79 protein-coding genes, 1 tRNA gene and 6 pseudogenes (1 of these 86 cut by a window edge) are annotated in these 106,494 nt (G+C 48.0%); 43 read left to right on the top strand and 43 right to left on the bottom strand.

Annotation, left to right across the window (positions count from 1 at the left end; all coding sequences use genetic code 11):
* The 7 genes from BQ2633_RS11615 to BQ2633_RS09540 all read left to right on the top strand — a co-directional run.
* A partial coding sequence (locus BQ2633_RS11615) for a hypothetical protein (RefSeq protein WP_346048557.1) occupies positions 1–342 on the top strand: 342 nt, incomplete at its 5' end.
* Positions 336–821, top strand: a complete 486-nt coding sequence (locus BQ2633_RS09570) for a hypothetical protein (protein ID WP_075566724.1) — start codon at positions 336–338, stop codon at positions 819–821. The genes BQ2633_RS11615 and BQ2633_RS09570, both read left to right, overlap by 7 nt.
* 292 nt (positions 822–1,113) lie before the next feature.
* Entirely contained in the window at positions 1,114–1,599 is a 486-nt protein-coding gene (locus BQ2633_RS09565; protein ID WP_075566723.1) for a hypothetical protein, read from the top strand.
* A gap of 361 nt (positions 1,600–1,960) precedes the next feature.
* Complete coding sequence (locus BQ2633_RS09555) at positions 1,961–2,536, top strand: DUF6707 family protein (RefSeq protein WP_075566722.1); 576 nt, start codon at positions 1,961–1,963, stop codon at positions 2,534–2,536.
* Positions 2,537–2,986: 450 nt separating this feature from the next.
* Positions 2,987–3,451, top strand: coding sequence for a hypothetical protein (locus tag BQ2633_RS09550; RefSeq protein WP_075566721.1), 465 nt, complete (start codon positions 2,987–2,989; stop codon positions 3,449–3,451).
* Between the two features lie 19 nt (positions 3,452–3,470).
* Positions 3,471–4,856: a DUF5458 family protein gene (locus BQ2633_RS09545; protein WP_075567362.1), complete on the top strand. Its 1,386-nt coding sequence runs from the start codon at positions 3,471–3,473 to the stop codon at positions 4,854–4,856.
* A 115-nt stretch (positions 4,857–4,971) separates the two neighbouring features.
* On the top strand, positions 4,972–5,946 hold the full coding sequence (locus BQ2633_RS09540) for a DUF3644 domain-containing protein (RefSeq protein ID WP_075566720.1): 975 nt from the start codon (positions 4,972–4,974) through the stop codon (positions 5,944–5,946).
* Positions 5,947–5,950: 4 nt separating this feature from the next.
* On the opposite strand, the gene mobC is transcribed toward BQ2633_RS09540, so the two are convergent.
* Genes mobC through BQ2633_RS09525 form a run of 3 tightly spaced genes read right to left on the bottom strand, consistent with a single transcriptional unit; the run spans position 5,951 to position 9,774 of the window.
* On the bottom strand, positions 5,951–7,954 hold the full coding sequence (gene mobC, locus BQ2633_RS09535) for a conjugal transfer protein MobC (protein WP_075566718.1): 2,004 nt from the start codon (positions 7,952–7,954) through the stop codon (positions 5,951–5,953).
* A 54-nt stretch (positions 7,955–8,008) separates the two neighbouring features.
* Positions 8,009–9,364: a conjugal transfer protein MobB gene (mobB, locus tag BQ2633_RS09530; protein ID WP_075566716.1), complete on the bottom strand. Its 1,356-nt coding sequence runs from the start codon at positions 9,362–9,364 to the stop codon at positions 8,009–8,011.
* Positions 9,361–9,774, bottom strand: a complete 414-nt coding sequence (locus BQ2633_RS09525) for a plasmid mobilization protein (RefSeq protein ID WP_075566714.1) — start codon at positions 9,772–9,774, stop codon at positions 9,361–9,363. Before BQ2633_RS09525 ends, mobB begins: the two co-directional genes overlap by 4 nt.
* A gap of 523 nt (positions 9,775–10,297) precedes the next feature.
* Between BQ2633_RS09525 and BQ2633_RS09520 the strand changes: the two genes are divergently transcribed.
* From BQ2633_RS09520 to BQ2633_RS09435, 18 genes and pseudogenes are all read left to right on the top strand, one after another.
* Positions 10,298–11,095, top strand: coding sequence for a ParA family protein (locus BQ2633_RS09520; RefSeq protein WP_075566712.1), 798 nt, complete (start codon positions 10,298–10,300; stop codon positions 11,093–11,095).
* Positions 11,088–11,513, top strand: a complete 426-nt coding sequence (locus BQ2633_RS09515; protein WP_075566710.1) for a DUF3408 domain-containing protein — start codon at positions 11,088–11,090, stop codon at positions 11,511–11,513. The genes BQ2633_RS09520 and BQ2633_RS09515 overlap by 8 nt, the downstream gene beginning before the upstream one ends.
* Positions 11,510–12,253, top strand: coding sequence for a hypothetical protein (locus BQ2633_RS09510; protein ID WP_075566708.1), 744 nt, complete (start codon positions 11,510–11,512; stop codon positions 12,251–12,253). The genes BQ2633_RS09515 and BQ2633_RS09510 overlap by 4 nt, the downstream gene beginning before the upstream one ends.
* A 142-nt stretch (positions 12,254–12,395) precedes the next feature.
* Positions 12,396–12,701 carry a DUF4134 domain-containing protein gene (locus BQ2633_RS09505; RefSeq protein WP_075566706.1) on the top strand — a complete coding sequence of 102 codons (306 nt, stop codon included), beginning with the start codon at positions 12,396–12,398 and terminating at the stop codon, positions 12,699–12,701.
* On the top strand, positions 12,701–13,030 hold the full coding sequence (locus tag BQ2633_RS09500) for a DUF4133 domain-containing protein (RefSeq protein ID WP_075566704.1): 330 nt from the start codon (positions 12,701–12,703) through the stop codon (positions 13,028–13,030). The genes BQ2633_RS09505 and BQ2633_RS09500 overlap by 1 nt, the downstream gene beginning before the upstream one ends.
* A gap of 126 nt (positions 13,031–13,156) precedes the next feature.
* The gene (locus BQ2633_RS09495; protein WP_075566702.1) at positions 13,157–15,664 is read left to right on the top strand and encodes a TraG family conjugative transposon ATPase; all 2,508 of its coding nucleotides are present in this window, start codon (positions 13,157–13,159) and stop codon (positions 15,662–15,664) included.
* 183 nt (positions 15,665–15,847) lie between these two features.
* Positions 15,848–16,477, top strand: coding sequence for a DUF4141 domain-containing protein (locus tag BQ2633_RS09490; protein ID WP_009436172.1), 630 nt, complete (start codon positions 15,848–15,850; stop codon positions 16,475–16,477).
* 11 nt (positions 16,478–16,488) lie between these two features.
* The gene (gene traJ / locus BQ2633_RS09485) at positions 16,489–17,526 is read left to right on the top strand and encodes a conjugative transposon protein TraJ (RefSeq protein WP_075567361.1); all 1,038 of its coding nucleotides are present in this window, start codon (positions 16,489–16,491) and stop codon (positions 17,524–17,526) included.
* A 17-nt stretch (positions 17,527–17,543) separates the two neighbouring features.
* Positions 17,544–18,156 (top strand): annotated as a pseudogene (traK, locus tag BQ2633_RS09480) (conjugative transposon protein TraK).
* A complete protein-coding gene (locus tag BQ2633_RS09475) occupies positions 18,153–18,461 on the top strand; it encodes a hypothetical protein (RefSeq protein ID WP_083234023.1) in 309 nt (102 codons plus the stop codon). The pseudogene traK and the gene BQ2633_RS09475 overlap by 4 nt, the downstream one beginning before the upstream one ends.
* Positions 18,434–19,690 carry a conjugative transposon protein TraM gene (gene traM / locus BQ2633_RS11505; RefSeq protein ID WP_075566700.1) on the top strand — a complete coding sequence of 419 codons (1,257 nt, stop codon included), beginning with the start codon at positions 18,434–18,436 and terminating at the stop codon, positions 19,688–19,690. The genes BQ2633_RS09475 and traM overlap by 28 nt, the downstream gene beginning before the upstream one ends.
* A gap of 24 nt (positions 19,691–19,714) precedes the next feature.
* Complete coding sequence (gene traN, locus BQ2633_RS11500; RefSeq protein WP_075566698.1) at positions 19,715–20,668, top strand: conjugative transposon protein TraN; 954 nt, start codon at positions 19,715–19,717, stop codon at positions 20,666–20,668.
* Entirely contained in the window at positions 20,662–21,258 is a 597-nt protein-coding gene (locus tag BQ2633_RS09460) for a conjugal transfer protein TraO (RefSeq protein WP_075566696.1), read from the top strand. The genes traN and BQ2633_RS09460 overlap by 7 nt, the downstream gene beginning before the upstream one ends.
* 10 nt (positions 21,259–21,268) lie before the next feature.
* On the top strand, positions 21,269–21,757 hold the full coding sequence (locus BQ2633_RS09455) for a DUF3872 domain-containing protein (protein WP_075566695.1): 489 nt from the start codon (positions 21,269–21,271) through the stop codon (positions 21,755–21,757).
* Positions 21,750–22,250, top strand: a complete 501-nt coding sequence (locus BQ2633_RS09450) for a glycoside hydrolase family protein (RefSeq protein WP_075566694.1) — start codon at positions 21,750–21,752, stop codon at positions 22,248–22,250. Before BQ2633_RS09455 ends, BQ2633_RS09450 begins: the two co-directional genes overlap by 8 nt.
* Before the next feature lie 129 nt (positions 22,251–22,379).
* The gene (locus tag BQ2633_RS09445; RefSeq protein WP_075566693.1) at positions 22,380–23,795 is read left to right on the top strand and encodes a hypothetical protein; all 1,416 of its coding nucleotides are present in this window, start codon (positions 22,380–22,382) and stop codon (positions 23,793–23,795) included.
* Positions 23,796–23,872: 77 nt separating this feature from the next.
* Positions 23,873–25,441: an ATP-dependent nuclease gene (locus BQ2633_RS09440; RefSeq protein WP_075566691.1), complete on the top strand. Its 1,569-nt coding sequence runs from the start codon at positions 23,873–23,875 to the stop codon at positions 25,439–25,441.
* Positions 25,426–26,454, top strand: coding sequence for an AAA family ATPase (locus tag BQ2633_RS09435; protein WP_075566689.1), 1,029 nt, complete (start codon positions 25,426–25,428; stop codon positions 26,452–26,454). The genes BQ2633_RS09440 and BQ2633_RS09435 overlap by 16 nt, the downstream gene beginning before the upstream one ends.
* 202 nt (positions 26,455–26,656) lie before the next feature.
* Here the strand turns inward: BQ2633_RS09435 and BQ2633_RS09430 are convergent, their stop codons facing one another.
* The 18 genes and pseudogenes from BQ2633_RS09430 to BQ2633_RS09340 form a co-directional block, all read right to left on the bottom strand.
* Positions 26,657–26,887, bottom strand: a complete 231-nt coding sequence (locus BQ2633_RS09430; RefSeq protein ID WP_075566688.1) for a hypothetical protein — start codon at positions 26,885–26,887, stop codon at positions 26,657–26,659.
* Between the two features lie 25 nt (positions 26,888–26,912).
* Positions 26,913–27,132 (bottom strand): annotated as a pseudogene (locus BQ2633_RS09425) (hypothetical protein).
* A gap of 32 nt (positions 27,133–27,164) precedes the next feature.
* A complete protein-coding gene (locus BQ2633_RS09420) occupies positions 27,165–28,439 on the bottom strand; it encodes a PcfJ domain-containing protein (protein ID WP_075566687.1) in 1,275 nt (424 codons plus the stop codon).
* A 4-nt stretch (positions 28,440–28,443) separates the two neighbouring features.
* Positions 28,444–28,863: a PcfK-like family protein gene (locus tag BQ2633_RS09415; protein WP_075566686.1), complete on the bottom strand. Its 420-nt coding sequence runs from the start codon at positions 28,861–28,863 to the stop codon at positions 28,444–28,446.
* Between the two features lie 480 nt (positions 28,864–29,343).
* Complete coding sequence (locus tag BQ2633_RS09410; RefSeq protein ID WP_075567358.1) at positions 29,344–29,694, bottom strand: hypothetical protein; 351 nt, start codon at positions 29,692–29,694, stop codon at positions 29,344–29,346.
* Positions 29,695–29,838: 144 nt separating this feature from the next.
* Positions 29,839–30,312: a DUF1896 domain-containing protein gene (locus tag BQ2633_RS09405; protein ID WP_075566685.1), complete on the bottom strand. Its 474-nt coding sequence runs from the start codon at positions 30,310–30,312 to the stop codon at positions 29,839–29,841.
* 36 nt (positions 30,313–30,348) lie between these two features.
* On the bottom strand, positions 30,349–31,581 hold the full coding sequence (locus tag BQ2633_RS09400) for a site-specific integrase (protein ID WP_075566683.1): 1,233 nt from the start codon (positions 31,579–31,581) through the stop codon (positions 30,349–30,351).
* 312 nt (positions 31,582–31,893) lie between these two features.
* Positions 31,894–31,978: transfer RNA gene (locus BQ2633_RS09395), tRNA-Ser, on the bottom strand.
* Between the two features lie 409 nt (positions 31,979–32,387).
* Positions 32,388–33,092 carry a Crp/Fnr family transcriptional regulator gene (locus BQ2633_RS09385; RefSeq protein ID WP_075566679.1) on the bottom strand — a complete coding sequence of 235 codons (705 nt, stop codon included), beginning with the start codon at positions 33,090–33,092 and terminating at the stop codon, positions 32,388–32,390.
* A gap of 677 nt (positions 33,093–33,769) precedes the next feature.
* The gene (locus BQ2633_RS09380) at positions 33,770–35,506 is read right to left on the bottom strand and encodes a SulP family inorganic anion transporter (protein ID WP_075566678.1); all 1,737 of its coding nucleotides are present in this window, start codon (positions 35,504–35,506) and stop codon (positions 33,770–33,772) included.
* A gap of 419 nt (positions 35,507–35,925) precedes the next feature.
* Complete coding sequence (locus BQ2633_RS09375; protein WP_075566677.1) at positions 35,926–37,116, bottom strand: pyridoxal phosphate-dependent aminotransferase; 1,191 nt, start codon at positions 37,114–37,116, stop codon at positions 35,926–35,928.
* A 162-nt stretch (positions 37,117–37,278) separates the two neighbouring features.
* Positions 37,279–37,995 carry a Bax inhibitor-1/YccA family protein gene (locus tag BQ2633_RS09370; protein WP_075566676.1) on the bottom strand — a complete coding sequence of 239 codons (717 nt, stop codon included), beginning with the start codon at positions 37,993–37,995 and terminating at the stop codon, positions 37,279–37,281.
* A 352-nt stretch (positions 37,996–38,347) separates the two neighbouring features.
* Entirely contained in the window at positions 38,348–39,562 is a 1,215-nt protein-coding gene (locus BQ2633_RS09365; protein WP_075566675.1) for a bifunctional 3,4-dihydroxy-2-butanone-4-phosphate synthase/GTP cyclohydrolase II, read from the bottom strand.
* A gap of 147 nt (positions 39,563–39,709) precedes the next feature.
* Complete coding sequence (locus BQ2633_RS09360; RefSeq protein ID WP_075566674.1) at positions 39,710–40,336, bottom strand: hypothetical protein; 627 nt, start codon at positions 40,334–40,336, stop codon at positions 39,710–39,712.
* A gap of 2 nt (positions 40,337–40,338) precedes the next feature.
* Positions 40,339–41,217, bottom strand: a pseudogene (ribB, locus tag BQ2633_RS09355) (3,4-dihydroxy-2-butanone-4-phosphate synthase); the annotation flags it as partial.
* A 147-nt stretch (positions 41,218–41,364) separates the two neighbouring features.
* A complete protein-coding gene (locus tag BQ2633_RS09350; RefSeq protein WP_075566672.1) occupies positions 41,365–43,287 on the bottom strand; it encodes an LptF/LptG family permease in 1,923 nt (640 codons plus the stop codon).
* A 517-nt stretch (positions 43,288–43,804) separates the two neighbouring features.
* On the bottom strand, positions 43,805–45,202 hold the full coding sequence (locus BQ2633_RS09345; RefSeq protein WP_075566671.1) for a choice-of-anchor J domain-containing protein: 1,398 nt from the start codon (positions 45,200–45,202) through the stop codon (positions 43,805–43,807).
* Positions 45,203–45,251: 49 nt separating this feature from the next.
* Complete coding sequence (locus BQ2633_RS09340) at positions 45,252–47,981, bottom strand: TonB-dependent receptor (RefSeq protein ID WP_075566669.1); 2,730 nt, start codon at positions 47,979–47,981, stop codon at positions 45,252–45,254.
* 480 nt (positions 47,982–48,461) lie between these two features.
* Here BQ2633_RS09340 and BQ2633_RS09335 point away from each other — a divergent pair, with 480 nt between their 5' ends.
* Both BQ2633_RS09335 and BQ2633_RS09330 read left to right on the top strand, forming a co-directional pair.
* Entirely contained in the window at positions 48,462–49,358 is an 897-nt protein-coding gene (locus tag BQ2633_RS09335) for an AraC family transcriptional regulator (RefSeq protein WP_075566668.1), read from the top strand.
* A gap of 108 nt (positions 49,359–49,466) precedes the next feature.
* The gene (locus BQ2633_RS09330) at positions 49,467–50,447 is read left to right on the top strand and encodes an aldose epimerase family protein (protein WP_075566667.1); all 981 of its coding nucleotides are present in this window, start codon (positions 49,467–49,469) and stop codon (positions 50,445–50,447) included.
* Between the two features lie 45 nt (positions 50,448–50,492).
* Here the strand turns inward: BQ2633_RS09330 and BQ2633_RS09325 are convergent, their stop codons facing one another.
* From BQ2633_RS09325 to BQ2633_RS09305, 5 genes and pseudogenes are all read right to left on the bottom strand, one after another.
* A complete protein-coding gene (locus BQ2633_RS09325; protein ID WP_075566666.1) occupies positions 50,493–51,794 on the bottom strand; it encodes a radical SAM protein in 1,302 nt (433 codons plus the stop codon).
* A 5-nt stretch (positions 51,795–51,799) separates the two neighbouring features.
* A complete protein-coding gene (locus BQ2633_RS09320; RefSeq protein WP_075566665.1) occupies positions 51,800–52,684 on the bottom strand; it encodes a radical SAM family protein in 885 nt (294 codons plus the stop codon).
* 997 nt (positions 52,685–53,681) lie between these two features.
* Positions 53,682–54,065: pseudogene (locus BQ2633_RS09315) on the bottom strand (A1S_2505 family phage non-structural protein); the annotation flags it as partial.
* 588 nt (positions 54,066–54,653) lie between these two features.
* Positions 54,654–55,052 (bottom strand): annotated as a pseudogene (locus BQ2633_RS09310) (DUF1810 domain-containing protein); the annotation flags it as partial.
* Between the two features lie 168 nt (positions 55,053–55,220).
* Positions 55,221–55,445, bottom strand: a pseudogene (locus tag BQ2633_RS09305) (PDDEXK nuclease domain-containing protein); the annotation flags it as partial.
* Between the two features lie 868 nt (positions 55,446–56,313).
* Here BQ2633_RS09305 and BQ2633_RS09300 point away from each other — a divergent pair.
* From BQ2633_RS09300 to BQ2633_RS09285, 4 genes are all read left to right on the top strand, one after another.
* A complete protein-coding gene (locus tag BQ2633_RS09300) occupies positions 56,314–58,272 on the top strand; it encodes a glycogen debranching enzyme N-terminal domain-containing protein (protein ID WP_176720116.1) in 1,959 nt (652 codons plus the stop codon).
* A 30-nt stretch (positions 58,273–58,302) separates the two neighbouring features.
* Positions 58,303–59,583: a glycosyltransferase gene (locus BQ2633_RS09295; RefSeq protein WP_075566664.1), complete on the top strand. Its 1,281-nt coding sequence runs from the start codon at positions 58,303–58,305 to the stop codon at positions 59,581–59,583.
* A 63-nt stretch (positions 59,584–59,646) separates the two neighbouring features.
* Complete coding sequence (locus BQ2633_RS09290; protein ID WP_075566663.1) at positions 59,647–61,146, top strand: glycoside hydrolase family 57 protein; 1,500 nt, start codon at positions 59,647–59,649, stop codon at positions 61,144–61,146.
* Positions 61,147–61,511: 365 nt separating this feature from the next.
* Entirely contained in the window at positions 61,512–63,053 is a 1,542-nt protein-coding gene (locus tag BQ2633_RS09285) for a CotH kinase family protein (RefSeq protein WP_075566661.1), read from the top strand.
* A gap of 193 nt (positions 63,054–63,246) precedes the next feature.
* On the opposite strand, the gene BQ2633_RS09280 is transcribed toward BQ2633_RS09285, so the two are convergent.
* Complete coding sequence (locus BQ2633_RS09280; protein WP_075566659.1) at positions 63,247–64,452, bottom strand: ATP-binding protein; 1,206 nt, start codon at positions 64,450–64,452, stop codon at positions 63,247–63,249.
* A gap of 1,104 nt (positions 64,453–65,556) precedes the next feature.
* On the opposite strand from BQ2633_RS09280, the gene BQ2633_RS09275 reads away from it, so the two are divergent.
* Positions 65,557–66,939 (top strand): AAA family ATPase, encoded by a 1,383-nt coding sequence (locus BQ2633_RS09275; RefSeq protein ID WP_075566657.1) that lies wholly within the window; start codon positions 65,557–65,559, stop codon positions 66,937–66,939.
* Complete coding sequence (locus BQ2633_RS09270; protein ID WP_075566655.1) at positions 66,930–67,781, top strand: DUF4435 domain-containing protein; 852 nt, start codon at positions 66,930–66,932, stop codon at positions 67,779–67,781. Before BQ2633_RS09275 ends, BQ2633_RS09270 begins: the two co-directional genes overlap by 10 nt.
* Positions 67,782–68,211: 430 nt before the next feature.
* Here the strand turns inward: BQ2633_RS09270 and BQ2633_RS11355 are convergent, their stop codons facing one another.
* From BQ2633_RS11355 to BQ2633_RS09245, 4 genes are all read right to left on the bottom strand, one after another.
* A complete protein-coding gene (locus tag BQ2633_RS11355; protein WP_141700191.1) occupies positions 68,212–71,601 on the bottom strand; it encodes a type I restriction endonuclease subunit R in 3,390 nt (1,129 codons plus the stop codon).
* Between the two features lie 148 nt (positions 71,602–71,749).
* On the bottom strand, positions 71,750–72,316 hold the full coding sequence (locus BQ2633_RS09255) for a restriction endonuclease subunit S (protein ID WP_075566653.1): 567 nt from the start codon (positions 72,314–72,316) through the stop codon (positions 71,750–71,752).
* A gap of 20 nt (positions 72,317–72,336) precedes the next feature.
* Positions 72,337–72,999: a restriction endonuclease subunit S gene (locus tag BQ2633_RS09250; RefSeq protein ID WP_075566651.1), complete on the bottom strand. Its 663-nt coding sequence runs from the start codon at positions 72,997–72,999 to the stop codon at positions 72,337–72,339.
* A 92-nt stretch (positions 73,000–73,091) separates the two neighbouring features.
* A complete protein-coding gene (locus BQ2633_RS09245; RefSeq protein WP_346048537.1) occupies positions 73,092–74,663 on the bottom strand; it encodes a type I restriction-modification system subunit M in 1,572 nt (523 codons plus the stop codon).
* 49 nt (positions 74,664–74,712) lie between these two features.
* On the opposite strand from BQ2633_RS09245, the gene BQ2633_RS09240 reads away from it, so the two are divergent.
* Positions 74,713–75,000: a hypothetical protein gene (locus BQ2633_RS09240; RefSeq protein ID WP_141700190.1), complete on the top strand. Its 288-nt coding sequence runs from the start codon at positions 74,713–74,715 to the stop codon at positions 74,998–75,000.
* Between the two features lie 29 nt (positions 75,001–75,029).
* Complete coding sequence (gene efp, locus BQ2633_RS09235; RefSeq protein ID WP_075566647.1) at positions 75,030–75,596, top strand: elongation factor P; 567 nt, start codon at positions 75,030–75,032, stop codon at positions 75,594–75,596.
* 2,504 nt (positions 75,597–78,100) lie between these two features.
* Here efp and BQ2633_RS09225 read toward each other — a convergent pair.
* From BQ2633_RS09225 to BQ2633_RS09195, 7 genes are all read right to left on the bottom strand, one after another.
* Entirely contained in the window at positions 78,101–78,754 is a 654-nt protein-coding gene (locus BQ2633_RS09225; protein WP_075566644.1) for a lipocalin-like domain-containing protein, read from the bottom strand.
* A 363-nt stretch (positions 78,755–79,117) separates the two neighbouring features.
* Entirely contained in the window at positions 79,118–79,402 is a 285-nt protein-coding gene (locus tag BQ2633_RS09220; protein ID WP_075566642.1) for a virulence factor, read from the bottom strand.
* A 305-nt stretch (positions 79,403–79,707) separates the two neighbouring features.
* Positions 79,708–82,581 carry a translation initiation factor IF-2 gene (gene infB / locus BQ2633_RS09215; protein WP_075567353.1) on the bottom strand — a complete coding sequence of 958 codons (2,874 nt, stop codon included), beginning with the start codon at positions 82,579–82,581 and terminating at the stop codon, positions 79,708–79,710.
* A 253-nt stretch (positions 82,582–82,834) separates the two neighbouring features.
* The gene (gene nusA, locus BQ2633_RS09210; RefSeq protein ID WP_075566641.1) at positions 82,835–84,103 is read right to left on the bottom strand and encodes a transcription termination factor NusA; all 1,269 of its coding nucleotides are present in this window, start codon (positions 84,101–84,103) and stop codon (positions 82,835–82,837) included.
* An 81-nt stretch (positions 84,104–84,184) separates the two neighbouring features.
* Positions 84,185–84,649, bottom strand: coding sequence for a ribosome assembly cofactor RimP (rimP, locus tag BQ2633_RS09205; protein WP_075566640.1), 465 nt, complete (start codon positions 84,647–84,649; stop codon positions 84,185–84,187).
* 442 nt (positions 84,650–85,091) lie between these two features.
* A complete protein-coding gene (locus BQ2633_RS09200) occupies positions 85,092–86,531 on the bottom strand; it encodes a BspA family leucine-rich repeat surface protein (RefSeq protein WP_075566639.1) in 1,440 nt (479 codons plus the stop codon).
* Positions 86,532–86,826: 295 nt separating this feature from the next.
* Entirely contained in the window at positions 86,827–87,714 is an 888-nt protein-coding gene (locus tag BQ2633_RS09195) for a BspA family leucine-rich repeat surface protein (RefSeq protein WP_075566638.1), read from the bottom strand.
* Positions 87,715–88,018: 304 nt separating this feature from the next.
* On the opposite strand from BQ2633_RS09195, the gene BQ2633_RS09190 reads away from it, so the two are divergent.
* The 6 genes from BQ2633_RS09190 to BQ2633_RS09165 all read left to right on the top strand — a co-directional run bounded on the left by BQ2633_RS09190 (position 88,019) and on the right by BQ2633_RS09165 (position 97,474).
* Complete coding sequence (locus BQ2633_RS09190; protein ID WP_176720114.1) at positions 88,019–88,321, top strand: hypothetical protein; 303 nt, start codon at positions 88,019–88,021, stop codon at positions 88,319–88,321.
* A 393-nt stretch (positions 88,322–88,714) separates the two neighbouring features.
* Positions 88,715–90,193 (top strand): GEVED domain-containing protein, encoded by a 1,479-nt coding sequence (locus BQ2633_RS09185; protein WP_141700189.1) that lies wholly within the window; start codon positions 88,715–88,717, stop codon positions 90,191–90,193.
* A gap of 99 nt (positions 90,194–90,292) precedes the next feature.
* On the top strand, positions 90,293–91,822 hold the full coding sequence (locus tag BQ2633_RS09180) for an arylsulfatase (protein ID WP_075566635.1): 1,530 nt from the start codon (positions 90,293–90,295) through the stop codon (positions 91,820–91,822).
* 162 nt (positions 91,823–91,984) lie between these two features.
* Positions 91,985–92,995: a phosphate acetyltransferase gene (pta, locus tag BQ2633_RS09175; RefSeq protein ID WP_075566634.1), complete on the top strand. Its 1,011-nt coding sequence runs from the start codon at positions 91,985–91,987 to the stop codon at positions 92,993–92,995.
* A gap of 169 nt (positions 92,996–93,164) precedes the next feature.
* Complete coding sequence (locus BQ2633_RS09170) at positions 93,165–94,361, top strand: acetate/propionate family kinase (RefSeq protein ID WP_075566633.1); 1,197 nt, start codon at positions 93,165–93,167, stop codon at positions 94,359–94,361.
* A 110-nt stretch (positions 94,362–94,471) separates the two neighbouring features.
* On the top strand, positions 94,472–97,474 hold the full coding sequence (locus BQ2633_RS09165) for a sialidase family protein (RefSeq protein ID WP_075566632.1): 3,003 nt from the start codon (positions 94,472–94,474) through the stop codon (positions 97,472–97,474).
* Positions 97,475–97,866: 392 nt separating this feature from the next.
* Here BQ2633_RS09165 and BQ2633_RS09160 read toward each other — a convergent pair whose 3' ends face one another.
* Positions 97,867–98,646 (bottom strand): DUF481 domain-containing protein, encoded by a 780-nt coding sequence (locus BQ2633_RS09160; RefSeq protein ID WP_075566631.1) that lies wholly within the window; start codon positions 98,644–98,646, stop codon positions 97,867–97,869.
* Positions 98,647–98,887: 241 nt separating this feature from the next.
* Here BQ2633_RS09160 and BQ2633_RS09155 point away from each other — a divergent pair, with 241 nt between their 5' ends.
* Both BQ2633_RS09155 and BQ2633_RS09150 read left to right on the top strand, forming a co-directional pair.
* Positions 98,888–99,598: a DUF421 domain-containing protein gene (locus BQ2633_RS09155; RefSeq protein ID WP_075566630.1), complete on the top strand. Its 711-nt coding sequence runs from the start codon at positions 98,888–98,890 to the stop codon at positions 99,596–99,598.
* A gap of 339 nt (positions 99,599–99,937) precedes the next feature.
* A complete protein-coding gene (locus tag BQ2633_RS09150; RefSeq protein WP_176720113.1) occupies positions 99,938–101,530 on the top strand; it encodes a Na+/H+ antiporter in 1,593 nt (530 codons plus the stop codon).
* 498 nt (positions 101,531–102,028) lie between these two features.
* Here the strand turns inward: BQ2633_RS09150 and BQ2633_RS09145 are convergent, their stop codons facing one another.
* From BQ2633_RS09145 to BQ2633_RS09125, 4 genes are all read right to left on the bottom strand, one after another.
* Positions 102,029–103,156 carry a DNA polymerase III subunit gene (locus tag BQ2633_RS09145; protein WP_075566629.1) on the bottom strand — a complete coding sequence of 376 codons (1,128 nt, stop codon included), beginning with the start codon at positions 103,154–103,156 and terminating at the stop codon, positions 102,029–102,031.
* A gap of 613 nt (positions 103,157–103,769) precedes the next feature.
* A complete protein-coding gene (locus BQ2633_RS09135) occupies positions 103,770–104,909 on the bottom strand; it encodes a hypothetical protein (RefSeq protein WP_141700188.1) in 1,140 nt (379 codons plus the stop codon).
* Entirely contained in the window at positions 104,906–106,165 is a 1,260-nt protein-coding gene (locus tag BQ2633_RS09130) for a hypothetical protein (protein WP_075566626.1), read from the bottom strand. Before BQ2633_RS09130 ends, BQ2633_RS09135 begins: the two co-directional genes overlap by 4 nt.
* A gap of 165 nt (positions 106,166–106,330) precedes the next feature.
* Positions 106,331–106,494, bottom strand: the end of a protein-coding gene (locus BQ2633_RS09125; protein WP_141700187.1) for a hypothetical protein. The gene runs 1,789 nt beyond the window's last position; the window shows 164 of its 1,953 coding nt (coding positions 1,790–1,953); its start codon lies off the right edge, out of view; it ends in the stop codon at positions 106,331–106,333.

Genomic DNA, 106,494 nt, shown 5'->3' with positions numbered 1-106,494 from the left:
CCATTCGGACTGGATTGTTGGAGCACAGCCCGAAAGAAGTTTTGGAAACGCGAGGCTTTGATTAATCCTCATAAATACTCTGCTCGAAACATTGCACGAATGAAGAAGGGAAAGGCTCCGATGATGAGGGTTGTGATTAGTAAATTTAATGTTGGACTCGAGGCGAAAGATATATCAATGGAATTACATCATTGGGCTTTACCACAGCGACTAAAAACCCCTAAGGCGAATGAGCTATGGAATTTAATACCTGCTACTCCATGGGGGCATGCCTCTATGGATTCGTATAAATATATAAACTATAAACTCTATAAAATTATAAAAAGCGTAAAAACATGGTAGATATTGCAGCTGTAAAGGAATTCATTCAGCATCCAGTGTATGTGTGCTTTATTGAAAGGCTACAAAAAGAGGGGGAATTGTCTATGAGTGAGAATCTCCCATCGTTTACTATATTGAACTATAGTGCAGATATTATAAACAAGTCGAAGGTTAGTATAAAAGAATTACTTAACCTCCTGAGTGCAGAGGACGAATCTTTGTATAGATATGTTCTTGCATTCGTAGATAGAGTCTCAAAAGATGATGATTTTGAGGATGAGTTTCCAGAAGGAGAAGAGCAAGACCCATTTGAAGATTCCGATGATGGCGTACTTCTCCCATACGAAAGAGATTTTGCCATATTTCCGGTGGTGTTATTCTATATAATCAAGAACCAGCCCAATGAGGTTTTACCTTTTCTAATGGCTTTGCGCTGGCCACATGTAAAGGCTAATGCAAAGAAAGAGCTCCTATTCTACAAGGAGGTTCTTGGGGTGTGAAATCGCTAAAGCAGTAGGGGACATCATTACATGCACATATCATAAGAGCCTTGCAGAACGTATTTGTACGCTATCTTCTACCGTTGACATTTAGTATCTTCATGAATAAAACATTCGTATAGCTATACCTCCCAAACAAACCGATACAGGACACCATATGAACTTTTCTATCTAAATTTGCAAAACCAGTGGTGCACTTCCTAGGGGAAAATACTCCATGGGGGCATGCCTCTATGGACTCGTATAGACATATAAACAATGAACTCTATAGAATTATAAGAAGCGTAAAAACATGGTAGATATTGCAGCTGTAAAGGAATTCATTCAGCATCCAGTGTATGTGTGCTTTATTGAAAGACTACAAAAAGAGAGGGGATTATATATGAGTGAGCATCTCCCATCGTTGGCTATGTTGAACTCTAGTGCAGAGGTTATAAACAAGTCGAAGGTTAGTATAAAAGAATTACTTAACCTCCTGAGTGCAGAGAAAGAATCTTTGTCTAGATATGTTCTCGCATACGTAGATAAAGTCTCAAAAAATGATGATCTTGAGGAAGAGTATCCAGAAGGAGAAGAGCAAGACCCATCTGAAAATCCCGATGATGGCGTACTTTTCCCATACGATAGAGATTTTGCCATATTTCCGGTGGTGTTATTCTATATAATCAAGAACCAGCCCAATGAGGTTTTACCTTTTCTAATGGCTTTGCGCCGGCCACATGCAAAGGCTAATGCAAAGAAAGAGCTCCTATTCTACAAGGAGGTTCTTGGGGTGTGAAATCGCTAAAGCAGTAGGAGACATCATTACATGCACATATCATAAGAGCCTTGCAGAACGTATTTGTACGCTATCTTCTACCGTTGACATTTAGTATCTTCATGCATAAAACAGTCGTATAGCTATACCTCTCAAACAAACCGATACAGGACACCATATGAACTTTTCTATCTAAATTTGCAAAACCAGTGGTGCACTTCCTAGTGGAAAATACAATGGCGATGTTTAAGGAAGGTGGGAAAGGTGTAAGTGTTCGGTACATATCTCCCTCTGACAATAGAGGGGCTGGTGCTGCTATTATTCATGCGTTAAAAGGAAAATTAAAAGACACAAGAGTTTTATTTAGAATAATAGATTAAATATGAATGCAGTAGCTTTGTATAAGCATAGAGAGTTTGTATGGTTTCAAGAGCAGGCGAGTGAATTCATTCGGAAAGTGGAAAATTTCCCCTCCTTGGACGATACGGAAGGAATAGAGCTTTTTGCTCATTTCTCATTCTGTTCCTACTTGCTTGATAGTCCAGTCTTATGGAAGTTCTTAGAAAAACCTATTGAATCACTTCCCTTTATAGACTTCAATTCTTGGGAGTTTATAGAGCCTTTATTGTTGCTCAAGGTAAGGTGTGATAAGTGTACAAGAACCAAGGGGAAAGAAAGAGTTGAAGAAGCACTACATTCAGGAGACGAACTTTCTCAAAAGGTAAATCGGTCTGTTTTTCTTCGTACTCTAAAAGGAGAGCATTTAGATTTGGACACCTTGAATCCGATATTCAATGCTAAAACTAAATGGTCTAATGTTTTTCATTTGGTGATACTTGCAATGGACATAGTCCGAATTGCTGAACTGGGAGGAAGCGAAGCTTTCCCTGTTGCTCGAGCTCACGAACTATTAGAGGAATGCAAGATTAAGTTTCAAGCGTCCTTTGGGATAGTGTAGCTTAACAGTGGCACGATCAGCACTTGTATGGTAGAGCATCTATGGTAACTTGATGAGGATTCTTGTGTGAGGATATCGGTTCTTAATAGCTACATCTAGGAGCAAACAATGACGCAATTTGGCTTATCGAACTTAAAGCCCCTTACGGATGTCGATGGCACAAAGGTGCAAAACCTCTGTTGGAACATTGACGGAATCCCTTGTTTATAGGCTCATTAACGGATTTTATCGGCAGGAATGGAAGAAGGTCTCTAGTCCTACTTAGGTCGCTCCCCTGTAAAAAAGTTTGATGAAAATTCGGGAAAGATTTGGTAATGTCGAGAGAAGTGCTTACTTTCGCATTGATGATGGTTCGTTATAGGAATCCTCTTGCTTTCAGTAGCTTGTGAAAACTTTAGTGATACCAGAATAAAAGCAATCAATAGAAAACTCACCTAATAACTAAAGCCTATGGCATTATATGAATACGGTGTCGGAGGAAACGAAGTCAAGATTGACGCCAACGAAGCAATAGCGGAGATTCCCTCCAATCGCACGCTACTCGTTCAGAAACTCACGGAAGAAGCTCCACTTCAGCCTGAGACGATTTATGGTCTTGAAACGCTCGAAGACGTCTTCGAACGCTTCCAACCCTCGGTGGAGCTGGAATTTCAAGACCAAGAGGGCAATGCGATTCCAGAGAAGCTAGACTTCAAAGGGCTCAGTGACTTCAGTGCTAAGAAGCTTAAGGAGAATAGCCCTTTCCTTTCACAACTCAATATTGAGCGAGAACAGTACCTCAAAATATCTCGTCTTCTGAGTAGTAACAAAGCTCTTCTGAAGAGCTTGAGTGATGAGGAAGCACGAGCTGAGATGATACAGGTTCTAGAGGCATCACTCGTAGAACTAGAGGATGCAAGTAGAATCAAAGAATAACCCAACAGACTACACGGCTATGGCAGATAAGAATACTCCCAAACCTCAGTTAGAGCAGAGCCCTAGTGCGAGCAATAGCACGACAAAGCAAGTCAGCTCTGCTAATCGCTCAGTCATTAATAAGCTCAAGGCTTATGGTGGCTTTGCGTTCTTGGAGCAAATTATCGATGAATTCTCTAATATGAACCCCGAGCGTAAAGCAAGACGTAACATCTTCTTGACCGATGAGGGACGAGGAGATGCTCGTCGTCAGCTGACAGGGCGTATCAAAATTTGGCTTGATCTCTTGAAATCAGGAGAGTCTGCTGATAAGATGCGAGACTTTGCTAAGGAACGTGCCATCGAAGTAGAGGAAACGCTTAATGCCAATCTTTTGACCACGCTCAAACGTACTCGTGAGTTGGAAGCCTCCTACCGCTCTGTGGCTCACTTCTTCAAAAATACAGAGGAGAGCAAGGTCAAGAACCTGACAATAGTCAATGCAGAACTTTCACAGCTGACGGATCTTGACAATACACTCTTCATCGATCACATCGCAGATGAACTGAAACAGAACTTTGACCGCCTCGACCTACGTCGTAACTACTCCTTACTCGTTGTGCCAGGCTATCTTGGATCTAATGCTGTGCTGGATAAATGGGCAAAGATTGCACACGATAACAAGGCACTCCTTGTCACGGACTTCCAAAACTTGGAGAGCCCAGAGGATGTCGTGGATATGTTCTTCAGCGCAGACCATACAGGTGGAGAAGTCTACAAGTCCAACACAATAATGACTTGTAACTGGTTGTTGGGACGAGCTAAAGTAGACGTTGCAGGTGAAGAGGAGCATCTTTACGTTGCTCCATCAGCAGCTCTTGCTGGACGTATCTACTCAACGAAGATGTCTCAAGTAGTGGCAGGTAAGAAGTTTGGTGGCATCAACGAAGTGGAGAGCGTACACTTTGACTTGAAGAAGAGCGAAATCTCAGAACTTGAGCGTATGGGACTCGTTCCAATGGTCAATGAGTATAGTCGAGTGATGGCATTCTCAGCCAAGACTCTCTTCAATGGAGATAACATTGGTCTACAGACTTACTCTGTCGTGCGTGTCTTCGACTACATCACCAAGGTGTTGTTTGACTTTCTCAACCGCAGAGCTTTTGAGAACTGGACAACACGCACTGAAGCAGACCTTCGTGCGCAAATCGTCAAGTTCTTGGATGGAGTACAAGGACCAAGCGGACTCATTGAGAAGTTCAAGGTGCTGAAAATAGAGCAAGATCCGAATCAGAAGGATAGAGTTCTACTTGATATTCATATCACGCCTTACTTCCCAGCCAAGAGCTTCATTATCCAGCTTGCAGGTCACAAGGGCGATAAGCCCGAGGACACGACTTGGGAGAGCGAGTACCGACAGGAGTAAGCAAAAGACTAGATAACAGATATAGTAATGGGGGAGGATGGAAATCTTCCCCATTATTATTATGCTCTAATAGAGCTGTAGTAGTAACTATATCAGATACAAACCAATATGGCAAATGAGTAAAAGGAATCATTTATATGTCTCTCTGATTGATAAGTCTTTAAGCAGTATACTGTCTGCTATTGAGCTTTATAATAAACCCGATTTTTCTTATAGGGAGGAAGCCTTTGCGATACTTGCGGTTAATGCTTGGGAACTTTTGCTGAAGGCGTTTATTCTTAGATCCAGTAAATATAATACTCGCTCTATCTATGAACTTATTCCAAAGAAGAAGAAAGATGGCACGAGTTCAACAAGAATGCTTGTATCTAAGAATAGAACGGGGAATCCTAAGAGTATCTCAATACTTTCAGCTATTGAGGTTCTAACACATCAAGGGAAGTTGCCTAGGAATGTAAAACTAAATATTGAAGCATTGATTGAATTGAGAGATAATGCAATCCATTTTGTGAACACATCCAAAACTTTTGGAAAGCAAATACAAGAGATAGGTTTCGCTTGCATTAAGAACTATCTCACCATAACCAAGGAATGGAGTATCGGTATCCAATTTGATAGATACAACTTCTATCTAATGCCACTTGCATATATAGAAAAAGGAACAATAGTTGATGGGGTGCTGACGAGTGAAGAGAAGAATTATGCATCGTTACTACAAAAGAAGCTTAAAGACTCAGAGGAATCTTCTTTTGACATTGCAATAGCTATTGATGTTCAGCTGAAAAAAGGGAATTCTATAGATAGCCTCGGAATGCATTATGCCTCCGATGGAGTACCAATCACACTCACCGAAGAGGATATCAAACAGCGTTATCCTTGGAGATATAAGGTCCTAATTGAAAAATGTAAGTCTAGATATTCTAACTTTAAGAAAAATAATCTCTTTAATCGTTATATGCGAGAAGTCAAATCAGACTCCAAGTTGTGTCACGTCAGAAGCTTAGATCCAGACAATCCAAAATCTCCGAAGCAGCAGTTTTATTCTACAAATGTGTGGAATGTATTAGATAAGTATTATCAAAAGCGCTGACACATCATTCTCTTATAAGCTGACATAATGCGGGGTCATTCTTGATTCGCTCAATCTCACTGGCGACAAGGGATAGGATGTCCTGCTTCACACACTTATAGTTGGCTTCGATTGTCTCACGGAGATTGTCGGAGCCATCTTCGTTTGTGAACTCCGCGATGATGGGAATGGGCTGATAGGCTTTCATTTCGGCAGAGACTTTAGCTGAATCTACAACTATCTCAGCGTGGAAGATTTTCTGCTCGATGCGCTCGTCGAAATTATCGGAGACAGCTCCGACAAACATGCCTTGTGTGAGGTTGGAGATTTTGGAAGCAGGGATAAGACTATCGAGTTGCGTGGAGATGGAGGTAGACTTGTCGTTGCGGTTAATGGTCATCGACTGACGTTGCTGGAGAACTTTTCCGAAGCGTTCGGAGAGGGTCTTGGCAGTTTCACCTACGACTTGACCTGAGAAGACGTTTCCCACGGTATTTTGGATAACCTTACTTTCCTTGTCTCCATAGTCACGCGTGAGCTGCGAGAAGTCTTGAAAGCCCAAACAAACTGCCACTTTGTTAGAGCGAGCTGTGGCAATGAGGTTGTCCAATCCACGGAAGTAGATGGTCGGTAGCTCGTCTATAATGACCGAAGATTTGAGTTGCTTCTTCTTGTTGATGAGTTTCACAATGCGCGAATTGTAGAGTCCAAGTGCTGCCGAGTAGATGTTCTGTCGGTCGGGATTGTTTCCTACGACCAATATCTTTGGCTCACGTGGGTTGTTGATGTCAAGGGAAAAGTCATCTCCTGTCATCACCCAATAGAGAGCTGGGCTTATCATGCGCGAGAGCGGTATCTTTGCCGAAGCAATCTGCCCTTGTAGCTGGTCTTGCGCCCCACCCTCCCAAGCATCCATAAAGGGTGAAAGATAGTTTGCCAATTCGTCATAGGCGGTGAGGATGGGAAATATCTGCGCATAAGGGCAATTGAGGAACTCAATGGCGTGGGGAAAGGTGCAATACTTGCCGTCTTCGTAGATTTTGAGGAACCAAATGATGGCAGCGAGTAAGATGATAGGTGACTCCACAAAGAAGTCTCCTTGTTTTTGAATCCACGAGCGGTTGAGGTTGAGCATAATCGTGTAAGCACTTTCGTAAGCATCAGAGATGTCCGTCATAAAACTAGGATTGATGGGATTGCAGCGGTGACTCTTGCGAGGGTCATCAAAGTTGATGACGAAGAATTGGGGTTTTACTTCATAAGCATCCAAATGATGGAGCAAATGATTGTAGGCAATCTCTGAGAGGTCAGGAAATTTGTAGTCGTAGATGTACATCGCAAAACCTTTTTCTATTTGTTGCTTGATGTAGTTGTTCACAATGGCATAAGACTTCCCCGAACCAGGTGTGCCGAGAACCATCGAAGCACGGAAAGGATTGACGATGTTGATCCACCCTTTGTTCCATTTCTTTTTGTAGTAAAAGCGTGTCGGCAAGTTCACCGAATACTCGTTTTGCATCAGCCGTGTTTCTTGCATAAAACTCTCGTTTTCCATGTTGAAAACGTCATCCATCAGGTTGTTCTTGAGCAAACGACTCATCCACACTCCAGCCATCAATAGGCAGATATAACCTAGAGACAAAGAGAAGATGTAGAATGATGCTGCACCTACTGCAGAGATGGGCAAAACGAGCAACCACCAATTGAGAAAGAAAAGCACAAAGCCCACGGCAAGGGCTGAGTAAATCATTCCCCACGTTATCTTTTCTTCTTTGACGCCCTTTGTGCCTAGGCAAGAAAGCCCAAGGAAGACTACACAAAAGAGCTTTGTCCAGAGAATGGAGGAGAACAGACCTGTCGTGCGTTGAAAATTGAGTAGGATTTTGTCGATTATAGCCAGCGTGAAGTGCCACGTTTCAAATGCGCTATAACAAAACCAATAGCAGTTGATGAGGAGAAAGAGTACGGATATGCCTCGCATAAAGTCCATAATCTTTCCCAATGCTCGTAAATCGTCTTCTTGTGCCATAGAGGTATGTGTGTGTGTGATTTATATTTGAATACTATGATAATGCCTTTAGAACTAGTGCTTTCTTCTTCCCAATCGCACCCTACTCTGTCTGCGCAGTTTGCGTTGCCAAGCCGCTTCTTTCCAATCATCATTCCCTGCCGGTGCTGCCAAAGTTTCTAAGGTGTCGTCCAAGAGTTCGTCAATGAGATTGTCGCTTTCTGAGTTGTTGTGAGAAACGTGGGACTTTTCTGAAAAAACGTCGGACTTTTTTGGAAAAACGTGGGAGTTTTTTTGAGAAATGTCCCACGTTTTTTCTCTTCCTTCAGCACTTTCCCCAAGGCTGTTGGGATAACGTGTTTCATCCAAGAAAGGATTCTGTCTGGTGTCTTGCAGATATTGGGCAAAGACGTTGGCAGAATATCCCTTGCCCAAACGTGAACCATTGAGGGCTATCCCTTCTTTGTCGTCTATAAAGGTGATACCATAGACGCGCCCTGCCTTATTTCTGCGAAGCACCACTCTCAATCCTTGTTGGCTAAGGCTTTTCTTCAAATCGACTTCTGACGAGGGGGAAGTGCTCATCGCCATAAGTACGCGTTGCCTTACCTTGGGTATATCTGTTTTTAGCGTAGACTTTGAGCGTTTGATGTGGTTGGTGATAGCGGTATGTCCTAATCCTCGACCTAGTTCAGAGGCTGCTATGGGCAGACTTTCTTTTTTGCCCTCATCATCTGTGAGGAGGTAGACCAGTCCATCATAGCGTTTGCCCCGAACTTCTGTTTTTACCTCTTCAGCTGTGAGATGATAGTGTGCGAGTATGGCATTGAGTTCTCCCAAGGAAGCGAATTTGTAGTGTGCAAGTACGGCACGAAGCACTTTTTCTACCTTTGTTTTTCTATTCTCTACGGACTCATTAAGCGTTTCTTTTGTACTTGCTTTTTGAAGCACTTGCTCTTGGGTCGGTGTACTGGGTATCAGTCCGTATTTTTGTTCTAGAGCATCTGTGATACGCTTGCTTCTTCGCTTTTCAAACCTATCATTGATTTTTTCTCCATGTTCGTTTACACGCAAAGAAACAATGTGTATATGTTCTCGCTCGATGTCGTGGTGCTTAAACACGATGTAGGGTTGTGAGCCGTAGCCGAGTGCCTGCATATATTCCTCGGCTAAGGTGGCTAGCCTCTCATCCGACAAGCGTTCATCGGGGTGAGGATTGAGGGAACAATGGAAGACGGTTTTCTTCGTTCGGCAATGTTGCGGAAGGAGTGCTTGCATATCCCGAAGTACTTCTTCCATCTTAAATTCCCCTTCTGCTGATTGATAGAGACCTTTGGATAGAATGACTTCGGCTTCTCCTTTTTCCACTTTCTTAAAGTTGTAGCCTAGCGTACCACCGAGGTTTTCCGTGGCAGAAATTTTGGCTATCATCGTTTTCGGTAGTCAATGGTGAGGGCAATAACTTGTGATTGCAACGCAAGGATTTGCGTGGAATAGTGTGCCAATTTCTCTAGCATCACCTGTGCTGTCTTAACGGAATGATAGGTATTGAGCGCGCGTACGGCTTGGTTATAGAGGATGCCAATCTTATGTAACTGTGCTGTGAATTCCGATAGCTTGCGGTTGTATTCCACGGCTGATTTATCTACGGAGATGCCCTTAAATTCTTCACCCAACAAGCGAGCGCGCACAAAGTCTGACTTTGTTTTTGCTCCCGAACGTTGGAACAAATCAATGATTTTCTGTTGGTCTTTGGGATTAGGAAGGCGTATGTGCCAATTGTCCCACCGAGGTTTATCGGAGTTTAAGCCCTCAGTGGAGGGATTGCTTTGCTGTTTCATGTGTTTCTTCTTTACTGACGACTTTGGAGTTCAGCGTTTCCTCGCACCGAGGCAAGGAGTTTTTGTGAGACAAACCGCGGTTTGTGTTACAAAGACACACCTTGCCAGTAAAAAGAGTTGATGCTGAGGAAGCATCCAGCCCTTAGTGGGCTGTTTCCTTCGGTCGTGTTAGGGGTTGTATTTGTTCGTCTGCAAAGTTACAGCCTAAACTTAAATCATTCAATACGAAAGGATTATCCAATTCATCCCTATTTTTCCCTCTTTTCTCCTTTTCTTGTGAGTGGACTAAAAACTAAGTTCTTTTGCAGAGTCAAAAGGTCTGTATAGACTGAGCTAAAGACATCCAAATGGACTGACTCATTGACTAACTGACTAACTGACTAACTGACTAACTGACCAATCGACCAATTGACTAATTGACTAACTGACCAATTGACTAACTGACTAATTGACCAATTGACTTAAGTCTATGAGTCTATACAGAGAAAAGTCTAAGCATTACGACCTCTAAACACGATGCATTATGCAACAGAAAGTATCACGACCTCTATTTTTAGGCTTCGCTTCTCAAAAAGGTGGAGTGGGAAAAAGCAGTTTAGCCGAAGTCTTGGCTGCGGTACTGTATTATGAGCGTGGGATTCCTCTTGTTGTCATGGATTGTGACGCAACACAAGAGTCGTTCTATAAGTTACGAGAGCGCGAACGGGACCTTATCGAGTCGGATGCCAAGATACAAGCTGAGATGAAAGCCTATTTCACGCGCTTAGGGAAACCTTCCTATACGATATTACGCGCCAAACCCGAAGATGCTCTCACGCTGGTGCAACAATATCTCGACACACAAGGAAGAGGAGAACGACTTGTAATCTTTGATTTCCCAGGACACGCCAGCACAGAGAGTTTGTTGCGCTTTTCTGTGGAGATGGATTTCATCATCTCTCCCATCGAAGCCGACCCTCAGTCCTTAGCGTCTTCTTTTGCCTATGCTCGCACCATCCGTGATTTGGGCTTAGGCTTTGAAGATGCGCGCATTGAAGACTTCTTCTTTCTCTGGAATAAGGTAAATCGCAGTGCAAATCCCACGATTCAACAGGTTTTCACGGACTATGCCCAGCAAGAGGGTTTGAGTATGTTTGATACTTGCATCTATCATTCGGTAAAGATTGCACGAGAATTACAAGCTGCAGGAGGTATCAAAACTTGTTTCCGCAGTTCTTATCTTGCGCCTGCTCCGATGTATCGCGCTGCCCTTGGCATTGATGCGTGGGTGGATGAGGTGATAGAGAAGTTACACCTTATAAATCTAATGTCTGATGAGTAGTCTGAAGGAACAACGCAATAAAATTTTCCAAGAGAAGCTCCAAGAATTGGGAGATATGGGTACGAAGGAACGAACGCTAGAAGATGCACCTTTCTATGACAAGCCCGTAACTTCCCTTGCACTTCCTCCAAAAGAGAAAAAGGAGGAGGAGATCACGAGTGAGTCCACATCAACGATTTCATTTTCTCAATATGCAGACCTCTATTTGACCGCCAATAGTACCAAAGGTGCGAAATCGGGATTCACCATTCGCACAGAGGTGTTGCAAACACTGCGGCACGTGCTGAGTGATTTGCGGTCTGACACGACACTCTCGAGTTACATTGAACGCATTATTGTGGAACATCTTCGCACGCACCAACAATTGCTCAATAAGGAAATTGTCAAACGCAAGAAGGAACAAACCATACAACTATGATTACTGCTTTTCTACTCAATATTTTGCTCCTTTTCTCCATCCTGTGGGTGGCGATGGGGCTGATTTATACCTTTCATCGTTGGAGAAGTGGATGTTCAACTCAACAGAAAGTTGTACCTCAAGCTGATACGCAGCAAGATACAGCCAAAACTTCTGAAGAGTATATCCTTGTGGGCAAAAGCAAAGGATTGACGACACAAATTATTGCTGCGACATCCGATGTGGAAGCCACTGAAACAGCTAGTAAGGAGTCGGTTAATGTGGCTGGTCAAAGTACAGTAACAGAAACTGTAGCTGATTCTTTACAACAAGAAATTGCAGAAGACTCCCACGAACAGACCGAAGAGAGTGAAATCGCGGTGGACTATACATTAGAAGAAGTGGATGAGGAGGAGGTGCTTCGCGAAGAAATCCTTTGGCAAGACAATGCTACTACCGATATTTCGCCCACTAGCATTCTCACTCGCGACTTAGTGCGATTGAATCATTGGCACAAACAAGATGATAGTCTTGATGAGGAGGACGAAACGGAGATTGTCCATACGCTCCAAAGTCTGAAAGGTACGGACTTATTGGCGCAATATAAAGCTCAACTCTCCCAAGAAGAAAGGGTGCATCAGAAACTCTTGCAAGCCATTGACAAGGCTGAAACAGAAGAACAAGAAGGGGCGGAAGAAGAAAAAGAATCTTCTAACTCCATTTCAGAAATTGCAACTCATTCTCTCGATTACTATCTGTAAAACTATCCATTCGGAACAGGAGAACTCTGTGGAGGTGTGAGGTTACACACCAATCCTACCTTTACTAGAACCTACAATACCTCCCTCTGTTCTCACTTCCATCCTCTCACCCTAGCAATAATCACATTTAATTTCTATCAATATGAAGACAACAAAGAAACTTTCTCTCGTGCTTCTCGCCCTCTTTCTCGTATCGGCAGGAGCTTATGCCCAAGGTAACGGTATGGCAGGTATCAATGCAGCCACTAAAATGGTGACTTCCTACTTTGATCCTGGCACAAAACTCATCTACGCCATCGGTGCTGTCGTTGGTCTGATTGGTGGCATCAAGGTCTACAACAAGTTTTCCAGCGGTGATCCCGACACCAGCAAGACGGCTGCCTCTTGGTTTGGAGCTTGTATCTTCCTCATTGTGGCAGCAACCATCCTTCGTAGCTTCTTCCTCTAATGGCATCGTGGGACATCAATAAGGGAATAGGTCGTACAGTGGAGTTTAAGGGCTTGAAAGCGCAATACCTCTTCCTCTTTGCTGGAGGACTCTTGGCGGTTTTTGTGCTTGTGGTCGTATGCTATCTCTGCGGTATGAGTCAGTGGCTGTGCTTAGGTATCGGCTTAGTGGGTGCCACGCTTGTTGTGTGGCAAACGTTTGCCATGAACCGCAAGTATGGTCAGTATGGACTGATGAAGCAAGGGGCAATACGTATTCATCCGCGCTACCTTATAAACCGCCGTACGGTCTATCACCTCATTAGGGATGCTCACATAGCACGGCACTAGCGTCGTTACTTCGACATTCGGGCTAGTCACGTACTTCAAGTACGCTCCTTCGCCCTCTGTCTCAGTGCCTAGCTATTACCGCACTCTGCGAACATTCCTCGTAACCTCTAACAAAAACACGAACATATGCGCAACACCAGCAAAATAAGTACGCTCGAAGCCAAGTTTCCTCTTTTGGCTGTGGAACATGGTTGCCTTGTGAGCAAGGATGCTGACCTGACTATTGCCTTTAAGTTGGAGCTTCCCGAACTCTTCACCGTGACAGAGAGCGAATATGAAGCGATGCACTCGGCTTGGCATAAGGCGATTAAGGTGCTTCCTAATTACAGCATCGTGCATAAGCAGGATTGGTTTATCCAAGAAAACTATGCTCCCGAACTCAATAAGGGAGAACTCAGTTTTCTGGCTCGTGCTTCGGAGCGACATTTCAATGAGCGACCTTACCTCCATCACGCGGTTTATCTCTTTCTCACCAAGACGACCAAGAAGCGCATGGCACAGCAGAGTAATTTCTCTGCCTTGTGCCGTGGGCATCTCATCCCCAAAGACATTGAAGATAAGGAAGCGGTGGCGAAATTCTTGGAAGCCGTAGACCAATTTGAGCGGATTATCAACGATAGTGACCATCTTCGTTTGACGAGAATGACTGAGGATGAACTCATCGGTACGAAAGAAAAGGCTGGACTCCTCGATAGATACTTTTCGCTTTCGGAGCGTCAGCACGCTTCTTTGGAGGATATTCGTTTGGGGGCAGACCTTGTACGTGTGGGCGACCAAATGCTTTGCTTGCACACACTGAGCGATACGGACGACCTCCCCACAAGTGTGCATACCGATGCACGCTATGAACGACTTTCTACCGACCGCAGTGATTGCCGACTGAGTTTTGCAGCTCCCGTGGGCTTGCTTCTTTCGTGCAACCACATCTACAATCAATATCTCTTCATTGAAGATAGCGATGCCAACCTTGAACGCTTTGAAAAGCAGGCGAGGAATATGCACTCTTTGGCGCGTTATAGCCGAAGCAATCAAATCAACGAGGAGTGGATACAGGAGTATCTCAACTTGGCGCACTCTCAGGGGCTGACTTCTATTCGGGCACACTTCAATGTTTTGGCATGGAGCAATGACAAAGAAGAACTACGTCAGGTGAAAAATGACGTAGGTTCTGCACTGGCGCTGATGGAGTGCAAACCTCGGCATAACACGATTGACACGGCTACGCTTTATTGGGCGGGTATCCCAGGAAATGCTGGGGACTTTCCTGCCGAAGAGAGTTTCTACACCTTCATCGAACCTGCTCTTTGTTTCTTTACGGCAGAAACGAACTACAAAGATTCTCTTTCTCCCTTCGGCATCCGCATGGCAGATCGTCTGTCGGGTAAGCCCATTCATTTGGACATTTCTGACCTCCCGATGAAGAAAGGTATTACCACCAACCGCAATAAGTTCATCTTAGGGCCATCGGGCAGTGGAAAATCCTTCTTCACCAACCACATGGTGCGTCAATACTACGAACAAGGGGCGCATGTTTTGCTCGTGGATACGGGCAATAGTTACCAAGGACTCTGCGAACTCATTCACAGAAAGACCAAGGGAGCGGATGGGGTCTACTTCACTTACACCGATGAAAGTCCCATTTCCTTCAATCCCTTCTACACCGATGATTATGTCTTTGATGTGGAAAAGCGAGAAAGTATCTGCACGCTGCTGCTTACGCTGTGGAAGAGTGCCGATGAACCGCTGACCAAGACGGAAGCGGGTGAGTTGGGTTCGGCTGTGAATGCTTACATTGAGCGCATCCGTGCCGACCATAGCATCACGCCTTGCTTCAACACCTTCTATGAATATCTCAGAGATGTCTATCGCAAGGAGATGGAGGAAAGAGAAATCAAGGTGACGCTCCAAGATTTCAACATCAACAACCTGCTCACTACGCTTAAACAATACTACCGTGGGGGACGTTATGACTTTCTACTCAATTCTACGGAGAACATCGACTTACTTTCTAAACGCTTCATTGTCTTTGAGATTGACCAAGTGAAGGACAATAAGGACCTCTTTCCTGTGGTGACAATCATCATTATGGAAGCCTTTATCAACAAGATGCGTAGATTGAAAGGTATTCGCAAAATGATTCTCATCGAAGAAGCGTGGAAAGCCATTGCTTCGGCTAATATGGCGGACTACATCAAGTATCTCTACAAGACGGTGCGCAAGTATTTTGGCGAAGCCATTGTGGTGACGCAAGAAGTGGATGACATCATTCAATCTCCCATTGTGAAGGAGAGTATCATCAACAATAGCGACTGCAAAATCCTCCTCGACCAGCGTAAGTATATGACCAAGTTTGATGGCATCCAAGCGATGCTGGGCTTGTCGGAAAAGGAGAAGAGCCAAATTCTTTCCATCAATCAGAACAATGACCCTCATCGCCTTTACAAAGAGGTGTGGATTGGACTGGGCGGTATGCAGAGTGCGGTCTATGCCACTGAGGTGAGTTTGGAGGAATACTTGACTTACACCACAGAAGAGACGGAGAAGGTGGAGGTGCTGCGCCTTGCCGAGCAACTCGGTGGCGACATTGAAGCTGCCATTCGACAACTGGCTCGGGAGAAACGACACGAGGAATAAACAGCAGCTCCCAAGAAGCGCACAGAAATCTCCGAGAGAACTAAAAAAATCTCCGATATTTTTCCAAAAACGTGGGAGATTTTCCCAAAAAAGTCGGACGTTTTTTCGCAAAAGTCCCTTGTTTTCTTTACAGTAATCTCACATAGCTAACTCGAATACTCATCATTTCAAATCAACCAACAAATGAAAAAGTACATATTTTCAGTCTTATTGCTTTCCATGCTTTTTTGTGGCAAGGCTCATGCCCAATGGGTGGTGACTGACCCTACCAATTTTGCGGGCAACATTGCCAACACGGTCAAAGAAATTGCCACTGCTGGTAAGACGGTCAAGAATACCTTGAATGGATTTAAGGAGGTGGAGAAGCTCTACAACGACACCAAGAAATACTATGACGCACTCCGCAAGGTGAACAATCTCATTGGCGATGCCTACAAAGTCAAGGAGTGTATCTTGATGGTGGGCGATATTTCTGACATCTACGTCACTTCCTACAAACAGATGCTGCGCGACCCTCATTTTCGTCCTTCGGAACTTGCTGCCATCGCTTCGGGATATACCAAACTCTTGGAACAAAGTGGCGAGAGTCTGAAAGAACTCAAGTCTGTTGCCAAGAGTGGTGTTTTTTCGATGAACGATCACGAGCGTATGCAAGCCATCGACCGCATCTACACCACACTGCGTGAGTATCGCTCGTTGGTGTCTTATTACACAAGAAAGAACATTTCGGTGAGCTACGTGCGTGCCCGAGAAAAGGGTGACCTCTCGGCGGTGCAAGCCCTATATGGTAACACGGCAAACCGATATTGGTAGGAGTGGGTGCTATGGATTTCGCTAGTTTACACGACCTACTGCGCTCTACATACGATGAGATGATGCCGCTCTGTGCGCAGATGTCGGGCATTGCCAAGGGAATTGCCGGTCTGGGTGCGCTCTTTTACATTGCCCTGCGCGTTTGGGCATCCATTGCACGGGCTGAACCTATCGATGTGTTTCCCTTGCTCCGTCCCTTTGTCTTGGGATTTTGCATCATGTTCTTCCCAACGGTGGTGTTGGGGACGATGAATGCGGTGCTTTCTCCTGTGGTGCAAGGCACAGAAGCGATGGTGCATCAACAAGAAAACACGCTGGCGCAGTTGGTGAAAAGGAGGGATAAACTCCAAGAGGCGGCTTATCTGAAAAAGCCCGAAACGGCTTATTTGGTATCTAATGAGAAGTTTGACGAGAAGATTGAGGAGATGGGTATCATCGGTCCGGAAGATGCGGTGACCATTGCTGGGATGTATGCTGAAAGGGCTGCCTATCAGACGAAGCAATGGTTTATGAAACTCTTCCGAGATTTCATGGAATTGCTCTACAACGCGGCTGGTTTGATTATTGATACTCTCCGCACCTTTATCCTTATTGTGCTTTCCATTCTAGGACCTGTCGTCTTTGGTATCTCGGTGTGGGATGGACTTTCGGGTTCGCTCAGTGCGTGGTTCTCGCGCTACATATCGGTCTATCTGTGGTTGCCCGTGAGTTCCATTCTTTCGGCTTTGCTTGCCAAGATTCAAGTTTTGATGGTACAAAAAGACATTGCAGCGCTTTCGAGTGCGAACTATGTTCCCGACTCGGGAACGTGGTACTACATTGTCTTCTTCCTCATTGGCATTGTGGGATATTTCTGTGTGCCCACTGTGGCTGGCTGGATCATCGAAGCTGGTGGCGGTATTGGGGCTTATGGTCGCAATGTCAATAGCGTGGCAAAGGGTGGCGCACAAGGAGCCTACACAGGTGGTAAGGCTACTGCTGCTGGTACGGGAGCTGCCGTGGGAAATATCGGTGGACGTATCAAGGGGATGCTTATTAAAGGCAAATAATTTCAATATACACTCCTATGGAATTCAAATCTCTAAAAAACATTCAGACGGCATTTAGTCAGATTAGGCTATACATCATCGTCTTTGCCTTGCTCTGTGTGGGCATTACGGCTTATGCGCTCTACGCTTCCTACAACTTTGCTCGAGAGCAACGAGAAAAAATCTATGTCCTTGACCAAGGGAAATCTTTGATGTTGGCACTGAGTCAAGATGCTTCTCGCAATCGTCCTGTGGAAGCACGCGAACACGTCAGACGTTTCCACGAGCTCTTCTTTAGCATTGCTCCCGACAAGGATGCTATTGAGCAAAATATGGCACGTGCCTTTGCGCTTTGTGATAAATCGGCTTTTGATTATTACAAGGATTTGGCAGAAAAGGGGTATTTCAATAGTGCCATCTCGGGCAATGTGAATCAGCGTGTGGAAATTGACTCTATACAATGTGACTTTAAGGTGTATCCTTATGCCGTGACGACTTATGCACGCATGTTTATTGTTCGACCTAGTAACGTGACGGAACGTAGTCTGATCACGACTTGCACCCTGCAAAATGCGGTGCGCTCGGACGGGATTTCTGATGGAACACTTTGTTGTGCGTGAGAATCAAGACCTTCAAACTTACAAACGATGACACGAACGTATTCTCCACAACGAATGCTCCGCAGCTGGATCATTCGCGGAAAGGTGTGGCTAAAACAACAATGTGAACGACTAAGTACGAAGCAGAGAAAAACACTGGTCTATGGCATTAGTTTGGTGTATCTACTTTGCTCTCTCTTTATGATTGCGCAATTCTTTGTGACTCCTCACACTACTGCCTTACCAATTCCGAAGAATGAGCATCTGGACAGACCTGCGCTCCAACAACAAGACACGGAATATCAGCAATTAAAACCAATACCTCAATTATGGATAAGAAACAACAAGATCAACTGAAAAAAGGGCTCGTCTTTGGCGGACTAGGATTGCTCTTTGCGCTCTCTATGTGGTTTATCTTTGCCCCTTCGGGCAAGGAGAAAACGGCAGCGCAGCAGGGACTCAATGACAGTATTCCGCAAGCGAGTGTGGAAGAATTGCCCAGCAACAAACTGAAGGCTTATGAACAGGGCAACAAATCGGCTGAAGAACAGCAAGCGAAGACGGAGATGGCGGAAGTTTCCGATGAGTTTGCAGCGCAGAATGCGGCTGAAGAAGCGGAAAGAGTGGAAGCTTCTCGCTCTCGAAGTAAGATTGAGCGGTCGATGCAACGCTATGCGGAGAACAACCGCTTGCTCAATGATTTCTATGCCACTGACCCTAGTGAGAAGGAGCGCGAAGAACTTCGCTCGCAAGTGGCTGAATTGAAAAATGAATTGGCAAAGAAAGATGATAAGGAACAGAATGAGGAGGAACGTCAATTGGCGCTGATGGAAAAGAGTTATCAGATGGCTGCGAAGTATCTTCCTAAGTCTTCGCCTAATAATCCTACCGCGCTAAACAATGCTTTTGCTCAAGCGCAGGAACGCACTATTGTTGCGCCTTCTTCTGACAAGCAATCGGAAGGAACAAAGACGGTGGAGGTGCTTCCCGAACGAAAACAAGTGGTGTCTTCTCTCTCGGGTGCGATGAGTGATGCGGACTTTGTCAAAATGTATGGGACGAAGGGGCGCAATCTTGCCTTTCACTCTATCAACAATGAGAAAAAGGGAGTGGAACGCAATACGATTCGGGTGCAGATTGACCATACCCTTGTTCTCAAAGAGGGGGAAGATGTGGTGCTGCGCTTGCTGGAAAATGCGCGCATTGGGAATTTGCACCTTCCTCGTCAGAGTCGCATCATTGCAAGTGCCAAAATAGAAGGACATCGGATGCTACTGTTGGTCAAAAGCATTGAACACGCTGGGCGCATTCTTCCTATCAAACTCTCGGCTTATGATATGGACGGACAGGAAGGTGTCTACATCCCTGAATTGGAGAACCTCTCTGCCCTCAAAGAAATGGGAGCTAACATCGGGGGAACGATGGGAACGAGTTTTACCTTCGCTTCTTCTGCCAAAGACCAAATCATCTCGGAAACGGCACGTGGGGTGATGCAAGGGGCGAGTCAGCTCTTGCAAAAGAAACTACGTACCATTAAAGTGACCATTAAGGGTGGTTACAAACTCTTCTTGATGCCTACCAAATAATCATTCAATCAATCGCTATAAACAATGAAACATTTCTTTTTCTCTGCGCTACTCCTCGTGGCGAGTAGCACAGCTGTCTTTGCCCAAAGCAAGGATAAACCCACGAATCTTTCTTCTTCGCTCTTGTCGTCGGGGACGCTCTACCAAGGATTGAGCCGAAGTGTTCCCAACGCTCGAGTTGTCTTGCCTTATGGCTTGGAGGTGACTTTCGACAAGACTACGCATCTCATCTTTCCTGCGCCTATTCGCTATGTGGACTTGGGTTCGCAAAACATCATTGCTGGCAAAGCGGAGGATGCGGAAAACGTCTTGCGCATCAAAGCTGCCGTGCAAGATTTTGAAACGGAGACTAATCTATCGGTGATTTGCGAAGATGGCTCGTTCTATGCCTTTAATGTGAAGTATGCTACCGAACCTGAGAAGCTCAACATTGAGATGCAGGATTTCCTTGCGCCTACGGCTGGAAGATTGCCTTCCAACCGCTCGGACATCTATTTCAAGGAACTGGGCAGTGAGTCACCTATCTTGGTGAAACTCATTATGCAGAGTATCTACCAAAGCGATAAGCGCAGGATTAAGCACATCGGCGCGCAACAATTTGGGATGAAGTTCTTGCTCCGCGGTCTTTATGCGCACAATGGATTATTTTACTTTTACACGCGCATCGACAATGACACGAATATGCCTTTTGCTGTGGACTTTGTGACGTTCAAAGTGGTGGACAAAAAGGTGGCGAAGCGCACTGCGATGCAGGAACAAGTGCTGCAACCGCTTCGTGCTTATCATCAATTATTGGAAGTGAAGGCAAACGATAACGAACGTGGGGTCTTTGTTTTGGAGCAGTTTTCGCTTTCTCAAGACAAGGAACTGCAAGTGACGCTCTACGAACGTGGAGGGGGACGCACGCTTTCTTTTTCGCTTGACCAAGAGGAACTCTTGTTGGCGCAAAAGATTGATAAACTCAAACTGAAATGGTAAGAACTATGAAACTGAAGCTCTTGTTTTCTTCGCTTTGTGCTGCACTAGTGGTGGGATTGCCCACTGCGGTGCAGGCACAGCGTTTGGTGCCTAGTCAAAAGGGATTGGAAGTATCGGCAAGTGTGCCCATAGTGAAAGGCAAATCGCTCTTTAAGCAAGACGATTTTGGGCTGACATTGTCGCTTTCTCACTATCTCAAACGGGGTAAATATACTTTCGTGTCGGCTGGTTATGAACAGCAAGCTTTGAGTTATCGCAGTTACCAAGTGCCCCTGCGTGACTATCTCGTGCAGATGGGATATGCACATCCCTTGCTTTCGGACAAAGGGAAGAATGTGTTTTTCTATCTTGGTACTTCTGCGCTGGTGGGCTATGAGCAACTCAATCGAGATAAGATGATTTTGCCCGATGGGGCGAAGTTATTGGACGACTCACGCTGGGTGTATGGCGCAGGATTGCACACGAGTGTGGAACTCTTTCTCACGGATAGGATTATTGTCGGTGGAAAAGCGCAACTGCGCTATCTTTTTAACTCGGATGTTCACAGACTTAGACCGACGCTGAGTTTGGGACTTCGCTATCAACTTTAATTTTTATTCTATGAAACGTAACATTTTAGGCGTAATATGGGTGATGGGGGTGCTCTCCTTCGCTGGGTTTTGTCTATCTAGTTGTACTCCTGAGTTGGATGTGCAGCAAACTTATGACTTTTCTCTGCAAACGTTGCCCGTTCAAAAGGACATCATAAAGGGGGCGGTGGCTGAAATTCGCTGTTCGCTCAAAGCGGAAGGCGATTTTAAGGACACGCACTATACGATTCGATATTTCCAACCCGATGGGAAGGGGGAATTGCGTTTGGAGGATGGCACATTACTTGTGCCCAACGACCGCTATTTGTTGATGCAAAAGGAATTCCGTTTGTATTACACTTCGCACTCTACTGATCGACAGACGATTGATGTGTATGTGGAAGATAATTTCGGGCAAAAGAAGGAGTTGCACTTTAGTTTTAATGGCAAAAGTGCTGAACAGCACGTGGATCATCCTAAACCTACTCCTCCTACCTCAAAAACTGAACGAGATGCGTAAGTTATTGTTCTGTTTGTTTTTCCTCTGCTTCCCGTGGCTATGGCTGCGGGCTCAGCAGAGGATTGCTTTTGCTCGGCTTCCTCCTTTTGAGCGTGCTGTGGTGTGTGTGAAATTCTTTGAGGGATTTCACGGAAAGGGCTGTTATCCGTATGTGGGTTATGGGCATCAACTTCAAAAGGGGGAGCATTTTTCTTCGAATATGCCCGAGTGGCAAGCGGACTCTTTGCTCCGCGCTGACCTTATGGCGCAATTTGACCGCTTCAAATGCTATGGAAAAGATGCTCTACTCCTTTCTCTTTTGGCTTATAATGTCGGCGCTGGGCGCATTCTTGGCTATGGCAAGCAGCCAAAGAGCCAACTTCTGCGCAAAATAGAGTCGGGAGATAGGAACTATATTCAGGAATACCTCTCTTTTTGCCACTACAATGGCAAAATTCTGAGGGGACTAGTCAAAAGAAGGAAGGCGGAGTTTGCCCTATTTTATATTCTCTGATTTAACCAAGTACACCCCTTGCAAGTTTTATTGGCTTGCAAGGGGATTTTTCTTACCGTTTTATTCGTCTTTCTCGCTATGAATGAGTAACTTTGTCGTCAGAAAAATCATCGAATATTAGTTAGATATATGAAACCATTGAACCCTAATAAGGCAAATCTTTTACTCCTTTTTACGAGAGACCCTTTTATTAAACTTGTAAACAAGGAGTTGGAATATTATTCTTCTAAAGATGACTCGCTGATAGGTTTTGTTTCTTTAGATCAGGAGGATAAAACATTTCATACCATTCTTTTCGACCGAGATTCAAGAAACAAGTATTGTCTCGTTTCTATGAATTTGGATCTTAATTCAATAGAGGAAGGAAGAAAAGCTCTAAAAGACATGATGGGTACATATGTACGAAATGAAGACGCTCTGAAGAAAGAGCTTCCAGCAAATGACTTTTTCACTCCGATTGTAAAATCTGAGCAGCAACATCCATACTTTACCATATTATTGGATAAGGATGGATTCTTTACTGCGGCAAAATCTGTCATTGAAGAGTTGTCTTTTCACTACGAGGATAGAGATGGCAATTTTGTAGATCAATTTCAATCAATAAATGGCTTTGATGCACGAATTTGGGAATTATATTTATGGTGCTATTTTAGGGAGGAGAACTTTCATTTCAACTATAATCATACAGCTCCTGACTTTTTGATAGAGAAAATGGGATATGAGATTGCAATAGAAGCTGTTCATATCCATCGTAAACAGGACTTAGACGAACCTACAAATATTCCGACATTTGAAGAAATTTGCAAAAAAATGGAGAATGAAATTCCTCTAATGTATGGCTCTTCTCTATATTCAAAGTTAAACCACACATATAAAGACCAACCATATTGGGAACTTCCACATGTAAAGGGCAAGCCATTGGTATATGCCATTGCCGACTTTCATGCGGATATGTCTATGACTTGGTCTTTTCCTGGAATTGTAAGTATCTTATATGGTATTGAACAGAAAGCAATCCATCATGATGACGGTACAATATCATTGGAAAACGAATCCGGTATCACATTTCAGAAGAGGGAAAGTAGCATTAAACCACTTTTTCTTGATGACAAATTCAAACATGTGAGTGCTATATTGTTTTCTCCTTGTGGTACTTTGCCAAAATTCAACAGAATGGGAATACAAGCTGGTTATGGCAATCATAAAAACAAGGTATATCAAATAAAGACCTGCTATAATTCAAATCCGAATGCAATTTTACCAAACGTGATTGGTAAGGTAGTGAATGAGGAGTGCAGGGAGACATGGGCAGATGGCATTCAGATATTTCATAACCCATTTGCTGAGATACCATTAAGTCCAAACCTTTTTCCTCGAGTTGGACATCATTTCTACAAAGATGGACTTCTTGAAAGTTCAGTTCCCAACGACCATACCATTTCAACGATGACATACAATATCAAAAATCGTCCAATTGATCCACCTTCATTTAATATGCATTCATCAGAAGAATATGATAAAGTCATAAAAAAATGGAGGCTGTAACTAATAAGTGCACATTTGATGAAATCATATGATACAGTTTTCCAGTAAATCCAAACCCTATTGCAAGCAATAAAGAAATGATTACTATAGAAAAAATCAAGCTACACAATTTCAAGAGATTCAAAGATCTAGTTTTTGATGTTAATCCCGATATTAATATTTTTATTGGTGATAATGAATCCGGAAAGAGTACAATTCTACAAGCGATAGATATTGTTGCTCGAGGAAGTAGAACACGCATTGAGAATATTGGTCTCGACAAACTTTTCAACATTGAGACTATCCGTGAATATATGAACGGGGTTCGAGATTTGAACAAGATGCCAGAGATGTATGTGGAACTGTACTTTCCTAATCAACCAGATCCCTCATTAGAAGGGATGAACAATAGTACAAGAAACCTATGTTCAGGTATAAGATTGTGTTGTGTCCCCAATGATGAATATAGTGAGCAGATTGCACAATTGCTGCAAAACCCGAATGCTTCTTTTCCTTTGGAATTTTATAAAATTGTATTTGAAACTTTTGCTGGTGAATCGTTCAATGCTTATACTAAGAAGCTAAGTTGTATTTTTGTTGACAACTCTACAATAGGTAGTCCTCGTGCTATGCGTGACTATGTGAATGATATTTATCATGCACAGCTAACTGATGAGCAACGTATAAATGCAAGATATGCATACAAGAATAATAAAGTTCAATTTCAGGAGCAAATATTGGCTCAATATAATGATTTGATACCACCTTATAGTTTTGCAATAAGGGAATCCGCTGACGATAATATTGAAACTGATATTACACTTTTAGAGAATGATATTCCTTTAGAAAATAAGGGAACTGGGACTCAGTGCTTTATAAAAACAGAACTTTCTATAAACAGGGCAGTTAATAGCATTGATGCAGTATTGATTGAAGAACCAGAAAATCATTTGAGTTATACAAAGATGTTGGAACTCATTGAACTTATAAGAGGATCTCAAAATCGACAGCTCTTTATCTCTACTCATTGCGACCTTATCGCTACAAGGTTAAACCTGAAAAAATGTCTGCTTTTTAATAGTTCATCTACCAATGTTGTTAGTTTGGGGGCTTTACCTGATGATACCGCTGATTTTTTCATAAAGGCTCCAGATAATAATATGCTACAATTTGTATTATCTCCGAAATCCATCTTGGTAGAAGGAGACGCGGAGTTTATTTTAATGGAGGCTTTGTATAAAAGAACGCTTTCTAAAGAACTTTCTTCAAGTGGGATAGGAGTTATTGCTGTTGATGGAAAATGCTTCAAAAGATATCTGGATATAGCAAAATTATTGAATAATAAAGTAGCAGTAATAACTGACAATGATCATGATTATGCTGTTAATGTAACAAATAATTACTCGGATTTCACCCAAAATCAATTTCCCAATATCAATATTTATTCAGATACAAATAACACAAGGAACACTTTCGAAGTATGTATTTATCAAGAGAATCAAGCCATATGCGATAGCGAATTTCAAACTCCTGGACGTAGATTAGCCACCGTGGATTATATGCTTAAGAATAAGGCAGAAGCAGCATACTTGTTGCTAAAGAATAAAGCTAATACAATTGTTGTTCCTCAATATATACAAGATGCAATAAGATGGATAGACGCTTAATGCTTGCAGTCGCAGGATCTGGAAAAACGACTTACTTAATAAATAAATTAAACTTGGGACGGCGTTTCTTGATAGTTACCTACACGGATAATAATTTAGCAAATATCCGCCAACGCATAATCAACACTTTTGGTTATGTACCTCAAAATATAACACTTATGTCATATTTCCAATTCTTAATACGTGTATGTTATCGCCCTTTTCTCAAGGATAAGGTTCGAGCAAAAGGTATCACATGGGATATGCCAAACCCGGAAACATTAAAATTAAAGCGAAACAATCCTTTATTTTACCTAACCAAAGGGCGGTATTTATATCATAACAGGATTGCCAAGCTGTGTTTGGAATATTGCGCAAATCTAATCAAAGAACGTATAGAAAAGTTTTATGACTACTTTATGGTTGATGAAATTCAAGACCTTGGCGGGCATGACTTCAATTTGATACAAGCCATCACTCCTACTACCATTGATTGTCTATTTGTAGGAGATTTTTACCAACATACTTTCGACACCAGTAACGACGGGAATATTAATAAAGGACTATATAATGACTACAATAAATACAAGAAAAAATGGTCTGCGATTGGAGTTACTATTGACGAGACTACGCTTTCCAACAGTTATAGATGTTCGCCTACAACTTGCCAACTTGTTACACAACAATTACACATCCAAATTTCTTCTCATTGTCAAGATAATACAACAATCATTTTAATAGATAATCAAGATGATGCAGATACCTTGTTTGTTGACAATGAAAAAATCAAATTGTTTTACAGAGAGGCTAATAAATATTCGTGCTATGCAGAGAATTGGGGAAAATCTAAAGGTCTTGATAAGTTCCAAGATGTTTGTATTGTATTGAACCAAACTACCTTGAAAAGATACAATGACAATACATTGCATCAATTAAATCCGTCAACTCGGAATAAACTTTATGTTGCTCACACAAGAGCAAAAAGGGATATATACTATATTCCACATGTGTTTTTAGATAAATACAAACAATGACTTTGCATTCTTTCTTAAATAGATGTATTGCATCTATTTAAGAGAGTTATGGTATCTCTTGTCGGCTTTTTGTTACTTTTAAGCCGGCTCAACTTACCGTCAAAAGTAACGAGGTACTTTTTTATTGGGGTTTCTTTACTCCTTTCTTTGTCCGCCCAAAGCAAACGAAAGAAAGGAGCGGTCGGCAAACCTGTCGACCGCTCTACTCCGTCTGTTCTTCTTGAACGGTTATCCGTCCCATCCTTACTTCGGGGTGAGTGGAGAAAGCCCTATTGATTTCCTCATCGGGCAGAGTGCTGTGAATGTTTCCGCCCATCACCATTCCGCAATCCTGAATGACCTTGCGTCGTGCTTCCTCCTCGCTTTCGGCAACAACTTCAACCACTCCCTCAAAAACATACAGCGTCTGTACTCTGTAAACTCTCTTTTTCATATTCTCAAAATTCAACCTTTAATAATCAGTTTTTCGCTGGTTCTCCATTGGACAGGCTACGGTGGTAAGCCCAAAATGATATGAACCGTAACCATAGGCAAAGAACTTGTCAAGTTTCGTTTCTTTAGCTATTTTGTTGGTAGCCGACCTTAAGTCTTCTTCGTTGTCGGATAGGGTTATCGCATTGATAACCTTATGAGAATGTGCAGTATCTCGTCTGCCCAATTGCATACAATGCTTTCTATTTCCTGCTTTCATATCTGTAATATTTGGGTGATTATGCTATCGCTCTCATTCTCTGCTTTATCAGTTTGCAGTTGGCATTGACGAGGTTCACTATCTGCTCGTGATACTCGGTATTTTTGTTCTGCAAGCCACGACTTTGCACCACTTTGAGCGTGTCCAAATTGACCTCAATCGTTTCTATTCGCTTGCCATCTATTCTTGCCGATAGGATTAGGCTTTGCTTTTTGAGGTAGTATTCATTAGTGAATACGCAATGGTGCAAGGCTTTACCCTCCTCTAAATATTCCTGCACGCTCTCTAAGACTTTCACTTGGATAACTCCGTCTGTAAAGGTGATGCCAAAGAATGGGGATTTGAGTTCTTGAAAACGCTCCTCGTTTTCTATCGCTTTCTGTCGTCTTTGAGCTTCGGCTTCCTTATCTCGCTGAGCTTGCAGTTTCCGCTGTGCCGTGTCGTGAGCTTCTTGTAAGTTTTCGGGACAAACATACTTCGGACTGTGGATGTCTTTACCCAATCTACGGAGCATATCCACATAATCGCACCAAAGGGCGATGTCTATAATGTCGTAGTGATTGCGAAGGGTGATTTTGTAGGCTGCCCAATACTGGTCAATGCCGTGGGGATTGATCAAGAAGTGGCGCAAGTCTGCTGTTCTTCCTCCTTTGAAAAGGGTTTCTGCACGGCTATCTGTGAGGAGGGATGGGATTAACTTTGTAGGGGCGATGTCGTGACAATCTCCTGTAAAGCCATTTCTTTGGAGAATGTCTAGGGATTTGACCTTGGGATAGAGTGGACTTTGTGCGATGTACTGATAGACTTCATTATCTCTGCGGATGGCTTTGGGAGAATGAAAGGCAAAGGTGTCTAGGTAACTGCCCATTGTGCGCTGTATCGCTACAATGGTTTGTTTGCCTTGGCTATTCCACCAATACTGACCTATCTCTATGACAGAAGACTCGGCTGGATAGCCTTTCTCCATCCCCACAATGAGTAGGTACATTCTAAGGACTTGATAATTTCCCGATGTGGTGAGAATGGTGAAATAGTGCTGTTCCTTGTGTTTCCTCGCTCTTGTGGTCTGCACTTGCAACTTGGCTCTACAATGAGGACAAGTGCAAGTTTCTCTATCTTTGTTCATTACCCAACTATGTCCACAATCCATACACGTTGTGCGACCTTTGGGTAGTCGGTAGGCGAAGTGAGTGATACATTCTCGAAATGCCCACTTGATTTGTTGCTTCGTTATGGGGCGAAGATGCTTGCTTTGCTCCATTACGGCTGCTTCAAACTTATTTCTTGCTTTCATTGTCTTAGTCAAATAGGGTGAGTTGAGGTACTTCTTCTGTACTGGCTTCGTTCTTTGGCTTACTTCGCTTGCGGTCTTGCAATTTGCGGAGTTCTTCGGCTTGATATTGTGCAAAGGCTTGTTGTCGAGCTTCGGCTTTTTCCTCGTCTGTCAAGACTATGGTATGATTGACAACTACATTACAGGGGATTGCGTTGCCCACTTCTAAATCGTCTTCATCATAGTAGTGTACCGCCATTGAATAGATTTCATCATCTTCAAATCCATTGCAACCGCTTTTCTGCACTTCACTCAGAATATAGGTGATGCACTCCTCTATATTCTTGTTTGGTTTCATCAAGTTGGGCGCAAACAAGGGGTCGGTCATTGCTCGCTGATTGAGATACTCGGCAATGATGCGTGTGAATTGGTCTGTTCCGTTCATATTGATAGAGATTAAAGGGTGTTATCGGTGGGTCGGCTAACAGCATTTATGCGGTAATGAGAGGAGGAGCTACTTCCTTTTCTACTCATCGAAGATGTTGTATTTACTTTCTGCTTATCCATAGCGACATTTTTTTTATGCGTCCAAAGATCGGAGTATGCTGATTCCTTTTTCGTAGCAAAAAGAAGGGAGGGGAGCTGCTCTGCGACAAGGTTTAGACGAGAAATACGAGCCTAGCGAAAGCGGAGCTGGAGATTTCTCGACTAATCGCTAGACTTGACCTTGACGCAGTGCTAAAGCGACCTACTACCTTTGCGAAAGAAAATAGGAAACAGCATCCGTCTTGGAGGGGCATCAAGTGGAGCTATGATGAAGAAGCGAAAGTGCAAAGCCATAATCTCTCGACTAGCCAGAAAAGAGAAAAAGTGGCTATCTCGAGAAGAGATAACCACTTTTTGATTTGAGAGAAGGCTGTGCTTATCAAAGCACGCAGAGCAGGATAGCACAGAGAACAGCGAACCAAAACAAGTAACGCAGGAGCGTGAAAGTGATTTCCAAAATTACTTTGACGACAAAGCGCAATAAGAGGAAACTTCCGAGAATGGAAATCGCGGTGACGACTTGTGGCGTAATGAGCTTGGAAAGAAGAGATACAAAGCCGATAAGCAACGCTAGAAGTGTGACTAAGCCAATGAAGCGTGTCCAAGAGAAACGATGGACTTGCTTGGGCGCAGGCACGCTGGAGGGAGCGTTGTCTTGCTGAGAAGCTGTTTTGTCTACTCGGTTGAAGGATGGAGAGTGAAGGTCTGTGGGCATAATTTGATGATTCATATCGGAGAGTGTTTGGTGATTCAAGAGCAACAACAAGATAGTTCGCGACACCTAAGACAAGGATTTGAAAAATACTTGACGAGTGGAGCGAAATACCTATCTTGGCTCTTGATACCACCGCACTCTCGATGTGACAAATGATGACTAATCCACAGCGTTTACTCCTTCAACGGTAGGCAAATTGTTTTGCTCGATGATCAAGACTATCGTTCCTGTGAGTTCGGTGTAGAGGTCTTCGTACTGTGGACATGCTGCAAAGTCGTCCGTGAGATGGTAGTTGGCAAAGACGCGTTGCACCGCCTTATTGCGGAGGAGAATGGGAGCGAGTTTCTCTGGTAGTGGACTAGGAAGCTCTGCCTCAAATTCATTTTCCAAAACAGACACTAGGGTGTCGTACTTTGAGAAATGCAAACCTTCAAAGAGTACATTGCTGGCAATGCTTTCGGCTTCGGGATGTGAGAAGCCCTGCGCCACTGCATCGCAATAGGCGGTGAGGGCTGCATCGGAACGAGAGGAAACGAGGGTGGCATCGTCCACAAGCTCGGGTTGATGGTCGCGGAGATAGGCTGTGAGTTTCAAACGGAAGTAAGAAAGCTCGGGAGTTGCTTTTGTGTTCATAATAAATATAGAGATTAAAAGTGATACATTCGTGTTTTAGAGTCTCATAGCATCATTGAATTTGTCGAGTTTATCGGCAAGTTCTTCCATATCGTGCTCAATCTTTTTGTTGGTGATGCGTGCATAGATTTGTGTGGTGCGGATATTGGTATGTCCTAGCATCTTAGAAACGCTCTCCATCGGCACTCCCTTACTAAGTGACATCGTTGCAAACGTGTGACGTGCCAAATGGAAGGTGAGGTTTTTCTTTATACCGCAAATATCGGCAATTTCTTTGAGATAAGCATTCATCTTTTGATTAGAAAGGATTGGAAAAAGCTTGCCTTCACGTGAATGATAATTGGGATTGTCGCAGTATTTGGCAATAATGGTCTTGGGGATATCGAGCAACAACACATTACTCTCTATATTTGTCTTTTGCCTGCGTGTCATAATCCAGGCTTTGCCGTCCATCATCACGAGATGCTCTCTGCGAAGATTGGCGACATCTATGTAGGCTAATCCAGTGAAGCAGGAAAAGATGAAGAGATCACGTACAAGCTCCAAACGGGGAGTCTCTATTTTTTTATTGGCAATGCAAAGTATTTCTTCGTCTGTCAAGAAACCTCTGTCCACAGGATTGAGGTGAAAATGATGGTCAAGGAATGGGTCTTGGAGAAGATAACCACGCTTGAGGGCATAAAGCGTAATTGTTTTCAAGGTCTTCATCTTTTTCACAGCAGTATTGTAGGCACAAGCAGCAATGGTGGTAAGGTATAGCTCAAAATCTTGCACAATGGCTGGCGTGAATTCAGTGAGCCCTAAATCTTTACGCTTATACTTATAGAGAAGGAAGTTTGCAAAGTGTTTGCGCAAGACGCTGTACTTCTGCAAACTATCCTTGCTAATAGTGTGCCCCACACGTTGACGAATGTCGTCTATGAATTTATCAAAGACTGGAAGAAAACTTGTGTACTCTTTGGCTTGCCCAAGGTAGGCAGCACGAAGTTTGTCAAGCGAGATACTTTCATCATCTTCGTACTTGCGATAGATGTTGTGGAGATTAGTGGAGATGGCATCAAGACTGGCATTGACAGCAAGAGCTTCGGAAGAACGCCCCTTTTGTCGGCTAGTATTGTTGTTCCACTGCGACTTGTCTACAAAAATCTTGGTAGACCCTAAGTTACTCATTGCTCCTCCAAGGAAGATACGGAGCATGACAGGCGATTTGCCTTCTTTGTTCTCATAGTTAGAGCGTAGGTAGAAGGATACCTTGAACGATTGTCTCATAATGCATCATTCTTTAGTGTAGCACTTGGCTACAAAGTTAATTACTAATACATTGAAAGAGATTGCGTTACTGCCTTCATTTTGCCCTTCTTTTTGCCTTCACTGCTACACTTTTTCTGTAGCATTATTTTGTGTAGCAGTTTATGTAGCAGAATTTGACCGAATGATGACTATCAAAACCTAGGGTTTAGCCGTCACTGCGTAGGCTTATATACAAAGAAAAATCGTTGTAAGTATAAGTCTTACAACGATTTACGCTAATTTTGAAGGCTGTTTTGACGACCATTTTGAAGTCATCTTGAAGCCACATTGCGGAGAGAGAGGGATTCGAACCCCCGGTACCTCTCGGTACGGCAGTTTTCAAGACTGCTGTAATCGACCACTCTACCATCTCTCCTGTTGCAAGGTGCGAAATAATGACCATTGAGGTCAAGCATTTTGCACTGAATTTGCAAGGATTTGAATCCTGCACCGAAGTGCGTGGCTCAAATGTGATGCAAAAGTACTACTTTATTTCTTTACTTCCAAATTTCTGGGCAACTTTTTCTGATTTCCCTTCAAAATTTGTGGTTTTCGGGAGTTTTACTTTCCCTTTTTCTGGTAAAGCCCCCCTACCGCACGACTCTTGCAGAAATTGATACTCTCTCCAAAAGTAGAGATTATGCTTCACTTCTGGATGTTTCCACACCAACCGATCTAGAGGTAGCACAGCTCTTGCAGACATACGTGCTATACTTGCGGAGCCCCCCCCCGATTCCCCAAAGTAGAGATGGCTCGGCAAGGTGGGCATACGCACAGCTGAGTTGCTATCCTTGCAGGGCAACAAACTGCAGGCGGTGGACATCGAGCAGACGGATGTGGCGACCTTCTACGACAATGAGTCCTTCTTCGACAAACTGAGTGAGAGTGCGAATGGCATTGGCAGTGCTCATGTTGCTGAGTGCTGCCAATTCGCGACGCGTGAGATGCGCTAGCACATCTAGGTGCCCCTCCTCTCGGCTGTTGATGCGATGTAAGAAAAGCAGAGTTTCCGCCATGCGCCCACGCAAATGACCTTGCGTCAAACTCACTAGTCGACAATCGGCTGTTGCCAACTCTTGTGTCAAACGACGCAACACATAGTGTGCCACTTCAGGAGAGTGCAACAACGTGTGGCGCACGCAACTCAGGGGAATCGCCCAGATTTCACAATCTTCAAATGCCTCCGACGACACCACATACGGTTCGTCTGCCAGCGCAGCACCATAACCGAAGATTTCACCCTGCGAGACGAAGCGGAGAATCTGATACTTCCCTGCCCCGCCCGTGCGCGAGACCTTCACCGTGCCCGCCTGCACATAAAAGAGCTGTTGCGGTATTTCGCCTTGACGGAAGACTACTTCCCCTTTCTCCAGATACAACACCTCCTTCGCACTATCCAGGATAGCGCGCTGTTCATTGCTGAGGATTTGCCAAAAATCCGCGGTGTTTTCGACCGAATCCCAAAGATTATAGGCGGTATGCGAGTTCATAGTGGTGAAATTTGTGACCTTTCCACGCACCTTCTGGCGCGCAAATGCTATGACGTGTTTTGTCGTAAGAAAGCTGAACCAACTCTTGCGATTCCCCCATCGGAGAAGCGCACAGTCTCGTCTGCGTGTTTTTGTGATTAAGCCAGGCTTTCCGAAGAAATCGCGACTTTACACGCAAAGCCTCTTATATCTTTCTTCCTCAAAAACCTATAGTCGGCAAGCGTTCTTCGGCTCTTGAGATAAAAAAGATTGCGAGTCCGCTAACTACTACACTACAAAATTACGAGCTTCTCTGTGCTCTTCCAAATTTTGAACCTTGTTTCAAGCTTTTACATTTAATAAATCATTGTTCACCACCCTTTTTCCTCTCACACTCCTCAAAATGCCGATGCCCTAAGGCGCGATGCCCCCTCTCTCCTCCTCCACTCCCCTGCTGTGCGGAACGAGAAAAAGAGTGGTTGACCGGATTGTCCAGTCAACCACTCTTTTCTTTTTCAGCTATTCTACGGAATTGTTTAAACGATTCGAGGAGCTCTTGTAGTGCTACGAACCATTAAGTCACGCTATTCGCGCCACTACATGAAGCGTTTCGGAGCAACGAGTTGGCACACTTCGCACACTAAGCGATGAGCCCCCTGCTTCGCTGCCGAATGTACCCTACGAGGAGTACAAAGGTTTTAGGCTTTCGCGCGCAAGGCTGCTGCACGCTCGAGCGCGATAGTGATATGCGAACAGATGTTGTCCTCTCCGATGAGGGCAGGGAATCCAGCACGTTCCAGCACAGCGCGCACCTTGGGTTGCACCCCCGAAAGGATGATTTGCGTGCCATCGCGCTGCGACATCAAGCAGAGATTTTCGAGATTGTGCACCCCCGTGGAGTCGATGAAGGGCACACGACGCATGCGAATGATGCGAATGGCAGGATGGTCTTGCATCTCTGCCGTCATTTCCTCAAAGCGATTCGCCACCCCAAAGAAGAAGGGTCCATTGATTTCATACACCTCCACCCCATCGGGGATGACGAGCGCCTCTTCGTGGAGGGGTATGTCTGCCACTGGATCGGCATTAGGGTCAATCTCTTTGGTGAAAATCGACAACTGCGTCACCTCTGCCATGCGGCGCATGAAGAGCAAGCAGGCAAGCACCAGACCGAGTTCGATGGCAATGGTGAGATCAAACACTACAGTGAGCACGAAGGTGACGAGGAGCACCACCACATCACTCTTGGGGCGGTGGGTGAGTTGGGCAAAGGTGCGCCACTGGCTCATGTTGTAACTCACCACCACCAACACACCGGCAAGTGTGGGCATGGGGATGTAGGCTGCCAGCGGCATAGCCACAATGAAGATGACGAGCAAGACCAGTGCGTGCACCACCCCAGCAATACACGTGCGAGCACCATTGTTGATATTGGCCATGGTGCGCGCGATAGCTCCCGTAGCAGGGATGCCGCCAAAGAAAGGCGCCACGATGTTGGCAATGCCTTGTCCGATGAGTTCTTGGTTGGAATCGTGGTGATCGCCCGTCACTCCGTCGGCAACGGTGGCGGAGAGCAAACTCTCGATAGCTCCTAGGATGGCTATGACAAAAGCCGAGGGGAACAAAGCACTCAGTGTGTTGAAAGTGAAGTGTCCTTGTGCGTCTGTGAAGAGCGATTTCCAATCCAGGTGAAAGGCATTGATGTGAGGCAAGGAAGCTGTGATGTTGCCAAATCGGTCGCCAATGGTGGCAACGTGGGTGAGTCCGCTTTGATTGGTGAAATACACCGTTGCTGTAGTGACAATGATGGCGATGAGCGAACCAGGGAGTCGTTTCATCCATCGCGTACAAGCCACGATGATGGCGATGCTCACCGCACTCACCGCAACGGCATCCCACTGCAAGGTGGTGATATTGCGAAAATAGCACATCCATTTGTCGATAAACGCTGCTGGTGCTCCTCCCTCGAGGGTGAGTCCTAGAAGGTCTTTGACCTGCGTGGTGAAGATGGTGAGGGCGATACCAGAGGTGAAGCCTACTACGATGGGATAGGGGATGAATTTGATGACACTTCCCAGTCGAAAAACTCCCATCAAGACGAGCATAACGCCTGCCAAGATGGTGGCAACCAACAAGCCGGACAATCCAAATTTGGCAACAATGCCATAGATGATGATGATGAAGGCGCCTGTGGGTCCTCCTATTTGCACACGACTGCCCCCAAAAAGGGAGATGATCAAACCGGCTACAATGGCGGTGATGATGCCAATGCCGGGACCGATGGTGTGTTCGGCATCTCCGCCCGGTGAGGCGGCAATGGCAAAGGCGATGGCAAGGGGCAACGCTACAATGCCCACCACAAGTCCTGCCATGAGATCGGCAGAAAACAGAGCTTTACTGTAATGACGAAGGTCAATGAGAATACGTGGTTTCAAAGATAATAGACGTTAGAAATTAGACGTTAGACGTTAGAGATTAGACGTTAGAGGGTCGCGGACCCTTTCTGCTCGCCACGACAAGCGTGGCTCGGGCAAACTAGAGAATAGACGTTAGACGTTAGAGATTAGACGTTAGAGGCTAGACACTAGACGTTAGAGGGTAGACACTAGACATTAGACGTTAGACACTAGACATTAGACGTTAGACATAGGAGCTTGGTGAGAAGAAGCTAGACGTTAGAAATTAAAAAGCTAGCGCAGCCCATGTCCGCATGGCACTAACGTCTAACGTCTAATCTCTAACGTCTAAACTATTTCTACACGACGTTTCTTTGCCCGAGCTACTTTGGGGCGAGCAGAAAGGGTCTGCGACCCTCTAACGTCTAAACTCTAACGTCTAACGTCTAATCTCTAAATCACTTCAATTTGGCGCAAGCCTCCTTGATGCGGCGCATCGCCTCAACGATGTTTTCATCGCTGGTGGCATAGCTCATGCGGAAGCACTGAGGACTGCCGAAACTGTCGCCACCCACGCAAGCCACGTGAGCTTCTTGCAAGAGATAGAGGGCGAAGTCGTCGGAAGTGTGGATGGTAGTCGTGCCATCCGTCTTGCCAAAATAAGAAGAGCATTTGGGGAAGAGATAGAACGCTCCTTCGGGATCGTTCACCTCAAATCCAGGGATTTCTTTTGCCAAACGGACAATGAGATTCTTGCGACGGAGGAAGGCTTGACGCATCTCCTCAACGGGAGTTTGATCGCCGTTGAAAGCAGCCACAGAAGCCTTTTGAGAGATAGAACCCGCACCAGAAGTGTATTGACCTTGGAGCTTGTTCACCGCCTTAGCCAGGGCGAGAGGAGCAGCCACAAAACCGATGCGCCAACCCGTCATGGCATAAGCCTTAGATACACCATTGATGATGGCGGTGCGCTCTTGCATGTCGGGCAAAGTAGCGATAGAGGCGTGCTTGCCCACATAGTTGATATGTTCGTAGATTTCATCGGCAATGATGACAATCTCGGGATGTTGGCGGAGCACGTCGGCAAGACCTGCCAATTCTTCGAGGCTATACACCGAACCTGTGGGGTTGGAAGGACTGCAAAGGATGATGGCTTTGGTGCGAGGCGTGATGGCAGCTGCCAACTGTTGGGGAGTGATTTTGAAATTCTGTTCGATGGTGGCTTCTACAAACACGGGTTCACCGTCTGCCAAACGCACCATGTCGGGATAGCTCACCCAGTAAGGCGCAGGAATGATGACTTCATCACCAGGATTCACCACAGAGAGAAGCACGTTGCACACCGCTTGTTTGGCACCATTGCCCACCACGATTTGTGTGGGTTCGTAGTGCAGTCCATTTTCACGCTCCAATTTAGCGCAGATAGCTTGACGAAGATCGAGATAACCAGGCACAGGACTATAGCGCGACCAGTTGTCGGCAATGGCTTGTTGCCCAGCAGCCTTGATGTGATCGGGCGTGTTGAAATCGGGTTCACCCACAGAGAGGTTGATGATGTCGATGCCCTGAGCTTTGAGTTCAGCACTCTTTTGCGACATAGCCAAAGTGGCAGAGGGGGCAAGGCGATTGAGACGATCGGAAAGTTGCATAAGGTGAGGGAAAAATTGAGAAAGTGAAATGGAAAAGGTGAAAGGCTAAAGCAACAGTTGCGCTTCCACAGCAAATACTGCAAAAAATAGTGTCGGCTCGAAAGTCTCCGGAGAATCGAGGAGACCTCCGAGCCGTGATAGGTTTGCACCGAAGCAGAACGATTATTTGCGTCGGCCCAACAAGCGGAGGATGTAGAGGAAGAGGTTGATGAAGTCGAGATAGAGGATAAGGCTACCCATCAGTGCGACTTTCATGGTAGACTCTTCGTCTGCTTGGCTAAACTCATGCACGAGGCGCTTGATTTTCTGGGTGTCATAAGCCGTGAGTCCTGTGAAGATGAGCACACCAGCGATGCTGATGATGAGGTCGAAAGTAGAACTTCCGAGGAACATATTCACCACAAGGGCGATGATGAGTCCGATGACTGCCATCGAGAGGATGCGACCAATCATGGAGAGGTCTTTCTTGATGAAAAGCCCTACAACGGACATCGCGCCAAAGGTGCCTGCCGTGATGAAGAAGGCGTTGACAATATCGGCCTGTGCGTAGACTAAGAAGATGCACGAAAGGGTGACTCCGTTGAGAATGGCGTAGAGAGCAAAAAGCACTCCGGCAGTCATAAAGGAGAGTTTGTGGATGCTCGCAGAGAGAAACCACACCATCGCCACTTCAGCGATGAGGAGACCGTAGAACACGAAGGAAGAACCGAACACCATGTTCATCAGGGCGGGCTGAGTGATCATAGCCAGGCTCGTAAGTCCGGTCATGGCGAGTGCCAAAGTCATCCAGAGATAGACCTTCTGCATCACAGCAGGGAAGGACAATGCGCGACCTTGCGGAGCATAGGTGCGGTTGTAGTTGGTTTGAGGTTGATACATGAGAGAATTTATTATTTAGAAGTAAATGATTGCTGAGTGTCGAGAAATCCACGCTCCTTCATGGACTAGGATATTGCTAAACGCGCAGAAACGATTTCCAAGAGTGCAAGACTTGCAAGGAGGGTTCCGAGAAGTTCGAGGACACGAGGCAAGAATCTCGAGGAGAGCTTCCTGTTTTTCAAGAGAGAGCGAGAGACGATTTCCGAGGGATTGAAAAATCTCCAACGTTTTTTGGAAAATCTCCAACGTTTTTTGGAACAGGTCGGAGTTTTTCAGTTTGACTGCCCCACTCTCTTTGCCGTGCCAACTGCGAGCAACCACGTCAGCGGCTTATTTCACAATGTCCAGCAGCTTATTTCTTCACGTGGAGTGCGTGGTGCATGCGCTCTTGTTTGGTGAGGAGATAGCGGCGGTTGTGGTCGTTGGCTTGGATTTCCATAGGCACATTTTCCACAATCTCAAGGCCATAGGCTTCTAAGCCCACGCGCTTCACGGGATTGTTGGTGATGAGGCGCATCTTGGTCACACCGAGGTCGCGGAGTATCTGAGCTCCCACACCATAGTCGCGTTCGTCGGGATCATAGCCCAAATGCACATTTGCGTCTACCGTGTCGAGACCTTCTTCTTGTAGCTTGTAGGCAGCGATTTTTGCCATCAGTCCGATGCCACGGCCCTCTTGGTTGAGATAGAGCACAAGACCTTTGCCTTCTTTTTCGATGAGTTCCATCGACTTGTGGAGCTGTGCTCCGCAGTCGCAACGGCAACTGCCGAAGATGTCGCCCGTGACGCAACTAGAATGCACGCGCACCAAGAGGGGTTCACCGGGTTTCCAGTCACCTTTGAAGAGTGCCACGTGCTCCAAACCGTTACTTTTCTGGCGGAAAGGAATGAGGCGGAAATCGCCATATTCGGTAGGCATGCTCACTTCTTCGCCGCGCTCGATGAGTGATTCTTCCTTCAAACGATAGGCGATGAGGTCTTTGATGGTGATAATTTTGAGTCCTTCTTGCACGGCAAACTCTTTGAGCTGTGGCATACGTGCCATGGTGCCGTCTTCATTGAGGATTTCAATCAGGCAAGCCACGGGCTGAAGTCCTGCCAAGCGCGCCAAGTCAACAGCGGCTTCGGTGTGCCCAGCGCGTGCGAGTACACCACGATCTTGCGCATAGAGGGGATTGATGTGTCCAGGACGGCCGAACCATTCGGGGCGTGCTTCGGGATTAGCCAAAGCGCGGACAGTAGCTGCGCGGTCGTGTGTGGAAACGCCAGTGGTGCAACCTTCGAGGAGGTCTACGGTCACCGTGAAGGGGGTGCCGAGCACGGAAGTATTGCTTTGCACTTGGTGTTCGAGGTGAAGTTGTCGGCAACGCTCCTTAGTGACGGGTGCACACAGCACGCCACGTCCCTTTTGGAGCATGTAGTTGATTTTTTCGGGCGTGATGAGTTCCGCTGCGGTGATGAGGTCACCTTCATTTTCGCGGTCTTCATCATCGACAACGATGAGAAATTTCCCGGCTTTGAAGTCTTCCAAAGCCTCTTCTATAGTGGAAAGTTGAATGTCTGCCATGTGATGGTGTCTTTATGTTGTTGTGTGAGAGGGTAGAAGTTAGAAGTTAGAGGTTAGAAGTTAGAGCTTTTAGAGGTTCTAGTCTTCTAGAGGTTCTAGTTCTTCTAGCCCTCTAACGTCTAATCTCTAACGTCTAATCTCTAACGTCTAATCTCTAATATCTAACTGCTCTTCGAGTGTGGTCATACACTTGATGGTCTGCCGCAAATCTCGTGCCAAACGCAGGCGGAAGCGCCAAGCTCTCACCCAAATAATCAAGCCCAAGGGGAAGAGCACCCCAAAGACATAGTTGATCCATTGGCGCGAGAAAGGCGTGGTGTGCGCATGCGCGTAAATGAAGGGCACACGGTTGAGCGTGTCGAGCACGTGCATATCTCTGGTGTTTGCCAGATCTTCCACCAACTCTTCGATGCGGTCGCTGAGTTGTTCCATGCGCTGATCGGGACGAGTGCGGAAGAAGAGGCGGAAATAGTTGGGCGCGAGCCACAAACGCTTTGTTTGACGGTAGTCTTCGGCTTCTTGACGAATGGACTGTGCTAGTTGCAAATCGGCTGTCACGTCGGGCGGAGTGATAATCACCTCCTTGCGGAAAAGATGTCGTTTGGTGCGGAAGCCAAGCAACCTGCGGAGGAAGGCAATATAAGCATCGAGGTTGAACACCACAGAGTCGCGGTTTGCCATAAAGGTGAGATACGCTCCGGCAGGTGTGAGGATGAAAGTGGACATCCACATTCCCACCACCATGTTGATGCTACCATCGCGCGCCATCTTCATNAGAGCACAAGACCTTTGCCTTCTTTTTCGATGAGTTCCATCGACTTGTGGAGCTGTGCTCCGCAGTCGCAACGGCAACTGCCGAAGATGTCGCCCGTGACGCAACTAGAATGCACGCGCACCAAGAGGGGTTCACCGGGTTTCCAGTCACCTTTGAAGAGTGCCACGTGCTCCAAACCGTTACTTTTCTGGCGGAAAGGAATGAGGCGGAAATCGCCATATTCGGTAGGCATGCTCACTTCTTCGCCGCGCTCGATGAGTGATTCTTCCTTCAAACGATAGGCGATGAGGTCTTTGATGGTGATAATTTTGAGTCCTTCTTGCACGGCAAACTCTTTGAGCTGTGGCATACGTGCCATGGTGCCGTCTTCATTGAGGATTTCAATCAGGCAAGCCACGGGCTGAAGTCCTGCCAAGCGCGCCAAGTCAACAGCGGCTTCGGTGTGCCCAGCGCGTGCGAGTACACCACGATCTTGCGCATAGAGGGGATTGATGTGTCCAGGACGGCCGAACCATTCGGGGCGTGCTTCGGGATTAGCCAAAGCGCGGACAGTAGCTGCGCGGTCGTGTGTGGAAACGCCAGTGGTGCAACCTTCGAGGAGGTCTACGGTCACCGTGAAGGGGGTGCCGAGCACGGAAGTATTGCTTTGCACTTGGTGTTCGAGGTGAAGTTGTCGGCAACGCTCCTTAGTGACGGGTGCACACAGCACGCCACGTCCCTTTTGGAGCATGTAGTTGATTTTTTCGGGCGTGATGAGTTCCGCTGCGGTGATGAGGTCACCTTCATTTTCGCGGTCTTCATCATCGACAACGATGAGAAATTTCCCGGCTTTGAAGTCTTCCAAAGCCTCTTCTATAGTGGAAAGTTGAATGTCTGCCATGTGATGGTGTCTTTATGTTGTTGTGTGAGAGGGTAGAAGTTAGAAGTTAGAGGTTAGAAGTTAGAGCTTTTAGAGGTTCTAGTCTTCTAGAGGTTCTAGTTCTTCTAGCCCTCTAACGTCTAATCTCTAACGTCTAATCTCTAACGTCTAATCTCTAATATCTAACTGCTCTTCGAGTGTGGTCATACACTTGATGGTCTGCCGCAAATCTCGTGCCAAACGCAGGCGGAAGCGCCAAGCTCTCACCCAAATAATCAAGCCCAAGGGGAAGAGCACCCCAAAGACATAGTTGATCCATTGGCGCGAGAAAGGCGTGGTGTGCGCATGCGCGTAAATGAAGGGCACACGGTTGAGCGTGTCGAGCACGTGCATATCTCTGGTGTTTGCCAGATCTTCCACCAACTCTTCGATGCGGTCGCTGAGTTGTTCCATGCGCTGATCGGGACGAGTGCGGAAGAAGAGGCGGAAATAGTTGGGCGCGAGCCACAAACGCTTTGTTTGACGGTAGTCTTCGGCTTCTTGACGAATGGACTGTGCTAGTTGCAAATCGGCTGTCACGTCGGGCGGAGTGATAATCACCTCCTTGCGGAAAAGATGTCGTTTGGTGCGGAAGCCAAGCAACCTGCGGAGGAAGGCAATATAAGCATCGAGGTTGAACACCACAGAGTCGCGGTTTGCCATAAAGGTGAGATACGCTCCGGCAGGTGTGAGGATGAAAGTGGACATCCACATTCCCACCACCATGTTGATGCTACCATCGCGCGCCATCTTCATACCCGAGGTGTTGATGATGTAGTAGAGGATGAAAATACCCACCGAGATAATCGTGGGCATGCCCAATCCGCCCTTGCGAATGATGGCACCCAGTGGCGCACCGACAAAGAAGAAGAGCAGGCAAGCCAAAGCTAGGGTGATGCGTTGGTGCCACTCCACCTCATGCTTACGGACGAAGTATTCCTGATCTTCCACAGCCTCGTTGCGCCACGTCATTTCGGTGGAAAAACTTTGGAGCGTGGAGGCGGTGCGGTTGCGTGCGCGCTCCATTTTCTCTTTGGGAATTTTGGCTACCAGGCTGTCAAAGTTCAACTTCACGTGCGAGAGGGCACGGAGTGTGGCAAGCGAATCCTTGCGCGTAAAAGCTTTGGTGGTGGGCAAGGCGCGTCCGGCATAGTCGCTCGAAGATGCCAGTGCGGCAGAGTCGATTTGCAGATTCATCGAGTCGATAAAATTCGCCAGCGCAGTCCAGTTTTTCGCCTGCGGTAGGAAAGCCAGTTCGTTAGCTTCGATTTGGTTAAAGTTGGCATCGAAGTCGATGAGCAACTGCTTGTACATAAACGTCTCGCGGTCGTAGGGCACACTCTCACTCTTGAAGACATTGACATCTTCCGTCTTGAGATTTTGGAATTGTTCGCCCGACCATAGGGTGAGTTTCATGTGCATCTTGTCGGCAGTCATTTCTATTTTTGCCGAATCTGCCAATACGATTTGTGCGCGGTCAAATCCTTGGTCCATCTTGTAGATGATGGTATTGTAGAGCATACCGGTTTGCGCGTTTTTCTTCACCACATAGAGGTTAAAATCGCGCATGTTGTAGAACACCCCTTCGGGGATTTCCACGGCAGGTTGTGCGATTTTGATGGAAACAAGGAGTGCGCGGAGCTGCTTTTGGGCGTTCGTGGAGATTTCGTTTTGAAAATAGAAGACGAACGCCGAGAGCGGGATAATGAGCAGGAGGATGGGGCGCATCACTCGCACTAGGGGCACACCAGCTGCCTTCATCGAGAGGAGCTCAAGGTTCTCTCCCATGTTACCAAAGGTGATGAGGGAAGCCAGCAAGACGGCAAGTGGGAGCGAGGTGGGAACAAGATACACCGAAACGTGCCAGAAGAACTGTCCGAGCACGTCTAGGGTCAAGCCCTTGCCCACAAGGTCATCGACGTAGCGCCACAAGAATTGCATGACAAACACGAAGAGGCAGATGAAGAATGCGCCTACAAAGAGTTGTAGGAACTTGCCGAGGATGAACGTGTCGAGCCGTTTTATTCTGAAAAATGCAAAGAATTGGCGCATAGTTTGAGTTGTCGCGCCGTGCCCCTAAGGGATGCCTCTAGGCACCAGCGCAGATTATGAAGCAAAGTTACCACTTTTTTTTCGTTCTTGTGGACGTTTCTCCCCGAAATTGTGGAAGAATGCCACCTTTGCTCGCGACACAGGCGATGTCTGCTCGCGCATTGTTCCCTATCCCATGCCTTGTTGTCTCATTTCTCATGCCCTATTTCATCCTATTTCATGTATTATCCTCAACTATCCCATGTCTTGTTGTCTCATTTCTCATGTCCTATTTCATCCTATTTCATGTATTGTCCTCACCTATCCCATGCCTTGTTGTCTCTTCTTCTTTTGCAGTGGCGCAACCCATTCTGTCCCAAATCTCGAGTAGACCAAGGAGAGTCGCAGCAGACCTGAGGGAAGATCAAAACCAAGTTCAAGTAGGCACACAAAAACCCCTCCCTTCGACCCGAAGTCGAGGGGAGGGGTTGCACATACTGGTGGATAGACTCCACCAAAATATCAAGTTCTGGAGGGATTACTTCACTTCTTTCAAGCTATTGGGCACAGCTTCAAACTTGCCCTTGCCCGTAACCTTGTACTTGATTTCATGAATCTTCTTTGCACCATTGTCATATACAGTGAACTTCACGGTGTAAATCACTTCTACACCTTCCACAGGCACTGCGTCGGGATAGTTCAAAGTGAGACCAGCAGCAATAGTTTCGTAGATATTCTTTTGGAGCAATGCAGGGATATCTGCATCTGCCACGTCCTTAAATGCTGCAGGGGTGTTCTTGCGAACGGTAGCTGCGCTGAAGTCTACGTTGCTGTAGTGAGAAGAAATACCAGAGTAGCTTTCAGCATTTCCGCGAGCTTCGATGTAGTCAGCACCCTTATTCGCCTTCACCCATTCCACGATAGATTGGTAGAATGCCTTTGCTTCTGCATCACCTTGCGCACCGAGAGTTACGGTAGTAGAGGGATCGTACACCCACTTGTGGTTGTTGAGCACAAATTGGTCCTTACCAGGCTCCATGTTCACCTTTTGATTGCCCACAACGAGGCTGTCGAGCTGCACAGTGGTGGTAGCACCGGTCTTGCCATTACCGTCGTAGCGGAGGGCAAGTTGCACTTGCTGACCAGCATACTTGGAGAGATCGGCATTGATGGCTTGCTTGAAAGTGCCGAAAGACTGACCAGCTGCAGGCACTTCAATCTTCACTTGCTTGGTGAGGTCGGCAAGAGGTTGGCGAGAAGCCACCGTTTCTTGTGTGAGGCTAGTACCATCGTAGAGGAACACGCTGAGACGTCCACCCTTTTCCACGTAGTGGCCATAGAGCGCATCGAAGCTAAGCTTAGAACCCTTGCTCACTGTGAAGATGGGAGACACAAGGTAAGTTTGCACAGAATCCTTCTGCTTGTAAGCCGAAGCCTGAAGGTAGTGTGCGTTGTTGCGGAATTGGGTGGACCAAGCAGCCTTGTCACCACCGAGGGTGGTGAGGGTTTGCCAATCCTTCACAGCAGCAGGCTGCACCGCTTTGTTTTCTGTGCCTTCAAAGTCTTGATAGAGATCGAGAGGACCAGTTACTTCGTGGCGATTGTAGTTAACAATCACTGCACTACCATTGTCGGCAGTGAACCACTTCTTGGCGATGAAAGCAGGCATGTATTCAGCTGCGGTGATTTTCTCAGTGAACTGTTGCTTCTTAGCCAAAGCAGCCAATTCCTTTTCTTCGCCGTTCTTTTTCGCGAGCGCCTTGTTGGTGGCATCTTCTGCGATGGTCTTGTAGTCGTCAGCGGTGAGGGTGTAGTTAATCTTCTTAACGTCAACAGCGTGATGTCCCTCTTTCAGACCTTCAAATTGGTCGTTGTAGTCGCTGCAAGCCGTGGTGAGGGCTGCTGAAGCGAGAAGAGCGATATATAAATGTTTCATTATTGTCGATGAAATATAGTTGAGAATATGAACTCTGAGGCTCAGGCGATTAGAAGTTCACCTTGAGCTTGAGCGACATTTGGCGACCGAAGCCGTAGAACACGCGATAAGCGGTTTGCCAATCGTGACCTGCGCCGTCGAATGCCTGACTGATGTATTCTTGGTCGAAGAGGTTCTCCACATTACCAGAGAGTGTGGTCTTGTAGCCACCCATGTTGAAGGTGTAGCCAGCGGAGAGGTCTACCAAGTTATATGCAGGCACCTTCCAAGGTGTCTCAAAGTTCTTCACGCCATTGATGGAGAGATCGCGACCGCTGAGGGAGTAGTCAGCATAGTAGTTGGAGAAGTGCTTCCAATCCAAACCGATGCGGAGACCTTCCATGGGATAAACGGTGAGGCCGAGGCTAGCGGTGAACTGTGCGGAACCACCTTCCTTCACGCCCTTTTGGTTGAGCGTCATCTTGGCGTGGTCATCAGCGTAGATGCCAGAAGCAATCTTACCCTTAGCATCTGCGAGGGGCTGACCTTGAGAGTTGTAGAAGTAACCCACAGCGTTGTTGGTCCAGTGCCAATCGCCCAAAGAGAGCATACCGCGCACGGAGAACCACTTCACGGGCTTGTAGTCGAGTTCAGCTTCAACACCTTGGTGGAGGGAGTTTACACCCTGCATGTTGATCAAACCGCGGTCAGCATTGCCAGCAGCATCAGTGATGTCGAGCGAGCGAGCCATTGCCTTGTCCTTCCAGATGGTGTGGTAGGCGTTAAGGTTGAAGTTGAACGAAGCAGTGTGGTAAGTCCAACCAGCTTCTACAGAGTAAATCTTCTCGTTGACAGCGTTGGGGTTGATTTCGTTGGAAACGTCGCCAGAGAGGAAGAGGCTGCTCAAGAGGTAAGGTGAGCGAGAAATCACACCACCATTGACAAACACGTTGTGTTGTCCGCCCCATCCGTCGATGTGTGGGAACTTGTAGTTCACACCACCCTTAACGGTGAAGCCGAGTGAACCGTGGCTGTCACTTTCTGCCTTAGACTTTTCGTAGTAGAAACGGTCGTAGCGCCATTGGTTGGTGTAGCTGAGCGAACCAGAAAGGAAGGCAGTGAGGTTGTTGTAGTCATATTCAGCTTGACCAAACACACCACCTTGGTTCACGTGTCCGTCGTAGTCGCGGCGCACGATGTCGCCCACAGAGAGCTTTTGGTATTTGAAGAGAGGATCAGCCGCAGCACTGTTGTTGGCAGCCTTCACATTCGCGCGAAAAGCATCGATGTAGTATGCACCATTGAAGAGGTCGGTGATGCGGTTATTGTGCGTTCCCACATAAGAACGGAGGTCAAGACCAGCATACACATTGAGGCGTTGGCTCAACTCCTTGGTGAAAGTAGACACGAGGCCATACCAACGGTGTTGGTTGTTGCTCATGGTCATCACCATTTGTGAGCCGCTCTCGCTCTTTTCGTTGAGGTCTTGCACCTTGCCATAGTCGAAAGTACCATCGGCACGGCGGAAGCTCATGTTCAACACGCCATTGTTGGTGCCATACCATGAAGAGTTGTAGGCAGCAGTTCCCAGACCTGATTCACCACCACCGTATCCGAGAGAGAGATAAGCCACGGTGTTGAGCGAAGAGGTGTTAGAGATTTGCCAGAGGTGTTGAAGCTGGATTTGAGGCTTGTGGTAAACGTTTTGAGCAGAGTGGCGCACGCGGCCTTGGTTGTCATAACCGAAGGTAGCGTTGTAGCGATAGTTCTGCTGATAAGGCATATATTGTTGCACGTCTTGCCAACCTTGCACGGTGAGTCCATCGTAGGAGCTACGGCGGTTGTGCCATTGAGGTGCACCAAATGCAGTGAGCGAAATCATGTGATGCTCACCGAGATCTTTAGAGAGAGAGAGGAAATAGTTCCAACCTTGGAAGTCTGAACCTTGGATGTAGCCATCGCCCCAAACGCGCGCGCCCAACATGTTGAGTGCCCAGCCATCTTTAGTGCGACCAGTAGAGAGATTGAAGGTGAGCTTGTTGTAACCATCGTTACCCATGCCATAAGAGAAGTAACCGCCCTTCTTAGCATCGGTTGATTTGGTCACGATGTTCACCGATCCACCCACAGAGGGAGTAGACACCTTCGCAGCACCAAGACCGCGCTGGGTTTGGATGCTAGAGGCTACGTCGGAAAGACCAGCCCAGTTGGACCAATAGACACCACCCCACTCCATGTCGTTCATAGAAACGCCATTGACGAGGACAGCGACATTCTCACTCTTGAAACCACGCATCGTGATTTTGGAGTCACCATAACCACCACCTTCACGCGTCACATAGACACCAGGGGTAGACTCGAGCACCTTGGGGAAGTCAGCAGTACCCACTTTCTCTTCGATCACTACCGATCCGAGAGTGGTGAGTGCCACAGGAGTTTTGCGTGCCACCGCGCGAGTGGTCACCACAGCGTCCTTGAGCGCCACAGAGGCTTGGTTCATAGGCACAAAACCGAGGTCACGGTCGCCTGTGACGTGCGTGCCATTGAGATATTGTGTCTCATAGCCTACGCAAGAAAATTGGAGATTTTGCTTTGCGCCCTTGGGAGCTTTGAGGAAAAACTTACCATCGGCATCAGTGATTGTTACCGTTTTAGTTCCTTGCACCACAACGGTCACGCCTGCAATAGGCTCGTTGTTCTGACTGTCGACCACTGTGCCCTTGATCACTGCCGATTGCGCCATTGCACTCACGGGAGTAGCTACGGCTACAATGGAGGCGAGTAAGAATTGCTTGTTCATTTTGGGGTGTTGTAAATGAGTATTTGGATTGTTTACGATGCAAATTTACGAAGTTCTCTTTACTTCAGCGGTGTGTCCTGCGGTAATTTTGGGCTAAACGTGTGTTTTTTAAGAAACTAAGCACTAAATCGACAGCCCCACTTGGCAATTTCACCCCTTATAGACGCACATGCGGTGATAACTTCTGTATTTTCGTCAACATTCTTTTGAGCTGTCACCCCCACTATGTCCCAAAAACTCCCTCATTTTCATCTATTTTCTGCGCTTCAACTTGTCACTTACGGCACTTCAACTCCCTAGTTTCAATAAAAGAAACGGGGACTTCCGCGCATATTTATGCGGCATTAGTAGAAAATTGCTGATATTTTGCCCGATTCGTGGAAATTTGCGGAAAAAAGTTTGGCACTTTCGAACTTATCGCATAAATTTGCCAGCAACACATCCTTGAAGTTTTCCACCGAATAAAGCGATTGGTAACCTATGAAAGAACTGGCGAACACCCTTCAAAACCTCAGATTTGACGATCTCCGGCCTTACGCCCAAGAAATCACCTTGCACGGAGACGACTTGCTCATCGTAGAAAGGCTCGGAGACGTGGATCTATCGCAGGTGGCCATCCGTACATCCTTCTTCACCATTGCCGCCTGCACACAAGGTTTTGCACAGTTTGTGCTCAATGGCAAAGAATGCCACGTCACCGAAGGCGACCTCTTCATCACCTTCGGCAGACAAACCATCGATCACTTCCACAAAAGCGAAGATTTTCAAGGCATCGCCCTCTTCCAGAGCCAGGAGTTCGTGCAAGAGTCGCTCATGACCATGCGCTATCTATGGCCCTATCTCATCTTTCTCATGCGACATCCCATCATGTCGCTCACCCAAGAGGAGAGGGAAATCATCAAAGGCGGATATGCGCTCCTCAAACATCGATTGGCATCCGACGGGGAGGTCTTCAGACAAGAACTCATACAAGCCATCTTGCAGGTGTTTTATCTCGACGTCTGCCGCATGATGGAAAAGCGCGCACCACGAGAGGAGCACTACAACTCACGCACCTACAATCTCTTCTACCACTTCATGCAGCTCCTCGCCTCTAACTATATGGACGAACGAGAGGTGGCATGGTATGCCGAAAATCTTTCGCTCACCCCTAAATATCTCTCGGAAGTGGTGAAAACCGTGAGCGGACGCACCGTGGGACAATGGATCTCAATCATGGTGGTGATGGAAATCAAATCACTCCTGCGCAATACCGACATGAGCGTCAAACAAATTGCGCAACAACTCAACTTCACCACACAGAGTTTCATGGGACGCTACTTCAAAAACCTCACAGGACTCTCTCCACTCGACTACCGAAAACGATTTTCCAACTAGCCCCCTTCTAGCACGGTTCTCGTTGGAGCTCTCCTTTTTATTTCACTTCAGGTTGGGGCTCTCCATCGTTTTGGCGGTGGATGTGCCACACCATAAGACTTTATGCTTATGCTGACCATTCACAACACCCACCTCAGAGCCACCATCTCGACACTAGGTGCTGAGATGCACTCACTCCACCTCATCGACAGTGGAAGAGCCATCATCTGGCATGGCGACGAAACTTTCTGGAGCGGACACTCTCCCATCCTCTTCCCCATCGTGGGCAGTGCGTGGAATGGCACCCTCCGACACGAAGGACGCGAATATCACATCCCCAAACACGGGCTCGTGCGCAAACGCCAATGGACTGTGGTGGAGCAGCATCAAGACAGTGTGACCCTTGCCGTGCAAAACACGCCCGAAGACCTGGAACATTTTCCCTGGCCCTTCCGATTGGAAGTCACCTACTCGCTCCATCATCGCACCCTCCACGTGGACTTCATCGTCAAAAATCTCTCGTCGGCTTCGACCATGTGGTTCCAACTGGGCGGACACCCCTCCATCGTCCTCCCAGCTCCCTTGCGACACGAAGGCCAACAGGTGACACAAGAGGTCAATCCTTTCTCCCTTGTGCCTGCGCCTGCCTCCACCAACCACAAGCCCGTGGGCTATCTGCGCCTTGAGGGCACGCCACACAGCCTGTTGCGCGCCTCAACACAAGGTTGCACCGAACCGCAACGCGTGCACATCCCCTGGAACAAAGATGCCGCTACCTCACGCGCCTTAGCGAGCAATCACCACTTCAATGCGCTCGTGCCCCTCACCATCGAAACCTTTGCCCATGAGGCTTTGATTTTCGACCAGCACCAAGTGACAGCGGTTCACGTGCTCGACGACAAGGAACAACGCTTTGCCCGCGTGGTGTCCTCCGCTCCGGCTTGGCTGGTGTGGGCGCCAACCAACCAACCTGCGCCCTTCATCTGCTGCGAACCGTGGTATGGTTTGCCCGATCCACAAGGTTTCTCTGGCGAATGGCAAGACCGTCCGCACGTGCAGCACGCCAGTCCAGGCGGCTCTTGGCACGGATGGTACAACATTGAGGTGTAAATCTCTATTGAGGGGTAAGGTCTTTCTCCACACACAAAGCCTCGCTTATCCTCTTTCGAGAGCGATGAGCGAGGCTTTTTGTCCGAATTGAGTCGGATAAAACAATGAAAACAATGCTCCATAATGCACGAATCCTTTTCTGGAAACAAACACTCGGTCAGAGTCTCCCTTGTATAAGAGTCCTTTACCCATACAGAAATCAAGTATCTCATTCAGACTGTTGTCACTAACCCCCAAGTCTTTCAATCTGTTTATCGAAAAAGAACCATTATAGGCGGATATCGCCATGTATTTGGATGCCAGTTCATTAGAAGGCAACAAGTAGGTAAACAGTTCTGGATAACCTTCAAGTCTTAGTTCTTTTTGCGGCACACTCTCAAGTTTTCCCACATTATATGCAATGCCTGAGGAACTCATGCTTTGGGCAGCCATTCCAAAGCCCTTATAGGCAGCTCCGTTGAGCATTCTTTCCCGAAGATAAGACGACACTCCTTCGTCGGCAGCGTCTACAGAGAACGTGTTTTGTCCAAATCGAGACTTATACCCCATGGCAAGCAGTCCATCGAAATAGTGAACGTATTGGGCATACAACTCTTCCTTGGTAAACGTCTCCTCAGCCGAAATCATATTGGTCCTTAATTCATATAATGTAACCTGTTGTGGTTGTAGCCGACCAATGAGTTCCAAGTCTTGCTGAATCGTTGATTCGTTTTGCCCCTTAAGTCCATACATGAAGTCAAGGTTCACCTTCTTGACTCCTTTATTCCATGCTTTTTTCAACCACGAAGACATCATGGCTTCACTGGAATTTCCTCTTTGATGTTGAGACAAAACGGCATTGCAAGAAGATTGCACACCCAATGATAGTCTATGAATACCCATTTTTGCCATATCATCCAACTTCTGTTCTGAGAGTGTATTGAACGTGCCTTCTAGGCTGGGTTCATAGTTGTCAGCCATCTTCAGTCCAGAAATGGCTGTCTGGTATATTTGCATCAGCAAGGCGAAGTTTTTCTCAGACAGCGCTGTCGGCGTTCCTCCTCCGATGTCAAATCCGAGCAAGGTAATATCGGGATATTTCTCTCGGAAATGCTTTATGTCATGAGCTATTGCAAACAGATATTCCCTTTGTACGCTTTCATCGGGGCAAATCATCCGAGTGTATTCGCAGAATGAACACAGTTGCTTGCAAAAAGGTATATGAATGTAAAATGACAGACGGCTATCATGCTCGAAAGGCAGCGAACCTGGCACACGATAATCCTCCCAATCAGATGGATCGAGTGGGTAAGACGTGTTCCAACGAGGATCGTTCTTTCTTAGCTGAAACAACTCGGCTATTGTCATTTTGCTTAATATATTATATTGTCCTGATGAAATCCTTGGCGTAGATATTCGCCGTCATATACAAGGGAAGATTCGCAATAATGCGGATTCGAATAATTGCGCATGTATATCTCTAGGATTTTCAGGTCACGGTTATACAGATAATTGCTACACTTACAATCACTTCCCCTGCACAAGGACTTCGTGAAATAGACGTGTGGAATGCTTTCCAAATGAATATCCTCAAAGCCTACAAAATGATTCGCACAATAATCATTCACCTTCATCAATGCTACAAAACCGATACGAGGAATGCCTAAATCGAGGTTGAAGTCAAGCATCTTATGAGCTTCTTCAGCATTGTCTATGTAGCCTCTGATGAGATTACAACTGGAGTTTAATTTTTGTAGGTTGATTCCCTCAAAACCAAATGCACTTTCAGCTATTCTGCATCCATATAACTCAGATAGTTTTTTCGTGTCATAATGATGCAAAGACATTGATATGCTATCCCATCGTGGATGCCTCATCAATTCTTGTGACTGAGGAAGCAGCCCATTAGTGTTGAGATGCATGTGAACGTCAGACGTTTCCGGGGCACTCATCCCTGAAAGGATATCTTCCACCAATGGAGAAACAACCGACGGCTCACCACCTGTAATATTGACTCTGCCCACCCTAACACCAGACTCCTTTAACCCCTTGACGATATCTATCAATTTGGGGATACTGAATGGAGACTGAACTTCCAAAGCTCCAGCATTGCTACAAAACAAACACTTGGCATTGCACCCCTTTGTTACCTTCACAAAAAGGTTCACAAAGGGAGCGATGCGCGCTTTCGGTTGATTTCCAAGTTGGCAATCAAACTCTTTGACAGAAATACATTTTCCCCTAAAGTCAATCAGCATTTCTTCCTGTTTTATAGGCTTCGATAAATTCTATTTTCTCTTCCTGACTCTCAAAGCGCACCTTTCCATATTGTAGTGAATACACTGGTAGGGTGTAATCAGATATAGGAAGATACAATCTACCTAGACGTTCTGTCTTGACACCCATGTAATTCTTGTCTCTTTCCAGAAGTCCACGCGCAAATTTCATTTCAAAACTAGTATCCGACCATGGCCAACACCTGAAATCAGAGCAACCCTTCTCTATATGATTCCCTTCGATTAGATAAGATGGTCCCCAAGCAGTGCCTTCTTCGCGTGCTTTGGGGAACTGAACACCTGGGTAACATGGCATTTCACGATAAGCAAGGCGAATCGTTTCTTTTAATCCATGCGCTTTGACCATGTTATCGAATCTTCCCAACGCCACTTCTTCAAGAAGATCATTGTCTAACTGTCCATTCTTCGTTACGCTATTCCATTCATAGCGTAGAATATGCCAGAGGCTATCGATTGTATATTCATTGAAACTATAATAATATTGTGGATCATTACTACTACAGTGACTTGCTGGTATTGATCGCAAATCCTTCCGAATCAATTTATAGTCTTTGTATCTCCTGAACTCATTCAAGAACTGAATGTATTTGACCATTTTGCGCACAGAATAATTGTACAATATCTGGTCTATATCATGCGTTTTAAGATATTCGTTGCGGTCATGGAAGAATAGCATATCCTTCTCCAGCTGTTCAATATCCACTTTCGAACCTTTATCTTCGTATTTGCTCATAATACACCAGATTGTTCTCAAAGCCATGAATGCATAGTCATCACCATAGCGAACATTACCTTCTATAATCTTCGCTAGACGTTCTCTTGCATCATCACGACTTTTGATTGGCTCCTGCTTATTCAGTGCTTTTAAAAGGTCTATCAACGTTCTCACCTGTCCGTACATCATGGTCAAAAGTTCTTGCGGAACTTCAGGACTAGCGGTGTTTTTGTTTTCTTCGACGAAGCTTCCTGGCAGACAAACATTGCTCATGCTCATAGCCTCCTTGAACAAAGGGGCAATATCTCTGTCTTTGAAACCAGCAATGCCACAGCCAATACGTGTGACATAGAAAAACAATTCGGTATGCTCCTGGGCAAAGGCTATAAATTGGTCTACATAGGGCTTAATGGTTTCTACACCACCCTGCATGGAGGGTATCGCATAGCTCTGACCTTGCAGACCTACACCTTGCCCCCAGATAGCCCCAAACTTATTCATGGCTGCTCTAGCAGCTCCACCTCCATGGCGTCCATCAAGGTTGCTTCCAAAGACAAACACTTCATCTGCTTTCAGTGAGGAGATAGCATCTGGAGTATACTCCGGACGAACAGCACCATTATATATGCGCACCCCGGATTCTTCTATGGGCTTGCACAAAGAATCTTTCTTTAGCGTATCAATCACCGCTTTTACACAGTCATCTTCACAATGTTCTTTCAAAAACACGTCGAGGGCATCCACCATTTCAAACAACTGACTATCTTCTGCCCTTTCATAGCGGCTGTATATTGCATGCAGTTCATTACACAAGTCACCGTTCTTAGCATTATCCGGAACTCTTTGGAAGATACTTCTCATGTAGCTCAAAATCTGAAGCCTTATCTTTGAAACACCATCTACAGAGAACTTAGCATTTTCCGGAATTCTTTGAAAGATGCTGCTCATATAGCTCAATATCTGGTGCTTGATATTTGAAACGCTACGCACAGAGAAAGCACTCTTATGCCACAAATAACCAGAAACAAGCATTCGCAATGTTTCACCTCGCCCGAACAAGTCCAATAATGTTCCGACATAGTGGTTGTCTGTCAAGGACTCTGAGCCCTCAACGCCTTCCCAAAAGGCGCTTGGTGCTGCTGTGATGCCATTTCTTTTGAAGGCATCTTCATGCTCGTAATAAGCTAACTCCGACGATACCGTCACCAGCGTTTTCTGACAACGCTCCTTGTTGAAATAGTTGTCCAAAAAGTCAGCGAAAACGTCATCGGGAGCAACGAGGTCAAATAAAGTCAGACAGGAACGCAACTTCATAGCATCTATCTTTCCGAAAATGTCTTCCGCATCACCATGGAGAGGCAAAGCCTTCGTCATTTCACGCAAACGTTTGCCTAATGTGTCATGCGCAAGATAGGCTTTTGCTTCAAGAAGAGAGTGGATACCATATTTCTGCGCCATGCTACTATGGCCTAATCCCTGGATTTGCGGAAACACAAACCACATCCAGTGCGACCGTTTCAAACCATCCTTTACCTCTTGTAAAGCGGTATGATACACATCATGGGCGTCTTGTGCCGTTACGAATCTTTCTAAATCAAATAAATCTACATTCATATAATGTTCTCTTCTTTTTACTCATCAGTCATTTGATTCTAACTGATTTCGTTAGATTCTTGAGCAGTTTGTTGGTTGTTTTTAGCATAGCGGACTACGTCGAGAAAGAACGACAAACAAGCTGCCAACAAAACACGAGAGATAACAAAAACTATCTGCTCAATTACAAACACCGATGCGCAGTTCGTAGCCAGAGAAGGCATATTGCGCCACCACCTTATCTCCTCCATTGCAAAGGAGCAATCCGATAGTCTTGTTGTCGTGTTCGCCACGTAGCGTGTCATCTACTACAAAGATGTAGAAGTTTAGTTGTCCCATGTAGTGGGGTTTGATGGGTGTCATCTTCAGTTCGACCACTACGTAAGTAGGCAACCGAATGTTATAGAAGACAAGGAAACAACTTACGCGCACAAATTTACACATATATTTTGAATTTCCAAAGTTTTCGTTGCGACACCTACATATTTCATAGGAGAGGACGCTCCATCTTTCTCAAGCAAATCACATCAGTCCTAGTTCCGTCCTTGTTTTTTCTCCGACACTTCTTAAAAAAGCTCCCACATTTTCCAAATTATCTCCCACGTTTTTGGAAAAAAGTCCCACGTTTTTTGAGAAAGCTCCGACGTTTTTCGAGGAATTTCCCAGCTTTTCTCGACAACCTGCGACATTCGAGGGGAATCTGAAGATGATCCGCAGGGAATCAGATGAGCTTTCGGGGGATTTTTATACCATTGGCACGAAACCTAAAGACCAGGCGCAAGGGAAATGCCACAAACTTCTCCCACAACCTGAAGTCGGCTCACTTCCGCGTTGGGCATTTTCACGCCAACATAGCGGGGATTGCTCGCCACATTTCAATCCTTGCACAACGGTCTATTCTAGTCCTTACACAACATTCTAAGAAAACGCAGGGCGCATTGTCCGCAAACTAGAAGCACGCAGAGCTCAAAATTTTAGGAAACGAAAGCACCATTTCCCGCTACTTTTGCAAATTCCACCTTTCAAACCTTGTCTATAAAACATAAAATAACACCTAAATATAACCGAAAAGTTGTTCTATAAGTCCTTTCCTTTCCTTTTCCTTCATTTTTTTGCAACAAAACTAGAAAAAACCGAGAGAATTATTTCTCAAAACATAGGATTTTCCTTAACTTTGGGGTGAGAATAGACGGACACCCACGCAGAGGCACTAACGCTTTTTGAGCTTGTTCCGTCAAGGCGACGCCTTCGCCATCCTACACAATACCATAATATACAGCCTATGTCATTCCTGAAGTTCGACAAAACGCAGATGACCAACCTGCAAGACTCCCTCATGAAGGAGTTTCTGCTCACCAACAAATCTGGTGCCTACTGCTCTTCCACCCTCGTGGGCTGCAACATCCGCAAATATCACGGACTTTTTGTCGTGCCCGTACAAGAAATCGACGATGAAAACCACGTGCTCCTTTCTTCTCTCGATGAAACCGTCATCCAGCATGGAGCAGAATTCAACCTCGGTATTCACAAATTTGTCGGAGAAAACTACAGTCCGAAGGGTCATAAATACATCCTTAGTTTTGAGTGGGACAAAGTGCCTACTTGGATCTATCGCATCGGCGGTGTGCTCCTCAAGAAGGAAATCATCTTCCGCACCGAGCGCGACCGCCTCTTCATCCGCTACACCCTGCTCGAAGCCCACTCGCCCACCACGCTCCGCTTGCACCCCTTCTTAGCCTTCCGCTCCGTGCGTCAATGGACCCACGAGAACGGACGCGCCAACACGCACGCAGAGCCCGTGGAACAAGGCATCAGCATGCGCCTCTACGACGGCTATCCCGAACTCTTCATGCAGCTCGACAGCCCCAAAGCACACTATGTGCACCGTCCCGACTGGTATCGCGGATTTGACTATCCCAAAGAGCGCGAGCGTGGCTACGGCGAAACGGAAGACCTCCTCGTGCCAGGCTATTTTGAAATGCCCATCGAGAAGGGAGAAAGCATCGTTTTCACCGCTTCTCTCGCAGCACGCGACCCCAAATCGTTGCAACCCCTCATCGAAAGTGAGATTGTCAATCACGACTCCCGCGACTCTTTCTACCACTGCTTGGTGAATGCCGCCCACCAATTCCGCCAACAACTTGGTGGCGAAGAATATCTCGTGGCTGGCTATCCATGGTTCAAAGCCCGTGCTCGCGACACCTTCATCTCCATGCCCGGACTTACGCTCGCCATCGGTGAAACGGAGCAGTTTGAGAAATACATGGACACCGCTGCCAAAGCCCTCAACGACTTCATGGACGGCAAGGAAATCTCCGTGCAACTCTACGAGGTGGAACAGCCCGACACCCTACTTTGGGCAATGTGGTGCTTACAACAATATGCCAAGTTCGTGGGACGTCAGCAATGTTTCTCTCGCTATGGCGACCTCATCCACCGCATGATGTCGTTCATCTTCGAGGGCAAACACCCCAATCTCTTCGCTCACAACAATGGACTCCTCTACAGCAATGGGCGCGACAAGGCGGTGACGTGGATGAACTCTCAGGCGTATGGTCGTCCCATCATCCCTCGTTCGGGCTACATCGTGGAGTTCAATGCCTTATATTATAATGCCAAGAAGTTCTACCAACAAATGCTGGTGGACAGCGACCAACCCGTGCACCACGTGGTGGCAGAGCGCATTGAGGAGGAGTGCAAACTCTTCGAAACGAACTTCCGCAGCACCTTCCTCAACGAGCATGGCTATCTCTTCGACTATGTCGATGGACAAGCCTGCGACTGGTCGGTGCGCCCCAACCAGCTCCTTGCCATTGCCCTCGATTTCTCACCCCTCACCCTCAAGGAGCGCAAAGGCGTGCTCGACATCTGCACCCGCGAACTCAAAACGCCCAAGGGCATCCGTTCGCTCTCGCCCAAGAGTGAAGGCTACACGCCCTACTATGTGGGACATCAGCAGCAACGCGACTACGCCTACCACCAAGGCACCGCGTGGCCATGGCTCACCGGCTTCTATCTCGAGGCTTATTTGCGCGTCTACAAGATGAGTGGCGTGAACTACATCGAGCGACAACTCATCGGCTTTGAAGAAGAACTCTTCTACCACTGTGTGGGCACCATCCCCGAACTCTTCGACGGCAATCCACCCTTCTCGGGTCGTGGCGCCATCTCCTTCGCCATGAACGTGAGCGGCATCCTGCGTGCCATCCGTCTCCTCGAGAAGCATCGCGCTGAAGCATAACCTTTTATCTACATATTAACGAGCATCGATATGAAAGTACTCATGTTTGGTTGGGAATTTCCTCCCCACATCCTAGGCGGACTCGGCACTGCGTCCTACGGCATCACAGCTGGCATGGCGCAACAGCCCGACATGGACATCACCTTCTGCATTCCTAAGCCTTGGGGCGACGAAGATAAAAGTTTTATGAACATCATCGGGCTGAGCGAAACGCCCATCGTGTGGCGCGATGTGGACTACGACTACGTCAAAGAACGCCTCGGCACGCGCATGACGCCCGAACAATACTACGCCCTCCGCGACAACATCTACGCTGATTTCTCCTATCGCCAAACCAACGACTTGGGTTGCATCGAGTTTTCGGGCAAATATCCCGACAACTTGCAGGAGGAAATCAACAACTACTCCATCGTGGCTGGTGTCATCGCCCGACAACAGCAATATGACATCATTCACGCCCACGACTGGCTCACCTATCCTGCTGGCATCCACGCCAAGCAGGTGAGCGGACGTCCCTTGGTGGTCCACGTGCACGCCACAGACTTCGACCGCTCTCGCGGACAAGTGAACCCCACCGTCTATGCCATCGAGAAAGACGGTATGGACCATGCCGACTGCATCATGTGCGTGTCGGAACTCACGCGCCAGACGGTGATCAACCACTACCATCAAGATCCCGCCAAATGCGTGGCCATGCACAATGCCGTCTATCCTCTGCCCCAAGACATCCAAGCGATTGTGGACCATCGCAAGCCGCACCACGAGCGCAAAGAGAAGGTGGTCACCTTCCTCGGCCGCATCACCATGCAAAAGGGTCCAGAGTATTTCGTGGAAGCCGCTGCCCTCGTGCTCAAACGCACGCAAAACATCCGTTTCTGCTTCGCCGGTTCGGGCGATATGCTGGAGGCGATGATCAATCTTGCCGCACAGCGTGGCATTGCCGACCGCTTCCACTTCCCCGGATTCATGAAGGGCAAGGAGGTCTATGAGATCTTCCGCGACTCCGATGTCTATGTCATGCCCTCCGTGTCGGAGCCCTTCGGCATTTCGCCCCTCGAAGCCATGCAATGTGGCGTGCCCAGCATCATCTCCTATCAGAGCGGCTGTGCCGAAATCCTCGACAAGTGCATCAAAACCGACTATTGGGACATCGAAGCCATGGCAGATGCCATGTATTCCATCTGCACCAACGATGGTCTCTTCGAATACCTCCAAACGGAAGGTAAGAAGGAAGTGGACCAAATCACTTGGGAAAAGGTGGGACTTCGCATCCGTCGCTGCTATGATGAGGTGCTCGCGCGCTACAAATAGCCCTTTCACCTGCCCCATATCCACAACCCTTCTCCCCATTCACGCACATTAAACCTCTCTCTCATGAAGACTGTTTGCCTATACTTCGAGATTCACCAGAATATCCACCTCAAACGCTATCGCTTCTTCGACATCGGCACAGACCACTACTACTACGATGACTACGAAAACGAGCGTTCCATCACCGAGACAGCAGAGCATTCCTACATCCCTGCCCTCAAGGCGCTCATCGAAATGGCGCACCAATATGGCGACTATTTCAAGTGCGCTTTCTCCCTCTCCGGCACTGCCATCGAACTCCTCGAACAATATAGCCCCGAGGTGCTCGAACTCCTCGACGAACTCAACCAAACCGGTTGTGTGGAATTCCTTGCCGAACCCTACAGCCACGGTTTCTCCTCCATCAAATGCCCTGAGTGCTTCCGCCAAGAAGTGGAGCGCGTGAGCAAGAAAATCAAGAGTCTCTTTGGCAAAACGCCCAAGGTGCTCCGCAACTCCTGCCTCATGTATTCCGACGACATTGGCGAACTCGTGGCTGACATGGGCTTCAAAGGCATGCTTGCCGAAGGCGCCAAGCAAACCCTCGGATGGAAGAGCCCACACTTCGTCTATCACTGCTGCCGCAATCCTAAACTCAAGCTCCTCCTCCGCGATCCATCGCTCTCCGAAGACATCAGCTATCGCTTCAACGACCACTCTTGGAGCGAATATCCCCTCTTTGCCGAGACTTATGCCGACTGGATTGCCCAGCAACCTGCCGACGAACCCGTGGTGAATCTCTTCATGGAGCTTTGCGCCTTGGGCATGTTCCAACCGCTCTCCAGCAACATCCTCGAGTTTTTCAAGGCGCTCCCCGAACAGCTCCGTCAGCGCGGCATCACCTTCTCCACGCCTTCCGAAATCTGCGACAACGTCAAGAGCGTTGGTCCTTTGATGGTGGAATATCCCACCACGTGGGTGGACGAAGAGCGCGACCTCTCTCCATGGCTTGGCAATGTGATGCAACAAGAAGCCCTCGACAAACTCTACTCTGTGGCAGATCGCGTGCGCATCGCTGGCGACAAGCGTTTGCTCCAAGACTGGGACTATCTCCAAGCCTCCAACAACCTCCGCTTTATCTCCACCAAAGCCAGCAGCTACGGCGGCTATCGCGGCATTTACTCCTCGCCCTACGATGCCTTCACCAACTACATGAACATCCTGGGCGACTTCATCACCCGCGTCAACAATCTTTATCCTCTCGAAATCGAAAACGATGAGTTGAATTCGCTCTTGACCACCATCAAGAATCAGGGCGACGAACTCGCCATCCGCGACAAGGAGATTGCGAAGTTGAAAAACCTCATCGGTCGTCTCGAAAAGCAAACGGGTGCCTCTGGCAAGTCCACCACGACAACTTCGAAGAAGTCCACAACAGCTACTAAAAAGGTGACCACAACTGCCAAGAAAGCGGCTACCACTGCCAAGAAGACTACGGTAAAAGCTAAGGCAGCTCCTAAAAAGGCGGAAGTAGAAGTTCCTAAAGCGGACGCTACTACTCCCAAGGCGGATGCGGCAAAATAAATAGCATTCATTTTTTCTTTCATAATAGTTGTTTAAGGTTTAGTTCGCTCCACCTTTCTTTCGCGCTATCCCCATAGCTCCCGAAAGAAGGTGGAGTTTTTTTGTGTGCCTTCTGTCGACATCCATGCTCCATGCCACTGTTGGGTTGAGATTTGCCTTCCTTTCTCTATGCGCTCCGACACACCTCTATCCTTCAACACGTCCCTTTTACAAAATCTCTATTTCCCCTTCCAAAAACTCCCGCGGAGATTTGCGTATTTCACGACAATGCGCTACATTTGCAACCGATATTTCCCCTTTTAAATTGCCCCGACAAACCTGGCAACCAAGGAACATTAAACCTATTACCTCTCCACCACTCTCCCATGAAAATTCGCCATCTCTTGCCACTCCTCTGCGGTTGGTTCGCATTCGTAGGAATTAGTCTTAAAACACAAGCGCAACCTTCCGTTTCTGCTATGAAAGAGGTTCAAACTCGCGCCGAAAGCAACATCGCTGCCGTGGCACAACTCCACGTGGACCTTGCCACACCGCTCACCCTCCAAGACGTGCACGCCGCCAAAAAGACCTGGCGACGCTCCAAAATCACCCTCACCTCCACTGCCCTTCCTGCACTCAACCACTCCGACTCTGCCAAGTTTAGAGGACGCGGAAACACCAGTTGGAGCATGGGCGAGAAGAAACCCTATCGTTTCAAGCTCGACAAGAGCCATGCCCTCCTTGGTGGTGCAAAAGGCAAAGCATGGGTGCTCCTCTCACAGCCCATCAAAGGCTCGCTCCTCACCAATCCCATCGGATTTCGTGCGGCACAACTCGTGGGCACTGTCGCAGCCAATCACGTGCTCCCTGTAGAACTCTACGTGAATCAGGAATATCGTGGCTTATACATCCTCACCGAACAAGTGGATGCTGCCTCCAACAGCGTGAAAATCAAAGACGAAAGCAAAGGGGCGCTCCTCGAACTCGATGACTACGACGGAACTTACAAAGACGACAACTTCCGTTTGCCCGTGAGTGTCAAATCGCCCGAAGCCCAAGACTACAGTAAAGCCTATGGTAAGGAGGCGGAAAAGACTTTTTCTGCCCAGTTGCGTTCCGAAGTAAACCGTTTCACCGCAGCGGTCAAAGCTGGTAAGGCGGAAGAAGTGGTGGATGTCGAAGCCTTTGCGCGCTATTTCTTTGTCAATGCTTTATGCGACAACCGCGAACTTCGCCATCCCAAGAGCACCTTCGTGCACAGAACCGACATTTTCTCGCCCTCTTCCCTCTGGACCTTCGGACCCGTGTGGGATGTTGACTGGGCATTTGGCTACGAAGGCACTTTCCAATATCTCGGCACGCCAGCCGATTCGACTTATCTGCTCGGAGCTGGTCCCAACAAGAGCGGCAAGGAGTTTTTCCGCGCCATGTTCCTCTCGCAGTCCGTCCGCGATGCCTACCAGCGCGTGTGCCACGAGTTTGTGGAGAAAGGCAAGATTGACCAACTCGCGGCTTACGTGGAAGAGTTTGAAACCTCCGTGCGCACTGCCGCGCAACGCGACTGGAAACAGTGGTATGGCCACGATCGTTGGGGCTATGAGCGCCCTTATCCCTATGCTTCTGCCGTGTCCTACTGGCAATCGTGGCTCCGCGCTCGCGCTGCCTACCTCGTGCAAGAGGCGGATCACTGGCAAAAAACGAAGGGCGTGACTTATCTCAACGACAACACCATCACTGCCATTCGCACCCTCCCATGGGGCACTGCCGATGCTTCCACCAACGCCGCAGCCGCTCCCTCACTTTCCTCCCCCGCCGTCCCTCGCATCTACGACCTCTCGGGTCGTCGTCTCTCTCCCTCCGATGCCGCTCAGCCATCGTCCGCTGCCCCTCGCCTCCTCATCGTCAATGGCAAGAAGGTCATCCGATAATCGAGCAATGCTCCGTGATTATCGATATTCCCTTGCTGTGATGTGACTTCCTCTCCACTAGCGAGCACTCATACACTCACTTTTTCGCACAACAATGGGCTTAAGGTATGGCTCCTCCTCCCAACAGAGTGAAGTAGCTTACCTTAAGCCCATCATTTTTGTATGCTATCGCAGTGTGTTGTGGTGAAACCCCTCACTCAAACAGCACCTTAATGTCGGCACTCAAAAAGTCTTCCAATAAAATTCCGCCAGAACCCACCACAAAAGACTTCTTCGGGTGAAACATTTCGACGAAAGCAGGCAAACCAGAATTCATAGTGCGGCGACCACTCTTCACCTCTATGGCTATCACCTCACCATTGTTCACCCAAATGAAGTCCACCTCGTGCGTTTTCTTGCTGCTGTCCGCCTCTCTCCAATAATACACCTCAAAGCTTGCCTCATCTGCCATGGCGAGCAAGTGTGCTCTCACCGCACTCTCCACCCATCGTCCCCAAAGCCTAGCATCGGTGCGATCCATCTCAAACGACCTCCCTTTATATGCCGTGAGTAAAGCATTGTTGTACACTTGATATTTGGGGATGGAACTCCGCTTTCGCGCCTCATCGTTGGCATACTTCTGCAATCCCGTGAGCAAAGCACACTGGTCGAGAATCTCAAGATACGAAGCCAAGGTGGTCACATTGCCAGCATCTTGCAGCTGTCCCATCAGTTTCGTCAGCGACAGCATCTCAGCAGAATAGCCACATCCCAACTCAAACAGTTGTTTCATCAGGGCTGGTTTGTAGATGTTGGAGGTCATCAGCACGTCTTTTTCAATGGCAGGAGCCACTAACGCATCCTTGATGTACTTGCGCCAACGTTTTTCGTCCTTGATCAAAGTGGCAGCTCCAGGATAACCGCCAAAATAAATATACTCATCGAGCGACAATCCAAAAGCATCCTGCATCTCTTGATAACTCCAATGCCCCAGACGAATCAGTTCAAAACGCCCTGCCAACGATTCGGTAAGCCCTTTCTTGATCAACAAACGACTGCTCCCCAGCAACACCACCTTGAGATTGACCTCATGGTGCGTGTCTTCGTCCCATTCACGCTTCACCACCTCACTCCAGTTGTCTATCTTCTGCACCTCGTCTATCACCAGCAAGCGTTCGCTCTCACCACGCAGTCGCATGGTCGTGCGCGCACTTTCCCACACTCTGCGTATCCAATCACTGTCTTTGGGGTCAACAGCATCAGCCACTTCCACCGTATGAGGCAGACTGATGGCTTGCACCACCTGATGCACCAGCGTTGTTTTGCCCACTTGTCGCGGTCCTACCAACACTTGCATAAAACGCCTTGGCTCTTCTATGCGTGCTTTCAGCGTGTGATATTGTTTGCGGATATAATTCATGTTCTCTTTCGGATTTTACTCAATTCTCGTGCAGGTTTTACTCAAATCTCATGCGGACTTTACTCAAATCTTGTACGGATTTTACTCAAATCTGCGTACAAATTTACTCAATTCTCTATTTCCGCCCAAATAAAAGTCCGTAAAAGTCAATAGATTATCCTCTGCAAGAGGAAATAAAAGCCTTGCATCCAATCCGACTCATCCTTTACTCCTTTTTCTTCTAAATGATTCCCGACTTTGAAGGGAAGGGAAAGCACCAAAACAAAGGCCCCGACATCGTGACACCGCTAAGCTTAGCTTCACTGATGTAGGGGATAAACATGAGTCACCTCTCATCCCTCACCTCGATAAGAGAGTTATCTCTGGGGCAAACGTGAGCCGCAATAAGAGCCGCCTACGCTACGCACAGCAGAGGGGATGTCCTATACTCACTCCAGGATCTCTCCGATTGTCACGTGAAAAAGGAGGAAAGCCAAAGAGGAAGCAGAAGTACAAGACTTTAAAGAAGCCACCGCTACTGACTATCTACAGACTCCCTCTAGCAATTGGTGCAGTCAGAAATGGAGGCTACTTATCAGTCGCAATTTCTCGCAAATTGCTGTATTTTCTTTCTTTCATCGTTGCGTACCTGTAAAGACAAATCTTTTTAAGAAAAAAAACACGCAAAAACACTCAAGCTATCTCCTTAATTAGTATATTTGCACTATAAAATCCCCCTATTATGGCATACAATTGTATCACTCTCTGTCGAAATCAATTTAATAAGAGAGGTGCGCTTTGACACAGTCTATAACATTATATGCGGATTTCCATATTAATAGTGAAGAAAAAAAATGCAAAAAATAGAATCAGCTCCCATATTGCAGGATTAACTAAACAATGTATCTAGAGAGAAGTTGTAATCACTCTCTCTTACTCTTTGCATAAGAACTGCTCTATTAATTGCAACCAGAAGTAGCTGTCGATGCATCGGAAAAAGTAATCGCAGTGTGTGTTGTGGATAGATAAGAGAAACTCTTCTACGACAGCAGACTAATATTAGAGATTCGTGAAAATGATGTACAAACAGCCTTAAACACCAATAATTCAAATGAAAGAATAGGTATGAAACTAATTAATTTCAAAGGAGAGAAGATACGTGGTTATCAAAATCATAGTATTAATTTTCGTGATGGACTAACATTTCTGATAGGAATAAACGGTTCTGGCAAAACAACTGTTTTGAAACTTCTTCAAGGGCTCTTAACTCCATCTTATTTAGATCTTGCACAAATCGAATTTTCAACTATTTCTGTTGAATTTACCGTCAAGGAGGACCATTTTGTAGAGTCTATTTGTTGTTATAAAGATAGTCACACTTTAACGATAGAATATTTAGACTCTAAACGAAATAAAATTTCTAATAAGATACCATTAGTTCTTTGCAACGTAAACAAGTATCGTAATGAGCGCCACCTTGTCGATTTCGAAAAACTGAACAGAGTTATTAGTGATTTTGATGATTTAGAAGCTGTAAGAAAGATCAAAGATTTAAGAACTCCCCTCTTTTTAGGTTTAAATAGGAGAATAGTAGAAAATAACAACCTCCATCCTATAGAAAGTGAGTTTATATATCGAAGGAAGATACAGCAAATCGAATTACTATCGGATTCTGTTGATAATGCGCTATATGAAATACAAGAAATGTTCCATAATAATATAAGAAGAACGGCGCAAAGTCAATTCAAATTATCGGATCTTTTTAAAAGACAAGTATTTGAGGAAGCTTTTAAAGTGGAAAAGAACATTTCAATTACAGATATAGACTATAAAGCTGAACTTTCCAACCTGGATATTCGTCAAAAAAGTCTAAATGACGTTGTTCAAAATCTTGATGTGAAAGATTTGATGACTCGTTTTTCAAGCTATTTCAACGGCATGAAAGATGTTTTGAAAATTCTAACCCAAACTTCAGGTTTAAAAGAAGATAGAACGCCCAATCCTGCGTATTATAATGCTTTGCTTGAATGGATGATTAATCGTTCTCAGCTAGACAAAATAGACAAAATAATAAAATACGCAGAAGCATACGCTAATAACATCCAAAATTTAAAAGCTCCTATAAACAGATTTACAAATAGCGTAAATTTATTCTTTGAGGAAAGTGGCAAAGAAATCGAAGTGGATGAGAGAGGAGAAATAAAAATAAGATTCAAAAACAACCAGAAAAATAACTCTATCTTCGATTTGTCCTCTGGAGAAAAACAACTAATTCTTCTATTTGCACATATAGTTTTTTTCAAGCCGAGTAGAGACACTTACATAGCAATTATTGACGAGCCTGAATTGTCCTTGCATATAAGCTGGCAAGAAATTTTTATAGATGCACTGCTACAAGCTAGTCCTGAAACACAATTTATTATAGCAACTCATGCACCTGCCATTCTTGCTAAACCTGAAAGAAAAGAAATGTGTGAGGACCTAACAAAGTTTCAAAAATGGGAATAGAATTTTCTACTGAAGTACGACAGGCCTCTACTATATTTACCGAATACCGCAACACTATAAATATCTATACAGAAGATTGCGATAAGGACAAAAAGTTTTATGTAACACTACTTAAACGGCTTCTAGATGACACTAATATTACAATAAACGACATTTACCCTTTGGGCAGTTGCGAAGAGGTTGTTAAAGCCTGCAGAAATGATAAAAGCACTTTCCCTAAGCTGTATATAATAGATGGAGATATATACAACATGACAAAACCTAAGGAAAGGGAAGAGAATCTGTTTGTACTTGACTGCTACTGTATAGAAAATTATGTAATTGATGAAGAAGCCTATTATAAAGTTTACGATGAATTAGATTATAAACACGGCGAAGAAGAAATTAAACAAATTGTCAACTATAATAAAATAATGGAAGCGGCAATAGTTCCTTTCATGAAATTATTCCGATATTTCTCAATATCCCAAGAACTATTAGATAGATTCCAAGTAAAACATGCCACCCATTTCTTATCCAAAGTTGGCGAGATAGACAACTTAAGTATTGACAAGGAAATAGCAGAAATCAGCAGTCAATTGAAAAATAAAGGAATAACAGATCAAGAGTTAGATGAGATTATAAAAGATAAGGGACACCTGTTTCCTGATTGTTACGATAGTCTTTTGAGGTATGTTTCAGGCAAAGATTATCTGATTCCATATATTAGCAAGTTCTCAAATAAAAAACTATCGTTGTCTTTGGGTTTAACCAAGGAAAATTGGAAGTATCAATATTCCAAATATTGCAAATTAGATAGACTGTCAAACTTGAAGACTGCAATAAAAGATGCCGTAAAGTGATTACACCTAAGATTTTTCACTACTATTTCTTTTTCCACAATGCCCTTCAATAAGCATTGCAGAATTCTTTTTAGGAAAGTAAACCCGAAGTCGCATTCCCTTCTCAAGGACTTCGGATAGTTTTTTGTGCCGTTTTGAAGTTCAGCAGATAGCAATAGCACCAAAACAATGTCCCCTACATCGTGACACCGCTAAGTTTAGCATCACTGATGTAGGGGACAAACATGAGCCACCCATCATCTCTCATCTTGATGAGAGAAAGTTATTGCTGGGGCAAACGTGAGTCGCAATAAGAGCCGCCTACACCACGCAAAGCGGAGGAACTTCCCACTCAAGAGAATTCACCTTTCCTACAAGAGAAGAGCCACATCTCCACAAACGAGAAGGCACATTCTCACAAGAGAAGCATCAACCCATGCGCAGCAGCATGCTAGATGCCGGTGAATTTCTCCACGAAGGCAGAGATGCGCTCCAACACCGCATTGCGCTTAGCGCGAGAATTGCGGTCGAGTGGAGAAACCTTGAAAGGCAAAATCTCATCCAAGTCCGTGCCCTGATTGGAGGCATAGCCACGGCGGAGGGAGAAGTCGATGAAATGGTGCGCAGCTTCGGAGCGCAAACCCTCGTTGGCAATAAGCTGGTCGCGCTCTTCGTCGCGGCGCTGCTGTGCAAACTCGTAGAACGCTGGGATGATGTCCTCGCGCTCTGCGATGGAGTCGAGATCCGTGCACTCGATGAAGTCCACAATCAAGCTCTCCTTGGCGCGCTGTCCCAGACTGGCGCGAATCACACGGCGCACCTCCTCGATCAGAGCCGCCTTCTCGCTGTGCATCTTGTGGTAGTCGTAGATCAGGTGCAAGATGTAGTCCAGATTGATTTCCTGAGAGCGGAGCAAATCCACCTCAAACACCACATTGTCCCAGTCCACCTTGAGCGAAGACTGCTTCTTCTCCTCACGCTCTCGCTTGATCCACTCGCGGATGTCGTGATAGACACTCGTGCAGTCCTGCACTCTGCGCGTGGTGAGCACCACTACAGCCTGCATCTCCTCGAGTTTTTCGTCAGAGATGCCGTTGGTCTGTTGAAACTCCTCCAGCGCCTTGGCATCGCCTGCGGGAATCGACTCGTGCAACTCGCGCAACTGCACAAACTCATCGAAGTTTTGCAACACATTTTCCAAACGGAGATACTGCCCGAAGAGGTGAGCAAAAGCGCGCTTGTCCTGCTCCTCCACCAGGTTTGTGGGGTCGGGAAATTGCTCCTCCAACTGCTGCACCACTTCCACATAGCCCTTGTGGTGGTGTCCGCGCTCATCGTCATAGCCCTTGAGGAAATCCTCATAGCCACGTTCGAGCACGGTGGTCACTGGGTCTTCCGTCTGGTTCTTACCAAAGAGACGGAGCGCCTCTTTTGTGGCATTTTCCAAGTCGCGGAAGCAAACGATGTTGCCAAACGTCTTCGTGCCGTCATAGATGCGATTGGTGCGTGAGAAGGCTTGAATCAGACCATGGTAGCGCAAATTCTTGTCGACAAAGAGGGTGTTCATGCCTGGCGCATCAAAGCCGGTGAGGAGCATGCCCACCACGATGACCAAATCCACACGCTCTTCCCACCATGGGCGGTGCGCTTCCTTTAGGTCTTTCTGGCTTTTGGCATCGTGTTTGAGACGTCGGCAGAGATCGCGATAGTAGTTTTGAAATCCCTCGCTATCGATGGTGAAGCTGGTGCCAAACATAAGGTTGTAGTCCTTGATTGCCTGCATGAGAAACTCCTTGGCAGAGGCATCCATCTCGTTGGGGTTGAACGTTTCGTCCACGATGTCGCCCTTCCCACTCTGCTCTTCGTTGGGCGCAAAACTGAAGATGGTGGCAATGCGCAGATTCATGCCTCGCGCGGTCATCTGTCGTTTCAGTTCGTGATAGTAGAGACGAGCAGCCTTCACACTGCTCACTGCCAGCATGGCATTGAATCCCTGCACGCCCGACACCATGCGGTGGGTCTTGTTTTTGAAATTCTTGAGGATGTAAGCAGAGATTTCGGCAATTCGGCGAGGGTGCATCAGTGCAGCTTGCACATCGGCATTGGAGAGCTTTTCAAAATCGTCCACGCGCTCTGCCATGCGATAGGCTGGCACGCCCGAGGTGGCTGCTTCGGCAGCAAAAAATCCATCGTTTGAGGAATCTTCTCCATCGTTCTCAGAAAAATCTCCAACGTTTTTTGGAAAATCTCCAACGTTTTTTGAACCCTCTCCCACATTCTCGCTGGTGCCTTCGGGAGCAGCTGCCGTGGGCTGAGCCATCATCGCATCGCAAGGAGGGAAGAGCACCGGCACTGGGCGCACCTCATTGTAGTCCACTTTGAACTTGAGCACCTTGTCGTCGCGGATGGCATCGGTGATTTTGTAGCTGTGGAGGAGCGCACCAAACACGGCTGCCGTGGTTTCTCCCTCTTGGAGGGCATTTTCGGCAAAGATGGGTGTGCCGGTGAAGCCAAACTGATAGTAGTGGCTGAAGCGTTTTTGGAGGTTCTTTTGCGCTTCGCCAAACTGTGAGCGGTGGCACTCATCGAAGATGAAGACACAGTGCTTGCGATAGATGGGCAGCGCACTCTCCTTCTTGAGCAGGATGTTGAGTTTTTGCAGCGTGGTCACCACGATTTTGTTGTCCTGCTTCTCCAAGTTGTCGCGCAAGGCTCGGGTGTCGATGCTGCCATTCACGCTGTCGGGCTGAAAACGCTGATACTCCTTCATGGTCTGATAGTCGAGGTCTTTGCGGTCTACCACGAAAAACACCTTGTCCACGAAGTCGAGTTGGGTGGCTAGTCGCGCTGCCTTGAAGCTCGTCAGCGTCTTGCCGCTGCCGGTGGTGTGCCACACATAGCCGCCCGATTGGGGTCCGCTCTTCACCTTGTTCATATAGGCAGAACGCACCTTCCAGAGGATGCGCTCGGTGGCAGCGATCTGATAGGGGCGCATGATGAGCAGATGGTCCGACACATCGAGCACGGTGTAGTGCAAGAGAACTTGGAGGAGGGTGTTTTGCTGAAAGAAGGTGGCAGTGAAGTCTTGCAAATCCTTGATGGGCGAGTTGTCCTCCAGTGCCCAGTTCATGGTGAAGTCGAAGGAGTCTTTGTTACGCTTTGTGGTGTTGGCAAAATAGCGCGTGTCGGTGCCGTTGGAGATGACAAAGATTTGTAGATATTTGAAGAGGGAGCGGTCGGCATTGAAACTCTCTTTGCTGTAGCGGTGCACCTGATAGAAGGCTTCGCGGATGTTGACTCCACGTTTTTTCAATTCCACTTGCACCATGGGGATACCGTTGACCAATATCGTCACATCGTAGCGATTTGCCACGGTGCCTTTTTGCTCAAACTGGTGGACGACTTGCAGGCGGTTGCGGCGCACGTTGTCTTTGTCCACAAGGTAGACGTTTTGCAAATGTCCGTCGTCGAATTTGAAGTCGCAGATGTGATTGACCTGCACTCTTCGGGTTTGTTCGATGGTGGGCGTCCCGGGTTTGTCGAGATACTCCACGAGAAATCGCTCCCACTCTGAGTCGGTGAAGGTGAGATTGTTGAGTTTTTCGAGTTGCGTGCGCGCGTTGCTGAGGAGTGCCTCGGGGTTGTTGAGCTGTGGGAGATATTCATAGCCCAAGGTTTGGAGGTCGCGGATGAGGTCGTCCTCGAGATCTTTCTCGCTTTGGTAGCCCGCTGCGGGTTCTCTGAGATCTCGGGCTCTCACATATTCGTTGAGCACGATGAAGTGATTGCTCTCGGCAATCGGATCATTGAACGGTGCGGTGGGGGTATAGATATTAGACATTAGACGTTAGAGGGTCGCAGACCCTTTTTAGACATTAGACGTTAGACGTTAGACATTAGAAAGCTAGCGCAGTTGGACGATTCTAGATATTAGACGTTAGAAGTTAGAGGGCTAGCGCAGGACGTTCATTGCCGCATGGCTCTAACGTCTAACGTCTAAAATCTAATAACTGTTCTCGGTAGTATTCGTATTGTTGCTTGCGTAGTTGGATTTCTAGGGGCAATCCTTCTGAAATGGAGTTGGTCAAGGTGTCGAACTTGTCCAAAATCTCCACAATTCGAGCTTGCTCGGAGAGAGGGGGAATGGGGAAATCTAAATTCTTTAATTTAGGAACACTGACTGACGGAAAACTACTCACATTGACATTTTTCTTACACCAATCATCTATAACATAGAAATAGTAAAACACAAACTTGGAAAGTAGTTTATCCTTGAAATCTTCTTTTATTTCAAAATTGGTAAGTTGCTGATTGCACAATGCGTCTGTGGTGATTAACGCGTGTTCTCCTATTGTTGCAGTAGTCGCTAGTATAATAGAATCAGCTTTGAACAATCTGTTTCCTTTAACACCTTTAGGGGTGATATGCTGCAAAGCATCGCTCAATACTCTTCCGTTCTCTCGGATGTCCTCCATACGATACCAAGGAATTGTTCCACCTTCCCAATACTCTGGGTTGCTCTTTGAAGGGGTATATCCATTGCGAGTAATGAACACCTCCCCAAGTTTTCTATAAACTACGTTAAACTCACTGGGGGGGTATAAGAGAAGTTAAGAAGTTGCTCGCGGTAGTAGGCGTATTGCTTCTTGCGGAGTTCCAGCTCCGCTTCCAGCGAAGTGAATTTATCCAATATCTCCACTATACGAGATTGAACGGAAAGAGGAGGGATGGGGATTTCTATAGTACCTAGTTTACTTTGACTGATATTGGGTACAGAACCAACACCTGCAATAGACTTAATCTTCGTTTGAAACTTAGTACCTGTAAGATAGTAGTACAAATAAGCAGGACTACAAGTTATATCTTTTAGTACAACCATCTGAGGATTTATAGTAGCCTTCTCTGGAAGACTGCGTACTAATCCAACTTTTCCAACAGATGCTGTTTTAGCAAGAACTACATCCCCCTCCTCTATCATTATCTCTGGAGATTCTTCGTATTTACTCCACGAAATATAAGTAGAAACTTCGGGGGAGAGGTTCAGAATTTGGTTCTGTATATTGGTTGGACTTATAGAAATAGCCCCTTCTCTTTTATTTACAATATCATTTCTTGTATATCCTCGAAAACCTATTCTGCCAACTATTCTGCACACCTCCCCTAACTTCTTCCATTCCACCGGCTGATTATCGAGCAGTTTTTCTAAGAAATTTGCACCTTTCATCGTCATATTTTTCATTGTTACGCAACTGAAATCAGTGGCTTTCCCTCGTGCCACACTAATTGATTGCACTTTTTATGCTTATGGCAGCGCACTGCCATGTCGTGCCACTATGCCGAACGGAGGGTTTTGACAATGTCGTCGAGTTCGGTGCGGAGGGTGGTGATGCGAGCTACGACTTCGGTGAGGCGGTTCTCGAGTTGGTCGATGTCGATTTGCTCTCGGGTGTCGCGCGCTTCCACATAAGTGCTGACTGAGAGATTGTAGTCGGCAGCCACGATGTCTTCAAAGGTGGCGAAGTGCGACACGTGCTTTTCCTCCACCTCCTCGGCAAAGAGAGTGAAAATCTTGTCGAGATGAGCATCGGTGAGGGAATTGTTCTTCTTGGACTTCTGGTAGAAATCGGCAGAAGAAGCGTCGATGAACTGCACGCGGGTGTCGCGCTTGTGCTTGGAGAGCACGAGGATGTTGGTGGCAATGCTTGCACCGTAGAATAAATTCGCAGGAAGAGCGATGACGGTCTCCACATAGTTCTGATCGACGAGGTATTGACGGATTTTCTGTTCCACACCACCGCGATAGAAGATGCCAGGGAAACAGACGATGGCTGCGCGACCCTTGGCAGAGAGATAGTCGAGAGCGTGGAGCACAAAGGCAAAGTCGGCATTATTTTTGGGAGCCAACACGCCAGCAGGCGCAAAGCGGTCGTCGTTGATGAGGGTGGGATCGTCTTTGCCCACCCACTTCACGGAATAGGGAGGGTTGGAGACGATGGCATCGAAGGGACGATCGCGGCGAAACTCTGGGCGGAGGAGGGTGTCGCCAAGGGCGATGTGAAACTTGTCGTAGTTGATGGCGTGGAGAAACATGTTCATGCGCGCCAAGTTGTAGGTGGTGTGGTTGATTTCCTGCCCGAAGAAGCCTTCTTCGATGAGATGATTGTCAAATTGCTTCTTGGCTTGGAGCAAGAGCGAACCGCTGCCGCAAGCGGGGTCGTAGATTTTGTTGATGCGCGCTTGACCATGGGTGGCGATGCGTGCGAGGAGCTTCGACACCTGTTGGGGGGTGAAAAACTCTCCTCCGGACTTACCGGCACTTTGGGCGTAGTTGCTGATGAGAAACTCGTAGGCATCGCCAAAGAGGTCGATTTCGCTGTCGGCAAAATTGGAGAGATTGAGGCTTGCCACGCCAGTGAGCACGGCAGCTAAGCGACGGTTTTTCTCCTCGACGGTGGTGCCGAGGCGGGTGCTGGTGGTGTCGAAGTCAGCAAAGAGCCCCTTGATGGCAGGTTCTGAGGGATGTCCCACTGCCGAAGCCTCGATGGCAGCAAAGGCTGCGGCGAGGTCGGTGTTGAGGTTGGGATTGGTGTTGGCATGCTCCACGATGTTGGCGAAGAGCTGCGCGGGGCGGATGAAATAGCCCTTGGCGTTGACGATTTCTTCGATGGCTTCTGGGTCGATTGCTGCTTCGTCCATGTGGAGATAGTCGGACGAGCCATCGGGATCGACATACTGCACAAAGTGTTCGCTGATGAAGCGATAGAAGAGGGTGCAGAGGACATATTGCTTGAAGTCCCATCCATCTACGGCTCCTCGCACGTCGTCGGCGATGCGCCAGATGGCAGCATGGAGTTCGTCGCGTTGTTGGAGGGCACTGATGGGGGTATTGGGCATTTGTGACATGAGCTGTGGATGATGATTTCGCCCTTGTCGGAAGATGCAAGGGAGAGATATGGGTATATTTACGCGAAAGAAAAGATTTTTTTTGATTTCACCAAATTTTCAAGGGGCATTTTCTCGAAAGATTGGACAGAAAGGGGGGTTTTTTGCGGTGAGCACTGGGCTGCAAGGGGCTGGGACTGGGGCGGATGTTCCTAAAAAAAATGGCAGTGTTGTGGTCAGCTCGGAAAAATGTTGTAAATTTGCAGGGCAGTTGCGCGGTGTCGTTGGAGACGAACACGCTGATTGCTCGAAAATAAACAGCTCCCTCTCAAGGGATGGCGACACACTCGATTTATAAACTCTACTCAAGATAATAAAATCATTCGTATGATCAAATCTCAGGACATCAAGAAGGGCGTTTGCATCCGCATGGACGGCAAACTCTACTTCTGCATCGACTTCCTCCACGTGAAGCCCGGTAAGGGTAACACTATCATGCGCACCACGCTGAAGGATGTGGTGAGCGGCCGTGTGCTCGAAAAGCGTTTCAACATCGGTGAATCGCTCGAAGACGTGCGCGTGGAACGCCGTCCTTACCAATATCTCTACCAAGAGGGTGAGGACTACCTCTTCATGAACCAAGAGACTTTCGACCAAGTGCCCATCGCTCGCGATCTCATCACGGGTGTGGAATACATGAAGGAAGGTGATGTGGTGACGGTGGTGAGCGATGCTTCTACTGAAACTATCCTCTACGCTGAAATGCCTATCAAGGTGGTGCTTAAGATTGACTACACCGAACCTGGTCTCCGCGGCGACACTGCCACCAACACGCTCAAAGATGCTGTCCTCGAAACGGGTGCGAAAATCCGCGTGCCTCTCTTCATCGAAACTGGTGAACTCGTGGAAGTGGACACTCGCGATGGCTCTTACCAAAACCGCGTGAAGGCGTAAGGCTCGCAGAGCCTTATTAGACGTTAGAGGTTAGACGTTAGACTTTAGAAGGCTAGCGCGGTTGGATGCTCCTCCGCATGGCTCTAATGTCTAACGTCTAACGTCTAATGTCTATTTAGGACTTTAGAAGGCTAGCGCGGTTGGATGCTCCTCCGCATGGCTCTAATGTCTAACGTCTAACGTCTAATGTCTATTTAGGACTTTAGAAGGCTAGCGCGGTTGGATGCTCCTCCGCATGGCTCTAATGTCTAACGTCTAACGTCTAATGTCTATTTAGGACTTTAGAAGGCTAGCGCGGTTGGATGCTCCTCCGCATGGCTCTAATGTCTAACGTCTAACGTCTAATGTCTATTTAGGACTTTAGAAGGCTAGCGCGGTTGGATGCTCCTCCGCATGGCTCTAATGTCTAACGTCTAACGTCTAATGTCTATTTAGGACTTTAGAAGGCTAGCGCGGTTGGATGCTCCTCCGCATGGCTCTAATGTCTAACGTCTAACGTCTAATGTCTATTTAGGACTTTAGAAGGCTAGCGCGGTTGGATGCTCCTCCGCATGGCTCTAATGTCTAACGTCTAACGTCTAATGTCTATTTAGGACTTTAGAAGGCTAGCGCGGTTGGATGCTCCTCCGCATGGCTCTAATGTCTAACGTCTAACGTCTAATGTCTATTTAGGACTTTAGAAGGCTAGCGCGGTTGGATGCTCCTCCGCATGGCTCTAATGTCTAACGTCTAACGTCTAATGTCTATTTAGGACTTTAGAAGGCTAGCGCGGTTGGATGCTCCTCCGCATGGCTCTAATGTCTAACGTCTAACGTCTAATGTCTATTTAGGACTTTAGAAGGCTAGCGCGGTTGGATGCTCCTCCGCATGGCTCTAATGTCTAACGTCTAACGTCTAATGTCTATTTAGGACTTTAGAAGGCTAGCGCGGTTGGATGCTCCTCCGCATGGCTCTAATGTCTAACGTCTAACGTCTAATGTCTATTTAGGACTTTAGAAGGCTAGCGCGGTTGGATGCTCCTCCGCATGGCTCTAATGTCTAACGTCTAACGTCTAATGTCTATTTAGGACTTTAGAAGGCTAGCGCGGTTGGATGCTCCTCCGCATGGCTCTAATGTCTAACGTCTAACGTCTAATGTCTATTTAGGACTTTAGAAGGCTAGCGCGGTTGGATGCTCCTCCGCATGGCTCTAATGTCTAACGTCTAACGTCTAATGTCTATTTAGGACTTTAGAAGGCTAGCGCGGTTGGATGCTCCTCCGCATGGCTCTAATGTCTAACGTCTAACGTCTAATGTCTATTTAGGACTTTAGAAGGCTAGCGCGGTTGGATGCTCCTCCGCATGGCTCTAATGTCTAACGTCTAACGTCTAATGTCTATTTAGGACTTTAGAAGGCTAGCGCGGTTGGATGCTCCTCCGCATGGCTCTAATGTCTAACGTCTAACGTCTAATGTCTATTTAGGACTTTAGAAGGCTAGCGCGGTTGGATGCTCCTCCGCATGGCTCTAATGTCTAACGTCTAACGTCTAATGTCTATTTAGGACTTTAGAAGGCTAGCGCGGTTGGATGCTCCTCCGCATGGCTCTAATGTCTAACGTCTAACGTCTAATGTCTATTTAGGACTTTAGAAGGCTAGCGCGGTTGGATGCTCCTCCGCATGGCTCTAATGTCTAACGTCTAACGTCTAATGTCTATTTAGGACTTTAGAAGGCTAGCGCGGTTGGATGCTCCTCCGCATGGCTCTAATGTCTAACGTCTAACGTCTAATGTCTATTTAGGACTTTAGAAGGCTAGCGCGGTTGGATGCTCCTCCGCATGGCTCTAATGTCTAACGTCTAACGTCTAATGTCTATTTAGGACTTTAGAGGGCTAGCGCGGTTGGACTCTCCTCCGCATGGCTCTAATGTCTAACATCTAAAGTCTAAAAACAACTCCCGATACCTCATTGCGAAGTATCGGGAGTTGTTGTGTTTAGGAGGGAGGATAATAAATACTTTATACCCTTTCGGGGATAATTTCACGGAATAAAGAATGAAATATACCCTTTCGGGGGCAATGTGCTATAAGAAATGCGTGGAAATAGAGGGGGAAATGCGTTATAATGTGGGGAATACGCTCGACGATGTAGGGAAAATGCGGAATGATGCGAGAAGGTTATCTTACAATGTGGGAAAAGATGGCACAATAACGTGGGAGAATTGCTGGAAGAATGCGCAACATTTTTGGAGAAATACAGCCTGCGCTGCGGTAGGGATACAAAAAATGCCCCCGAAAAGGGGGCATTGGTTTTGTTACTTCACTCGAGAGGCGACGGAGCTGTTCTGCATATCGAGCACTAGATGTTCGGAGTTCTCAAACAAGATGTTCGGATTTCTCAAACAGGATGTTCGGAGTTTGAACACAATGCTCTAAGTATCGCAGGAGCAGAAAGGCTCGGAGTTTGAGCACTAAGATACTCAAACACTAAGAACAGCGCGTGTCGCTCTGGCAGTGAAAGTCGCGGCTTATTTGCGGAGCTTGAGACCGAGTTTGAGGCCGTTGTAGTTGGTGAGCAAAGAACTTACGTAACTGAAACGAGAGTCTGCCACGCTACCGGCAATTTTGCTGGCGGCACCGAGGAGGGAGAGGAGTTTGTCGCTATCGAAAAGGATGCTGATACCAGAAGCGGTGCGCACAACTTGGGGATGGAAATTCATCAAACCACCGAGAAGGGAAAGGTGGAGCACCTTCTTGCTGGGGTCGAGGGTGTAGGTGCCGCTGATGGGCATACCGTTGAGGTTGGCTTCAAAGGTGTGGTCGGCATTGAAAACGAAGGTGGTGCTGCCTTTCTTGAAACCAAAACGAGTGAGGTTTTCATCGAGTTTGGCTTCGAGCACGCCAGCTGCTGCCACGCCACCAGCTTGGGCGAGGAAGTTTTGGCTTTCAAAAACGGTGCTCACACCGGTGTAGCCCCAACGGCCCACGAGTTCGCGCTCGGTGATGGGTTGGCTGCCGAGGACAGAACCGAGGAGGTTGTCGAGGATGTTGCCCCCTGCTGCGAGAGCTGTGCCAGTGTTGCCCGTATTGAGGTTTTGGCTAAGGGCGTTGAGGGTGCTGCATGAGCTAACCCCAAAGAGAAGCAGCGCAGCGGCTGCAAGGGTGTAAATCTTTTTGGACATATAAGTTTATGTGTTTATGAATTTCTAGAATACAAGACGCTAATCATTAGAGATTAGAGGGTCGCAGACCCTTTCTGCTCGGCTTCGTCTACACTGCGTTACGCTCGCCTCGAGGCTGCTTTTAGACGCGTTTTAGTCATTAGACGTTAGACTTTAGACGCTAGATGAAAATAGACATAAGAAAATAGACGTAAGAGATTAGTGCTTTACGAGAGTCCATGCTAGTATGAACTAAGGTCTAAAGTCTAAACTCTAACGTCTATTTTCTATTGTACACTACGCCCGAGCCACGGAGTGGCGATCAGAATGGGTCTGCGACCCCGATCGAGAAAGGGTCTGCGACCCATCTAAGAGCCTATTCAACTATCGAATAGCTGGCATAAGATCGTTGTTGTCCTCAATGCGCAACATTCGAACGTCTTTGGCGCAAGTAGAAAACCAAGGGTATTTCTTTGCTAATTTCTGAATAGTGATGACACACTTTACGGCATCCATGCCTTCGTCACCAAAATACACAGAACCTTGGGTGTGAGAAAAGCCATTGGCAGTCAAAAAATCACGCACGAGTTTATACGCTCCGTGATAAGTCTGACCATCGTAGCACTCGCCAAGACAATTGGTGTCTAAATCAAATACAACTGCGTACATAATTTCATTATTTTGTGGTGATGATGCAAAGGTACTACTTTTTTTCTGATTTCCAACAAGAAAGTGAGGGTATCAGACGCTTTTTTATCTCCACAGATAAGCGGGACTCGGGGTCATAGCCCCTTTTATGCTCGCCCCGACAAGCGGGGCTCGGTTCCTCTGAGAGCTTCTAGTGTTTCTAGTTTTTCTAGATTAACTAGAGAGGCTAGATATACTCTAGCCTCTCTAGCGTTGTTTATTGCGTTAGCCCGAGCCACGAAGTGGCGAGCAGAATGGGTCTGCGACCCTCTAACGTCTAGCGTCTACTAACTATTGAGTTTTTGTTTCACTTCAATCTCTTGGTAGGTTTCGATCATATCGCCTTCCTTGATATCGTTGCAGCCTTGGAGCGAGATACCGCACTCAAAGTTGGTAGTGACTTCTTTGACGTCGTCCTTAAAGCGTTTGAGGGCAGCGATGTCGCCAGTGAAGACCACCACACCATCGCGGATGAGGCGCGCCTTGTTGGAGCGTGACACCTTGCCGTCCACCACGTAGGCACCGGCGATGTAGCCGACCTTGGAGATGTGGAACACCTGGCGAACTTCCACCATAGCGGTGATTTCTTCCTTCACGATAGGCTTGAGCATACCTTCCATAGCCTCCTTCACCTCTTCGATCGCATCGTAGATGATAGAATAGAGACGGATGTCGACACCCTCCTTCTCGGCAAGGCGACGCGCACCAGCCGAAGGACGCACCTGGAAGCCCACGATAACCGCCTTGGAAGCTGCAGCGAGGGTGACATCGTTTTCGGAGATTTGTCCCACACCCTTGTGGATCACGTTGATGGCGATGGACTCTGTGGAGAGCTTGATGAACGAATCGCTCAAAGCCTGTACAGAACCGTCCACGTCACCCTTCACCACGATGTTGAGTTCTTGGTAGTCACCGAGTTTCAAGCGGCGGCCGATTTCATCGAGGGTGAGCATCTTAGAGGTGCGGAGGTTTTGTTCGCGCTGGAGTTGGAGACGCTTGTTGGCGATTTCACGCGCTTCTTGTTCCGTTTCCATCACGTTAAACTGGTCGCCAGCTTGGGGAGCACCGTTGAAACCGAGCACCGTGGCAGCGTGAGCAGGAAGCACCTCGTCTACGCGCACACCGCGTTCGTTGAAGAGCGCCTTCACACGACCGTTGTGTGTACCAGCCACGAGGATATCGCCCTGACGGAGCGTACCGTTGCTGACGAGGACTGTGGACACATAGCCACGACCCTTGTCGAGCGAACTTTCGATGACAGTACCGACAGCGCGGCGGTTAGGATTGGCTTTGAGGTCGAGGAGGTCGGCTTCGAGGAGCACCTTTTCGAGGAGTTCGTAGATGCCAAGACCCGACTTCGCAGAGATGTCTTGCGATTGGTACTTACCACCCCACTCTTCCACGAGGAAGTTCATCGAAGCCAAGGTAGTCTTGATGGCATCGGGGTTAGCACCGGGTTTGTCGATTTTGTTGATGGCAAAGACGATGGGCACACCAGCAGCCACTGCGTGGTTGATGGCTTCCTTGGTCTGTGGCATCACGTTGTCGTCGGCAGCGATGATGATGATGGCGATGTCGGTGACCTGCGCACCACGAGCACGCATAGCGGTGAAGGCTTCGTGACCAGGGGTGTCGAGGAAGGTGATTTCGCGACCATTCTTGAGTTTCACGTTGTAAGCACCGATGTGCTGAGTGATACCACCAGCCTCACCAGCGATGACGTTGGCATTGCGGATGTGGTCGAGGAGCGAAGTCTTACCGTGGTCAACGTGACCCATCACGGTGACGATAGGAGCACGCTCGCGGAGGTCTTCTTCGTTGTCCACCTCTTCGACGATAGCTTCTTGCACTTCAGCAGAGACGAACTCGGTGGTGAAACCAAATTCTTCTGCCACCATTTCGATGGTTTCTTGGTCGAGACGCTGGTTGATAGACACCATGATGCCGATGCTCATGCAAGTGCCGATGACTTGTGTCACGGGGACATCCATCATCGTTGCCAATTCGTTGGCAGTCACAAACTCGGTGAGCTTGAGCACGCGGCTTTCAGCGTCGCGGCGCATCATATCTTCTTCCTGACGTTCGCGAGCAGCATCGCGCTTTTCACGACGATATTTCGCACCCTTACCCTTGTTGACGCCCTTAGCTTGAAGACGTGCAAGGGTTTCTTTCACCTGCTTAGCCACATCTTCGTCGCTAGGTGGTGTGGCAGGAGCATTGTTGCCCTTCTTGCCCTTCTTACCACCCTTGCCACCACCTTGTTGTTGGTTGCGGTTTTGTTGGTTTTGACCAGGATGACCATTGTTTTGTCCACCCTTGCCATTGTGTCCGCCTTGTCCGGCGTTATTCTTTTTGGCTTCAGCATTCACATCCACACGTTCGTTGCCGATGCGGTTGCGCTTCTTGCCATCGCGTTCTTTCTTGCGCTCTTCCTTGGTCTTCTTCTTGGGGCGCGTGCTGCCGTTGATGGCAGAGAGGTCCACGGTGCCGAGCACTTTAGGACCGGTGAGGCGAGGTTCGGAGTTGAGTTTGAACACGCCATCGCTGTCCGCCTTGCCCAGATGCGCAGCCTTGTCTTCTGTTTCAGCAGCAGGAGCAGCAGGAGCCTTCTCTTCAGCGGCAGGTGCCTCAGCCTTGGGAGCTTCGGGAGCAGGAGCTGCTTCCTTCTTTTCTACCTTAGGTTCAGCCTTTTTCTCTGCCTTAGGTTCGGATTTAGTTTCAGCCTTAGCCGCCTTTTCCTTAGTCTTCTTGGCAGGTTTTTTGAAAGCATCGAGGTCGATGTGTCCCACCACCTTCAGTCCGCCTTCGGCATTGTCGTTGTCTGCAGCCGCTGCTTCTGGAGCAGTCTCAGCAGTTTGGGGAGCCTGCTCAGTCTTAGGGGCAGCCTGAGCAGTTGCCTCTTCTCCATCGCCCACAGTGTGAGCAGCGTCCGCCTCTTTGGAGGAGCGCTTTTCTTCGCGACGACTGTGGAAGCGCTTTTCAGCTTCTTCCTTGCGGTTGATGTCGTCGGCAAAGTTCTTTTTCAAGGATGTGTATTGTTCTTCAGTGATTTTGGTGTTGAGGGTAATTTCTCCTTCAAAACCATTATCTTTGAGCGCGTCAGCCACACGTTGGATGGAGACGTTGAGTTCTTTGATTACTTTGTTTAATCTCATGTGTATATTTGGGGTGATGGAAGCAGGCTTGCTAGTTTGACGAGGGAAAAACCCAAATCGGTGAAACATTAGAAAGCTGTTGGGGGGAAACGCCTCAAGACTCGCCATGGGCTATCGCCTTTCGGGGTGATATCTTCATCATTTTCATGCCATTGACAGAGTGTCTCAGGCAGAAAGTGAGAGGAGGAAAAGCACCGCCCTCCAAACAGCTCTTTGCGGCTCGCCCTAATTTTGTTGGTTAGGTCGAGCCGCAGAGGCATTAAGATGCGGATTCGTCAAACTCAGCGCGGAGTACTGCGAGCAAGTGGTCTACGGTGTCTTCTTCGAGGTCGGCTTTTTCGACAATCATGTCGCGAGGTGCATTGAGCACTTCACGCGCAGTGCGCAGCCCCATCTGCTTGATGGCATCGATGACCCATTGGTCGATTTCGTCTGAGAATTCGTCCAAATAGATGTCGTCCACTTCTTCAGCGCCTTCCACTTCGCGGAACACGTCGATGGTGTAGCCGGTGAGCATAGAGGCGAGTTTGATGTTTTGTCCTCCCTTACCGATGGCGAGGCTCACTTGGTCGGGAGCCAAGAACACGTCGGCACGCTTTTCTTCTTCGTTGATCACGATGTTGTTCACACGTGCAGGGTTGAGCGCACGTTGGATGTAGAGCATCGTGTTGGTGGTGAAGGGGATGACGTCGATATTTTCGTTTTTGAGTTCGCGCACGATACCGCTGATACGGTTACCGCCCACGCCCACGCAAGAACCCACAGGGTCGATGTTGGGATCGTAGCTTTCCACCGAAATCTTAGCACGCTCACCAGGGATGCGCGCCACATCGTGGAGCACAATCACGCCTTCTGCGATTTCAGGGATTTCGCGACGAAGGAGCTGGCGCAAATACATGGGACTAGTGCGCGAGAGGTAGATTTTGGGATTGCCGTTGTTGTTGTCCACGCGATCGATGACAGCTTGCACGCGGTCGCCCTTGCGGAAGAAGTCGCGCGTGATTTGTTCCTTCTTAGGCAGGAGGAGGTCATTTTTGTCGTCGTCCACGAGGAGGGTTTCGTTCTTCCACGTTTGGTACACCTCAGCCGAAACGATTTCGCCTACGCGGTCGATATACTTATTATATAAGGTGTCGTGTTCGAGTTCGAGGGTTTTAGAAGCGAGGGTCTGACGGAGGGTCAAGATGGCGCGTCGTCCGAAAGAAGCAAACTCAATGTGTTCGCTCACCTCTTCACCCACTTCAAAGTCGGGTTCTATCTTTTGCGCTTCGGAGAGAGCGATTTGTTTGTTGTCATCTTCCACCTCACCATCAGCCACGATTTCGCGGCTACGGGTGATTTCAACGTCGCCCTTGTCGGGGTTCACCACCACGGTAAAATTTTCGTCGGTGCCATAGGTTTTGGCAATAACACTGCGAAAACTCTCTTCGAGCACAGCCAAAAGAGTGGTGCTATCGATATGTTTGGTCTCGTTGAATTCAGCAAAGCTGTCGAGGAGACTCATTTCGGGAATTTGCTTTTTAGCCATATATTATAGGTAGAAACGACAGACGCACTTCAAGCCGTCGCACCGTGGTGTGGCGACCCTCAGGCATGCCTGCTGTTTTTTTTATTTGAAATCAATGTAGAGTTTCGTCCATTTCACCTCGCTCATGGGGAGCTTAGTTTCCACCTCCTCGAGGTGTGGACGCTTTTCGCCTTCGGCTTTCACCTTCACTTGCTGCACGATGGTGATTTCTTCGGCAGAAGCAGCGGTGAGACGACCTTGGAGCTTCTTGCCCGCGGTGGTGAGGATTTCCACCTCGTCGCCCAAGTGGATTTCATATTGTTGAAGCACCTTGAAGGGCTGACCGATGCCAGCCGACCCCACTTCGAGGTCAAAGTCTTCTTCGTCGCGGTCGAGTCCCTCCTCGATGAAACGAGAGAGCGACACGCAGTCTTCGATCCACACCCCTTCGGCATGGTCGATTTCCACCAGGATTTTGTCACCATTGATCGACAAGTCGGCGAGGAAATAGTCTTTATCCTCGAGCCATTGGTCGATAAGTTGTTGTACTACGGTTTTACTGATCATTCAGTGGGCAATTATTGCTGTTGTTATAGTGGGGGCAGGGGATAGAAACTCTAGAAGGACTAGATGAACTAAAAGCACTAGAGACCCTCTAACGTCTAACGTCTAATGTCTAACGTCTAAAATCTAACGTCAGAAGCCCGAGCCACGCTTATCGTGGCGAGCAGAAAGGGTCTATGACCCTCTAACGTCTAGATGCCCCTTTATAGACAGAAGTGAGGAGCTTCGTTCGAGCCCCTCACGTCATTTATCACTGCAAATATACGTTTTTCCTGTAAAACAGCCAAGAGTAAGCCATTTTTTTGCACAAAAGAGGCACATTTCCCCTCTTTTCTGGCTCAATTCCTCGAGAAAGTGGCTTATTCTCCAGCGAAAGTGGCTTGTTGCTCTAGTATTTCTAGGAGCTCTAGATTTTCTAGCCCCTCTAACGTCTAATCTCTAACGTCTAACGTCTACTCGTAAAGTATCCCCTTTCGGGGTTAGCCATGCTAGCGTCTGTCTTTGATTCGTCATAAGGCACGGCACCGCGGAGGGAAGTGCAACCAGCAAACATAGATTCCGAGTTTTCGCAGTTCCAAGAGGAGTTGCAATAAATCGTGGTCAAAGAGTTGCACCCACAGAACATCTGGTACATATCATCTACCCACGAAGTGTCGAAATTAGAAAGGTCGAGCGTAGTCAAAGCCGTGCAACCCGAGAACATATTGCCCATTTCACCTAACATCGAAGTGTCGAAGTTGGAGAGGTCGAGAGCGGTCAAAGAGGAGCAGCCCTCAAACAAACCACTCATCCACTCCACCTGCGAGGTGTCGAAGCTGGAGAGGTCAAGAGCAGTCAAGGACGAGCAGCCCTCAAACAAACCACGCATCCACTCCACCTGCGAGGTGTCGAAGTGCGACACATCGAGTGAGGTTAAAGCTGAGCAACCACGAAACATGTAGCTCATCTCCACCACCTGCGAAGTGTCGAAATGCGACACATCAAGCGAAGTCAAAGCTGAGCAACCACGAAACATACAGCTCATCTCCACCACCTGCGAAGTGTCGAAATGCGACACATCGAGTGAAGTCAAAGCAGAGCAACCAGAGAACATACTGGCCATGTCCCTCACTTGGCTGGTGTCGAAATGCGACACGTCAAGTGCAGTCAATAAAGAGCAGCCCTCAAACATACAGCCCATATGTCCCACTTGCGAAGTGTCAAAATGCGAAACATCAAGAGCAGTCAAAGAAGAGCAATCACAAAACATACAGGGCATACTTGTCACCAGAGAGGTGTCAAAATGCGAAACATCCAGAGCAGCCAAAGCTGAACAACCAGAGAACATCCATAACATATCTGTCGTCTTTGACGTGTCGAAATGCGAAACATCAAGAGCAGTCAAAGCTGAGCAAAGGTAGAACATACATCCCATATCCCTCACTTGGCTGGTATCAAAATGCGAAACATCAAGTGCAGTCAAGGCAGAGCAACGAGCAAATATCCAACTCATATCCTCCACCCGAGATGTGTCGAAATTAGAAAGGTCGATGGAAGTCAAAGATTTGCAACCAAAGAACATACCATTCATCTTCGTCACCTGCGAGGTGTTGAGGTGTTCCAGTCCTTTGATGCTTTTAAGTGACTTGAGATATTGAAACCATTTTGCCGTGGTGGTAGGACGAAAATCCCGGAATGAAGCATCAAACACTGCAGTGAGAATGGATGTATTGGGAGATTCCGAATTACCAACCCAAGCAGGTATCAGATCGTTCAGATACTCTTTCTTATCCTCTATTCCCCACAATGTTCCGTCGCGTTCAGCACGTAGAGCGTCGTAATAGAAGGTGAGTGTCTTTTTGTCTGCACTGAGGTGCACGTAGGCTTCGGAGGTATGATTTTGCATCTTGTAGTTTGATGTTAATGTCGTTTTGTGAGCTCGTTTTCCGAGTTAGACTAGATTTACTAGTTTCCTAGTTCTTCTAGTTTTTCTAGTTCTTCTAGCCCAACCGCGCTAGCCCGATCCACGCTTGTCGTGTCGAGCACAAAAGGGGCTGCGCCCCCGAGCAGAAAGGATCTGCGCCCCCTCTAACGTATGTTTTAGACATTGGAAGTTAGACATTAGAGGGCTAGCGCGATGGACTCCCCTCCGCATGGTCCTAACGTCTAAACTCTAACCTCTAACGTCTAATCGCTAACGTCTATTTTCTACTAAAGTATCCCATTTCGGGGTTAGCCATGCTAGCGTCCGTTTTTGAATCGTCATAAGGCACAGCACCGCAAAGGGAGGTGCAACCAGCAAACATGTCTTCAGAGTCATCGCAGTTCCAAGTAGCGTTGCTATAAATCGTGGTCAAAGAGTGGCACCCACAGAACATGTCACAAATAATCTCCACCTGGGAAATGTCGAAGCCAGAGAGATTAATCTCGGTAAGAGAGGAGCAAGCTACGAACATCTTATACATGGTCGTCACCTGCGAGGTGTCGAAGTGGGAGAGGTCTAGTGTGGTCAGATTGGAACAACCCATGAACATATAGCTCATGTCCGTCACCTTTGCGGTGTCGAAGTGGGAGAGGTCGAGCGTGGTCAAACCCTTGCAATCCTTGAACATCGCGCCCATATTGGTCACGTTGGAAGTGTCAAAGCTCGCAAGGTCTAGCGCAGTCAGAGAGGAACACTCCATGAACATACCATTCATATTCGTCACCTGCGAGGTGTCGAAGTGGGAGAGATCAATCTCCGTCAGCGATGAACATCCCAAAAACATACCGCTCATATCCGTCACCTGCGAGGTGTTGAGGTGTTCCAAGCCCTTTATATTTGTAAGTGATTCGAGAGAATAAAACCAAACTTCAGTGCTAGTGGGGCGAAACTCACGGAACGAAGCATCAAACACTGCAGTGAGAACGGATGTATTGGGAGATTCAAAAGTGCCCGTCCAAGCGTAGTATTTAGAAAAAGAATCTTCTTTTGTCTCGCCTATTCCCCACGTTGTTCCGTCGCGTTCAGTACGGAGGGTGTCGTAATAGAAAGTGAGGGTGGTTTCATCTGCACTGAGGTGCACGTAGGCTTCGGGGGTGGGGGTCATAGGGCTTATATGTAATTGAAAATGTTCGTAACAGAAAGTGGTGAGTTGGCTTTTGCTGTGTTTTATTTTTGAGAGTTATCCTAGCAGAGGGATTCTAATGCGCAAATATAAAAAATGTTATGCACATGAGCAAGGGAATAGACGTTAGACGTTAGAGATTAGACGTTAGAGGGTCGCAGACCCTTTTTGCTCGGGGTCACGGACCCTTTTATGCTCGCCACAAGGTGGTTCGGGCAATATAGACATTAGACGCTAGACGTTAGAGAGTAGCCCCCAAAAAACGATGGACTTTTTCCGAAAAACGATGGACTTTTTCCAAAAAAACTCCCACGTTTTTCGGATTTCGTGGGAGAAAATTGAAGTGACGAGAGAGAAGAAAAGAGAAAAACAAAAAGAAAGAAGGAATATACACAAAGGCATCCACGGCAAAAACAAAAACAAATCCACGGCAGAAACAAAAGGCATCCACGGCAGAACAAATCCATGGCAAAAACAAAAAGGAATCCACGGCAGAAACAGAAAACGTCAAAATCAGGTCAAAAACAAATCCACGGTAAAAACAAAAAGGAATCCACGGCAAAAACAAAAAGGATTCCACACAAAATAGGAAGGAAAGAAGGGCAATTCGTGCATAAAAGTAAGGATTTGAGGAGTAATATTCTCATGCAGACTTAGCATTTTCGGCTTAAAAACTTGGTCAAATGCATAATCTATTGTAATTTTGTGCACAACAAATGGCGCTTTCTCGCTGCAGCTTCTAGACGAAAGTGCCAGTTTTGCATTGAAAGTAGGCAAATTGAACCTTTTTCAAGCGGTTAAACCTCTATTCAAGACTGCAGTGCAAGATAATATATAGCACCTAGCCTGCAAGAAGATAAGCCATCAAGCCTTGCTAGAAGATAGCAAGTTAAGGCTGCAGCATTGATTTTTCACCCGAAATCTACCCATCGAGGAAAGCACCCCAAGGGGAAGACACGATGGGACAACTCTATTCATCACCATGCACCAATCCGTCTATTTCGCCATGAGCGCCATCGCGTGTTTTGCCACTGCGGCGACCGCTCAAGCACAAAAAGCCACCAGCGGACCACTCTCCGCAGAACTGGTTTATCGCATCCAGTCGGCACCCGACGAACAAGTTTTCATCACCGAGACCGACGAACACAGTTTGACTGTCACCACGAAAGACAACGCTCGCCGACAATTCTGGAAGTTTATCCCTGTGGAGGGACAACAAGACGTGTATTACGTGCAAAACACTGCCACTCACCGCTACCTCGCCTCTACCATTGCCACCGGAGAGGCTGGAAAAACAGCGATCACAACTTCCAATATGCCCGTGGCTTATTTCGTGGCTCCTAACCCCAAAGCGAAGACGGCTGGCGCTTGGACGCTCTCTTCGACCGACGTGCCCAACTACAGCGACCGCTCCAAAACACCCATGGGGCTCAACCGCAAAGGCGGCACCCACCTCGTGGTGGCTTGGCAGGCTGGCCACAACAACGCCAACTCCTACTGGTGGCCCGTGGCAACGACCGACAGTTATGAGGTGCGCCCCTTCCAAACGGGTAGCGACCGCTTGTATGCGCTGGTGGACGAGACCGGCAGATGGCTGCAAGTGAATGGCGATGGCGATTTCTCGTGGACCACTCCCGAAGCAGCAGAGGGCGCAACGTCCTTCTACATGGAGGGACAGGGCAACTCTAAAGGGGGCTACAAGCTCCACCACGGCACCACCCACAAGGCGCTCAACGAGAGCGAAGCCTGGAGCATCGTGGAAGACGAACTCACGGGCTTCTACGGTTGGGAAAATGCGGCGCACCAACGTGTGAAACTCGGTGGCGAAACGCGTTTCCGCTTCATGGCGCAGCGCACTCCCCTCATGCGTCGTTTGCAGATTTATGATTATCCCTGCACCACGACCGACAACTACACCTGGACATCGCTCTCCGTCGCTGCAAAAGGCGAAGCGAAAGAAGGCGCCAAGGTGTTGGCAAGCATCAACTATCCCGATGCAAAAGCCAAGAACGACCGCGAACTCCACGTGGTATTCTCTCGCCAAATGGCAGATTTGCCCCAGAAAGACGTGGTGAAACTGAACTTTAAGCTCAGTGCCAATCCGCCCAAAGATGCGAAGGCTTATCTCTATTTCGACTGGAACCACGATGGTATCTTCGAGGTGCAACAACCCCTCACCTTGCAGCGCACCACCAACGCTGAGTTCACCGTGCCTGAGACGGCTCTCAAGGGCAACACGCGCTTCCGCATCCGCCTCACCTCCAATGGTCTCACAGGCGCAGACGACGAAGTGGTGGGCCTCATCTTCGATGGTTTCCTCAATGTGGTAGCTCCCACCGGCGTGCAACGCCCCACGGTGAATCGTAGCGACGCGCACACCTACGACCTCTCAGGTCGTCAAACCACCACTTCTACCCCTGGTGTCTACATCGTGGATGGCAAGAAAGTGGTGCAACCCTAAACGACTGAGCTAGAAAAATCATCATAGGCTCCATCATCAGAGACTCCATCATCATAGGCTCCATACCTCTTCATGGAATAATCCCCCTGCATTCTCATTATGAAAAAAGCATATACCCTCCTCGGACTTGGCGCTTTGGCAGCGATGACTGGTCAAGCGCAGCAACGTCCCAACATCATCTACATCATGTGCGACGACATGGGCTATGGCGACTTGGCTTGCTATGGTCAGAAGTACATCGCCACCCCCAATCTCGACCGCATGGCAGCCGAAGGCATGCGCTTCACGCAGGCTTATGCCGGAAGTCCAGTGTCGGCTCCTTCGCGCGCAACGCTCATGACTGGGCAGCACAGCGGACACACCCACGTGCGCGGCAACAAGGAATACTGGCGCGGCAAGGATGTGCCCAACCTCTATGGTCGCAACACTGATTTTGCCGAAGGCTGGGCAGGACAAGAACCCTATGATGTGAACCACAAGATTTTGCCTGAAATCCTCAAGGAGAACGGCTACACCACGGGGATGTTTGGCAAATGGGCTGGCGGCTACGAAAACTCCGCTTCTACGCCCGACAAGCGCGGCATCGACGAATATTATGGCTACATCTGCCAGTTTGAAGCCCACGCCTATTATCCCAACTTCTTGAACGAATTTAGTCGTTCGCGTGGCGACAAAAAGACGCACCGCGTGACGCTCGATGAGAACATCAAATATGGCATGCCCGGCAGCGACGACTATTTGAAACGTCCGCAGTATTCAGCCGACCTCATCCACCAAAAGGCGATGGACTGGCTCGACAAGCAGACGAAAGACCAACCCTTCTTGGGCATCTTCACCTATACCCTGCCCCACGCTGAGTTGCAACAGCCCAACGACAGCCTTTTGCAGGCTTATCAAAACCACTTCTGCCAAGAGCACATCTTCCGCAGCCAAGTGGGCAACCGCTATCACGGCACCGAACAGGCACACGCTCAGTTTGCTGCCATGATCACGCGCCTGGACTTCATGGTGGGCGAAATCATTGCCAAGCTCAAGAAGAAGGGCATGGACGAAAACACCATCGTGATTTTCACCTCCGACAATGGTCCTCACGAAGAGGGCGGTGCCGATCCCACCTTCTTCAACCGCGATGGACTGCTCAAGGGTTTGAAACGCTCCACCCACGAGGGCGGCATCCGCATCCCCTTCATCGTGCGCTGGCCCGGTAAGGTGGCAGCAGGCGAAGTGAACGACCACCAACTGGCGTTCTACGACGTGTTGCCCACCTTCTGCGATGTGGCAGGTATCAAGGATTTCCCCAAGGCCTATCAGCGTAATGAAAAGGACCTCTACGACGGTATCTCCTTCTACAACACCCTCACGGGAAAGGACGACCAGCAGCAGAAGCACGATCATCTCTATTGGGAGTTCCACGAAACGAACATGATGGGCGTGCGCATGGGCGACTGGAAGCTCGTGGTGAAGAACGGTAATTGCAGTCTCTACGACTTGAGCAAAGACCTCCACGAAGACAACGACGTGGCGAAGCAACACCCCGATGTGGTGAAGAAGATGGTAGACATCATCTACAAGGAGCACACCACGCCCACAGTGCCCGAATTTAAGGTGACCCTGCCCAAGAAGCTCTAAACGAAACTTGGCTAGCCCCCTCTGAATTGCTTAGTCGAGCATAGAAAATGAGGGGATTAGTGGGCTATCTCAGCCGTTTTTTGTAAATTTGCAGCGTGTCGTGCAGGAAGTGACCCTGAGCACGACACGCTTTACTATTGGTATCCAATCTAAATCTCAATAATGGCACTTATCGAACAGCTCGTTGCTCGCGCAAAAGCCAACAAGCAACGCATCGTTCTCCCAGAAGGCACGGAAGAACGCACACTCAAAGCAGCCGACCGCATCCTCGCTGACGAGGTGGCCGACCTTATCCTCATTGGCGACCCTGCCGAAATCATGGCACTCGCACAAAAAAATGGCCTTACTCACATCGAGAAAGCCACCCTCATCAACCCTCTCTCTCACGATAAGAAGGAGGAATATGCACAACTCCTCGCACAACTCCGCGCGAAGAAGGGTGTGACCATCGACACGGCACGCTCCATTGTGGAAAATCCCCTCTACCTCGGTTGCCTCATCATCAAGGCTGGCGATGCCGACGGACAGTTGGCTGGTGCGCGCAACACCACTGGCGATGTGCTTCGTCCTGCCCTCCAAATCATCAAGACGGCTCCTGGCATCTCTGTGGTGAGCGGTGCGATGTTGCTCCTCACGCAAGCGCACGAATATGGCTCAAATGGTGTCATCGTGATGGGTGACGTGGCGGTGACGCCCGTGCCCGATGTTGAGCAGTTGGCACAGATTGCCATTTGCTCTGCCGACACTGCGCGTGCGGTGGCTTGCATCGAACCCAAGGTGGCTATGCTTTCGTTCTCCACTTATGGTTCGGCAAAGCACGAAGATGTGGACAAGGTGCGCATGGCTTTTGAACGCGCCAAGGAACTCCGCCCCGATCTCGACATCGATGGCGAACTCCAGGCGGACGCTGCCCTCGTGCCCTCTGTGGCTCACTTGAAGGCAGCTGGTAGCCCTGTGGCTGGTCAGGCGAATGTGCTCGTGGTGCCTCGTTTGGAAGTGGGCAACATTGGCTACAAACTCGTGGAGCGTCTCGGTCATGCCGAAGCCATCGGACCTATCCTCCAGGGTATTGCGCGCCCCGTCAACGACCTCTCTCGTGGTTGCTGTCTGGCCGACATCTATAAGATGATCGTCATCACTGCCAACCAAGCTATTGCAGCAAAGCAAAATTAAGGGTCGCAGACCCTTTATAGACGTTAGACATTAGACGTTAGAGGGTCGCAGACCCTTTTGTGCTCGCCACAAGTGGCTCGGTTTCTCGGAGGGCTAGACTCTCTAGTTCCTCTAGTTTTTCTAGTTCCTCTAGTTCTTCTAGACTCACTTGTCAAAAACAACGACAAAAATGAAAATTCTCGTCATCAACTGCGGAAGCAGTTCTATCAAATATAAGCTCTATGAAATGGACACTCACGCTGTGCTCGCAGCAGGCGGCATCGAACGCGTGGGTCAAGAAGGAGCTTTCCTCAAAACTACTGATCACAACGGTGAGAAACTCCAACTCAACTTCGAATGCCCCACCCACACCGAGGGCATCAAGATGATGTTCGACACCCTCACCCATCCCCAACATGGTGCCATCAAGAGCATCGACGAAATCGCCGCTGCCGGTCACCGCATCGTGGCAGGTGGTCGTTTCGCCGAAAGCCGCCTCGTCACCCCCGACATGCTCGAGGAGTGGAAGACCTTCATGGACCTTGCGCCCCTCCACAACCCTCCTGCCCTCAAGGGCTACAATGCAGTGAAAGCTGTGGTGGAAAACATGCCCAACGTCTTTGTGTTTGACACCTCCTTCCACCAAACCATGCCAGCCCATGCCTACATGTATGCCGTGCCCTACCACTACTACGAGGAGATGAACATCCGTCGTTGGGGTGCCCACGGCACGAGCCACCGCTTCGTCACCAACCGCGTGTGCCAGCTCCTTGGCGTGAAGCCCGAAGAGCAGAAGATCATCACCTGCCACATCGGCAACGGTGCTTCCGTTTCGGCAGTAGACCACGGCAAGTGCATCGACACCTCCATGGGACTCACCCCTCTCGAAGGCCTCATGATGGGCACTCGCACGGGCGACATCGATGCTTCTGTGGTGCTCGCCATCATGAAGAAAGAAGGCAAGACCCCCGATGAGATGCAAGATTTGCTCAACAAGAAGTCGGGTCTGCTCGGCATCTCTGGTTTGGGAAGCGACATGCGCGACGTGGAAAACGGCGTGAAGGAAGGCAACGAGCGCGCCAAGTTGGCACTCGACATGTACAACTATCGCATCAAGAAATACATCGGTGCTTATGCTGCTGCCATGGGTGGTGTGGACACCATCGTCTTCACCGCTGGCGTGGGCGAACACCAATGGGATGTGCGCTACAATGCCCTCAAAAACCTCGAATTCCTCGGCATCGAATTGGACTACGACAAAAACAAGGCAAACTTTGGTGAGGAAGAAATCATCTCCACTCCCAACAGCCGCGTGAAAGTCGTGGTAGTACCCACCGACGAAGAACTCCTCATCGCTACCGACACCCTCAACATCGTGTCGAAGTAGTGCGAAACATACTATAAAAAAAGACTGCTTAACCTTGCCGCGCGACGCCTCAGCTCATGAGCGTTGTGCAGTAAGGTTTTGCGCTATTATCAATCCTCTCAGTCATCACCATGATCAAAAAGACGATTACTGCTTTTCTCCTGGCTGCTGCGCTCTACGCTCCTCATGCCATCGCCAGCATCGCCACTTTCACCCCCACCACGCTGACTGCCGATCAGAAGTTTGCTGCCAACACCATTTGGTACACACTCCAAATCGGCGACAACGGGATGTATGTGACCCAACCTAACGCACAAGGTGCCATCTCACTTAACAAAGCCCTCAGCGACCTTGCCGATGCCGACCTCTGGTGCTTCGTGGCCAACGACACCAACGGCTATCGCATCTACAACAAAGCCTCTGGCGCCAACATGGTGCTCGCTGCCGACCCCACTAAAACGGGCAGAAACGGAGGCGACGCCCTCGTTACCCTCAAACCCGCCAACAACCTCGAGGGCTATGTTGACCTCTGGAGCTTCGGCAAGAGCGACAAGCTCACCGGCAAAACGGCTTATTTCATCTATCTCAAAGGCAAAGAAGCCTGGAAGATGAACAACCGCGATGGTAAACTCGCCTTCTGGACCACTGGAGCCGACCACGGAAGTTCATTGCAAATCCTCCCCCTCGGCGGCACCATCGAGGTGTCTCCCACCACTGGCACACTCACTGCCAACGGCAACAGCGCCACTTACCGTGCACTCTGGACCAACAAGGGCGATCTGCCCCTCACCCTCAACGCGGGTGCCAACAACATGAACGTCGCCAATGGCATCCTCCAGCTCCACAGCGGTGCTGCCAAGCGCGGGGGCTACACCTTTGCCATGCCCGTCGGCTACGCTGTCAAGAGCGTGGACTTCGACTTCAAACTCCCCGCTGCAGGCAAGAACGTCAGCATCGAAGCCAACGGCAAAACCACAGCTGTCACCACCGACGTGCAGCACTTCTCCCTCAAGGGCGACGGCAAAGCCAATTCGCTCGCCTTTGAACTCGTGGGCGACAACACTCCCGTGCAGTTGACCAACATCAAGGTCGTGGTAGAGCGCGTGAAAGTGGAACTCGAACCTCAAACCAATCTCTTCCCCTACACCCTGCAAACCCCCGTCACCTACCGCATCCCTGCCATCGCAGTCACCGGTAAATCGGGCACCATCGTGGCGGTGAGCGACTCTCGCCACACCGGCACTGGCGACGTAGGCGCAGGACGCGTGGACCTCTTTGCCACTCGCTCCAACGATGAGGGAAAAACGTGGGACACTCCTGCGGTGTTCTCCGACGCTCATGGCAACCCTGTGGCACAAGGCACGGGTAAGAAGGTGAACAACGACCCCAACCAAAGCCGTGACGCTGGTTATGGTGATGCTGCCATCGTGGCTGACCGCGAAAGCGATGATGTGCTCGTTTTGAGCGTGTCGGGCTTCACCAACTTCTGGCAAGCTCGTCGCGAAACTCCCAACGCTGTAGCGCGCTGGTATTCTAAGGATGGCGGTAAGACCTTCTCGGCTCGCGAAGACATCACCGACCACATCTACAAGCAGTTCGATGGCACCACCCCACGCGGCAAAATCGAATCCATGTTCTTCGGTAGCGGACGCATCATGCAGAGCCATCGCACCAAGGTGGGCAGCCACTATCGCGTCTATGCTGTGATGAGCGGACTGAATGTGAACCCCACCAACATTGCCAACTGGGTGATGTATTCCGACGACTTCGGACAAAACTGGAAAATCCTCGGCGATGCTATGACACCTGCCATCCCCCACTCTGCCGACGAACCTAAGTGCGAAGAATTGCCCGATGGTTCTATCGTGGTGTCTTCTCGCCGTGGCAGTGGACGATGGTTCAACGTCTTCCGCTTCACCGACTCTGCTAAGGGCGAAGGCTACTGGGACACTATGGCACACAGCCCTCTCGTGAAGGCTACTGCCAACGCTTGCAACGGCGAACTCCTCATTGTTCCTGTCGTGAAGAAAGCCACCGGCAAAAAGATGTATCTCGCCCTCCAGTCCGTGCCCTTCGGTCCTTCTGGACGCACCAACGTGGGCATCAACTACAAGGAATTGGCGGGCTACGAAGACTTCGGGTCGTCTGCCCTCTTCGCTAAAGAATGGGACGGCGCACACATGTCTTCCTACATCGGTTCGGCTTACTCTACCATGGCTTGGCAAAAGAACAACACCCTCGCCTTCATGTACGAAGAAGAAACATTGGCTCCTGCCAGCAGAGGTGGATACACACAAGTGTACAAGAACTACACCATCGAGCAAATCACGGACGGTGCTTACTCCTACGCTGCAGACCAAGATTTTGCGGTTGCCAACGGACTGCGCACCGAAGTGCTCAAGGCTCGCTTGGCAGAGCTAAAGAAGAACGTGGGCAGCAAATTGGGACAAATCTCTCCTGAAGCTTTTGCTGGCATCAACGAGATTGCTGACTTCTATTTGGCAAATCCTTCTGATAAGGTCTACGAAGTCTTCAACCTCGCAGTGAAAGAGGTGCCCGTCAATGAGGTCTCGGACAAGCAATACTACTACCTCCAAAATGAGGGCTACAAACCTTCGGAAAACAAGAGCTACTACCTCAAGTTTACCGACGACAAGGCGCAAGGCGTGGACGCTTACGATGAAGCTGACGAAACGCAGTTCTTCATCTTCTACAAGGTGCCCAACCAACCCGGCAAGTTCTTCATCTACAATGCTGCTTGGGACCGCTATCTCTTGCCACTCCAAAACCAAAACGAACCTGTCAACACCACCGACAATCAGAGTGAAGCGGGCATCTACACGCTCGAATATCTGCCTAATGGCGAAACGCTCATCCGTGGCGTGAATGGCAAGAACGGCACTTACAAGTATCTCCACATGGATCGTAGCAAAAACCTCGTTTGCTGGAACGGCATGGAGTCGGCTCCTTCTCACTGGCGCATCCAAGAGACTGGACTCACCACGGCTATCTCTGCTCCCACCACGGGCGATGCTCAAACTGCTGCCAAAGCTCAACTCTTCGACCTCTCTGGCCGCAAAGTGAGTCAAAACCACAAGGGCTTAAAGGTTTCCAAAACTGGCAAGACGTTCTAATTGATTAGACGTTAGAGGGTCACGGACCCTTTCTGCTCGGCTACGGCTACACTGCGTTTCGCTTGCCTCGGCTTCGCTACAGAGAAGGTCAGACCCTTTTTAGACGTTAGAAAGTAGACGTTAGGCATTAGAAATGCTAGCGCGGTTGGACTTTCCGCCGCAGGGCTCTAACGTCTAAACTCTAATAAAGCCACTATCTACAAAAAATCCCCACTCGTCCTATCTGGATGAGTGGGGATTTGTTGTTATTAGACGTTAGAGGGTCGCAGACCCTTTCTAGACGTTAGAAAGTAGACGTTAGACGTTAGAAGGCTAGCGCAGTTGGACTCTTCGCCGCAGGGCTCTAACGTCTAATGTCTAACGTCTAATGTCTAACCTCAAGATTCGTCTACTTAAAAGGAGATGTTCACACCAGCCTCTACGTTAGTATAATCCTTTCGGATAGGCACTATCGGGTCGGTGTCATAAATGAGACGATAAGTCCCATTAAGCCCTATTCTGGGAGTGATGTTATATTTGAGGTCCACAGCTCCGCCCCATCGTGCAGCCTTCAAATAACGATCGGGTCTGGCTTGATGAATCGCGGTTGTCGTGAGTTCCCAAGACTCGTTTATGCGGTGCTTGACACTGAGCGATAAGTGACTCTTCACACTTCGGCTAAAGACGTAAGGGCGACTAACATGAGGAGTGGGATTTTCCCACTTTTCAAACTCATAGAAAACACCAGCTGAAGCAAACATCAACACTTTCTCACTGTTGATCAGTCGAACTCGTGACAGCAGCCCACTCGACACTTTATACAGCATTCCGCGGCTCTCTGCCCATTGCGACTCTGCATAAGGATAAACCTCGAAGGCACGATTTAAGAGATAACGATATTCAAGATGCACATAGCCGCCACTCATCGTCACTTTATCTCCGTATGTCGAAAATTCGAGTTTGTTGATGAAGTTGATGACGCGATTATGGTTGATCAAGATGTTGAGATTGGCAGTATTTTTTAAGGTCAGCACATTCTCTTTCTCTGTTTTGAAATCCAACACAGGAAACAAAGAACCTTGGATGGTCTTTGTGCTATCTATGTTCATCGTGAGATTTTCTGAAAACAGCATTTGCGAGTAGGTGGGAAGATAGGCTAAAATGCCCATCACAAGGAAGACTATTTTTTTCATCGAGGAGAAGTTCTGTAAGAGGAGAAAAACTTTTCTGAGAGCTCAATAGAATTGAGCGGTGCAAAGGTACGCAATAATCTACGCACCAGCAAGCCAAATACCAAGCATTCATTCACGTATATTTCTACCAAGAATCGTTGGGAAAACAAGAATATAATTGTACTTTTGCAGCACAGTAAACTTATATCATTTATTCAACTCATTCATTCCACAGCTCTCTATTTTCTAAAACGATTTTATTATGATGGAAATCTTGACTCCCTACCTCAGCATTGCCCTTAAACTGGTCACGGGCATGATTGGCATTTTGGTATTTCTGCGCCTCGCCGGCAAGGCACAAATGGCACAAATCACTCCCCTCGACACCGTGAGCGCCTTCGTGATTGGTGCTTTGGTCGGTGGTGTCTTGTACAATCCCGACATGTCCATGTGGCACATCCTCTTTGCTTTGGCGGTGTGGACGGGCTTCAACATGCTCGTGCGCTTTGCCATGCGCTCGGCACGCTTGAGACATTTCATCAAAGGAGAGAGCGTGTTTCTCGTCAAAGATGGGATTATCAATTTCAAAAACTTCAAGCGCAATAGCCTGGAGATGGAACAATTTCGTTTGCTCCTCCGACAGAAAGGCATCTTCTCGATGTTTGATGTGGAAGATGTGCTCTTCGAAACCAATGGTGCAGTGACCGTTCTTCCTCCCGAGAAAACGTCTGAATCTTTCCTCATTGTCAACAATGGCGAATTTGTAGAGAGCGGTCTTAAACGCAGTGGCAGATCCAAGACTTGGGCTTTGCACAATATCAAGCGAAATGGCTTTAACAGTCCTGCGGAACTCTTCTGTATGGAATGGACGCCCGCCAAAGGCATCTATTTTGTCACCTACGAAGGCAAGGTGAAGCGCGGAGTCGTTGAAATCGAAGCCCACGAGATTGATAGCCATAGCGCACAAGTATAAAGTAGATGTTAGGGGGTCGCAGACCCTTGTTAGACGTTAGACGTTAGAGGGTCGCGGACCCTTTTTCGCTCGGCTTCGGCTTCGCTCGCCTCGGAGGCAATTAGGCGTTAGAATCTTGCAGCAATGGACATTGCTATTGCAACTGCCCTCTAAAACACAGATTACGCGCGCAAAAGATTCAAGAATATTGTATCTTTGTCCAGAACTTCGTACATGAGAGGAGTGTTTATCTTGGTTTTTACAGTACAAAGATAATAAACTCCTCTCAACTTGTAGAGATTTTAAAAGTCTAGATGACTTCGACGTCAACTCATCAACTCATCAACTCGTCAACTCAATATGATTGAACACCAACTTGTCGTATCTATTCTGCTGATTGTAGCCATCTGTTTGCTGGTGATGGTTAGCCATCGCATCAAGGTGGCCTATCCCGTGATGCTTGTTTTGGGCGGCATAGCCCTGAGTTTCGTCCCCGGCATGCCCCGTTTGCGCATCCATCCCGATGTGATATTCCTCGTGTTTCTTCCTCCGATACTCTATGAGGCCGCAGCGGCCAACTCGTGGAAAGAGCTGTGGCACTGGCGGCGCATCATCGGTTCGTTCGCTTTTATCGTTGTGTTTATTACGGCTTTGGTTGTAGGGTATATTGCCAACACGTTCATTCCAGGGTTCTCTGTTGCCCTAGGTTTCTTGATTGGCGGCATCGTTTCGCCGCCCGATGCCGTGTCGGCTGCGGCCATCATGAAGTTTGTTAAAGTGCCGCGGCGCGTGTCGGCCATGCTCGAAGGCGAGAGTTTGTTCAATGATGCCAGTTCGCTTATCATCGTAAAGTTTGCCCTTATCGCCGTTGGTACGGGCCAATTTGTGTGGCATCAGGCCGCCGCCTCGTTCGTTTGGATGGTTATTGGCGGTGCAGGTGTGGGCGTGTTGCTGTCGTATGTGCTTATCAAGCTGCACAAATGGCTGCCGATGGACGAGAATATCGACACCATGTTCTCCATCATCAGCCCCTACTTGATGTACATCTGTGCCGAAACGGTTGAGGCTTCGGGCGTATTGTCGGTGGTTAGCGGCGGCTTGTATTTCAGCTATCGCCGAATACTCATCATCGGTTCCTCGTCTAGACTGCGGGCCGAGAACGTGTGGAACTTCCTTATATTCTTGCTCAACGGGTTGGCTTTCCTTTTTATCGGACTAGACTTGCCCGAGATAATGGCTGGACTTAAAGCCGATGGCGTTAACCTTTGGACTGCAACAGCCTACGGACTGCTGATTACGGGCGCGCTGGTGGTAATACGTATGGGTGCCGCGTTTAGCGCGGTGTTCGTCACGCGCTTTATGAGTAAGTTCATCACTGTGGCCGATGCGCGTTCGCAAGGAATAGTCGGTCCCTTGGTCTTAGGGTGGACGGGCATGCGCGGCGTGGTGTCGTTGGCGGCTGCTTTGGCCATTCCGCTCTACATTCCAGGCACACAGACGCCCTTTCCCGAACGCAGCATGATGCTGTATATCACCTTTGTGGTGATTACGCTCACACTTGTTTTTCAGGGTTTAACGCTCCCAGTGCTGCTTAAATGGGTGAAATTTCCCAACTACGACGACCATCTGCCGCCCGAAGAGACGGAACGCATCATACGAATTGGTATGGCACAGGTCAGTCTGGATTTCCTTCAACGCAACAATAGGTGTGAGGATGTTGCGCGTTCGGCCCTGTTGAACAGCCTGGTTACGCACTGGAACGAGCAGTTGGAGAGCGAAGGGTTGGCCACATTGTACGATGACGAGCTGCGCAAGAACTATCATAACATACTGAACGAACAGCGGTTGTGGCTGATCAAGTTGAATAACGAGAACGAAAGGGTGGACGAGGAGATTATTCGACACTTCATTCACCGCATCGACTTGGAAGAAGAGCGCCTGCTGAAAGAATGAGGTCGCTTTGGGGCGTGCGTGGTTGCGTAACGGCTTGCGGTGGTTGGCTGTTTGATGTAAAAGACTTGCCGATGCCGTTGCGCGGGCAACGAAAGCGAGCGGAACGCAGTGCAGACGAAGCCGAGCATAAAAGGGTCCGTGACCCTTTTTAGACATTAGAGGTTAGACATTAGACGTTAGAGGGTCGCGGACCCTTTTTCGCTCGGCTTCGGCTTCGCTCGCCTCGGAGGCAATTAGGCGTTAGAATCTTGCAGCAATGGACAGCCCATCGCAACTGCCCTCTAAAATACAGATTACGCTATAATAATATCCCCACTCATCTTTGCAGGTGAGTGGGGATTTGTGGTTATTAGAGGTTAGACGTTAGAATTTAGACGTTAGAGATTGGACTAGAACCACTAGTACTACTAGAACATCTAGAACATCTAGCCAAAATAAGAGCAGAGGGCACAATGTCCTCTGCTCTTATTCTAACCTCTAATGTCTAACATCTAACGTCTAAGAAATCAACAGCACAATCATTTTGAGGGCAAAGTCGAAGAACACCATTTTGGCGTTCACATTTTGCGCGATGTCGCGTCGAGCAAGGGCAAGTTCGTCGGAGATACCCAGCACATTACCCTCATTGATGAAAGGCGAAAAGCGCACCGAAAACTCCTCCTCCGCGCGGGTCATATAGTTCAATTCCGGGCGGTGGAAGTTCATGATGAAATTCTCGCGCACCATCCGCAGCGCATAGTCCAAGAAAGCCTTCTGACGCTCGCGTCCCCAACTCGCCACGCGCTCACTCCACGCGTGCATCTCCTTGATGTCGCGCAGGTAGCACTTGCGCATCAAGAGCGCAAACATGTCGAGAAACTCCTGTTCGTCGTGCCCCACAGAGAGCAAACGTAGCGCCCGCACATAGTTGCCCTGCGCCGTGTGCGCCACATAAGCCGCATCTTCGGGCGAAATGCCCCGTTCACGCCGCAGGTGCTCCGCTATCTCCGCTTCTGGAATGGCGCGCACCGCCAGTCGTTGTGTACGCGAGAGGATGGTGGGCAAAATCCCCTCCGCGCGATGGCTCACGAGGAGAAACACCGTCCGTGTGGGCGGTTCTTCGAGGAGCTTGAGGAGCTTGTTGGCACAGGCAGGGTGCATGAGTTCGGGCAACCACACCACCACCACGCGCCAGCCCCCTTGCGAAGGCGTCAGTGACAATTTGCGCACCAGTTCGTCGCTCTCATCGGCAAAGATCTGCGGTTGTTGGTTCTCGATGCCCATTTCCATTTCCCACTGTGCGAGGTCGAAATGCGTGGTCTCCGAGAGCATCTTGCGCCACTCTTTGAGCCAGAGGTCGCTCACCACGCTTGTGGTGCTCGACGCATTCTTGGGGCGAATCACGGGGAAGACAAAATGCAAGTCGGGGTGCGCCCATTTGTGCGTCATGGCACATCCGGGGCAAGTGCCACAGGCTTGTTGTTCCTCACCATGCTGTTGCGGTGTTTCACACAGCAGCAGGCGCGCAAAGTCGAGCGCCACCGCCATGTGTCCAGCACCTTCCGGACCATCGAGGAGGATGGCATGCGGCAAACGCCCCGCACGCCACTGGCTTTGCAACTGATGATATAGAGATTGTTGAAACATAATAGACGTTAGACGTTAGACATTAGACGTTAGACACTAGACACTAGACGCTAGACACTAGACGTTAGACATTAGACGTTAGAGGTTAGAGGTTAGAGATTAGAGGTTGGAGATTAGAGGTTAGACATTAGCGCCCTGCGGAAAAGGGTCCAACCGCGCCAGCCTTCTAACGTCTAACGTCTAACCTCTAACGTCTAATAAACGTCTAACGTCTAATGTCTAAAACAGACGTTAGCATCTAGGGATCACAACTTGGCAAGTCAAAACCCATCTTTTGCGCTGCTTTGACCACACTGGCGGTGAGCTTTTCAGACGCTAAACCATAGAATCGAGCAAATGTAGCAATAAATTTTGAAAAACTCCACCCTTCTCCGCATAAAATAGCACCGACTTCCACATTTCGTGAGGCATCCCACATAAAAGCACTATAACGGTCTAATGACCGATTTGGGATAAAGTATCCAAAAAGAGGGCGCAAAACATTGCGTCCTCTTTCGTTGTTTTTTTATCTCTAGGGGAAATGTCGAGCGCCCTGCAAGGCGCTTGTCCCCTATACTGGCTCAAAAAGCGCAAGCCCGAGAAGGAAACTCAAAACAAACCTCTCGTAGCTTGGCTAATTGAGAAAAGCTGCTTTCGCAGTGCCTTCGTCAAATTGCTTGAGATAGGTGTCGCTTTCATCGCGCACCTGATTTCGTCCCAACAAATTGATACGAATCTGATAGTTGGCTGATGGCAAAATGCTACATAGACCAGGACTATCTGAACTACCCAGTCGATATAGGCGCACGTGGGTCTCATTGCGCTTGTCGGTGAACACAAAGCGAAGGAAAGACATGTTGCCATGCTTGTTCGTGCCGAAATAGTCGGGAGAAAGAGCTGCCTTATGAGGTGGCATATAAAAGTGCCCCCTCAGATACATGTCGGGCTTTGGATCTCCAGCCGCCCCCCATGGACTTTTTTGCCAAGAGGCAAAATCATTGCTCGTCAAAGTCCCCGCGGCGTTGTCCCACAGCTTATAACTACCATTGGGCAGATAACCAAAAGTGCTAGGGAAATTAGTATTTTGCGTTTTATAATCGTCTGCAACAGATGGTTGCAATATAAATGTTGCGGGCACTTGCTCCACTGTCACTTTCTTCAACTTAAAGCCGTCGGGCAACGAATAAGTTTGGAAATCAAAACGAGCAAAGATGCGTTGAAGCACCACTTCGTGATCATACACATAATCATTACCCTGCCTTGTAAAGGGAGCATCATCCAGACGACAAAACATCACGAGAGGCGTATTCTTTGAATTCCCATTATATCCTCGCAGATAATCCCTGGTATTCAGGTAGAGGCTAGAAGGCGAAGGCACAGTACCATTTCTTACTTTTTGAAGATCTGACTGTGAGAGATTCGTCACGAACTGTAACTCGTAGCTGGTTGAAACCGGCATCGTGACGGGCCATTCCGCCTTCAGGTGGTCTTCAGTCTTGGTAAGGTTAGTCAAGCTGATCTCCCCAAAGGGATCGATATACAAGCTTCTGATTTCATCTTCAAATTCTTGCATATCAGCCCCCACACTAACGCCATTACCATGCTTGAGGATGCTAAATTTCACCACAGGCTTTTTCGCTGTGGTCACCTCATTAGCCGGGCGCTCATCGAGAGATAAGTCAGACGAATCGCATGCCACCACTGAGGTAAGCAGAGCCACACCTCCGCATAAGGAGAGCGCTCTTGTTATTGCTTTGCGGAAAGTGTACATCATATTTGGTCGTCTGTATTATCAGGGTGTCCCGTAAAGTCTTTGACGGGATAATACTCTTCGGGGAAGAAGCGCTCCACGCCATTGTCCCAGGGACCCACGGTTATTTTAGTGATTTTCAAAGAATAGCCAATCTTGCCATCCTCCTCTTCATTGCCAGCGTCGGCAAGGGTGACATAGAGAGTGTAGACCTTGTTGCGCTGTATGCCGCGAGGGAGCATGATGCGGAAATAGCGCGTCAGCATGCTGCCGAATTCTGTTCTGAGCTGCACATAAGGCGGCGTCATGAAGGCATCGGGCAAGGTGCCATATTCGTTGATGTAAAACTCCAACGAGGCAAAGTTCCTATTTTTCGAAGCCGAGTGGGTAGCGCTCACCTCCACAGGAGTGGTAGCGTCCACTTGGTGGTCAATGCCGACACGCTGACCATTCCCCACACTAGCGGGTTTCCAGCGGTTGTTGCCCAAATAAGTCCTCTGGGGAAACTTGCGATAGAAAAACTTCATCGTCAGCGGAGCCAAGAAACTCAATGAGGAGCGTTCGCTGGTGGTGAGAAGGATTTTCACCTTGGCAATGGTGCGCTTCACGGGCACTGTAATCACCGACTGATTGGCAGCAAACGCCACGGGTGCCGATTCGCCATACATCATGATGTGCACGAAGTAGGGGCTGTTGTAGTCGGGAGTGCCGTCTGCCTTTTGGGGATAGGGCTTAGGACCCAACTTCTCATTGCCAGAAGAGAGGCTCTTCACTTCCAGCTTACGCAGGTCGTCCAATTTAGGGTAAAAGCCCTGTCTTGAGAGTTTCACGCTTAAGTTTTCTGGCAAGTTGAGGATTACCACGCAAGTGGTGCCTACCACATCGGCTTTGCTGATGCCATCGAGATAGACTCCGCGCAGATATTCCGAACCTGCGGTGCGCTCATAAGCCTTGCCCACCCACTTAGATTTCTCACTCTCTGCAGGTGTAAAACCACTGGCATCGAAGTGAAACGATTGCTTGCCACCAGCGAAGACTTTTTTGTTGCCATTCGAGTCGTAAAAGACGATGTCCACGCTCTTGTAGCTACTTTCATAGTCTGCGCCAGCCTCAGTGCCAGTGGGTGCATTGGGCACAGCGCGTGTGCCAGGCTTGTCGGCATCTTCTATGCGGAAAGTCACGTAGACTCTCTCGTTGGACTCCTCCACTTCCTCCTGCTGGCACGAAGCCACGCAAGGAAGCAGAAGCAAAGAGAGTAAAACGGAATAAAGGATTCTCATAATCGTGATAAGTCGTTTGTGAGTGGCTAGTGCTGGAGGAGCACCACACCACTCCTATAGGTGTGGAGGGGAAAGACATTCCCCGCTGAGTCTGCACAGGCGCAGGAGCCACCGTGGGCGGAGCTGTGTCCGCGCTGGGAGGCAAATGCGATGAGCGATGAGGGTTTAGGGTTGATAGATGTCATGCCAGTTGGAGGCACGCACTTCTATCACTTCGTCCACGCCATCTCTAGGCGTCGGCAGCTTTTGCGTCATCGCCTCGTCGCTGAAATACTCGATTTTGATGAAAGCCTTGCCCGCGGCTGGAGCAGAGCTGCCGCTGGTATTCG

Source organism: Ihuprevotella massiliensis (assembly GCA_900095835.1).
Classification (GTDB): Bacteria; Bacteroidota; Bacteroidia; order Bacteroidales; family Bacteroidaceae; genus Alloprevotella; species Alloprevotella massiliensis.
Note: the sequence above shows the minus strand (reverse complement) of the source record. Positions and strands in the feature narration are given on the sequence as shown.

What these genes read in the sequence shown, in the direction of transcription:
- BQ2633_RS09165 (WP_075566632.1), top strand. Translation starts at nt 94,472, where the DNA reads ATGATCAAAAAGACGATTACTGCTTTTCTCCTGGCTGCTGCGCTCTAC.
- traN (WP_075566698.1), top strand. Translation starts at nt 19,715, where the DNA reads ATGAAACATTTCTTTTTCTCTGCGCTACTCCTCGTGGCGAGTAGCACA.
- BQ2633_RS09190 (WP_176720114.1), top strand. Translation starts at nt 88,019, where the DNA reads ATGGACTTTTTCCAAAAAAACTCCCACGTTTTTCGGATTTCGTGGGAG.
- BQ2633_RS09460 (WP_075566696.1), top strand. Translation starts at nt 20,662, where the DNA reads ATGGTAAGAACTATGAAACTGAAGCTCTTGTTTTCTTCGCTTTGTGCT.
- BQ2633_RS09400 (WP_075566683.1), bottom strand. Translation starts at nt 31,581, where the DNA reads ATGAGACAATCGTTCAAGGTATCCTTCTACCTACGCTCTAACTATGAG.
- BQ2633_RS09195 (WP_075566638.1), bottom strand. Translation starts at nt 87,714, where the DNA reads ATGACCCCCACCCCCGAAGCCTACGTGCACCTCAGTGCAGATGAAACC.
- BQ2633_RS09155 (WP_075566630.1), top strand. Translation starts at nt 98,888, where the DNA reads ATGATGGAAATCTTGACTCCCTACCTCAGCATTGCCCTTAAACTGGTC.
- pta (WP_075566634.1), top strand. Translation starts at nt 91,985, where the DNA reads ATGGCACTTATCGAACAGCTCGTTGCTCGCGCAAAAGCCAACAAGCAA.
- efp (WP_075566647.1), top strand. Translation starts at nt 75,030, where the DNA reads ATGATCAAATCTCAGGACATCAAGAAGGGCGTTTGCATCCGCATGGAC.
- BQ2633_RS09360 (WP_075566674.1), bottom strand. Translation starts at nt 40,336, where the DNA reads ATGAAGATGGCGCGCGATGGTAGCATCAACATGGTGGTGGGAATGTGG.
- BQ2633_RS09145 (WP_075566629.1), bottom strand. Translation starts at nt 103,156, where the DNA reads ATGTTTCAACAATCTCTATATCATCAGTTGCAAAGCCAGTGGCGTGCG.
- BQ2633_RS09515 (WP_075566710.1), top strand. Translation starts at nt 11,088, where the DNA reads ATGAGTAGTCTGAAGGAACAACGCAATAAAATTTTCCAAGAGAAGCTC.
- traJ (WP_075567361.1), top strand. Translation starts at nt 16,489, where the DNA reads ATGGATTTCGCTAGTTTACACGACCTACTGCGCTCTACATACGATGAG.
- BQ2633_RS09495 (WP_075566702.1), top strand. Translation starts at nt 13,157, where the DNA reads ATGCGCAACACCAGCAAAATAAGTACGCTCGAAGCCAAGTTTCCTCTT.
- BQ2633_RS09565 (WP_075566723.1), top strand. Translation starts at nt 1,114, where the DNA reads ATGGTAGATATTGCAGCTGTAAAGGAATTCATTCAGCATCCAGTGTAT.
- BQ2633_RS09510 (WP_075566708.1), top strand. Translation starts at nt 11,510, where the DNA reads ATGATTACTGCTTTTCTACTCAATATTTTGCTCCTTTTCTCCATCCTG.
- BQ2633_RS09455 (WP_075566695.1), top strand. Translation starts at nt 21,269, where the DNA reads ATGAAACGTAACATTTTAGGCGTAATATGGGTGATGGGGGTGCTCTCC.
- BQ2633_RS09520 (WP_075566712.1), top strand. Translation starts at nt 10,298, where the DNA reads ATGCAACAGAAAGTATCACGACCTCTATTTTTAGGCTTCGCTTCTCAA.
- traM (WP_075566700.1), top strand. Translation starts at nt 18,434, where the DNA reads ATGGATAAGAAACAACAAGATCAACTGAAAAAAGGGCTCGTCTTTGGC.
- BQ2633_RS09440 (WP_075566691.1), top strand. Translation starts at nt 23,873, where the DNA reads ATGATTACTATAGAAAAAATCAAGCTACACAATTTCAAGAGATTCAAA.
- BQ2633_RS09490 (WP_009436172.1), top strand. Translation starts at nt 15,848, where the DNA reads ATGAAAAAGTACATATTTTCAGTCTTATTGCTTTCCATGCTTTTTTGT.
- BQ2633_RS09420 (WP_075566687.1), bottom strand. Translation starts at nt 28,439, where the DNA reads ATGAAAGCAAGAAATAAGTTTGAAGCAGCCGTAATGGAGCAAAGCAAG.
- BQ2633_RS09405 (WP_075566685.1), bottom strand. Translation starts at nt 30,312, where the DNA reads ATGAACACAAAAGCAACTCCCGAGCTTTCTTACTTCCGTTTGAAACTC.
- BQ2633_RS09370 (WP_075566676.1), bottom strand. Translation starts at nt 37,995, where the DNA reads ATGTATCAACCTCAAACCAACTACAACCGCACCTATGCTCCGCAAGGT.
- BQ2633_RS09150 (WP_176720113.1), top strand. Translation starts at nt 99,938, where the DNA reads ATGATTGAACACCAACTTGTCGTATCTATTCTGCTGATTGTAGCCATC.
- BQ2633_RS09240 (WP_141700190.1), top strand. Translation starts at nt 74,713, where the DNA reads ATGGGTATATTTACGCGAAAGAAAAGATTTTTTTTGATTTCACCAAAT.
- BQ2633_RS11355 (WP_141700191.1), bottom strand. Translation starts at nt 71,601, where the DNA reads ATGTCTAATATCTATACCCCCACCGCACCGTTCAATGATCCGATTGCC.
- BQ2633_RS09415 (WP_075566686.1), bottom strand. Translation starts at nt 28,863, where the DNA reads ATGAACGGAACAGACCAATTCACACGCATCATTGCCGAGTATCTCAAT.
- BQ2633_RS09170 (WP_075566633.1), top strand. Translation starts at nt 93,165, where the DNA reads ATGAAAATTCTCGTCATCAACTGCGGAAGCAGTTCTATCAAATATAAG.
- BQ2633_RS09375 (WP_075566677.1), bottom strand. Translation starts at nt 37,116, where the DNA reads ATGCAACTTTCCGATCGTCTCAATCGCCTTGCCCCCTCTGCCACTTTG.
- BQ2633_RS09435 (WP_075566689.1), top strand. Translation starts at nt 25,426, where the DNA reads ATGGATAGACGCTTAATGCTTGCAGTCGCAGGATCTGGAAAAACGACT.
- BQ2633_RS09350 (WP_075566672.1), bottom strand. Translation starts at nt 43,287, where the DNA reads ATGCGCCAATTCTTTGCATTTTTCAGAATAAAACGGCTCGACACGTTC.
- BQ2633_RS09450 (WP_075566694.1), top strand. Translation starts at nt 21,750, where the DNA reads ATGCGTAAGTTATTGTTCTGTTTGTTTTTCCTCTGCTTCCCGTGGCTA.
- BQ2633_RS09285 (WP_075566661.1), top strand. Translation starts at nt 61,512, where the DNA reads ATGAAAATTCGCCATCTCTTGCCACTCCTCTGCGGTTGGTTCGCATTC.
- BQ2633_RS09475 (WP_083234023.1), top strand. Translation starts at nt 18,153, where the DNA reads ATGACACGAACGTATTCTCCACAACGAATGCTCCGCAGCTGGATCATT.
- BQ2633_RS09280 (WP_075566659.1), bottom strand. Translation starts at nt 64,452, where the DNA reads ATGAATTATATCCGCAAACAATATCACACGCTGAAAGCACGCATAGAA.
- BQ2633_RS09445 (WP_075566693.1), top strand. Translation starts at nt 22,380, where the DNA reads ATGAAACCATTGAACCCTAATAAGGCAAATCTTTTACTCCTTTTTACG.
- BQ2633_RS09365 (WP_075566675.1), bottom strand. Translation starts at nt 39,562, where the DNA reads ATGGCAGACATTCAACTTTCCACTATAGAAGAGGCTTTGGAAGACTTC.
- BQ2633_RS09525 (WP_075566714.1), bottom strand. Translation starts at nt 9,774, where the DNA reads ATGAAACAGCAAAGCAATCCCTCCACTGAGGGCTTAAACTCCGATAAA.
- BQ2633_RS09220 (WP_075566642.1), bottom strand. Translation starts at nt 79,402, where the DNA reads ATGTACGCAGTTGTATTTGATTTAGACACCAATTGTCTTGGCGAGTGC.
- BQ2633_RS09410 (WP_075567358.1), bottom strand. Translation starts at nt 29,694, where the DNA reads ATGAATCATCAAATTATGCCCACAGACCTTCACTCTCCATCCTTCAAC.
- BQ2633_RS09500 (WP_075566704.1), top strand. Translation starts at nt 12,701, where the DNA reads ATGGCATCGTGGGACATCAATAAGGGAATAGGTCGTACAGTGGAGTTT.
- BQ2633_RS09505 (WP_075566706.1), top strand. Translation starts at nt 12,396, where the DNA reads ATGAAGACAACAAAGAAACTTTCTCTCGTGCTTCTCGCCCTCTTTCTC.
- rimP (WP_075566640.1), bottom strand. Translation starts at nt 84,649, where the DNA reads ATGATCAGTAAAACCGTAGTACAACAACTTATCGACCAATGGCTCGAG.
- BQ2633_RS09320 (WP_075566665.1), bottom strand. Translation starts at nt 52,684, where the DNA reads ATGCTGATTGACTTTAGGGGAAAATGTATTTCTGTCAAAGAGTTTGAT.
- BQ2633_RS09545 (WP_075567362.1), top strand. Translation starts at nt 3,471, where the DNA reads ATGGCAGATAAGAATACTCCCAAACCTCAGTTAGAGCAGAGCCCTAGT.
- BQ2633_RS09245 (WP_346048537.1), bottom strand. Translation starts at nt 74,663, where the DNA reads ATGTCACAAATGCCCAATACCCCCATCAGTGCCCTCCAACAACGCGAC.
- BQ2633_RS09290 (WP_075566663.1), top strand. Translation starts at nt 59,647, where the DNA reads ATGAAGACTGTTTGCCTATACTTCGAGATTCACCAGAATATCCACCTC.
- BQ2633_RS09340 (WP_075566669.1), bottom strand. Translation starts at nt 47,981, where the DNA reads ATGAACAAGCAATTCTTACTCGCCTCCATTGTAGCCGTAGCTACTCCC.
- BQ2633_RS09295 (WP_075566664.1), top strand. Translation starts at nt 58,303, where the DNA reads ATGAAAGTACTCATGTTTGGTTGGGAATTTCCTCCCCACATCCTAGGC.
- BQ2633_RS09185 (WP_141700189.1), top strand. Translation starts at nt 88,715, where the DNA reads ATGCACCAATCCGTCTATTTCGCCATGAGCGCCATCGCGTGTTTTGCC.
- BQ2633_RS09225 (WP_075566644.1), bottom strand. Translation starts at nt 78,754, where the DNA reads ATGTCCAAAAAGATTTACACCCTTGCAGCCGCTGCGCTGCTTCTCTTT.
- BQ2633_RS09540 (WP_075566720.1), top strand. Translation starts at nt 4,972, where the DNA reads ATGAGTAAAAGGAATCATTTATATGTCTCTCTGATTGATAAGTCTTTA.
- BQ2633_RS09550 (WP_075566721.1), top strand. Translation starts at nt 2,987, where the DNA reads ATGGCATTATATGAATACGGTGTCGGAGGAAACGAAGTCAAGATTGAC.
- BQ2633_RS09335 (WP_075566668.1), top strand. Translation starts at nt 48,462, where the DNA reads ATGAAAGAACTGGCGAACACCCTTCAAAACCTCAGATTTGACGATCTC.
- BQ2633_RS09130 (WP_075566626.1), bottom strand. Translation starts at nt 106,165, where the DNA reads ATGAGAATCCTTTATTCCGTTTTACTCTCTTTGCTTCTGCTTCCTTGC.
- mobB (WP_075566716.1), bottom strand. Translation starts at nt 9,364, where the DNA reads ATGATAGCCAAAATTTCTGCCACGGAAAACCTCGGTGGTACGCTAGGC.
- BQ2633_RS09385 (WP_075566679.1), bottom strand. Translation starts at nt 33,092, where the DNA reads ATGAACTCGCATACCGCCTATAATCTTTGGGATTCGGTCGAAAACACC.
- BQ2633_RS09430 (WP_075566688.1), bottom strand. Translation starts at nt 26,887, where the DNA reads ATGAAAAAGAGAGTTTACAGAGTACAGACGCTGTATGTTTTTGAGGGA.
- BQ2633_RS09135 (WP_141700188.1), bottom strand. Translation starts at nt 104,909, where the DNA reads ATGATGTACACTTTCCGCAAAGCAATAACAAGAGCGCTCTCCTTATGC.
- BQ2633_RS09270 (WP_075566655.1), top strand. Translation starts at nt 66,930, where the DNA reads ATGGGAATAGAATTTTCTACTGAAGTACGACAGGCCTCTACTATATTT.
- nusA (WP_075566641.1), bottom strand. Translation starts at nt 84,103, where the DNA reads ATGGCTAAAAAGCAAATTCCCGAAATGAGTCTCCTCGACAGCTTTGCT.
- BQ2633_RS09570 (WP_075566724.1), top strand. Translation starts at nt 336, where the DNA reads ATGGTAGATATTGCAGCTGTAAAGGAATTCATTCAGCATCCAGTGTAT.
- BQ2633_RS09250 (WP_075566651.1), bottom strand. Translation starts at nt 72,999, where the DNA reads ATGAAAAATATGACGATGAAAGGTGCAAATTTCTTAGAAAAACTGCTC.
- BQ2633_RS09200 (WP_075566639.1), bottom strand. Translation starts at nt 86,531, where the DNA reads ATGCAAAATCATACCTCCGAAGCCTACGTGCACCTCAGTGCAGACAAA.
- BQ2633_RS09325 (WP_075566666.1), bottom strand. Translation starts at nt 51,794, where the DNA reads ATGACAATAGCCGAGTTGTTTCAGCTAAGAAAGAACGATCCTCGTTGG.
- BQ2633_RS09300 (WP_176720116.1), top strand. Translation starts at nt 56,314, where the DNA reads ATGTCATTCCTGAAGTTCGACAAAACGCAGATGACCAACCTGCAAGAC.
- BQ2633_RS09160 (WP_075566631.1), bottom strand. Translation starts at nt 98,646, where the DNA reads ATGAAAAAAATAGTCTTCCTTGTGATGGGCATTTTAGCCTATCTTCCC.
- mobC (WP_075566718.1), bottom strand. Translation starts at nt 7,954, where the DNA reads ATGGCACAAGAAGACGATTTACGAGCATTGGGAAAGATTATGGACTTT.
- BQ2633_RS09330 (WP_075566667.1), top strand. Translation starts at nt 49,467, where the DNA reads ATGCTGACCATTCACAACACCCACCTCAGAGCCACCATCTCGACACTA.
- BQ2633_RS09275 (WP_075566657.1), top strand. Translation starts at nt 65,557, where the DNA reads ATGAAACTAATTAATTTCAAAGGAGAGAAGATACGTGGTTATCAAAAT.
- BQ2633_RS09555 (WP_075566722.1), top strand. Translation starts at nt 1,961, where the DNA reads ATGAATGCAGTAGCTTTGTATAAGCATAGAGAGTTTGTATGGTTTCAA.
- BQ2633_RS09180 (WP_075566635.1), top strand. Translation starts at nt 90,293, where the DNA reads ATGAAAAAAGCATATACCCTCCTCGGACTTGGCGCTTTGGCAGCGATG.
- BQ2633_RS09345 (WP_075566671.1), bottom strand. Translation starts at nt 45,202, where the DNA reads ATGAAACATTTATATATCGCTCTTCTCGCTTCAGCAGCCCTCACCACG.